The following is a 113,019-nucleotide window of genomic DNA, read 5'->3' as shown; positions in this document are numbered from 1 at the left end:
GACGACGTAGGCCGGCACCGAGCGCCCGTCATGGGTGGTGAGCCAGACGCTCTCGGCCTCCAGCACGAGGTAGCCGATGGTGAGCACCAGCCCGTCCTCGCGGATCACCACGCCGTTGCCCGCCCGCTCGGTGCCGAGCGTCTCCGCCGTAAAAGCCTCCGCCGGCACCCGCGAGGAGAGGGAGACGACCGAGGTCAGCGCCCGCTCCAGATCGTAGGCGTAGTCGCCGGCCTTCGGCTGCAGGGCGGCCGGAATCCTGAATTCGCCGTGCGCGGACATGTTCTGCGATTTCCCTGGGCCCCGCTCTGCCGCCGCCCGTGGACCGACTTTCGCGGAAACGGCGGCCGCCGGGGCGGTCGCATCCGTCTCCCGTCCGCGGGGTTCGCCGGGCTGCGCTCCCGACACAGATAGGCGGCGCAGCTCGCCTCGACACCCGCCCGCCGCCGCGTCGAAAGGCTTCGGCGCCGGGGGCCGACACCGCGCCCTCACGCTTTCGCACCGTCCGGCGCTCTTCCCCCCGTGAAATTGCCGAAACGGCGTCGCGAAGACCCTGCCGACACCGCGACGACCTGTGGTGCGTCGGCCAAGCCTCCGATAGGGTGCCGCTCCCTGTCCCGCCGCGCTTGCGCCCGGCGAACGCCCCCTTCCAGACGCACCGGAACCATGCCGCGTCCTCCGACGACCTCCATCCGCGCCGCGTCCGCCGGGAGCGGGCCGTGACGCCGCACGACGGAGAACTGGCCGGGCTGCTGGACCGTGTCGCCCGCCGGGACGTGGCGGCCCTGCGGACGCTCTACGACCGGACCGCGCCGAAACTTTTCGGGATCATCCTGCGTATCCAGCGAGACAGGAGCCTCGCCGAGGATGTGCTTCAGGATGTCTACCTGAAGGTCTGGCAGTCGGCGGGCTCCTACGCGCCCTCGGCCGGGGCCCCGCTTCCGTGGCTGTGTACGATCGCGCGCAACCGGGCCATCGACGGGCTGCGCCGCCGGAGCGAGGTTGCAATGCCGTCTGGTGAAAGCGGGGAGGCCTGGATGGAGCGCCTCGTCGCCCCGACCGACGAGGAAGGCGCCTTCCTCGACCGCGACGCGCTCGTCGCCTGCCTGTCCCGGCTCGATCCGACGCAGCGCGACTGCGTGGTGCTGGCCTATTGCGAGGGCTGGTCCCGCGAGGAACTCGCCGAACGCTTCGAGCGGCCGGTCAACACCGTGAAGACCTGGCTGCATCGGACGCTGGCCGCCCTGAAATCCTGCCTGGAGAGTATCGCGTGAGCGGCGGGAGCGGCAGACCGGAGCCGGCGGAACGCGACCTGCGGGCGGCCGAGTACGTGCTCGGCACCCTCGATGCGGGGGAGCGCGCCGCGTTCGAATTGGAGCGGGCGGTCGATCCGGCCACCGAGGCGGCCGTACGCGCCTGGGAGCGGCGTCTCGCCCCGCTCGCGCGCGCCGTGCCCGCCATCGAGCCGCCGCCCCACCTCTGGCAGGAGATCGCCCAAGAGATCGCCCAAGAGATCGCGCGCGGCACCGCGGCGGACGATCCCGCCCCCCGGCCGGACCAAGCCGGCGCCGCCAACGACAACCGCCTGCGCGACCTGCGGCGGCAACTCCGGCTCTGGCGCTTCACCACGGCGGGGGCAGGGCTGGTCGCCGCCGGCCTCGCGCTGGTCGTGCTGACCGGGGTTCCGCGGCTCGGCGGCGAGCGAGCGGACGGCCGCTACGTCGCCGTGGTCACGAGCGCGGGCGACCTGCCGGCCCTGATCGTCAGCGTCGACACCGAAGCCGGCACCGCTCGGGTCCGGCCGGTGGCGGCGCAGGCGCCGGCCGGCCACAGCCTGGAACTCTGGTATGTCGGGCAGGGCGCCGCCCCGAAGCCGATCGGCCTCGTCGCAGGCGAGGCGACCCGCATCCGCCTGCCGCCGGAGGCCGGACGCGGCGAGGACGGGGTCATCGCCGTGTCGGTGGAGCCGCCGGGCGGCTCCCCCACCGGCAAGCCCACCGGGCAGGTGATCTACACCGGCAAGCTGATCCGGGAATAGGACGCGCGCCCCCCCCCCGACCGGGGCCGCCCCTTCCGGGATCCGGATGTTTCTCACGCGAGAGCATCGTCCCGAAACGGACGAAGCCGCCCAGCCTTGCGGCGGGACGGCTTCGTAACCTTGAACAGACCGGGGATGCGGTGGGCACCCCCGATCGGATCGATCCGCTCAGTACTTGCGAACGAGCGGGGCCGGCATCGGAGCCGGAGCGGCCGCCGGGGTGTAGAGCGGGGCCACGATGCGGAACCAGCCGTCGGTGCTCTCGCGCAGGCCGGCCGTGGTCACGACGTCGCGGGCGACGTAGGCCTGAACCGAGAACGGTCCGAAGTCGTAGCCGATGAGACCGCCGAGGGCGAACCGGCCACCGCGACCGATGCGGCTGGTCGGGTCGTTCACGAAGGCGAGCAGGTTCGGGTCGAGGTTGACCGTGCCGTAGCCGATGGCACCGATCTCGAACTTGCCGAACTTCTTGGTCGCGGTCAGGTCGAGGTTGAACGCGTCCGAGATCTGCACCGGGCCGAAGAAGCCGGGGATGCCGTTGCGACCGTCGAAGCGGCTGGGCGAGTCGTAGAAGTTGTAGGTCAGGTTGGCGGTCAGGTTGTAACCGTCGCCGGTGTAGCTGACGGCACCGCCGACACGGTAGGTGTTGGAGGCCAGGATGTTCAGACCACCGCCACGACCGGCGTTGAGCTCGTTGAGGTACGAACCGCCGAGCAAGCTGACGCCGATGTTGCCGCCGAGATCGAACGCCCAGATCGCGCCGACGAAGGTGCCGACGTTGATCGAGGTGTCACGGCCGCCAGCAGCGCGGCTGAAGGTGAACACCGTCGGGGGGGCCACGACGAATTCGAGGCGGCCGCCGAACGGCACGTAGGGGGTCGCCCACACCAGGATCGGAACGTTGACCGCGGTGTCGACCGAAGTCGCATTCGGGCCATCCGGGCTGCGGTAGGTGAAGGTGTTGATGGCGTAGATGCCCTCGGGGAGCGGCGCGCCAACGGCCAGACCGACCTGCTCACCGGGAACCGTGGTCGTCTGCGCCTGGGCGACGGTCGTCGTCATTCCGGCCGTGAGCGCAATGGCGCCCGCAGCGAGCCAGTTCTTCATCATTTTTCTCGTTCCTTCCCAAGGATTCAGGCGTCCGCCCCGTAGCGCCGGCACCGTCTCTCGCCTCCCTCTCTCTCCGGAGTGGGATGGCTGGTGTGATGCCGGTGCCCCCTACGGCCGCACCTCAAGTCTCGACGTCGGGAACTATTCTACAGACCGACCGCGAAAGACAGGGGATTGCCTCCAATCTCGGCAGTTCGAACCCTACCGTTGCGCAAAAGCCGCATTTTTGCTGCGGAGCAACCAAGGGCTTAACGACCTCTTAACGCTGTCCATCTTGGACGAATGCCATCCCGCGGGCGGGAGTCAGGCGAAATAGTACATTATCCTCAAGTCATTGGCTGTCGCATCCGGCCGGGATCCTTCGGCAGAAAGGGCCGGGCAGTTGCGCAAGTGCGAAGACCGGTTTTGGGCTAGGCCGGCCTCGACGGCGCCGTCACCGGGAGCCGGACGGGCCGGCTCAGCCGGCCGAATCGTCCCCTCGGCCCGGCTCCCCCGCTGTGCAGGAGCCTGTCGCTCTCAGGTTGCGCCGACCGGCCCGCATCGGCCGGCGATTGTTACTCGGCGGCCTGCCGGCCAGCGGCATTGCTGCGGCGGCGCGAGGCGGCACCCGCCTTCGTCTTGCTGGCGTCCTTGCCAGCCTCCTTGGCCGCGTCCTTCGCTGCCTTGCCGGCCGGGCGGCGTGCCAGCACCTCGCGCAGGAAGCGCCCGGTATGGCTCGCCGTGCTCGCGGCGATCTCCTCGGGCGTGCCCTGGGCCACGACACGGCCGCCGCCGTCGCCGCCCTCGGGGCCCATGTCGATCACCCAATCGGCGGTCTTGATGACCTCCAGATTGTGCTCGATCACCACGACGGTGTTGCCCTGATCGACCAGCTCGTGGAGCACCTCCATGAGCTTGGCGACATCGTGGAAATGCAGGCCGGTGGTCGGCTCGTCGAGGATGTAGAGGGTGCGGCCGGTGGCGCGCTTCGACAGCTCCTTGGAGAGCTTCACCCGCTGAGCCTCGCCGCCCGAGAGCGTGGTCGCCTGCTGGCCGACGCGGACGTAGTGCAGGCCGACGCGGGCCAGCGTCTCCATTTTTTCGCGGATCGAGGGCACCGCTTTGAAGAGATCCGCCGCCTCCTCCACCGTCATGTCGAGCACGTCGGCGATGGACTTGTTGCGGTAGCGCACCTCCAGCGTCTCGCGGTCGTAGCGCTTGCCCTTGCACACGTCGCAGGTGACGTAGACGTCGGGCAGGAAGTGCATCTCGATCTTGATGACGCCGTCGCCCGAGCAGGCCTCGCAGCGCCCCCCCTTCACGTTGAAGGAGAAGCGCCCGGCCTGGTAGCCGCGGGCCTTGGCCTCGGGCAGGCCGGCGAACCAGTCGCGGATCGGGGTGAAGGCGCCGGTATAGGTCGCCGGGTTCGAGCGTGGGGTGCGGCCGATCGGCGACTGGTCGATGTCGATGACCTTGTCGAGATGCTCCAGCCCGTCGATCCGCTCGAACGGGGCCGGGTGCTCCAGGGCGCCGTTGAGGCGCTTGGCCGCCGCCTTGTAGAGCGTATCGATGATCAGCGTGGACTTGCCGCCGCCGGAGACGCCGCTGATGCAGGTGAAGGTGCCGAGCGGGATCTCCGCCGTCACGTTCTTCAGGTTGTGGCCACGCGCACCCACCAGCCGCAGCATCCCGCGTCCGGGATTGCGCCGTGCTTTGGGCGTCCGCACCGAGAGTTCGCCGGTGAGGTACTTTGCGGTGAGCGAGGCCGGATCCTTGAGAATCTGCTCCGGCGTGCCCTGCGCAACGATCTCGCCGCCATGGATGCCGGCGCCCGGCCCCACATCGACCACGTAATCGGCCTGGAGGATCGCGTCCTCGTCGTGCTCGACCACGATCACCGAGTTGCCGAGGTCGCGCAGGCGCTTGAGCGTGCCGAGCAGGCGCTCGTTGTCGCGCTGGTGCAGGCCGATCGACGGCTCGTCGAGCACGTAGAGCACGCCGGTCAGGCCCGAACCGATCTGCGAGGCGAGCCGGATGCGCTGGCTCTCGCCGCCCGAGAGCGAGCCCGAGCCGCGGGCGAGCGTCAGGTATTCGAGGCCGACATCGACGAGGAAGGTCAGGCGGTCGCGGATCTCCTTGAGGATGCGGACCGCGATCTCGTTCTGCTTGTCCGTCAGCTTGCCGGAGATTTCCGAGAACCAGCGATGCGCCTCGCGCACCGAGAGGGCGGTGACCTGGCCGATATCCTGCCGGTCGATCTTGACCGCGAGCGCCTCGGGCTTGAGCCTTTTGCCGTCGCAGGCGGCGCACGGCGTCGCGCTCATGAAGCGGCCGATCTCTTCGCGCGAAGCGTCGCTCTCGGTCTCCTTGTAGCGCCGCTCCAGGTTCGGGATCACACCCTCGAACGGCTTGTTGACCGAGTAGGAGCGCAGGCCGTCATTGTAGTCGAACCGCACCGATTCCTTGCCCGTGCCGAACAGGATCACCTCGCGCGCCTGCTCCGGCAGCGCCGACCACGCGACAGTGGTCTTGAAGCCGAAATGCCGGCTGAGCGCGTCGAGGGTCTGGTCGTAATAGGGTGAGGTCGATTTCGCCCAGGGGCCGACCGCACCGCGCTTCAGGGTGAGCGCGGTATCGGAGATCACCAGTTCGGGGTCGATCCGCATCTCGTGGCCGATGCCGCCGCAGGTCGGGCAGGCGCCGAACGGGTTGTTGAACGAGAACAGCCGCGGCTCGATCTCGGGGATGGTGAAGCCGGAGACCGGGCAGGCAAAGCGCGACGAGAACGTGATTTTTTTGGGCTGCTCGCCCTCCGGCGCGTCGGCGAACTCGATGTCGGCGATGCCGTCGGCGAGTTCGAGCGCGGTCTCGAAGGAATCGGCCAGCCGCGCGGCGATGTCGTCGCGCACGACGATGCGGTCCACCACCACGTCGATGTCGTGCTTGAGCTTCTTGTCGAGCTTCGGCACGTCGTCGATCGCGTAATACTCGCCGTCGATGCGAAGGCGCTGAAAGCCCTTCTTCTGGAACTCGGCGATCTCCTTGCGGTACTCGCCCTTCCGCCCCCGGACCACGGGCGCGAGGAGATACAGCCGGGTCTTCTCCGGCAGCTCCAGCACGCGATCGACCATCTGGCTGACGGTCTGGCTCTCGATCGGCTCGCCGGTGGCGGGCGAGTAGGGGATGCCGACCCGCGCCCAGAGCAGGCGCATGTAATCGTAGATCTCGGTCACCGTGCCGACGGTGGAGCGCGGGTTCTTCGAGGTCGTCTTCTGCTCGATGGAGATGGCCGGCGAGAGCCCGTCGATCTGATCGACGTCGGGCTTGCTCATCATTTCGAGGAACTGGCGGGCATAGGCCGAGAGCGATTCGACGTAGCGGCGCTGGCCCTCCGCGTAGATCGTATCGAAGGCGAGCGACGATTTGCCCGAACCCGACAGGCCGGTGAACACCACGAACCGGTCGCGGGGGATCGTCAGATCGACGTTCTTGAGATTGTGCTCGCGGGCGCCGCGCACCGAGATGACGCGGGTGTCGCGCGCCGCCGGGGCCGCCGCGTCGAACAGGGCCGAGAGATGGGCGTCGGTCCGTTCCTCGGCCTTGGCCGCGGTCTCAGGCTTGCGAGCTTTGGCTTTGGCCATGGTCGACAAATTCTCTGCGACGATCCGGGCGGCCCGGATGCGGCGCCCTCGCTCTCTCTGCTCGGGCGGGCAACGGGTGTGCCACGCGGGAACAGTATCCGGGGACGGAGATGGGTTCCGGGCGGCGTGAAACCACTAGAACGGAACGGGTACGACGGCAATGCCGGCCTGACGGGGTCTCACGAACCGCGCGCTGCACTGTCGCGCCCCAGGGGGAAGACGGGGAACATCGGCCGGTTCCGCCTGGACGCGCCGGGCCGCCCGCCTACCTGCGGGGTCCGACCTGACAGGAGCCCCGACCCTTGGCCGAATTCCGCGTCTACACCTCGCCGTCCGCCTTCCCGAACCCGCAGCGGCTCCGATTGTTCTGCCATGAGAAGGGCATCGCCGATCGGATCGAGGAGGTGATCTACGACATGACACCGGGCGGCGAGCAGCGCGGCTGGCGCCATCTCAAGCGGAACCCCTGGGGCGAGACCCCGACGCTGGAACTGCCCGACGGGACCTATCTGGCCGAGACTGCCGGCATCGTCCGCTTCCTCGACGGGCACTGCCCCGGCCGCAGAATCCTGGGCGAGAGCGCGCTGGAGCAGGGCCAGGACCAGATGTGGGACGACCGGATCTGGGTGCAGATCCTCTATCGGCTCACCACCGCCTTCCACGTGTTGCACGAAGGGTTGGGGCACAAGCTCGAACTGACCCGCAACCCGCAATGGGGCGAGCATTGCCGCAAGGAGGCGATCGCTCATGCCGGGCTCGTCGATCGCCACCTCGCCGACGGGCGCGACTGGCTGCTCGGCGGGCCGGAGCCGACCTTCGCCGACATCACGCTGTGCACCGCTATCGCCTTCTCGAAGTTCGGGCCGGTGGCCACGCCGCTGGACGAGCGCTTCGAGGGCATCGACCGGTTCTGGCAGCGCTGGAAGCAGCGCCCGGCCTTCCGCGCGGCCTACCGTGATGGCGGGGGAATCGAAGAACTCGCCAGCCTCACCGCAGGCTAATCGCGTCTCCTGCAGCGTTTTCGTTGCTGAAATGACCACCGATCTGCGTAAAATTTAAGCGATGGCGCCCCGGCTAAATCTTTACTTTACGCTGTGTGAGCACGGTTCGGACATCCTCCCCCTCCGGACCGTGCCCTCATGCGCTCGCATGTTTCCTCGACGCCCTCCCTCTCCGCGGTGCTGCCCTCTTCCCTGCGCGCCCGGATCGTCACGGTGGCGCTGATCCCCTGCCTCGCCTTCGGCGCGGTCGCGGGTTTGGCGGTCGCGGAGCGGGCCGGGCAGGGCCGGGCGATGGCGCGGATGGAGGAGCAGGTCGGTCTCTCTGTGCGGATCGGCGCCTTCGTCCACGAGGCGCAGAAGGAGCGCGGCGCCTCCAGCCTCTATCTCGCCTCGAAGGGCACCCAGTTCGCCCCGGAACTCGCAGCCCAGCGCCGGCTGACGGATGCGGCCCGCGCCGCCCTGATCGCGGATCTCGGGGCCGCCGGAGCGGACGTGGAATTCGCGCGCAAGGCGGCGGCTCTGCGGGACAAGCTCGGCGGGATCGAGGGCCACCGCGCGGCGGTGGACCGGCTGGAGGCCAGCGTGCCGGCCAATCTCGCCGTCTATACCGGAATCATCGCGGAGGCCCTCGGGGCCGTGCGCGGGGTGGCGCAGATCGCGGCCGACCCGGCCATCGGCGCCCGCGTGTCCGCCCTGTCCGCCTTTCTCGCGCTCAAGGAATTTGCCGGCCAGGAGCGGGCGGCGGCCTCGGCCGTGTTCGCCGCGGGCGCGATCGATCTCGCAGGCCTGCGCCGGCTCGCCGGGCTGGCATCGGATCAGGCGACCTTCGAGGGGCTGTTCCGCGCCGCGGGCCCCGCGGAGGAGATCGCCGCGCTCGATGCCGCGAACACCGCGGACGCCGCCCGCGAGGTCGCCCGGCTCCGCGGCATCGCGCTCGGCACGGCCCCCGGCCAGACGCTCGCCTTCACCGACGCCAAGGGCTGGTTCGGGCTCGCGACGCAGCGCATCGACGGGCTGAAGGGGATCGAGGACCGGCTGACGGCCGGCTTGGCGCAGGCGGCCGGGGCGGCCCGGTCGCAGGCCGAGCGCACCGTCCTGCTCTGGGCCGGGGCGGCGCTGGCGACCCTGCTGCTCTCGGTGGTGCTCGCCTTCGGCCTCGGCTCGGCGATCGCGCGCCCCTTGAGCCGGATGGCGCGGGCGCTGACCGCAATCGGACGCGGCGAGACCGAGGTCGAGATTCCGGTCAAGGGTCCGGGCGAGCTGCGCGCCATCGCCGCCGCGGCCCTGGCCTTCCGCGACAGCGTGGCCGAGCGCGCCCGCATCCGCGCGGCGCAGGAGCGCGGCGCCGAGGAGGAGGCCGCCCGGCGCCACGGGGCGATGATGGCGGTGGCCGACGGCTTCGAGGCGCGGGTCGGCGGCATCGTCGAGGCGGTCTCGGCGGCGGCCCAGCAACTGGAGGGCGCCGCCCGGGCGATGAGCACGGCGGCGGGCCAGACCTCCGCCCTGAGCGCGTCGGCCGCGCAGGCCTCGGCCCAGGCAGCGCGCTCCTCCGACGGCATCGCTGCGGCAACGGAAGAACTCTCGGCCTCGATCCGCGAGATCTCCGCCCAGGTCGGCTCGTCGGCGCTGGCGGCGAACGCCGCCGAGGCGGAGGCGGCCCGCACCGCCGGGGAGGTCGAGCGCCTTGCCGCCGCCGCCAACAATGTCGGCCGGATCGTCGGGCTGATCTCGGAGATCGCCGGCCAGACCAATCTGCTGGCGCTGAACGCCACCATCGAGGCGGCCCGCGCGGGCGAGGCGGGCCGGGGCTTTGCCGTGGTCGCGGCGGAGGTGAAGGGCCTCGCCGCCCAGACCGCCCGCGCCACCGACGAGATCGCCGGGCGGATGGCGGAGATCGAGGCCGCGACCGGCGCCTCGGTCTCGGGGATCACCGGCATCGCCCGCACCATCCGCGACCTGTCGCGGATCTCCAACGACATCGCCGCCGCGGTCGAGGAGCAGGGGGCGGCCACCGCCGAGATCGCCCGCACCACGGTCGAGACCTCGCAGGGCACGCGCCGCGCCTCGGAGGACGTCGCGGGCGTGGCCCACACGGCCGACGACGCCAGCACCGGCTCGGGCCAGGTGCTCGACGCGGCCAGCGACCTCGCCCGTCAGGCCGCAGCCCTGCGCAGGGAGGTCGGCGGCTTCCTCGCCCAGGTCCGGGCGGCGTAACGGGGCCAAAGGGCGGGGAAGGGGCGGGGCGGGAGCCGCACGCGCCCCGCCCGCACGGCCTCAGCGCTTTGCGGCGATCATGAAGACGTTCGAGGGGGCGATCCGCTTCAGGAACGCCGTGCGGTGATAGCTGATGTTGAAGGCGAGCAGACGGCTCACCGCCGCGTCGAGCGCCACATAGCCCCGGTGGGCATAGAGATGGCCCGGAAGGATTCGTCTTGCGATCTTCGCCAGGGCGTTGGTCATGCAGGGCGCCGCGCGCACGATGTCGAAGCCGATGCCGTCGAGCCGGTCGTGCAGCCACGGCAGCGGCAGGCCGCGCTCGTTCTGCGTCAGACCGTAGCGCGCCTTCGTCCAGTCGCCCATCGAGGTGATGGGCTCGCGGAAGACCAGGAGCCCGCCGGGCTTGAGGATGCGGTGCGCCTCGGCCAGCACGTGCGAGACGTTGGGGATGTGGTGGAGCACGCCCAGGCTCACGAACAGGTCGGTGTCGGCATCGGGCAGCGGGATGTCGCCGGAGGCAAGCGGCTTGATGAAGTGTGCCGGGCGTCCGCCGATTTGGTCCGTCCACCATTCCTCGGCGGGCTCGATCCCGATGAACCGGTCCACCCGGTCGGCCAGCGGCGCCACGTCGTCGCCCGCCGCACAGCCCAGCGCGACGCAGGTCTCGAAGCGGCGGTCGCGCAGCCGGTCGAACCCGTGGACCGCGTTCAGCGCGTCGTACTCGTAGCTGTAGGAGCCGGACGCTTCGAGTTTGTAGACCTCGGTCGCGAGCTTATAGAAACCCTGCTCCTCCTGAGCGTACCAGCGTGCGATCTCCCCCGGCGCGAGATCGTCGCCGTAGAGAGCCGATCCGTCGAGATACTTGGTATCGACCATCATTCGAACGGCTTTCGAGGGAGATCCGTCCTTCGCGGCGCCGGATTTACGACCGGCGACACCCTGACCAGCATCTCATGGACGCGCGACAGCCTTGATAGGTCATCGCCCAAGCCTGTGCGGGGAATTTGCCGCGTTATGGTTGCCGCCGCCATCCGGGCAGAATACGGGCCAGGCCGCTTTCGGGCGCCCGGAGTACGCGTGTCGGATCGGTCAGTGCCGCGCTTCGCCCTGGGCGGGCGTGCTGCCGACGGCGCTGACCTCGTCGCCGATGCGCGGCTCGACCTTGAGGTTCTGGCGCATGCTCTGGAGATGGTCGGTCACGACCAGCGTGTCGGGCTTGAGGCCTTTGAGCACGGCGGTGTTGTCGCCGTAGACGTCGCCGACCTCGATCGCGGTCATGTGGACCGTGCCCGTGTCGTCCACGGTCCAGACCACTTGCTGATCGAGCTGGGCCGAGAGGGCGATCGTCGGCACGAGGAGGCGATCCTGCCGGCCGACCTCGATGCGGGCGCGCACGAAGCGGCCGGGCAGGTAGCGCTCGTCCGCGTTCTCGAGCCAGGCCTGAACCAGACGGCGGCCGGTGCGAGGATCGAAGCGGTTGTCGAGCCGGTAGATCGTGGCCTCGCGCACGGGCTCGCGCCCCACATCGAGGAGCTGGACCTTCACCCGCCCCTCTCCTTGAGCGACGCGCACCGCCTCCGCATCCTCGGAGGAGAGCGCCATCTGCACGTCGATCGGGTTCACCTGCACCACGGAAACGAGGTTGGTCTGGTTCTCAATCACCATGTCGCCGATATTGGCCATGGACAGGCTGGAGCGCCCGTCGAAGGGCGCGCGGATCACCGCGTATTCGAGGTTCAGCCGCTGGCGGGCGATGGCGGCCTCCGCCTCTTCGAGCTTGGCCGCGGCGGTAGCGAGGTTCGACTGGTTCTGCTGGGCGCGCTGCTCGGTGGCGAAGCCCTTGTCGGCGAGCTGTTCGGTGCGGTTCACCTCGGCCTGGGCGAAGGAGACGGTGGCCTTGGCCTGATCGCGCAGGGCCTCGGCCGATTTGAGGGCGACCTCGAACGGGCGCGGGTCGATGCGGAACAGCACCTGACCCTTCTTCACATGGCCGCCGGGCTCGAACGGGCGCTCCACCACGAAGCCGGTCACCCGAGCCTGCAACGCAGCGTCACGGGGCGAGACGATGGTGCCGGTATATTCAAAGGCGACCGGCACGTCCTGGCGGCTGGCGCGCACCGCCTTCACCGCCAGCCGCGGCTCTTCCTTCTTCTTGGGCCCGGCCCGGCTCGACACCTTGAAGTGATGGGCGAGGAAACCGGGGATCGGATGTCCCGCCCCCCACCACGCCCCTCCGGCGATTCCGAGGGCGCCGACGACGAGGCCGGTGATGACGAAGCCGACGCCTGACCGCACGAAATCCACTCTCCAGCATCAGAACGGGAGCGCCCACCGGATTTGTCCCAGGCGCGACACGGGAGGGAACACGCTGAGTCCCAACACGTTGCACGCGGGTCCTTCACGGCCACGTTGAATCTTGGGAGTCGGCCCACCGAATGTTCTCCACGTTCGTCGACCGGCCGATCCTCGCGGGCGTGATCTCCGTCATCATCACAGTGATCGGCATCGTCGCCGGGCTGACGCTGCCCGTGGCGCAGTATCCCGAGATCGCGCCACCGATCATCAACATCCAGGCGACCTATCCCGGCGCCTCGGCCCAGCAGGCCTACGAGTCGATCGCGATCCCGCTGGAGCAGGAGATCAACGGCGCGCCGAACCTGATCTACATCCAATCGACGAGCTCGACCGACGGCAGCGTCTCGATCGACGCGACCTTCGCCGTCGGCTCGAACCTCGATGCCGCCGCCGCGGAAGTGCTCACCCGGTCGAGCCGCGCCGAGGCGAAGCTGCCGGAGGCGGTGCGCGCACAGGGGCTGGAGATCCAGAAATCCTCGCGCCAGCGGCTCGGCAACGTCGTGCTCTACGCCGACCCGAGCACCGGCTTCGACGAGCTGTTCCTGGCCAACTACGCCGAGACCCAGGTCATCAAGCCCCTGCGCCGGGTCACCGGCATGGGCCGGATCGTGAACTTCTCCAACATGCGCTACGCCATGCGCGTCTGGCTCGATCCGGCCAAGATGGAGGCGCTGGCGCTCTCGACCGAGACCGTGCTCCAGTCGATCCAGGCGCAGAACGCACAGATCACGACCGGCTCGCTCGGCAAGCTGCCGATGGGCCGCGCCACGCCGTTCGAGTTGCAGCTCGTCACCAAGGGCCGGCTGACGCGGCCGGAGGAGTTCGGCAACATCGTCCTGCGGGCCAATCCTGACGGCTCGGTGGTGCGCGTCTCGGATGTGGCCCGGGTGGAACTCGGCTCCGAGCAATACGGCGTCACCTCGAACTTCGACGGCAAGCCCTCGGCCACGCTCGGCATCTTCCAGAATCCCGACGCCAACGCGGTCGAGGTGATGAACGGGACGCGCGAGACCATGGCGGATCTCGCCGAGCGCTTCCCCCCCGGCCTGCACTACTCCATCGCGCTCGATTCCACCGAGTTCGTGAAGGAGGCGATCTACGAGGTGGTGCGGACGCTGTTCGAGGCGATCCTGATCGTCACGGTCGTCACCTACCTCTTCCTGCAGAACTGGCGCGCCACGCTGATTCCGACCATCGCCGTGCCGATCGCGCTGATCGGCACCTTCGGGCCGATGGCACTGCTCGGCTTCTCCTTCAACACCCTGAGCCTGCTCGGCCTCGTGCTCGCCGTCGGGCTCGTGGTGGACGACGCGATCATCGTCGTGGAGAACACCGAGCGCCTGATGGCCGAGGGCATGGAGCCCAAGCCCGCCTCCCGCGAGGCGGTCAACGAGATCGGCGGCCCGGTCATCGCCACGACGCTGGTGCTCGCCGCCCTGTTCGTGCCGGTGGCCTTCATCCCCGGCCTGACGGGCCAGCTCTACAACCAGTTCGCGCTCACCATCGCCATCTCGGTGCTGATCTCGGCGATCGTCTCGCTGACCCTGACACCGGCCCTGTGCGGCCTGCTCCTGAAGCCCCACGCCAAGGACGGGCATCAGAAGACGCGCTGGTGGCGCAAGCCGCTGGACTGGTTCAACGTCGCCCTGGAGCGCTCGGCCGGCTTTGTCGCCCGTACGATCGGATGGCTCTCCCGCCACATCGCCCTGACACTGGCCGTGTTCGCGCTGTTCGCCGGCGCCACCGTGCTGCTTCTGATGCAGCGCCCCACCGGCTTCGTGCCGGACGAGGACCAGGGCTACCTCTACGCCGAGGTGGCGATGCCGCTCGGCGCCTCGGTGCAGCGCACGGAGGCGATGAACGCCCGCTTCGGCGAAGTCCTGCGTGCCCGCGACGACGTCGATCACACCATCGGCGTCAGCGGGCGCAGCTTCCTCGCCGACACGGTGGCCCCGTTCTACGGCTTCAACATCCCGGTGATGAAGCCCTGGGACGAGCGCAAAACCACGGTCGACGACCTGATCCGCGACATGGAGGAGCGCTTCAAGCACGATCCCGACGGGCAGGTGCGCATCGCCGCCCCGTCGCCCCTGCCGGGGCTCGGCTCCCGCGGCGGCCTGACGCTCGAGATCCAGGACCGCTCGGGCAATGGCGGCCTCGGTCTGGCGCAGACCGCGACCGGCTTCATCGAGAAGATCCGCGCCCTACCGGGGGTGGCGAATGCGACGCCGACCACCGATTGGGGCGTGCCGCAGCTCCGCCTCGACATCGACCGGGCCAAGGCCGAGCAGCTCGGCGTGCCGCTGGCGCGGCTGTTCGAGGCGCTCGGCACCTATGTCGGGTCGAGCTTCGTCAACCTCTTCAACCGCTTCGGCTTCGTCTATCAGGTCTATGTCCAGAGCGATGCGTCCGGGCGGCGCCTATTCCAGGATCTTGAGGCGCTCACCGTCCTCAACGCGCAGGGCGAGCCGGTGCGCCTCGGCTCCCTCGTCCAGGCGAAGTTCAGCAGCGGGCCGACGGCGGTCCTGTCCTACAACACCTATCCGGCGATCGAGGTGGCGGTGACGATCGCCCCCGGCTCCAGCTCCGGCACGGTGATCGAGGCGATCGAGGCCTTGGCCGAGGAGCTGCCGCGCAACACCTCGATCGAGTGGTCCGAGATCGCCTATCAGGAAAAGATCGCCGGCAACGTCGCGCCGCTGATCTTCGGGCTCGGCGTGTTCATGATCTTCTGCTTTCTGGCCGGGCAGTACGAGAGCCTGCGGATGCCGCTGGTGATCCTGCTCGCGACGCCGCTGGCGATCTTCGGGGCGGTGGGCTTCCTGGCTTTGCGCGGCATGCCGCTCGACGTGTTCGGACAGATCGGCCTGCTGCTCCTCGTCGGCCTGGCTGCCAAGAACGCGATCCTGCTGGTCTCCTTCGCCGAGGATCTGCGCCGACAGGGCGAGGACGCGCTGGAGGCGGCCAAGCACGCCACGCGGATGCGGATGCGGCCGATCCTGATGACCTCGTTCGCCTTCATCCTCGGCTCGGTGCCGCTGGCCATCGCCAGCGGGGCGGGGGCGAATGCCCGGCTCTCCATGGGCACGGTGGTGATCGGCGGCCTGCTGGTGGCCACGATCCTGACCCTGTTCGTCACCCCGGTCTTCTACGTCGCCGCCGAGCGGCTGCGGGGGGAGGGCGCGAAGGCGAGCGAGCCGGACGAGAAGCAGCAGGGCGCGACGGCGTAAGCGCCGTCGGTCAGGCGCAGAGCTTCGCCAATGCCTCCCGGGCAAAGGCCGGCGTGAGGGGCTTTGCCGTGAAGCGGACGCCCGCGGGCAATGTGCCGGCGTCGGGGGAGGGACCGGCCGAGAGGGCGATGAGGGCGAGACCCGGCCGGCGCCGGGCGATCTCGCAGGTCAGGGCGAACCGGGCCTCGGGCAAGATCAGGGGCAGGTCGGCATCGACCACGACGAAGCACAAACCGGCATGGCGCTCGATCTGGAGGAGCGCGCTCTGCACACTCCAAGCCTCCAGCACCTCGAAGCCCGCCGCCGTCAGACGATCCGCGGTTTCGATACGCGCGGCGGTTTCGCTTTCCACGACGAGTGCCAGTGGCCGCCCGTCGCCGTTCGGGGCAGGGGGAACGGGCAGATCCATGAAGGTCCCGGATGTCCTTGGCGCGCCTGGGAGCATGCCTGGGCGGTCCTGCCGACAAGCACCGAGCGGGCGGGTTCGTTGCCCCGCCCTGTCGCTTTTGCCGCTATTCTTTTTCGAGAAGGCCTCGCAGGGGGGCCCTGATCCGGCAGGTCACCCCCTCGCGGGCATAGATCATCTGCGTCTCGCCGCCGACCGCGCCCGAGAACCCGCGCTCGATCAGCCGCGAGCCGAAGCCCTTGCGGGTGGGCGCGGCGACCGGCGGCCCGCCGGTCTCGACCCAGGTCATCGTGATGACCGGCTCGGCCTCCCGTGCATCCTCCGGCCAACGCGCCCGCGCGACGGTCCAGTCCACGCCGACGCGCCCGCCCGGCACCGAGAAGGCGCCGTATTTGGCGGCATTGGTGGCGAGTTCGTGGATCATCAGCGCCAGCGACAGGGCCGCCTTCGGCCCGACCTCCAGGGCCGGGCCGGACAGGTGGATGCGGCCGGGCTCGCCGTCGTCGTGGATGGTGAGCGCGCCGGCGATCACCGCCTCCAGCGCCGCCCCCTCGCCCTCCCCCGAGAGCAGGATGTCGTGCGCCTTGCCGAGCGCCACCAGCCGGGCCACCAGCGCGTCCTTCACGGAGGCGATGTCGGTCGCGTTGCGCAGCGTCTGCGAGGCGATGGCCTGGGCCATGGTCAGGGTGTTCTTGAGCCGGTGGCTCAGTTCGCGGTTGAGGAAGCGCTGCTGCTCCTCGGCCTGGATGCGGGCGAGCGCCACGGAGATCCGTCCGGCCACCTCGCGGACGAAATCGACCTCGCCCGCGTCCCAGCTCCGGGGTTCGGCGGCGTGGGCATAGACGAGGCCGACGAGGTCGCCCCGCCGCGTCAAGGGCACGCCGACCAGCGCACGGGCGCCGGCCGCCGCGTAGCCGCCCGCATCCGGCGCGAGATCCGGTTCGGCGGTCAGATCGGGCACGGCCAGGATCTCGCCGCGGCGCAGCCGCGCGAGCAGGGCCGGAAACGGCGCGGGGCGCACCATCCCGCCCGGTCCGTCAGGCCCGATCGCGAAACCGCCGACGGTGGCATCGAGCGCCGCGTAGCCCGCCCCCGAGAGGTCGAGGGTGCGCCTGAGGATCCGGGCCGCGATCCCGCGGATCTCGGCGGGGCCGGCGGCGTCGCGCAGTTTGTCGCCGAGTTCGATCAGCGCCGTCTGGCGTGCCTCGGCCGCCTTCTCCGCGGTGATGTCCTCGATCATCGCCGTGGCCTGGATCGCCTCGCCGCGCGCCTGCGAGACGAGGTTGACCCGGCCCCAGATCAGGCGCCCGTCCTTACGGCGGTAGCGCTTCTCCAGGGTCTCGCGCACGATCTCGCCCGCGGCGAGCCGGCGGTGGAGCTGGTCGCGCTCCGCCGCATCCGCCTCGGGCGTCCACTTGGCAATGGACTGCCCGACGATGTCGGATTCCTCCGCCCCCCAGATCGCGCAGAGCTTCGGGTTGGCCTCCAGCGCGACCATGGTGCGCGGATCGATCTGCACGATGCCGACATTGGCGCCCTCGACCACCGCCCGGAGCTGGGCGGCGACGCGGTTGCGCTCGGTCAGGTCCAGCATGGCGCCGATCATGCGCAGCGGCGTGCCGTCGGCCCCGCGCACCATCGAACCGCGGTCGAGCACGTCGGCATAGCCGCCGTCGGCGCGGCAGAAGCGGTATTCGTGGTGCCAATCGTGGCCGTCGCCGCCGATGACGCGGCGGATATCCGCCTCGACGCGGGGGCGATCCTCGGCGTGGATGTGGTCGAGCCACCACCGGCCGGTCGGCTCGACCGTCTCCGGCGCCCAGCCATAGGCGGCCTGGAGGGCCTCGTTCCACAGCACGTAATCGGCGGCGAGATCCCAGTCCCAGATCGCGTCGTTGGTGGCGCGGGTGACGAGGCGGTAGCGCTCCTCGGTGGCGGCGACGGCGACCTGCGCCATCCGCTCGGCGGTGACGTCGCGCACCGTGCCGACGAAGCGCCGCGGCCGTTCGATCCCCTCATGCCGTTCGACGACGAGGGTGCCGCGGGCCGCGACCCAGGCGATCACCGTGCCGTCCTCCGTCACCGTGCGGTAGCTGGCATCGAACAGGCCGGGCCCGGCGGGGTCGAGGGCCGCCTGCACGGCGGCATCGATGCGCGGCCGGTCCTCGGGGTGGAGGTGGGCGAGGAAGCTGCCGGCATAGCTCACGGCCTCGTCCGGCCCCACCCCGAACAGGGCGCGGGTCCGCCCGTCCCAGACGAGGGTTTCCGCCACGAGGTCGTGGTCGAAGATACCGGCCCCGGCCGCCTCGATCGCCAGCCGCAGACGGAGCTCGCTGTCGGCCAGGGCCGCGGCCTCGGTCTTCCGGGCCGCGATGCCCCGGCGCAGTTCGAGCTGCGTCATCACCGTGCGGGCAAGCGCATGGAGGCCCGCGCCCTGGGCAGCGCTCAGCCCCTTCGGCCGGGGCTTGGTGTCGAGCACGCACAGGGTGCCGATCGCCACATCCTCAGGCGTCACCAGGGGGGCGCCGGCATAGAAGCGGATGCCGGGCTCGGCCGTGACCAGCGGGTTGGTGCAGGTGCGCGGGTCGGCCGCGAGATCGGGAATGACCAGCAGCCCGCGCCCGGCCAGGGCGTGAACGCAGACCGAGCGGTCGAGTCCGGTCTCGCCGGGCGCGAAGCCGAGCCGCGCCTTGAACCATTGCCGGTCGCCGGTCACCAGGCTGACGAGGGCGGTCGGCGTGGCGCAGATCTGGGCGGCCAAGGCCACGGCATCGTCGAACGCGGCCTCGGCGGGCGTGTCGAGAATGCCGTAGCGGGCCAGCGCGGCGAGCCGCCTAGCCTCACTGGATGCGACGAAATCGTCGGGCGGTCGACTCATGGACGGACCCGGCAAGGACGAACCCGGCGAGCCGGAGGATCGCGGCGCCCTTCTTCCGGAACCGCCTGAAGCGGCCCGCCATCCGGACCGGCACGATGGTGCCCCGGTGACGTGTCGGGCACAAGACACCTGCCGGAATCGTCAGGCGCCCCGATGGATAATCCGAGGTGTCCGGGCTCGGGGGCGACCGAGGGCATCGTCTGTGTCCGAAAGCTGGAATCCACCTTGCAGGACGAGGCTCTACTCGGGCGGCTCGATCGCAATGAGGCGCCCGCTCGGGCTGTAGACCGCGCCGAGCACGGTCTCGTAATGGCGCTTGACGCAGGCATGGCACTCGCAGGCGACCTCCTCGATCGCCGCCCGGTTGATGACGGTGATGCGCCCGCGCCCGACCTCGATCAGCCCCTGCTGCTGCAACATCCGCAGGATGCGGGTGAGGTAGGTGCGCTGCACGCCGAGCATCGCGGCGAGCGATTCCTGGGTGATCGGCAGAACATTGCTGTCGAGCCGGTCCTGAAGCGTCAGGAGCCAGCGCAGGCAGCGCTCCTCGATCGGATGGAGGGCGTTGCAGGCGACCGATTGCAGCACCTGCGCGAGCAGGCAGTCGGAGTAGCGGGTGAACAGGTTGCGCAGGGATTCCGAGCGGCGCTTGGCCTCCTGAAGCCGCACCGAGTCCATCCGCAGGACCGGGCCGGAGATCTGGATCAGGGCATGGGTCGAGGCGGGCAGGCCGCCATTGCTGACCACGCCCCCCACCGCGCCCTCGCGGCCGATCGTGGCGGTCTCGGCGCTGCGCCCGTCGATCATCGAGATCAGCAGGGTGACGACGGTCTGCTCGAGGGGGAAGGTGATGAAATCCACCTCGCGGCCAGCGGCGAACAGGGTCTCGCCGCGCTGGTAATCCAGCCGCTCCAGATCGGGCAGAAGCAGGCCGCGATCCTCGGGGCTCAGACAGTTCAGGAGCAGGTTGCCTTCAAAGCAGCGCTCTGTGGCCGAAGGCATGTACAACTCGAAGTCCGTCTGATCGCCGAGCCGGCTCCTAGCGCAAGGGTTGCCGCACAGTCTGTCTACAAGTAGACATATTCAGCGTTGAACACAAAAAAATCAAAGATGACGGCCAAGTCGTCACGCGCGCCTGTACGAAAGCGTGCAAAAATACAACACAACATAGGATGTGTTGAACTGAAGACTGAAGCCGCCCCAGGCGGCTCCATCCGTTCTCCGCTTCGCCCGACTTGAACGCCGATTGGCCCGGCCGCTTGCGCGCTTACTTGCCGGTGCAGAGGCCCTGGCTCGACAGGCGGCGATGCTCGCGCGGATCGCAATCCGTGGCGAGGAACGAGGCCCACTCGGTCGGGCTGCCGTAGAAGGCGTTGCGATCGACGTCGCCGCGCACGCCGGGCACGCGCCCGGTCGAGGTGAACTGCCAGAGCATCCACTTGCGGTTGGCGTAGCGCTGCTCGGGCTCGGCCGCCGTGGAGCGGACCCAGTGGGGATAGTCGGGCAGCTCGTCTTCCAGCACGTCCTTGTGGAAAGTGATGTCCGTGTAGATGATCGGCCGCTTGCCGGTATAGGCTTCCATCTCGTCCAGCATGTAGCGCACCATCGAGAGCGCCTGGGCCTTGGGCAGCTTCTTCGGGCACTTGGCCGAGTGGCCATTCCACTCCACGTCGAGCACCGGGGGCAGGGCGGTCGGATCGTTCGGCACGTTGCGCTTGAACCACGCCATCTGGTCCTCGGCCGAGCGGCACCAGAACACGAAGTGGTAGGCGCCCCGCGGCACGCCGGCACGGCCCGCGCCGTCCCAGTTCTCGCGGAAACGCTCGTCGACGTGGTCGCCGCCCTCCGTCGCCTTGATATAGGCGAACTGCGTGCCCGCGCTCTTGACCGAGGCCCAGTTGATCGGCCCCTGCCACTTCGAGATGTCGATGCCCTGGATCGGGTGGCCCTTGGCCCGCGCGACGCCGGGATGGGGCTTGGCATCGCCCTTGGTGGGGTAGAAGTCGTTCTGCGCGGCGCAGGCCGCGAGCCCGGAGAGCATCAGCGCGGCGAGCCCGCGCTTGAGCCATCCGCGCGGAGCCGGTGCGAGCCTTGAGGAAATTTCGGTGTCCAGCGACATCGACGGCCCGCCACTTCTTGCGTGCGACTTCAATGGGTATTCGATGCCCTTGATCCGGTTAACAGAACTTTGCTGGCATTGCGGCGGAATTCCGGAAGGCGTTGCGCCGCAGGTACATACGCGCCGCCGACGCTGTCCGGCGCGCGGGCGGCCTCCATCTAAAACCTTGTCGATCCTGAATTTTCCCTGAGCCGGCGATGCGCAAGACTCTGTTTACCATCGGATACGAAGGCCTGACCCCGGAGCGCCTGCACGCGGCCCTGAAGGCGGCGGACGTGTCCCTGCTCGCCGACGTGCGGGCGGTGGCCAACTCGCGCAAGCGCGGCTTCTCGAAGGGCGCGCTGAAGGCGGGTCTCACGGAAGCCGGGCTCGGCTACGCGCATTTCCGCAGTCTCGGCACGCCGAAATCCGGCCGCGAGGCGGCCCGCGCCGACGATGCCGGGCTGATGCGCCGGATCTATTGCGAAGAGGTGCTCGACACCGCCGACGGGGGCCTTGCCCTCGATGCCCTGGCGGAGCTCGCCGCCGAGCGACCGATCTGCCTGCTCTGTTTCGAGCGCGATCCGGCCCGCTGCCACCGCCGCGTTCTCGCCGAACGACTGGCCCCGCGCGGCTTCGAGACGGTCGATCTCTACGGCGATTTTTTGTGACTTTTTAGGGACTTGGGCGCGCATCCCGCGCCCGTCCCGAAACTCCGAAAAAGAATCAGCGCATCAGGCTCGGGGCGCCGAGGCGCGGCTGCACCCCCTCACGCATCACGATCCGCCTTAGGGGCGGGATCGCGCCGAGCACCACGAGGCCGAGGCCCCGCAGGGCATCGACGGGCAGGAAATCGGTCAGCAGCGAGCGGTTGAGCATGTCCACAGCCGCCCCGCGCAGGCGCGCATCGACGCCGCGGGTGCGTGCGAACCCCGCGAGCGAGGCCGGCGCACCCGGATCGCGGTTCGCCTCCTGGGCGGCGAACACCGCATCGCGCAGGGCCGCCGCATCGCGCAGACCGAGATTGAGCCCCTGCGCCCCGATCGGCGGGAAGACATGGGCGGCCTCGCCGATCAGGGCGAGGCGGTCGGCCACCGGCCGCTCCACCGAGAGGCCGCGCATCGGCACGAGCCCGCGCGGGCCGTCGATCCGCATGGCGCCGAGCATCGAGCGGGCCTGATGCTCCACCGCCGCCGCGAGATCGGAATCGTCGAGGCCCGAGAGCCGCTTGGCCGCCGGCTCCGCCGTGACCCAGACGAGGCTGGAGCGGTGGCCGCCGGGGAGCGGCACCAGGGTGAAGGGCCCATTGCGGGTGTGGAACTCGGTGGAGATGTCGCGGTGGGGCCGCTCGTGGGCGAGCAGGGTGGTGAGCGCCGCCTGCGGGTAGGACCATTCGCGAGTGCGCAAGGACGACGCCGCCCGCAGCGGCGAGCGGCCCCCGTCGGCGCCGACGACGAGCTGCATCGCGAGGCTGCGCCCGTCCTCCAGATCCAGCACCGCGGCGCCTTGCTCGAGGCGCATGGCGGCCGAATCCGCCTCGAACAGGGTCAGGCCCGGCGTGGTGCGGGCCTGCCGCCGCAGGGTCTCGACGAGGCGGGCGCTCTCGACGTTCCAGCCGAAGGCGTCGAGGCCGATCTCCGCGGCCGAGAAGCGGGCGGGCGGCGGGCGGAACAGGCTGCCGGTGTCGTCGACGATCTGAAGTTCGGCGAGCGGGCTCGCATGCGGGGCGATCTCGGCCCACGCGCCGAGCGCCCTCAGGAACCGCACCGAGCCGTCCAGCAAAGCCACGGTTCGCCCGTCCGCCACCGGCGCGTGACGCCCGACCAGCGCGGTCTCCACCCCGTCGCGTGCGAGCGCGAGGGCGGCGGCAAGGCCGGCCGCCCCGGCGCCCACCACCGCCACGGTAAAGCGCGGCGGCGCGGCAGCGGAGGAAGGGGCGGGGGAGGTCTGCACTGGGACCGTCACGACGGGAGACTCCTTGAAGCGCCCTCACAGCGAAGATCGCAAGCGAGGTTCGAAGGCTGACTTCCTACAGAGGTGTGAGCGCCATCGGGTCAAGTGCGGCGGAGGGTCCGAACAGGGCCATTGCGCAACGCCGCATGGTCGGCTTGCCGGCGCGAAGAGCGTCGAGGGGGAGCGAAAGCTCAAGCCCGCGGAGGCGAGCGTCGGCGACGGAGGCCAACCGGAAGCCGGGGTCCGAGAGCAGCCGGTCGTTCAAGCGTGGCTGGATCAAATTGAAATGAAACAAATCCCCGCGCCCGGCATTGCCAACTTATGTTGAGGGAACTGCGCGCTCTCGCCGCATGCTCCCCAGGACAGAACCATCATTGACGTCCGAGGGGGGCGTTCCATGAAGCCATTCATCACCTCGCAGCCGGAGTCCGAGCGGATACGGCTCGATTCGTCCTTCGATCCCGTGCTCTCGGGCGTTGCGCGCGGGCTTGCGCGGCTGTTTCCGCCGGTCGAGAACATTCGGCCGCAGCGCAGCGGGAGCAACGCCCCCGCCGCCACCGGGCCAGCCGGCACGGCCGGCGGGCGGCGCGGCCGCGTATGATGAGGCCCGACTTGGTCGCGCAGCACATCGCGGCGATGACCACGGCCAGCACCAACCTGCTGCGTCAGATGGAGGATGAGGGCCTGCGCTATCGGGTCAGCGTGCGTCCGGAGGACACCGCGACCCTGCACGTCCATGTGCGCGAACTGACGCCCGGCCTCACGGAGCGCATCGAGCGCTGCCTTGCGGGCATAGGCATGCAGGTCGCGGTCCGGGAGGAGTAACGGGCGAAGACGCCCGCTGCCCCGGCCTGCGCGGGAGGGCACACGATCGGTCATCGAGCGTGTTGTGAGGCACTCCGAGCCGGTGTCCTTCGGGCATAAGCGGCGCAGAACCCTTGTCTGGCTCCGCCGGACCGATATCTCGCCCGTAGTTCGAGACGGGAACGCGGGAGACGGCGATGAAAGCGATCCGGGTGCACGCCTATGGTGGGCCGGAGGCGATGGTCTACGAGGACGTGCCCTCGCCCGAGCCGGGGCCGGGCCAGATCCGCGTTCGCCAGACCGCCATCGGCGTCAACTTCATCGACATCTACTTCCGCTCCGGCGCCTACAAGGCACCCTCGCTCCCCTTCACCCTCGGCAAGGAGGGCGCGGGCGTGGTCGATGCGCTCGGCGAGGGCGTCACCGATTTCCGCGTCGGCGAGCGCGTCGCCTATGCCGGCGCCACCGGCACCTATGCCGAGGAAGTGACCGTGGACACGAAGGGCGTCGTCCACGTGCCGGATTCGATTTCCGACGAGACCGCCGCGGCGATGATGCTGAAAGGCCTCACCGCCCAATACCTGCTGCGTCGGACCTACCGGGTGCAGCCCGGCGACACGATCCTGTTCCACGCCGCCGCCGGCGGCGTCGGGCTCATCGCCACGCAATGGGCCAAGCATCTCGGCGCCACCGTGATCGGCACCGTCGGCTCGGCCGAGAAGGCGGAGCTGGCGCGCGAACACGGCTGCGACCACGTCATCCTCTACCGCGACGAGGATTTCGCCGCCCGGGTGAAGGAGATCACCGGGGGCAAGGGCGTGCCGGTGGTCTATGACGGCGTCGGCAAGGCGACCTTCCCTGCCTCGCTCGATTGCCTCTCCCCCTTCGGCATCTTCGCAAGCTTCGGTTCGTCCTCTGGCGCGATCGAGGCCTTCGACATCGGCATCCTCGCCGCCAAGGGCTCGCTCTACGCCACCCGCCCGACGCTGTTCACCCACATCGCCACCCGCGAGCGCCTCGACGCCAACGCCGCCGAGCTGTTCGAGGTGGTGGCCAGTGGCGCGGTGAAGATCCCGATCCACGCCCGCGCCAAGCTCGCCGACGCGGCGCAAGTGCATCGCGACCTCGCCGGGCGGCAGACGACCGGGACGACGGTGATGACGCCGTGATCCTATCATCCTAGGACGAAGGGATTCCGGGCTCTGCCCGGACCCGCCGAGGGACTTGTCCCTCGGAACCCTTGGACTTCCCCATGATGCTCACAAGCACCGACGTTCTGCTCGTCATCGACGTGCAGAACGATTTTCTGCCCGGTGGGGCGCTAGCCGTGCCCGACGGCGATGCCGTCCTCGCCCCGGTCAACCGGCTGGCCGAGCGCGTTCCTCACATCATCCTCACCCAGGACTGGCACCCGCCCGGTCATGCGTCCTTCCACGGAAGCCATCCGGGCAAGGCCCCCTTCGACACCACGGACCTGCCCTACGGTGAGCAGGTGCTCTGGCCGGAGCATTGCGTGCAGGGCACCCACGGCGCCGAGCTGGCCGCGGGCCTGAGGGCAAAGCGGGCCGAACTGGTGCTCCGCAAGGGTACTCACCCCGGCATCGACAGCTACTCGGCCTTCATGGAAGCGGACCGGCGGACCCGCACCGGGCTGGCCGGCTACCTCACCGAGCGCGGCCTGACCCGCCTGTTTCTGGCCGGCCTCGCCACCGATTTCTGCGTGCTCTGGACCGCGCTGGATGCCCGCGCCGCCGGGTTCGGGGTCTTCGTGGTCGAGGATGCCGTGCGCGGCATCGATCTCGACGGTTCGCTGGCGCGCGCCTGGGCGGCGATGGAAGGGGCAGGGGTCGGGCGCATCGCCAGCGCGGCGCTCGGCTGAGATTTCGGGATCAGGGGTCGAGGGCGTCCACCCCGACGCCGCACGCCGCCGCCACACTCTCCCGCAAAGCCGCGCAAAGTCTGCGGACCGTCCCGTGCCCGGCGCTGTCGTAAAGATGCGCACCGAGCGCCGTCACCGGCGCGAGCAGGCGCAGCGAGTTGGTGACGAACAGGGCCTCCGCCGCCTCCAGCTCCGGGGGCAGGAGAGGGCGCTCCTCGACCGCGAGGCCGAGGCCCGGCGCGATCCTCGACAGAAGCTCGGCCCGGACGATGCCCGGCAGGACGCCATCCTCGAGCGGCGGCGTCACGAGCGTCCCTCCGAAAACCGCAAAAACATTGCCGGTGCCGGCGCAGGCCACGCGGCCCCGCGTGTTCAGGAACAGGGCCTCGTCGAAGCCTTGCGCCTGCGCCGCACGGGCAGCGAGCACCGCGTCGAGATAGCCCAGCGTCTTGAGGCGCGCAGCAGGCGAGGTCTCGTTGCGGGCGATCTCCGTGAGGGTGAGCCGCAGCGGCGCGAAGAACAGGGCGGCGCGGGCCGGCGCGGCGCTGCCGAACAGGAACGGGTTCGGCTCGGGCGGGGGCGCCAGCCCGCGCGGGCCGGGGCCGCGGGTCAGCGTGGTGCGGATCGCCGCGAGCGGCGCGGTGCCGGCCAGCGCCCGCATCGCCTCGACGATCCGCTCCGGCGCAATCGCGAAACCAAGCGCCTCCGCCGCGGCGACGAGGCGGGCGACATGGGCGGCCTCGAAGGCGACCTGTCCCTGAATCGCGAGGGCGGTGTCGAACACGCCGTCGCCGAGCAGCAGGCCACGGTCCCCCATGGCGAAGGGGAGGGTGCCACCCTCGACCAGCCGCCCGTTAGACCACAGCATCGGCGAGCCTGTCCGTCCGCTCCGACGCGCCCGCCGCCCGCCACGCGCGGGCGCCCTTCAGGAAGTTGGAAAACAGCGCGTGGCCGTTCTCGGTCAGCACCGATTCCGGGTGGAACTGGATGCCCCAGGTCGGATGCGTCCGGTGCGACAGCGCCATCACCTCGCCCTCCCCGGAGGCGGCATCGACCGTGAGGTGGCGCTCCATTTCCGGGGTCGGCGCCACGATCAGCGAGTGGTAGCGCCCGACCTGCATCGGCTGCGGCAGCCCGGCGAACAGCCGCTCGCCCCCGTGCCGGATCGGCGTGGCGTGGCCGTGGAGCGGGCGGCCCGCCCGCTCGACCCGGCCGCCGAAGGCCGCGCCGATCGCCTGGTGGCCGAGGCAGACGCCGAGGATCGGCACCTCGCCGGACAATTCGCGGATGGCCGGCAGGCTCACGCCGGCCTCCGCCGGGGTGCAGGGGCCGGGCGAGATCACCACCGCCTCGGGGTTCCGCGCGCGGATGCCGGCCACGTCGAGCGCGTCGTTGCGCACGACCTCGACGGTCTCGCCCAACTCCTCGAAGTAGCGCACCACGTTGAAGACGAAGGAATCGTAGTTGTCGACGACGAGGATCATGGCGCCACCTCCTCGAAGGCCGCGAAGACGCGGGCCGCCTTGGTCAGCGTCTCCTCGTATTCGGGGCCGGGCTCGGAGAGCAGCGTCACGCCGCCGCCCGCCTGGAGCACGGCCTGCCCCTCCGCCATGAACACGGTGCGGATCGCGATCGAGGTATCGAGCGATCCGTCGAAGCCGAGCGCGCCGATCGCCCCGCAATAGAGCTCGCGCGCATCCGTCTCGATCTCGGTGATGATGTCCATGGCCCTGAGCTTCGGCGCGCCGGTGATCGAGCCCCCGGGAAAGGTTTTCTGGATGAGGTCGAGGGCATCCGAACCCGCGCGCAGCGTGCCCGTCACCACGGAGACGAGATGGTGGATGCCGGCATAGGATTCCAGCCCGCACAGGGTCGGCACCCGCACGCTGCCGGGCTCGCATACCCGCGACAGGTCGTTGCGCAGCAGGTCCACGATCATGATGTTCTCGGCCCGCTCCTTCGGATTGGCCTGGAGCGCGGCGGCGATCGCGGCATCGCGGGCGGGATCGGGATCGCGGGCTACGGTGCCCTTGATCGGCCGGGTCTCGACCGCCCGCCCCTCCAACTTGAGGAAGCGCTCGGGCGAGGAGGAGGCGACGGTGAGCCCGTCGAAATCGAGATAGGCGCCGAAGGTCGCCGGGTTGGTTTCGCGAAGCCGCCGGTAGAAGGCGAACGGGTCGAAACCCGGCGGCAGGTCGGCGGAAAAACGCTGGGCGATGTTGGCCTGGTAGATGTCGCCGGCACGGATGTAGTCGCGCACCTTTTCGACAGCATTCTCATAGCTTTGCCGAGAGAAGTTCGAGCGCCATGTGAGCCCGGCGCCCGTCCATTTCGGCAGCGGCTCGGACGGCGCGGCGAGGAGAGTCGCGAAGCTGTCGAGCCGTTCTTTCGCGCGCGCTTCCCGAGCGAGGGGATCGGTCTCGGGAAAGCCGGTGGCGATCAGCAGGCAGGTGCGGCGGCTGTGATCGACGGCGAGCAGGGTATCGTAGAGGTTGAAGGCGATGTCGTTGGTGAGCCCCGCCCGGCGTGCCGGAGTCGCGACTCGCTCCAGGCTCGCGCCGAGATCGTAGGCGAAGTAGCCGATCGCCCCCGGAAAGGCCGGCAGGTCGGGGCGGGGCGCTAGATGGTAGGGCGCGAGGCAGGCCCGCAACGCCGCGATGGGCGCGCCGGGCACCGCGTGCCCGTCCAGCGTGGCGCGGCCGTCGCGATAGCGGAACCGGGCGAACGGGTCGGCAGCCAGCACCGAGACGCGGCCCAGCGTCTCGTGGTGCATGGCGCTGTCGAGAAAGGCGAGCCCAGGCAACCGGGCGAGCCGCGCCGCGGCCGCGACCGGGTCGATGAAGGGGATCTCGCGGGTCCAGACCATGGGCTCGGCCGTCATGCCTCGTGCGGCGCTCATTGGGATTCACCCAAGGGCGCGCGGCACCCTCCCGTCAATCGCCCCCGCGTTCCGGCCTCGCGGGCGGGGTATGCGCCAGCGCCGCGCGTAGAGCTGATCCAGTTTCTCAGCAGAGCCTTCCAAACCTCTCGTTAAAAATGATTTTCTCTGAAAAAAACAAGGTTACAGCGCCTCGACCAATCCCGTGCGGGCCGTGACGCTGGACCGCTCCGGCTGACGCGGCGCAGCGATGGTTCGGGCCGCTAACGCCGTGATCGTGAGCGCCGGCGAAGCGATCTGGGCCCCGCGACGATGGCCAGCCTCGCGGTGCGGCAAACGGGAAGCGACCGGCTACGCTCGCAACAGCGCCCCAATGCCGTTATATCGGCGCATCCACCGCTCTCGATGCAGGACGCGCGGGCCTCCGTTTCGGAGGGCCGCCCCAACGGGCCGTCATGACCGCAACCGCCTCTCCCTCGGACACCAAGGGCGCCGCCGCGCCGCGGATTTCGTTCGTGTCGCTGGGCTGCCCCAAGGCGCTCGTCGATTCCGAGCGCATCCTCACCCATCTGCGCGCCGAGGGCTACGAGCTGTCGCGCCGCCATGACGGGGCGGATGTCGTCATCGTCAACACCTGCGGCTTCCTCGATTCCGCCAAGGCCGAGTCGCTCCAGGCGATCGGCGAGGCCATGGCCGAGAACGGCCGGGTGATCGTCACCGGCTGCATGGGCGCGCAGCCGGAAGAGATTCGCGAGAAATATCCGAACCTGCTCGCCGTCACCGGCCCCCAGGCCTACGAGTCGGTGGTCGCTGCCGTGCACGAGGCGGTGCCGCCCGCCCACGATCCGTTCCTCGACCTGATCCCGCCGCAGGGGGTCAAGCTCACCCCGCGCCACTACGCCTATCTGAAGATTTCTGAGGGCTGCAACAACCGCTGCACCTTCTGCATCATCCCGAGCTTGCGCGGCGATCTCGTCAGCCGCCCGGCGGGCGACGTGCTGCGCGAGGCCGAAAAGCTCGTCAAAGCCGGCGTGAAGGAATTGCTGGTCGTCTCGCAGGACACCTCCGCCTACGGCATCGACACCCGCTACGCCACGAGCCCGTGGCAAGACCGGGAGGTGCGCGCCCGGTTCTACGATCTGGCCAAGGAACTCGGCGAGCTCGGGGCCTGGGTGCGGCTGCACTACGTCTACCCCTACCCGCATGTCGACGAGGTCATCCCGCTGATGGCCGAGGGCAAGATCCTTCCTTATCTCGACATGCCGCTCCAGCACGCGAGCCCCTCGGTGCTCAAGCGCATGCGCCGGCCAGGCAACCAGGAGAAGCAGCTCGACCGCATCCGGCGCTGGCGCGAGATCTGCCCGGATCTCGCCATCCGCTCGACCTTCATCGTCGGCTTCCCCGGCGAGACCGATGCCGAGTTCGAGGAACTGCTCGATTGGATTCGCGAGGCACGGCTCGAGCGCGTCGGCTGCTTCGAGTACGAGCCGGTCCGCGGCGCCACCGCCAACGATCTCGGCCTGCTGGTGCCGCCGGAGGTGAAGGCCGAGCGCAAGCGCCGCTTCATGGAGGCGCAGAGCCACGTCTCGCTGCGCCTGCAGCGGGCGAAGGTGGGCAAGCGCTTGTCGGTCATCATCGACGAGGCGGGCCCGACCGGGGCGCGGGGCCGCTCCAAGGCCGACGCGCCGGAGATCGACGGCAGCGTCCACGTCACCTCGCGCCGTCCTGTGCGGCCCGGCGACATCGTCACCGTGAAGATCGAGCGGGCCGACGCCTACGATCTGCACGGCATCGCGGTATAGGACGGGACGCGAACCGCCCCGCCCGCCGCACGTTGCCCCGTCACGACTCCACGCGGAAGACGAGGCTATAAGCATGGCGGACGAACAGCGCGACCAGAGCAGCGGGGCCGCGGTCTCGCCCAAGGACCCGGCGACGGGCAAGCTGAAGTCGCAGGAAGGGCCGATGGAGCGGGCCGGCACCGAGGCCGAGGAGGCCGCGCGCGGCAATTCCCCGTCGGGGGAGCGCAAGACGGGCTCCGAGGACGACCGGTCTGCCTGACGGATCTGAGACGCGCGACGATCGCCGCTGGCTGCGCTCCGGCCTGACCGGCCTCTACGGCTTCATCGGCGTCGTCCACCTCGTGGCGACCGAGCGCTTCCTGCCGATCATGCCGGGCTGGGTGCCCGCGCCCCGCCTCGTGGTGATCGGCACCGGCCTGTGCGAGATCGCCGGCGCGCTGGCGCTGTTCGTGCCGCGGCTCCGGCGGCTCGCCGGCATCATGCTGGCGCTCTACGCGGTTTGCGTGTTCCCGGCCAACATCAAGCAGGCGTTCGAGGGCATCGCCGTGCCGCCGATCCCCGATACGTGGTGGTATCACGGCCCCCGCCTCGCGCTTCAGCCGGTGATGGTGTGGTGGGCTCTCTACGCCGTGCACGCTATCGATTGGCCGTTCACGGCCCGAAGAGCCGGCGATACCGGGATACTCCGTTAAGATTAATTCGAGGGCGCAAAAGGCTTTTCGCTGAGGAAAACAGCACCGGCACGGTATCGGACGCGGCTCAACCGGTGGTCTTCGGCGCGTAACCCTGCCTAGGCTCGCTGCCATGCCGAAGAGCCGCGATTCGAACCGGACGAACCGCCCGCAAGACGGTGCCGCACCGCCGGAGCAGGCGGCGGTCGAGCGCGCCCTCGAGCAGATCGTCGAGCGCCTGAAGCCGAAGGCGCCGGAGCCGAAGCCCGCGAAGAAGGGCAGCCCGCGGGCGAAGGGCTGAGCCTTCATAGTCATGGTTTCGAAAGGACGAGTCCTTTCGCGGGTGCAGGGCAGGGCCCTGCAAATCGGCTCCGCCGACGTCAGGGCTCCGCCCTAACAACCCGCCAAAGGGCCTGAGGCCCTTTGGGATCCCCCGAATCTTATGTCTTCTCGTCGCGCTTGACCGCCTGCCAGGCCGCTTCCATGGCGGGGAGGGCGGTGTCTTCCAGAATGTGGCCCTCAGCGGCGAGCCGGGCGGCCATGGCGGTGAAGCGGCGCTCGAATTTGAGGGTGCCGCGCCGCAGCGCCTCTTCCGGATCGACGCCCGCGTGACGGGCGAGGTTGGCGACCGAGAACAGCAGGTCGCCGATCTCCTCGAACACCGCCTCCGGCTCGCCCTTCTCCAAGCTCTCCTCGACCTCGTCGGTCTCCTCACGCACCTTGGCCAAGACCTGGGCCGCGTCCGGCCAGTCGAAGCCGACGCCGGCCGCCCGCTTCGAGATCCGGTCGGCCCGGGCGAGGGCGGGGAGGGCGCGCGAGACCCCGGCCAGCGGTCCCGCAGCCTCAGATGTGCCGGCCGCCGCCTTCTCCGCGCGCTCCTGCGCCTTGATCGTCTCCCAGGCCGCCTTGATCGCGGCCGGGTCGGTCGGACGCCGCTCAGGCGGCAGGAACTCACCGGACGCGTCGAAGACGTGCGGGTGACGCCGGATCAGCTTGGCGCAGATCGCCTCGGCGACGTCGTCGAAGCGGAAGGCACTCTCCTCCTCGGCGATCCGCGCCTGGAACACGACCTGGAGCAGCAGGTCGCCGAGTTCGTCGCGCAGGTCGGCCCGGTCGCCGCGCTCGACCGCGTCGGCGACCTCGTAGGCCTCCTCGATCGTGTAGGGGACGATGCTGGCATAGCTCTGCTGCACGTCCCAGGCGCAGCCCCGTTCCGGATCGCGTAACCGCGCCATCAGCGCCCGCAGCCTGTCGATCGGCGCCTCGTCCATCGCTCTTATCGCCCCATTCCGCCGGAAGCCCAGCCTCCGCCAAGCCCCCGCTCATAGACCGTCCGAGGCTGCCGCGCAGCGCCGCTTTGCGGGCTCACGATCGGGGAGAGGAGGGGCACAGCCTGTGCAAAATTCCGTGTATTCCTTTTGAAAAGAAGAGAAAAAGCCGTCGTTCGGTTTGGCGAACGCAGCTCTACCTTCCCTAGGAAAGCTATCTGTTAAGGATTCTCAGGGAGTCAGTTCAGCAGGTTATAGGGGAGGCGGAAAAGCCGTGATCCGCTCGTGGCTTGAGACCACTTTGCGCATCGAACTCTGCGCGAAACCGCATCGAACTCTGCGCGGCCCTGCATCGGATTCTGCGCGGGGGACGGGGCCTGTCGCATCGGATTCTGCGTGAGCCCGTACCGGATTCAGCGTGCAAAACCGGTTTGGCCGGGGAAGAGCGGGGACAAGTCCGGGACCAGGGGATCCAGGGGGGCGTATTGAACTCTGCGCAGGCGGATTCGGGCCGGCCGGCGGGCGTATGGAACTCTGCGTGCCCGGAATCCGCCCGTCTTCGAACCGCGGACGACGTGCCTGTGCAGGACTCGGGAGCCGAAGCGTGGATTCCCGGGAAAACTCCGAAAGGCCACGGGACTCCGCGGAGCCGAATCGCGACAGATCGGTTGCGGCCCTGAGGGGGCTTCCGGCGATTCCGTCCGGAGCCCGAGGCTGGGATGAAGGCGAACACGACGTGACACGCAGCGGGAGGCTTTGAGGGCAGGCGATGTCGGGGCTTGAGGCCAAGATCGCCGCGATCCGTGACCCGGATCTGCAGGCGGAGCTGGAGGCGGCGCGGGGCGGGTTCCTGTTCGCGCCGATCGTCGAGCACCTGCTGTTCCGCCAGCGTGAGCGCGATGCCGCTCGGGTACAGGAGGGGGCGCAGGCCGAGGCCCGCGAGGCCATGGGCCGCGACCGCCGCCGCCGCGACGCCGTGCGCGAGGTGATCGAGAGCGAGCCCACCGGCCCGGAAAATCTCCAGCACCTGCACTCGGTGCTGGCGCTCTGCGGCCTGCCCTACCGCGATCCCGGCGATGCCCGCGACTTCGTGCGGGAATACGGCCGCAACTCGCTCAGCCTCTCGGCGGGGCGCCTCAAGAACCCGATCACCGGCGAGATGGAGCTGCAGGGCCTGCCCTACGGCCCCAAGGCCCGGCTGGTGCTCCTGCATCTCTGCACCGAGGCGGTGCGCCAGAGGAGCCCCGTCATCGAGGTCGCCGACAGCCTCTCGGGCTTCATGAAAGCCATGGGATTCGCCGTCACCGGCGGCGAGCGCGGCACCATCGGCGCCTTCAAGGAACAGCTCAACCGGCTCGCCGCCTGCTCGATGCAGCTCGGCCTGTGGGACGGGGAGGGGCAGGCCTCGACCCTCAACGTGCCGCCCTTCCGCCAGCTCGAACTCTGGCGGCGCGGCGATGACGGCCTCGTCTGGCAGCGCACCGTCTCGTTCCATCAGGATTTCTACGACAGCCTGATCCGGCACGCCCTGCCGGTCGATATCCGCGCCGCGCGGGCCTTCTCCGGCTCGGCGCGCAAGCTCGACCTCCTGTTCTGGACCGGCTACCGCCTGCGCGCCCTGCAGCGCCCCCTGCGGCTGACCTGGGACAACCTGCACCGCCAGTTCGGCGCCGAGAATGCCAGCCTGCGCAGCTTCCGCCAGGCCTTCAAGGCGGATCTCGCCGGCCTGCTCGAGGTGTTTCCGCGGCTGCGGATCGACCTCGACGAGGGCGGCATGCTGCTCCACCCGGCCGATCCCGGCAGCCTGCTGGTGCCGCCCAAAGCCGCCCGCACCGCGCGCGCGACGGCAACCGCGGCCCGCGCCTGACGGAATTTTTCGAGACATTCGAATTGGAATATTCCGTATGTCCGCCTTGGCGACGGTAGTAATACGGAATATTCCAAGCTTCCGATAAGGAAGCTGACAGCCTCCCGGATTGGGAACGGTTCATTCCGTCTGCAGGGCTGTATGGCCCGCCTATTCCGACACGCGGAAGGCTCTTGTTGCCGAGGTGTTGCGATCGCCGCCTCGAAGCAAGCCGCGGCGCGCCTTACCACAGAGAGCTTCTCCGCGATCGGCCATTCCCGCCGACTTTGAGGTCGCGCATTCGCTCGGCGACGCAGCACGAGGAGCGATGGCCCGGCCCCGGAAAACTGCGCCCCTTCCATTCCGTATTCCAATCAGGGAACGCCTCTGATGGAATATAAAGAACTCGCCTTTTCGTCCATTCCGTGGCATCCTCCATTCCAAGAAATTCCCCTCGTTGGGAATGAGCGATGAGGAGGGCCGGCATGGTCCTGTCGGAAGCTGAGGCTCTGGCGCGGCTGGAGGCGCTGCGTCGGCAGCGTGACGCGATTGAGCGGCAGATCGCCGACCTTTTGCTCTACCTTGAGCTCGGCCGACGCCTCGGCGGCCCGGCCGCTCCGGCCTCGCCGGGCGCGGATGGACGAGCGGACGCCCCCATCCCCGTTCCGGAGCCCACGCCGCAACCGGCTCAGGCGCCGGTCGCCCCCCCTCCGGCCCCGCCCTCCGCAGCGCCCGAGAAACCTCCGGCGCCGGCTGTCCCCGCGCCGGTCGAGGGGGAGGCCGGCCTGTCGGAGACGGTGCTCGCCCGCCGCTATGGCCGGGCGGTGATCGAGGCGGTGCTCGCCGTGCTGGAGGAGGCGGGCCGCCCGATGCATGCGAGCGAGATTCTGGCGCGCATCACCGAGCAGGGCTTTTCCCTGCCGGGGCAGGATCCGGTGGCGGCGCTCAACACCCGGCTCTGGAAGCGCTCCGGCCCCGGCGGTCCGCTCAAGCGCCTGGGCGAGGCCGTCTACGCCCCGGCCGATGCGGAAGAGGCGTAGACAGGGGTCGGCGGCGCGCCCGGAAAACACGAAGAGGCGGCCCGCTTGGAGCCGCCTCTGAACCCTGTCCGATGTCCTTCTGCGGGATCGACGGCCCCGTCCGAAGGAGCGCCGTCGATCCCGCGCCGTCTCAGTGCGAGGCCGCGACGGAGCCGGTCGATTCCGCCGCCTCGTGCCGGTCCAGGCCGAGGTTCGGGCCAAGATCTCGGCCACCATCCCGGCCAAGCCCCGTGCCAAGATCCGGGCCCTGGGCCGTGGCGGGCGGATGGGCCTGCGCGAAGGCGCTGCCGTCGCGGGCCAGAGCCTCGCCGTGGGCGAACAGCGCCTTCATGTAGGGCTGGTCGAACGGCTTCTCCGAGGTCTTGGCGAAGCGCCCGTCGATGAGGGCGATCCGGAGATCCAGGCCGGTGCGCGCGGCATAGCCCTTGGTGAGCGCGAGCGCCGCGCGGGTCTGCGCCTTGATCGCCGCCGACATGGTCCGGCCGAGCACCGAGAGCGTGGTGCGCGAGGCCATCTGGAATTCCGGTTCGAGCCGGTTGTTGACGACGAGGTAGACCCGGTTCGTCGGCAGGCGCAGCCGCGCCTCCCCCTCCAGGGCGGCGGCCGGCGCGAGGTAGAACGGAGCCATCGCCCCGCCATCGTCGTGCAGCTCCGCGAAGGGCTTGGTCTTGGTCCCGTCTTTGGCCCCGTCCTGGGCTTCGGCGGGGATCGCCACCGGCGGGAAGACGCCGGGCACCGCCGTCGAGGCGAGCACGATCGAGCGGAACAGGGCCAGCGCCCGCGGGTCACCGGTCTCGGCGTTGCGCTGGGCGATCGCGCCCATGTCCCACAGCACCGGCCGCTCGCTGTCCACCTGCGTCGTGGCGATCAGCAGACGGCGGCCCTTGGCGTGCTCGGCCGCCACCGCCTTGAGCAGGGCCGGCGTCACCGCGCGCCCGATCCGCTCCTTGAGCGGCCAGGTGTCGGTGAGCGAATCCGGCGTGCCCCCGAACTCGAACACGTCGGCCGCCGAGATTTCGGTGTAGTTCGCGCGAAGCGCCGCGTCGGCCTTGTCGCCGAGCGTCGGCGCCGCGAAGGCGAAGGGGGCGATCAGCGCGCCGGTCGAAACGCCGGTGACGACGCCGAATTCGGGGCGGTCGCCGCGCTCCGACCAGCCCGCCAACAGGCCGGCGGCAAAGGCGCCGTTCTCGCCGCCGCCGGAGAGCACCAGCCAGGGATCGGCGGCGCGGGGCGCCCCGTCGATCAGGGACTGGAACGCACGCGTGTCGTCGCCCGCGATCCGCACCGAGGCAGGCAGGCCCTCGGGCTGCGCGGTCGCAGCCTGGGCGGCGGTGTAGTCCGGCCTCGCGTCGGCGGGCTTCTTCGCCGCCGGCCCGGCCAGAGCCCCCTGCGACAGAGTGAGCGCCAGCAGCAGGCCGGCCAGGGCCCCGCCCCTGCGCGGGCCGGAGGGAAATGTCTGCATGATCGGTTCGTTGAACAGTTTTGGCATCGACCTACGTCTCCCGACGCTGTTCGACAGCCCGCCTCGGCCGGAAAACACGGGTCGCGGCGGTCCGTTCCGTCCGCGCCGCGCCGAATGCTGCGCCGGGCAAGCTTTGCCGTTTCGCTCGTCCCGCGCGCACCCTTGCCGCCGGTCCTGGCATCCGGGCGGAAGAAGCGAAAACGAGAAAGACCTTGATGAAGACTTTCGATAACTCGGGAAGTGTCGGACGATTTGGCTCGCAGCGCAATCTTCACTTTCGGATAGTCCACGAGCGGATCGGCCTGGGGCCGCTGCGGGAGCGAGTCTGTGCCGTGCGCGGGCGCACGATCCGCCGGATCGGGGAGCGCGCGTTCCTCGGGGCCGATCACAGCGCCAGGGGGAAACCCAGGGCCATCGCTCGAAGCCGCTTGGTGGCTTCGCGGCGCGAAGAGCGCCGCGCGGAGCGGGCTTTGCGGGGTGTGAGCCCCGGACAGCATCGAGCGGAGCGGCAGCCCAAGGAACCGAGACTGTCCGCGGAGGCGACCGCCGGCGCTTGAGGCCGGAAGAAGACCGGGGTGATCGCTCAAGCGATCGCCCTGGGGGAGGACCAAGGTCGGCTTTACGCCGGGGGGCGCCGTGCTCTAACGCCAAGGGCATAAGCGGAGGGCCGACGCCACGGCCCGTCGCGAAGCCGGAGACCGAGAGCCGATGAAACTGCCGCGCCGCTTCTTCCAGCCGCTTGCCGCGGGTGCCCCCGAGCCGTTCCGCGAACTGCCGATCAAGCTCGAGCGGATGATCCACTTCGTGCCGCCGCATAACGAGAAGGTCCGCGCCCGCGTGCCCGAACTCGCCAAGACGGTCGATGTGGTGCTCGGCAACCTGGAGGACGCGGTCCCCGCCGACCAGAAGGAGGCGGCGCGCAAGGGCTTCGTCGCGATGGCCAAGGCCACCGATTTCGCGGCCTCCGGCACCGGCCTGTGGACCCGCATCAATGCCCTGAACTCGCCCTGGATCCTCGACGACCTGTTCACCATCGTCGCCGAGGTCGGCTCGAAGCTCGACGTGGTGATGGTGCCCAAGGTCGAAGGCCCCTGGGACATCCACTACATCGACCAGCTGCTGGCCCAGCTCGAAGCGCGCCACGGCGTGACGAAGCCGATCCTCGTCCACGCCATCCTCGAGACGGCGGAAGGCGTGGCCAATGTGGACGCCATCGCCTCCGCCTCGCCGCGCATGCACGGCATGAGCCTCGGGCCCGCCGATCTCGCGGCGTCCCGCGGCATGAAGACCACCCGCGTCGGCGGCGGTCATCCGGATTACCGCGTCCTGTCCGATCCCAAGGGCGATGCCGAGCGGGCATCCGCCCAGCAGGATCTGTGGCACTACACCATCGCCAAGATGGTCGATGCCTGCATGGCCAACGGCATCAAGGCGTTCTACGGCCCGTTCGGCGACTTCTCCGATTCGGCCGCCTGCGAGGTGCAGTTCCGCAACGCCTTCCTGATGGGCTGCGCCGGCGCCTGGACCCTGCATCCGAGCCAGGTGGCGCTCGCCAAGACCGTGTTCGCCCCCGATCCGGCCGAGGTGAACTTCGCCTCCCGCATCGTCGAGGCGATGCCCGACGGCACCGGCGCGGTGATGATCGACGGCAAGATGCAGGACGACGCCACCTGGAAGCAGGCCAAGGTCATCGTCGATCTCGCCCGGCTCGTGGCCGAGAAGGATCCGGACCTGGCCAAGGTCTACAATCTGCCCTGATCGTCGCGAATGGTGGCCCTGCGTTGGAACGGAAGGGCTGCGAGGCCTATCTATCGGTCATGACCCAGACCAGCATGAGAACCGCCAAATTCGGCCTCGGAGCGGTGGTCCGGCATCGGATCTACCCGTTCCGGGGCGTGGTGTTCGACGTCGACCCGGAATTCGCCAACACCGAGGAATGGTGGCTCGCGATTCCGGAGGACGTCCGGCCGCGCAAGGACCAGCCCTTCTACCACCTGCTCGCCGAGAATGCGGACAGCGAGTACGTCGCCTATGTCTCGGAGCAGAACCTCGTGCCCGACACCTCCGGCGAGGCCCTGCGCCATGCCGGCATCCCCGAGGTGTTCGAGCGCAGCCCAGACGGCGCCTACCGCATGCGGATCGGCCACGCGAACTGACCGATCCCGCCGCTCAGGTGACATCCGGGCAAGGTGAGATCCGGCCCTCGGCAACAGACGGCGCGACAACAAAATGTGAGCGCATCGTCCCGAAGGCGGGCCGCCGGCTTTCGGAAAAGACGATGCAAAAACAACCGCCTCGCATCGTCCGGACGCGTGTGGCTGGAGTGACGGGCTGAAGCGTCAAGTCGCGGAACGCTTTGTTCAACGGCTTCTGTTATCGCAGCGCGTCACGTCACCGTTGCGCGGGTTCGAGATAGCCATGGATGTGGTCACCATGCTGGTCATGAGCCTCGCTGCGGCTGCGGCCGCTGCGGGCTTCCTGGCCGTCGAGTGGCGGATCCTGCGCAACCCCGCGCTGCTGCTGTGGAGTGCGGGCTTCGCCGCGATCGTCCTCGGCTGCTCGCTCTCGCCGGTCCGCGCCACGTCCTTCCTCGTCGGAGTCTGGTTCGCCAACGGCCTGCTCGTCGTCGCCCACCTCCTGTTCCTATTTGGCGCGGCCCGCTTCACCGGGCGCCGGATCGGACGGCTCTGGTGGGGCCTGCTGCCGGCCTGGGCCGGGCTCCTGCTCCTGCCGGCGGGGATCGACCCGACGCCGGCCTTCGCGATGACCAATGCCGGCCTCGTCGCCCTCGCCGCCCTGCGGGCCGCCCATCTCCTGCTGTCGCGGGTCGGCACGCCCTTCCCGGAGCGCACCGCCGCCTCCGATGCGCTGGGCGCCGTCTTCCTCGCCCACGGCACGTTCTACGCCCTCAAGGCGCTGCTCGTGCCCGTGCCCGGCGCCTTCGTCAGCCTCGTCAGCTTCAAGGGCGTGCTGATCCAGGTCTCGCTGTTCGAGGGCATTCTCGTCGAGATGCTGCTCGCCCTGCTGATGGCCGCCGCGGTGCGCCGCCGCCGGGAGGAGGCGATGACGGCGCTCGCCGAGCGCGATCCCCTCACCGGCGCCTTCAACCGCCGCGCCTTCGAGAGCCGCGCCGCGGAGGCGTTGCGTGACATGGCCGCCGCGCGCCAGCCCGGCGCCCTGCTGCTGCTCGACGTGGACCGGTTCAAGACGGTCAACGACAGCTTCGGCCACGCCGTCGGCGACCGCATCCTCGTGGCGCTCACCGGCGTGCTGGAGGCCTGCCTGCCGCGCAGCGCGATCCTGGCGCGGCTCGGCGGGGACGAGTTCGTGATCCTCGTGCCGGGTCTCGACGCGGCGGCGGCGTCCGGTCTCGGCGCGGCGATCCGGGATCGCATGGCCCGCGAGAGCGGCCGGGGCCTGCCCACCGGCGCCACGGTCAGCCTCGGCGCCGCCCTGTTCACCGGCGGTCCGGCCGGGCTCGACACCCTGATGGCGCTTGCCGACACGGCGCTCTACGAGGCCAAGGCCCATGGCCGCGACCGGCTGCAGGCCCGCCGCCTGGAGCAGCCGGCGGAGCGGGTTCCGGATCGATCCGTGCCGGGGGCGGCGACGACGCAAATCTCCGCGCAAGGGGGCTGCTGCGCCTGATCCGGCCTCCGAATCGAAAGGGGCGCCCGCATGGCGGACGCCCCTGGTCGAGGATGCTGGAGCAAAGATCAGGAGATCAGGTCGAGCCGGGCCGTGTCGAAGCCTGCCGCCCGCACGCTGTCGGGGAGGGCCGCCGAATCCGAATAGCCGGCCTCGCGGGCCATGGCGTCGAGGGCCGTGCGCTCGTCATCGGCGCTGCCGGTCCAGAGGATCGCGCCGCTCGTCTTCTGCCGGATCTGGAAGATGCTCATCGTGAACTGTCCATCGTCGGGAATCACTTGACGGGATAACCCGGCGCGGCCGACCCGGTTCACGCGAAACCTTGAGCTTAGCGAAGCGGCGTCCGCCGCTCTCGTCGGCCTGCGGCATCGCGCACAGGCTTCGGCCGGGGAGGGATTTGCTACCCCATCCGCCACGAAATCGCCGGTTGCAGCGGCCAAGCAGGCTGCGGCGCATCGGCGCGCCCTATGAGGCGATTCGCGATGTCGGCTCGTTTGCTCTTTCCTCCCGCCGCGGCGTGCCTTGCTGCCCTCCTCGTCGCGACCCCGCCGGCCCGCGCGGCCGAGGCGCCGCCCGCGGCCGGTGTGCCCGATCCCGCCGCGCTCCTGCCCGCGGTGAGCGTGGTTCCGGCCGAGCGCCGGGAGATCGTCGAGCGGGCGGTCGTGACTGGGACGCTGGTGCCCCGCGACGAGATCCTCGTCGCCCCCGAGGTCGAGGGCCTGCGCATCGTCGCGCTGCTCGTCGAGGAGGGCGACCGGGTCGAGCGCGGCGCGGTGCTGGCGCGGCTCTCGCTGGAGATGATCGAGACGCAAGAAGCCGCCAACCTCGCGGCCACCGCGAAAGCGGAAGCCGCCATCCTCCAGGCGAAGAGCCAGATCGTCCAGGTGCAGGCCGCCCAGACCGAGGCGCGCCAAGCCCTGGAACGGGCCCAGGCCCTGGTGCGGACCGGCAACGCCACCGCCGTCACCCTGGAACAGCGGGTCTCGGCAGCGCAGGGCGCCGACGGCCGGCTCGAGGCGGCGCGGGCCGGGCTGGCTCTCGCCGAGGCGGATCTGGCCGCCGCGCGGGCGCAGGGGCGCGAGATCGGCCTGCGCCGGGCCCGCACCGAGATTCGCGCGCCGGAGGCCGGGATCGTCAGTCGCCGCACGGCGCGGGTCGGCGCCACCGCGAGCGCGGTCGGCGAGCCGCTCTTCCGCCTGATCGCCCGCGGCGAGATCGAGCTGGAGGGCGAGGTGCCGGAATCCGCCCTGCCGCGGCTCCGGGCCGATGCCCCGGCGCGGCTCGAATGGGAGGATGGGCGCGTGACGCAAGGCGCCGTGCGCCGGGTCTATCCCGAGGTCGATCGGGCGACGCGCCTCGGCCGGGTCCGCATCCGCCTGGACGCCGACCCGGCGCTGCATATCGGCGCCTTCGCCCGCGGCCGGGTCGAGGTCGCCCGGCGCGAGGGCGTGGCGGTGCCGCTCGCCGCCGTGCTCTACGCCGCCGACGGCTCGGCGAGCGTGCTCGCCGTCTCGGATGGCCGCGTCTCTGCTCGAAAAGTCGAGACCGGCCTCTCGGCCGAGGGCTTCACGGAACTGCGTTCCGGCATCGCCGCCGGGGAGACGGTGGTCGCCCGCGCCGGCTCGTTCCTGCGCGACGGCGACCGGGTGCGGCCCGTCCTGCCGACGGCCCGAGCGGCTGCGGCCGCGCCCGCCGCGGCCCGCTGAGGATCCCATCATGCGCCTCAACGTCTCGGCCTGGGCGATCCGCAAGCCGATCCCCTCCCTCGTCCTGTTCCTCGTGCTGATGGTGCTCGGCCTCGTCAGCTTCCGGTCCTTGCCGATCACCCGGTTTCCCAACATCGACATCCCGATCGTCTCGGTGACGGTCACGCAGAGCGGGGCCGCCCCGTCCGAGTTGCAGACCCAGGTCACGAAATGGGTCGAGGATTCGGTGGCCGGGGTGAAGGGGGTCAAGCACATCCTCTCGACCATCTCGGAGGGCGCCTCGATCACCACGATCGAGTTCCGCCTGGAGGTGAACCAGGACCGCGCCGTCAACGACGTGAAGGACGCGATCTCGAAGATTCGCATCAACCTGCCGCGCACCATCGACGAGCCGATCATCAGCCGCGTCGAGATCGCCGGCCTGCCGATCATGATCTACGGCGCCTCCGCCCCGGCGATGACGCCCGAAGACCTGTCGTGGTTCGTCGATGACGTGGTGGCGCGCCAGCTCCAGGGGGTGAAGGGGGTGGGCGGCGTCGAGCGCCTCGGCGGCGTGGCCCGCGAGATCCGCGTGACCCTCAAGCCCGACCGCCTGCTGGCGCTCGGCATCACCGCGGCCGACGTGAACCGGCAATTGCGCCTCACCTCTGCCGATATGGCCGGCGGGCGCGGCGAACTCGCCGGCGGCGAGCAATCGATCCGCACGCTGGGCGCCTCGGCGAGCCTGGAGACGCTGGGGGCCACCTCCATCGTCGTGCCGGGCGGGCGCAAGGTGCGCCTCGACGAGTTGGCGAGCCTGATGGATGCGGCCGAGGAGCCGCGCACCTTCGCCCGGTTCAACGGCGAGCCGGTGGTGGGCTTTGCCATCTCCCGGGCGATGGGGGCGAGCGACGCCGAGGTCGCGACGGCGGTCGCGCGGCGCATCGAGGAGCTGCACGCCGAGAATCCGGGCGTGCGCTTCGACCTGATCGATACCAGCGTCGTCAACACCATCGGCAACTACCATTCGGCGATGATGGGCCTGCTGGAAGGCGCCGCGCTCGCCGTGATCGTGGTGTTCCTGTTCCTGAGGGATTGGCGCGCCACCCTGATCGCGGCGGTGGCGCTGCCGCTCTCGGTGCTGCCGACCTTCTGGGTGATGAGCGCACTCGGCTTCTCGCTCAACGCGGTCAGCCTGCTCGCGATCACCCTGGTCACCGGCATCCTCGTCGATGATGCCATCGTCGAGATCGAGAACATCGTCCGCCACATGCGGATGGGCAAAACCGCCTACCGGGCGGCGCTCGAGGCCGCCGACGAGATCGGGCTCGCGGTCATCGCCATCACCGCGACCATCATCGCGATCTTCGCCCCCGTCTCCTTCATGCCCGGCATTGCCGGCCAGTACTTCAAGCAGTTCGGGCTCACCATCGCGGCGGCCGTGTTCGTGTCGCTGCTCGTTGCGCGCCTCATCACGCCGCTCTTGGCCGCCTATTTCCTGCGCGACCACGGCCCGGACCACGAGCGCGAGGGGCCGGTGATGCGCGCCTATACCCGCCTCGTGGCGTGGTCGGTGCGGCACAAATACCTGACGCTGATCCTCGGTCTGGCCTGCTTTGCCGGCTCGATCGCCTCGACCCGGCTGCTGCCCGCGGGCTTCATCCCGGCGGAGGACGCGGCGCGCACGATGTTCGTGGTCGAGCTGCCCCCCGGCGCCCGGCTCGACGACACCCAGCGCCTCTCCGACGGCGTCGTCGAGACCCTCCGCCAGATGCCCGAGGTGCGCTCCGTCTTCGTCGATGGCGGGCGCCAGTTGCCGGGCAAGAAGGAGGTGCGGCTGGCAAGCCTCACCGTGAACCTGACCCCGAAGAGCGAGCGATCGCTGACCCAGAAGCAGGTCGATCTGAAGATTGCGAACGTCCTGCGCCAAGTCCCCGACATCCGCTTCTGGTCGCTGCAGGAGGGCGGGCAGCGGGAATTCGCGCTGATCGTCTCAGGGCCCGACAAGGCGGTGGTCGCGGATGTGGCCGCCCGCCTCCAGCGCGAGGCCATGGGCGTGCCCCACCTCGTCAACCTGATCTCGACCGCGCCGCTCGACCGCACCGAGATCCGCATCACCCCGAAAGCGGGCGTCGCCGCCGATCTCGGCGTCTCGACCGACGTCATCGCCGAAACGGTGCGGGTCGGCACCATCGGCGACATCGCGGCCAACCTCGCCAAGTTCAACGCCAAGGACCGGCAGATCCCGATCCGGGTGATGCTGCCGGAGCGCCTGCGCGGGCAGCTACCCGAGATCGCCAGCCTGAAGGTGCCGGTGAAGGCCGGCGCGGCGGTGCCGCTCGCCACCGTGGCCGACCTGACGCTCGGGCGCGGCCCGACCGCCATCGACCGCTACGACCGCACCGTGCGCGTCGCCGTCGAGGGCGACCTTCAGGGCTCGGACGCGCTCGGCTCGATCATCGAGCAGGTGATGGCCCTGCCCGCCGCCACGAACCTGCCCGAGGGCGTCACCATCCGCCAGACCGGCGATGCCGAGGTGATGGGCGAGGTGTTCGAGGGCTTTGCCCTGGCCATGGGTGCCGGGCTGATGATGGTGTTCGGCGTCCTCGTGCTGCTGTTCGGCAACTTCCTCCAGCCGCTCACCATCCTGTTCTCGCTGCCGCTCTCCATCGGCGGGGCGATCCTGGGGCTCCTCGTCTTCCACATGCCGATCTCGATGCCGGTGGTGATCGGCATCCTGATGCTGATGGGCGTGGTGACGAAGAACGCGATCATGCTGGTCGATTTCGCCATCGAGGAGATGGCCCGCGGCGTCGATCGCGTCACCGCCATCGTCGATGCCGGGCGCAAGCGGGCGCGCCCCATCGTGATGACGACGATCGCCATGGCCGCCGGCATGGTGCCGTCGGCCCTCGCGCTCGGCATCGGCGGCGAGTTCCGCGCGCCGATGGCGGTGGCGGTGATCGGCGGGCTGATCGTCTCGACGGGCCTCTCGCTCGTCTTCGTGCCCGCGATCTTCCTGCTGGTCGATGACCTGTCGCGGCTGTTCGTGCGCCTGTTCGGCCGCTTCGTCGGCGGGGCGGACGAGCCGGAGGAGGAAGACGCGTATCGTCCGGGGCCGCCCGCCAACGCCGCCGGTCTCGACCGCCGAGGGGTGGCCGCCGAGTGATTCGGTTTTCGCGCGGGCCGAGGCGTCTTTCACCAATCACCGCCACGCCGCCGTCGCTGGAAGGACGACGGGGCCGGGACGTACACTGAGAATCCGCGCAGCCTGAGCAGGGCGCTCATGGCGCGGGCCTTACGACAAATTGTGCTCGGGCTCGGCCAACATCCTGAAGACGTGTTTGCCTGAAACGCCACGGGAATCATCGTGGAGTGAACAGGGCTCGGCGGTATCGCTCCGATCACGAAGCACTGCGCTACGCGAATACGTCAGGGTTGTACCAGCAAGATGGTGCGAAGCATTTCGCAACGCTTTTGATGTATCTGGCCAAACCACGCTTCGAGTCCGCCACCGGGCCTCGCGGCCACGGATGATCGATGCAGGAACCTCGGGACGGCCACGAGCGTCAGGGAGCGCACCGCGAGGACGTCGTCGTCCTCGTCTCGGACCGCCGCGAGCGGGCGGAGCGTCTTGCCCGCGGCATCGCCCTGGTTCTGCCCTGCCGGGTCGTCGAGCCCGGCGCGGCCCTGCCCGCCGACCGGTCCATCGCCTTCGTCGTCGATCTCGCCACCGATCTCGCGGCCGATCGGGGAAGTGCCTGGATCATGTGGCTCGCCGAGCGCATTCGCGAGAGCGGGCTGCCCTGTCTCTATCTCGCCCGCGGCAATGCCGTCCAAGACACGGCGGCCGTGCGTCTGCTCGGGGCGCCGACGGTGATCGATCCGCGCCAATCCGCCGGCATCGTCCCGACGCTCATGCGCCTCGTCGCGGAAGGAAAGGCGCGGGAGGCCTCCTCCGCCAAGGCGCGGAAACCGGGCGGCGGAACCCCCGAAGTGCGGGTGGAACGGGCCACCACCCTCGTCACCCGCCTGTTCGACAAGGCGGCCACCGGCTGGCCCCCGAGCCCGGAGGAGGTCGAGGAAGGCACGCGGATCGTGCTCGACACGGTCTCCGAAGTCGGCATCCGCACCTGGCTCGACCTCGTCTGGCGCCACGACATCCAGGTCTACCAGCACTCCTTGAGCGTCGCGGGCTTTGCCGCCGCCTTCGCCGCCGAACTCGGCTTCTCCCGGAACGACCGGCAGCGGCTCGCCAAGGCCGCGCTCCTGCACGATGTCGGCAAGGCGCTGATCCCCCACGCCATCCTCAACAAGCCGGGCCCGCTCACGCCCGACGAGATGGCGGTGATGCGCACCCATGCCGCGCTCGGCGCCGACCTGCTGGCCAGGGAGAGCGCCTTCGAGCCCGAGATCCTCGACGTGGTGCGCTACCACCACGAGCGCCTCGACGGGTCCGGTTATCCCGAAGGCCTGAAGGGCGCGCGGATCGGCGATCTCGTGCGGCTCGTGGCGATCTGCGACGTCCATTCGGCCCTGACCGAGCGCCGGGTCTACCGCCCGCCGCTGCCCGCCGCCGAGGCCGCCGCGATCATGCAGGCCCAGGCCGGCCAGCTCGATTCCGACCTGCTCCGGGTCTACCGCCCGATCATCTTCCGCGCCGGCAACGCCGCGGGCGGACCGTCCGTGCTGAGCTGATCGCGAGATTCCAAAGGGCATAGACCAGGGCTCTGCCCTGGACCCGCGAAAAGGCTCGCCTTTTCGAAATCCGTTTTTCGGGCCGGTCAGCCGCGTGCGGCGACCCGCTCGGCCAGCAGGCACAGGATCTCGAAGGCGATGCCGGCGCCCGCCAAGGCCGTGATGCCGGCGGAATCGAGGGGAGGGGCGACCTCCACCACATCCGCCCCGACCAGATCGAGGCCGCGCAGGGCCCGCAGCAGGTGCAGCGCCTCGCGGGTGGTGAAGCCGCCGATCTCCGGCGTGCCGGTGCCGGGGGCGAAGGCGGGATCGAGGGCGTCGATGTCGAAGCTGAGATAAGTCGGGCCCTCGCCCACGACGGCGCGGGCTTCCGCCGCCACTTCCGGCAGGCCGCGGGCGCAGACCTCCTCCATCGTGAGGATGCGCATGCCCTGCGCCAGGGCCCAATCGCGCTCGTCGGCCGCATCCATGCTGCCGCGGATGCCGATCTGGATGCAGCGCCGCGGGTCGAGCAGCCCGGCCTCGACCGCGCGGCGGAACGGCGTGCCGTGGGTGAGCCGTGACCCGCCATATTGCGCGTCGTCGGTGTCGCTGTGGGCGTCGATATGGATCAGCCCGAGCGGCCGGGCCGCCCCGAGCGCCCGCAGCACCGGATAGGTGATGAAATGGTCGCCCCCCACCGTGAGCGGCACGATCCCGGCCTCCGCGAGCGGCCGGTAGAACGCCTCGATGCGCTGCGCGGTCTCGGCGGCGTCCACCGGATTGATCGGCACGTCGCCGAGATCGGCGCAGGCCGCCAGAGCGTAGGGCGCCACCCCCGTGGCGTGGTTGAGCGCCCGCGTGCCGGTGGAGGCCTCGCGCACCGCCCGCGGTCCGAGCCGGGCGCCGGGCCGGTTGGTCGTGGTGCCGTCGAAGGGGATGCCGATCAGGCCGATTTCGACCAGACCGGCCCCTTCTCCAGCCCCTTCACCCACCGCCTCGGCGGGATCGAGCACCGGCAGCCGCATGAAACTCGCAAGGCCGGAGAAGCGCGGCGTCACCATCCCCGAGGCCGGCTGGAACCGCGCCCGCCGTTCCGCCCGCGCGCCCGCCGATTCGCTGTCATCCGCCATGGCGATCCTCCCCCGGCGCGGCTTGCTGCGCGATCCGCATCAAGCCGCCCGGATCGTCTATCCGCAAGCCTCTCCCCGCCCGCATCGCCATGCCCCGGCCCTGATCCGGTTGCGGCCCGCGCAGACTACTCAGAGACAACCTGGAGAGCGGATACATTCGTCTTCGATGGCGTTGGGAACCGGGCCCGTGATACGGCCAAGCCTGCAGACAGCCGAGCCTGATCGAGGGACGGATCGGCGCCTGAGCCGGCACCGGGACGACGGACGGGGGAAAACGGTTCATGGCAGCACAGATCGCGGTCATCGACCGTTCGAAGGCCGCCGATTGGGACGAGGTGGTCTGGCGGCAGGAGAATGCCAACATCTACGCATCCCGGAACTGGGGAGCCTACAAGAGCCGGCTCGGCTGGTCCGTCCGGCAAATCGCCCTGTGTGCCGAGAACGGCGAGGATCTCGCCTACGTCCAGTGTCAGGAGCGGCCCGGCTTGGTGCGCCGGATCCTCGTGCAGGGGGGGCCGATTCTGACCGTGCGCGGCCGGGCCAAGGCGGAAGCGGTGCTTGCCGCCATTCTCGACCATCTCGCCCCGCGTCCTACGGACCTTCTCGCGATCAGACCCTATCGCTTCCTAGATCCCGAGGGAATGACGGCCCTCCTGGCGCACCGCTTCCTGCCCGTGGTGACCCGGCAGAACCATACGATCGACGTCGATCTTTCCCGCGACACGAAAACGATCCTGTCCGGTGCCGATCCGACTTGGCGGCAGAGAGTCAGGAAGGCACAGGGCAATGCCGACCTCACCGCCGCCTTCCTGACGAATCCGGACGAGCGGTTTCGGGCTTTCGAGACCTTCGAGCGGATGCATGCCGCCCTGCAAGAGCGTAAGGGCTTCGTCGATGGTCTCAATGCGGCCGCCTATCGCGATCTCGCCGTCGCCGACCCTCGCCTCGTCTTCCTGGAGATCCGGGAGCGCGGGGAGCCAATCCACGTGCGCCTCGTCCACACGGCGCGCGAGCGCTGGACCGACTTCTTTGCCGCTTCGAATGAGCGGGCCCGGTCAACCGGTGCGGCGACGTTCGCCGTGTGGCAGGTCGTCGAGCGGGCCCACGCGGAGGGAGCACGCGTCTTCGATTTCGGCGGTGTCGATCCGGCCGGCAATCGCGGCGTGTTCGAATTCAAGCGGGCACTGAGCCGCAACGTTGTCCAGGGCGATCCACTCTGGATCTATGCCCGCAATCCCTTCGTCCGCCGCGCCGCCGCGACCGCCCTGTTCCTGCGCCAGAATTGAGCCGCGGACCGGAGAGGAGGAGCCGGGCGCGCGCCGGCCCCTCGGCTCCCCTCGACGCGGAGGTCTTAGAGTGCCTCACAAAACTCCCGATCTCTGACCGTTCTCTCCCTGGCGATGACGGCGCAGCGGGAGTTTTGTGAGAGGCTTTTAGTCCCGATGCTTCGTGCGCAGACTGCTGGTGTCGCCCGAGGTGTTCGTCATCGGCCCGGCGGGGCCGCTCGCATTGGCCTCTTCCTCGCCGGTGCGGCCTCCGCCTTGGCGGGCGCCGACATGGTCGTGGTACTGCTCGGTCTGGACGTGGCGGCTGTCGAGGCCGCGCTGGTCGGTGTGCCGGGACTTGTCGCGGTTGCTCAGCACCTCGTTCTCGCCGAGGATGCCCTCGGGCAGATCGGTCATGGCGCCGCTGCCGTCGCCCTTGCCCTGCGCGCCGGGGCCCATGCTGTGCCGGTCGGCCTTGGCCATGATGTCGCTCCTGTCGCTGTGAATGACGTGGAGGGAGGATCTGGGCATTACACCGACGAGGGCAAGCTGAGCCGATGAAAACTTTAAGGTCCGGCGCCGGGGAACATTTTTGTCCGCCGGGCGACCGTTGCGTTGTTGCCTCGCGGGCCAAGACGGGCCCGTCACTGAACCGCGCTTAAGCCTGAGAGGCGGGCGAGGCTCTCACGGCTTTGCTGCGAGCAGGGCCGAAAACCGCGCCACCAGCCGCCGTCCAACCTCCTCCTTGCCGAGCTTCGGCCACGTCTCGACACGGCCGCCGACGCCGCCGTCGCGGGCGACGAGGTGGACGGTGTTCTCGGTGCCGCCCATGACCCCGCCCTCCGCCGAGACGTCGTTGGCCACGATCCAGTCGCAGCCCTTCCGCGCGATCTTCTTCTGCGCGTTCGCGATCACGTCGTCGGTCTCGGCGGCAAAGCCCACGACGAGGGGCGGACGCCCCTCGGTGCGGCCGGCGATGGTGGCGAGGATGTCGGGGTTCTCGACCAAGTGCAGCGGTGGCGGCTGATGGCCGTCCTTCTTGATCTTGTCCGCCCGCATCTCGGCGGGCCGCCAATCGCCGACCGCGGCGGCGAAGATCGCGAGATCGGCGGGCAAGGCCGCCTCGACCGCGGCGAGCATCTCGCGGGCGCTCTCGACCCGCACCACGGTGACGCCCGCCGGATCGGGGATCGCCACCGGCCCCGAGACCAGGGTGACGCGGGCGCCGGCCTCGGCCGCGGCGGCGGCGACCGCATGGCCCTGCCGCCCCGAGGAACGGTTGGCGAGGTAGCGCACCGGATCGATCGGTTCGTGGGTCGGCCCCGAGGTGACGAGCACGTGCCGCCCCGCCAGCGGCTTTTTCGGGATGGCCTGGCCCGCCAGGAACCCGATGCCGCCGCCCTCGGCACGCTGCGCCAGCAGGGTTTCGAGCGCGTCGGCGATCTCGTGCGGCTCGGCCAGCCGGCCGGGGCCGAACTCGGCCTCGGCCATCGCGCCCTCGTTGGGGCCGATGACCGCGACGCCGTCGGCCTTCAGGGTCGCGAGGTTCCGCTGCGTCGCCGGATGCTGCCACATCCGCACGTTCATGGCCGGGGCGATCAGGATCGGCAGGGTGGTGGCGAGCAGCACCGTCGAGGCGAGGTCCGGCGCATGGCCGGTCGCCATCCGCGCCATCAGGTTGGCGGTGGCCGGCGCCACCACGATGGCGTCGGCATCCCGCGCGAGCTTGATATGGCCGATATCGGCCTCGCTCTCCCGGTCGAACAGGTCGGTATGGGTCCGCTCCCCGGCGAGCGCGGCGGCGGCCAGCGGCGTGACGAACTCCTGGGCCGCGTCGGTTAGCAGCGGGCGCACTTGCGCCCCGCGCTCCCGCAGGCGCCGGATCAGGTCGAGCGCCTTGTAGGCGGCGATGCCGCCCCCGACGATCAGGAGGATGCGGCGGCCGGCGAGGGGCTTGGGAGACGGAGAAGACATGAGGGCAGAACGGGGAATCGGAGCGCGCGCGTCAAGGGCGGCATGTTCGGCGCAGCTTGAGCCGACGATTCAGGGCAAAGGGCGACGCGCGGTGTGGCGCACGCTGCGGATGATGATTTCGTCGTGTCCGATGCGGTAGGTCAGTACGTAAGGATAGGGCGAAGCGACGATACGCCGAACGCCACGCCGTGCGGTCGCCTGCCCTGCAAAAGGATGTTCCAGCAACAGAAGCATCAGTTCTTGCAGGCGCGCCTGCACATGGTTCGCACCTTGCGGATTATGCTGCGCGACATAAGCGAGTGCCTGATCGAGTTGGCGCGCGGCAGGGCGTGTAAAGCGCAGCTTCATGAGCCACACGCCTCACAGGCCGTGCTTGGCCCAGATGGCGCGCACTTCCTCATCGGTCGCGAAATCGCCGCGCGCTTCGGCGGCATCAGCCTCATCCTGCTCCGCTTCTTCCTCAGGGGTGAAGCGGTAGACGGCCTGTTCCTCGCCCGCATAGCTCAGCACCATGCGCGCGATCGCGTCCTGCACCTCGGGCGGGAGGTTCCGGGCGGCGGTGATCGCCTTGTCGAGTAGATCGGTCATGGGAGGGGAGTGTAGGAGAAATTCGGCCGGTGAGAAGGTCTCTCACCGGAAGGCCAGCACCAGCGCCCCCACCGCGATCCCCCACAGGGCCAGGGTGGTCAGGAGCGCGTGGCGCCGCTCCAGCTTGACCAAGCGCTCGATCGCCTTGGTATCGCGCGTTCCCTCCTCGTCGAGGCGGATCATGATGCGGCGGATGCGTTGCGCGATGTCGGGGATGTCGGACACGACCTCGGCGAGCGTCAGCGCCGCGCGGGCGCCGCCCTCGATCCGGCCGACGGGGCCGAGATGGCGGGTGATCCACGAGCGCACGACCGGTTCGGCGCCGGTCCACATGTCGAGCTGCGGATCGAGCGAGCGGGCGACGCCCTCCACCACCACCATGGTCTTCTGCAGCATCACCAGTTCGGTGCGGGTGCTCATGTCGAACAGGGCGGTCACGTCGAACAGCAGCGTGAGCACCTTGGCCATCGAGATCTCGTCGGCCCGGCGCTGGTGGATCGGCTCGCCGATCGCCCGGATGGCCTGCGCGAAATCGTCCACCGAATGGTGGCGCGGCACGTAGCCCGCCTCGAAATGCACCTGGGCGACGCGGCGATAGTCGCGGGTGATGAAGCCCAGAAGAATCTCGGCGAGGAAGCGCCGCTCGGCATGGCCGAGCCGGCCCATGATGCCGAAATCGACCGCGACGAGCCGCCCCTGCGGATCGACGAACAGGTTTCCCGGATGCATGTCCGCGTGGAAAAACCCGTCGCGGATCGCCTGGCGCAGGAAGGACTGGATCACCGTGCGGCCGAGCGCCTTCGGGTCGTGGCCGGCGGCCACGATGCCGGGGCGATCGTTGAGGCGCACGCCGTCGATCCACTCGCTCGTCAGCACGTCCCGCGAGGTCAGGGCCCATTCGGGCCGCGGCGTGCGGAAATCCGCGTCGCCCGCAGTGTTCTGCGCGAGTTCCGACATCGCCGCCGCTTCAAGGCGAAGGTCCATCTCCATGGTGACGGAGCGGGCCAGGATCTCGACCACCTCCCGCGGGCGCAGGCGCTCGGCATCGGGCAGAAGCGCGTTGACGATGCGGGCCATGAACCGCATCGCCTGGATGTCGCGCGCGAACCGTTCGCGCACGCCGGGCCGCATCACCTTGACCGCGAGCGTGCGCTGCGTGCCGTCGGCGTCGAGCACCGTCGCCTTGTGGACCTGGGCGATGGAGGCCGCGGCCACCGGCTCGCTGAAGGCGGTGAACAGGACCGGGACCGGCTTGCCGAGCTCCGCCTCGACCACGCGCAAAGCCACTCCCTGCGGGAAGGGCGGAACCCGGTCCTGAAGTCGCTCCAGATCCCGCGCGGCGGCCATGCCGACGATGTCGGGGCGGGTCGCCAGGAACTGGCCGAACTTGACGTAGGAGGGGCCGAGCCGGGTCAGTGCCCGCTCCAGCGGGCTCGCGCCGGGGGCCTCCGCGATGCCGCGCCGCTCCAGCGAGCGGCCGAGCTTCAGCGCGAGCCGCAGATGCGGCGGCAATTGCGCCGCATCGATCAGCGCCAGCCCGCCCTCACGGGCGAGCACGAAGCCGACATGGGCGCCGCGGGCGAGGTGGAAGACGGCGCCGAGCATCATCGAACCCTGAAAGGCATTTGCTCGAAGAGGGATCGCACCGGATCACTGAGGCGCGAGCATCGTCCCGAAAGGTGGCTTCCGGCTTTCGGAGAAAGACGATGCAGAAACAGGAGCCGAGCGCGTCGCCCTGGATCCGATATCCAGGACGATGCGCCCGGCCCTGCCGAGCCGCCCGGCAGCGCTCGCGATCGGAGAGAAATCAAGAAATCTTCCAGCCGGAATGGATCGCGACGATGCCGCCCGAGAGCCGGCGATGGCTGACATGGCTGAAACCCGCCGTCTCGATCATCCGGGCGAAGCTGTCGGGGGAGGGGAACTTGCGGATCGACTCGACGAGGTACTGGTAGGATTCGCGGTCGCCCGCCACCCGCTCGCCGATGCGCGGGATCACGTGGAAGGAATAGGCGTCGTAGATCTTCTCCAGCACCGGAAGATCGACCCGCGAAAATTCCAGGCACAGGAAGCGCCCGCCCGGCTTGAGCACCCGGTGCGCTTCCGCCAGGGCCGCGTCGATGCGCGGCACGTTCCGAATGCCGAAGGCGATGGTGTAGCTGTCGAAATGGTTCGACGGCAGCGGCAGCGTCTCGGCGTTGCCGGTGACGAAATCGATGCGGCCGTCGTATTTGTGGCCCGCCCGCTCGGCGCCGACCCGCAGCATCGCCTCGTTGATGTCGAGCACGGTGACGTGGGTCTCGGGGCCGCCCGCTTCGAGGGTGCGGAAGGCGATGTCGCCGGTGCCGCCGGCCACATCGAGATGGTGGTAGGGCCGGGTGCGCGACGGGCGCAGCATCGAGATCAGGTGCGACTTCCAGAGCCGGTGCAGCCCGCCCGACATCAGGTCGTTCATCAGGTCGTAGCGGCGCGCGACCGAGCGGAACACGTCGTCCACCTTGGCCTGCTTCTCGGAGAGCCGCACGCGCTCGTAGCCGAAATCGGCGGTGGCGTCCGTGTCGCCGGCTCCGCTATCCGTTCCGCTCATCCGATCATACCCTGCGCTCGCCCGTCGCCGCTGACGGCGTCGGCCGAGCCTCCTTAGCGAATGCCGGCTGGAACCGCCATGCGGCAGCGGGGATGCGGGTAGTGCTGCCGCGTGAAGGGACTCAGCTCCGCAGCGGCCCGCCGACGAGCCAAGCCGGATCGAACCAGCGGTCGGCCTCGCCGTCATAGGGGAGGCGGGTGACGTCCCAGTGCTGGATGTACTTTGCGTAGACGTTCCAGACCGCGATGCCGCCGCCGACGAAGATGCGGCGGCCGGGATAGCGCTTCAGCACCGCCTCCGGATCCTCGTGCGAGCGGATCACGTCGATGGTGCGGTCCTTGAACGCAAATTCGGGCACGGAGGCCACGGTTTTGGGGCCGGCGATCAGCACATGGCCCATGGTGAGCGCGAAGAACCGCGTCACGTCCTCGACGAAGAGCGGATCGGTGTTGCCCTCCCAGGGGAGATGCCCGTTGAGGCCGAGCTGGCCCCGCTGGCCGATGGCGCAGATGCAGCGGACGTCGATCATGGCGCAAAACCTGGAAAACAAAGAAAGCGGGCTCTGCCCGCAACCCGCCGGGGCCTCGGCCCCGGACCCCGTTACTGGGGTGGGGAGAAGGCGAGAACCCGGTCGCTGGGGAAATCGTAGAGTTTGCCCGTCTCGTTCCATGCGGGGGAGGCGAGATGCACGAAATGCGGCGCCAATTCCTCCGGGGTCTTGAGCGTCGCCGGGTCCTCGCCCGGCATCGCCGCGGCGCGCATGCGGGTGCGCAGCGGGCCGGGGTTGAGCAGCATGGCGCGCACCCGCGTGCTCTCGTTCTCGGCGGCGTAGGTGCGCACCATCGCCTCCAGCGCCGCCTTCGAGACGGAGTAGGGGCCCCAATAGGCCCGGCACTTCGCGGCCGCGCCGGAGGAGACGAAGATCGCCCTCCCCGCATCCGAGCGCTGGAGCAGCGGGTCGAACGAGCGGATCAGGCGCCAGTTGGCGGTGACGTTGATCGCCATCACCTGATCCCACACCTTCGGCGTGACGTGGCTCACCGGCATCAGGTTGCCGAGGATGCCGGCATTGCCGACCACGATGTCGAGCCGGCCCCAGCGCTCGTTGAGCGCAGCACCCAGGCGGTCGATGGCGTCATAATCGGTGAGGTCGAGCGGCACGAGCGTCGCGTGGCCGCCGGCCCGACGGATCGCGTCGTCGAGTTCCTCCAACCCGCCCTGCGTGCGGGCGACCGCGACGACGTGGGCGCCCGCCCCTGCCAGGGCCAGGGCGGCGGCGCGGCCGATGCCGCGCGAGGCGCCGGTGACGACGGCGACGCGGCCGTCGAGGGTCTTGTCGGCCATCATTTTCTCGATCACGGGCTTCAGTCCGCCTCGGCCAGCATCGCGAAGCGCTTGGGCCCGGCAATCGCCAGATCCGTCAGCCCGGTCGGGTAATCGCCGGTGAAGCAATGGTCGGTGTATTGCGGGCAGGCGGCGTTGCGCTCGGTCTCGCCCATCGCCCGGTAGAGGCCGGGGATCGAGAGGAAGGCCAGCGAATCGGCGCCGATATATTGGCGCATCGCCTCCAGATCGTGAGTGGCGGCCAGCAGCTTCTCGCGCTCGGGCGTGTCGATGCCGTAGAAGTCGGGATAGGTGATCGGCGGGGAGGCGATGCGGAAATGCACCTCGCGGGCGCCGGCATCGCGCATCATCCGCACGATCTTCACCGAGGTGGTGCCGCGCACGAGGCTGTCATCCACGAGCACGATGCGCTTGCCCTCGACCGCGGCGCGGTTGGCCGAGTGCTTCATCCGCACCCCGAGTTCGCGCACGGTCTGGGTCGGCTGGATGAAGGTGCGCCCGACATAATGGTTGCGGATGATGCCCATCTCGAAGGGCAGGCCGGCCTCTTGCGCGAAGCCGAGCGCCGCGGGCACGCCGGAATCCGGCACCGGGATCACCACGTCGGCCTCGGGGGCTGCCTCGCGGGCGAGTTCCTGGCCGATGGCCTTGCGCACGCCGTAGACGCTCTTGCCGTTCACCACCGAGTCGGGACGGGCGAAGTAGATGTACTCGAAGATGCAGGGACGCATCGGCTGCTTCTCGGCAAAGCGCACCGACTCGACGCCGTCTTCCGAGATCACGACCACTTCGCCGTTCTCGACATCGCGGATGAAGCGGGCGCCGATGATGTCGAGCGCGCAGGATTCGGAGGCGAGGATGTAGCGGCCGTCGAGTTCGCCGAGCACCAGCGGGCGAATGCCGAGCGGGTCGCGGGCCCCGATGAGCTTCTTGTTGGTGAGCGCGACGATGGCGTAGGCGCCCTCGATCTGCTGCAGCGCGTCGATGAAGCGCTCGACGATGCGCGGTTTGCGCGAGCGGGCGGCCAGATGGAGAATCACCTCGGTGTCCGAGGTCGATTGCGTGATGGCGCCGTCGCGCACGAGGTCGCGGCGGATCGATAGCGCGTTGGTGAGATTGCCGTTATGCGCCACCGCCAGACCGCCGCCGGCGAGTTCGGCGAAGAGCGGCTGGACGTTGCGCAAGATCGTGCCGCCGGTGGTCGAGTAGCGCACGTGGCCGATGGCCGAGCGGCCGGCGAGGCGCTCGATCGTGGCGCGGTCGGAGAAGGAATCGCCGACGAGGCCCTGGCGGCGCTCCGAGTGGAACACGCCGTTGTCGTAGGAGACGATGCCGGCCGCTTCCTGGCCGCGATGCTGCAAGGCGTGCAGGCCGAGCGCCGTGATGGCCGAGGCATCGTCGTGCCCGTAGATGCCGAAGACGCCGCATTCCTCGCGAAGCGTATCCCCGTCGATGTCCAGGTTGCGGACATCGGCGCTCGCGCTGACAACAGACATGTCGATCTCGAATCCTGGAAGCGCGCGGGTCTCGCGGGCCTCGCATCCGGCACGGCGGGAACGGCCGGAGACACTTCCGCCCGCGACCTCTGCCGCGAGGGGTTACGCCAGGACCGTCGTGAAACCGTTACCTAGGCGCGGATCGCGTCGCAACCAAGACCGATTCCAGCATATCGCGCGCAATCCGGCTGCATTGCTGGCGCAGGGCAGCTTCTTGGCGGATCGTCGAGGGCCGGCCTTCAGGCCAGCCTCAGCGCTTCGGCTCGGGCCCGGCTTCGCTGCGGCGCTGGGCGGGGAGATCGGTCTCCGGCGGCGGCTCCTCCGGCCCGTCGCCCTTCGGCTTGCGGAACTGCTTGAGGAAGCCTTCCGGGTTGTCGGGCAACTGCGCCACCAGCGCCTCGCCCGAGCTTTCGAGCAGCGACCGGCTCTTGGCCTGGGCCGCCCAATCCGGAACCTTGCCCTGAACGAGCCAAGCCAGGAACACCCAGCCGATCACGCAGATCAGGAAGCCGCGGCCCGCCCCGAACAGGAAGCCGAGCGAGCGATCGACGGCGCCGATGCGCGAATCGAGCACGAGGTCGGAGATCTTCACCGTCACCAGTGAGACCACGATCAGCGTGGCGAGGAAGATCGCCGCGATGGAGGCGACCAGCGCCACCGTGTCGCTGGAGATGTGCTGCTTGACGGTGGGCAGGAGCAGCGGGTGGAGCGACCACGCCACCGCGGCGGCGGCCACCCAGGCAATGATCGCGAGCACCTCACGGGTCACGCCGCGCACGGCGGCGAGCAGCGCCGAGACGAGCACGATGCCGAGCACCACGAGGTCGAGGACGGAAAACGGCATCGCAGGATATGGTTCGCTGGGGCGGAACGAGGCAGCCTTGCCCGGACGACGACGGCTCCCCCGGGCCGCGCATCCGCTGTGGTCCTTAACCATATACCCCGGCGAACCTCGGCCGTCACCTTCGGGCCCGGCCGGTTTGTCGGATAGCGGGTCACGTCGGCCGCCCGGCGGGCATGGATTGGTGCGGGCTCGGGCGCCGGTCGTCTCAGAGTGCCTCACAGAACTCCCGGTCACCGACCGTTCTCCCTGTGGCGAGGACAGCGCAGCGGGCGTTTCGTGAGAGACCCTCAGAAAGGGTCGTCCGGAACGGCCCGTTCGCGCTCCCGCTTGCCCCCGACCCGCCGCGGCGCCCCCGAGGCGATGCCGGCGACGAGGTCGGCGATGTGGCGCAGGGCATCCGTCGGCAGCGCCCGGTCTCCGGCCTCGCCGCGGCCTTGCGGGGTGATGGCTTTGCCAAAGCCGAGCTTCAACGCCTCCTTCAGCCGGGCCGGCGCCTGCGAGACCGGCCGCACCGCGCCGGACAGGCCGAGTTCGCCGAAATAGACCGAGTCGGAGGGCAGCGCTGCCCCCGAGAGCGAGGAGACGAGGGCGGCGGCGACCGCGAGATCCGCGGCGGGCTCGGTGATGCGCAGGCCCCCGGCGACGTTGAGATAGACGTCGTGCCCCCCGAGCCGGATGCCGCCATGAGCTTCCAGCACGGCGAGCACCATCGACAGGCGGTTGGGGTCCCAGCCGACCACGGCGCGGCGCGGCATGCCGAGCGAGGAGGGGGCGACGAGCGCCTGGATCTCGACCAGCAGCGGCCGCGTGCCCTCCATCCCGGCAAAGACCGCGGTGCCCGGCGCGGCGTGGTCGCGCCCGGCCAGGAACAGGGCGGACGGGTTCGGCACCTCGGACAGGCCGGCATCGGTCATCTCGAACACGCCGATCTCGTCGGTCGGCCCGAAGCGGTTTTTGACCGCCCGCAGGATCCGGAAGTGGTGGCCCTGGTCGCCCTCGAACGAGGCGACCGCATCGACCATGTGCTCGACCACGCGCGGCCCGGCGATCTGCCCGTCCTTGGTGACGTGGCCGACGAGGATAACGGCCGTGCCCGTGGTCTTGGCAAAGCGGATCAGGGCCTGGGCCGAGCTGCGCACCTGGGTGACGGTGCCCGGCGCCGATTCTACCGTCTCGGTCCACATGGTCTGGATCGAGTCGATGATGACGAGCGCCGGCGGCTGGCCCTGGGACAGCGTCTCGACGATGTCCTCGACATTCGTTTGCGCCGCCAGCTCCACCGGATACTTGGCCAGCCCGAGGCGCTCGGCGCGCAGGCGCACCTGCCCCACCGCCTCCTCGCCGGAGATGTAGGCGACGCGCTCGCCGCTCTTGGCCATGGCGGCGGAGGCCTGCATCAGCAGGGTCGACTTGCCGATGCCGGGATCGCCGCCGAGCAGGATCACCGAGCCGCGCACGAAGCCGCCGCCGGTGACGCGGTCGAGCTCGTTGATGCCGCAAGCGCTGCGCGGCGCCTCCTTGGCCTCGCCGGTCAGGCCTTCGAGGGGGAAGACGCGGCCCCGCGCCCGCGAGGGCCGGGTCGCCGCCGGGCCGGATTGGGGGCCGGTGGAGGCGACCTCCTCCTGGATCGTATTCCAGCCGTTGCAGGCCTCGCAGCGCCCGCGCCAGCGGTTGTAGACCGCCCCGCAGGACTGGCAGACGAAGGTCTGTTGGATCTTGGCCATAGAGGGCTAACCGATTATTTTGTCTATGCTCTTATGGTTTGTAGCAATGCGTCTTTTTATTTGTCGATGCTCCTGTAGTACGAGTCTTCTTTTCTCAAGAATCATGGTTGGGAAGGAAATGTTTTCAAGAAAATTTTTGAATTTGTTATTGGTTTCTTTGTCTGTATCCAAATCGAAGATGGCCTTTTTTGATTTACTAATGTCAGATTCTAAAACTATTACCTGCAGTGTTCCACCGTTGAAGAAAACCGTAACGTGGTTTTCCCGAAAATTCGGCGCTTCCAACAGTTCGATAAAATTGTTAAATTCAGAGACACTATGCTCGTCCATATACATATCGAGTGTCAATACTTCTATAGGAATGCCAGAGGCCGTTGAAAAAGCAATGCAATTAGTTCCAACAAATCTGCAGGCACGCATCGCTGCGTCTCCTCCATCTATCACAAACATAACACGCGCTTTCGGCGGCGTGTCTCTCTCATCCTTGCCTTCATGTTCCTCTTTGTACTCATGTTCGTGAAGCAACCGAGTCATTATCAGCCTACACTCTGTCGCCTTCACATATCTATAAAGTGAAAATCGACCTCTGTAAGATGTTTTTCTTCGAAATTCATCGAGATACGGATCAAGAAATAATCTCTCAAAAAATTTTCGTTCATGTCAAATATCATGTCAAGAACAGTATCGTTGTGCCGCTCCGATATTTTGGCAATTATCGCTTTTGCCTTCTGCTCCTCTATCCTGATTATAAAGTAGGCAGTAAAATATTCTTGGAAAGAACGGTGGCTGAAAACATATTTCATGCCATCGCGATTCATGACATTTACCGAGTCAAGCAAGTCTTCAAAAAAATCTCCTGCATCGAACTTGTCTCCGCAGATCTTTGCGGACTTTTTTATGTATTCTAACATTTCACTCTCAGAGAACTCAAATTTTGAATCATTATATGTCAATAAACAGAAGGCCGAGAAGACATACTTAAATCTATCGATTTGGAGTTTGCATCGCTTTTCTCTGCGAAACACTTCTTTCAGTGCGTCGTGTCTTGAAAACAGCACATCAAAGGCTTGATCGTAGAAAAGATGCATTTTCCTAGGTATTTCTGCGTATAGGTTGAATGTTAATAGCATCAAAGTGAGCAAAAGAGGGCGAGACGCAAAGCTTTCGTGCTCTTTAAATAAATTGCCCTTGAGCCCTTCTATAAATTTACTTTTAACCTCATCGTCAAAATCAATTTTTTCAATAATACTTACCGCCTTGTCTATGTCTAGATCTTTGATAAGGCATAGACTTAAGTCTTGAGACGTGGCGATAGTAGCACTTGGTCGACTAGAAATTAAAACTATATTTTCTGCTGAAAAAATTTCATGCAGAGATTCTTCTATTGAGCGCCTTTGTTGCGGCTTAATTTCATCTAAGCCATCGAGGATGAATATAAACTGCCCTTCCCGTATTGCCTCTAAGAACAATTCTTTTGACTTAGCGCTGGTGTCGTCGCAGCAGTAATGAAATATAAAATCCGTGACATTCTCGAAGTCACGATTGTTTAAATCTCTGAACTCTATGAACAGGGGAATCTTCCCTCGAGGCTCCACTGTGCAAGCAATCCAAAAATATCGCAAAAACATACTTTTGCCTGATCCGGCAGGGCCAATGAGCGCTGTTTTTTTTCTAAACCATATTTCATCGATAAACTCGTACTCATCGAAGACTTGATTTTCAATTTCGAAGCTCGGCGGCACATAGTTATGCAAAAGCTCTACACCTCTATTGCCACTAAAAACAGTCTTCATGATTTTGCACTTTGCAAATGCAAAATCAAAATGCTTACTGAAACTCAACGATTTGTATGGAGTCTTCTTTGAAAATTCTTTTGACGCAGCGCCAAGCGCTGCATCGATAATTTTTGGCATGGCTGCTTTTGCGCCCACCTCAATTATTGAGGACCATTCGATCATTATATCTTCCTAATATTAGGCCCAATTTAATGATCTATATATGATCGAACATAGCGGGAACGCAAGCCCGTCAGGATCTCGTAGCCGATGGTGCCGGCGGCGCGCCCCACTGTGTCGATGTCGAGGGCATCGCCGATCAGCGTGGCTATGCCGCCGCGCCGGGCCTCGTGGGCGCCGGTGACGTCGAGGATGATGAGGTCCATCGAGATCAGGCCGACGATCGGGCAGGGCAGGCCGCCGACCAGCGCGTGCCCGTGATCGCTGGCGGAGCGGGGATAACCGTCGGCATAGCCGAGCGAGAGCGTGGCCAGCCGGCGCGGGGCCGGGGCCTGCCAGCGGCCGTTATAGCCACAGGTCGCGCCGGCCTCGACGTCGCGGACCTGCAGGATCGTCGCCTCCAGCCGCACCACCGGCCGCATCGGATTGGGTTGCCCCGGCTCCGGGTTGCCGCCGAAGAGCGCATAGCCCGGCCGCAGCAGGTCGTGGCGAGCGTCGTGCGCGAGGCAGGTGCCCGAGGAATTGGCGAGCGAAGCGCGCATCTGCGGAAAGGCCGCCCGCACACGGGCGAAATCGGCGGCTTGGCGCGGGTTGATCGGGTCGTCGGGCCGTTCCGCGCTGACGAGATGGCTCATCAGGAGGTCGATGCCGGCCCGCGTGATCACGGGATCGCCCGCCAGCGCCAGAGCCTCCGCCACGGAGAGGCCGAGCCGGTTCATGCCGGTATCGACATGGAGTGCGGCGGGCGCCCGACCCTCGGTGGCGGCGGCCCATTCGCGAAGTTCCTCGCGCGTGCCGAGGACGGGGCGCAGGCCGTGGGCGCGAAAGGCGTCGGCGCTGCCGGGCGGCAGGCCGTTGAGCACGTAGAGCGCGGCGTCCGGCAGAAGCGTCCGCGCCGCGATCGCCTCGGAGAGATGCGCCACGAAGAACGTGCGGCAGCCCGCCCGCCACAGGGCCGGCGCGACCGCCGAGAGCCCGCAGCCATAGGCATCCGCCTTCACCACGGCACCGCACTCGGCCCACGGCGCGCAGGCGCCGAGCGCCCGCCAATTCGCGGCGAGCGCCGCGAGATCGATAGTCAGGCGGGCGCCGTGGCCGGCGGGGGCGGGATTGTCGCCGTTGATGATCAGGACTCCTCGCCGGCCGGCGGCCAGGGTGCCGGCCGGTTCATGATGGCCGCGATATCGTAAGGGGCATGCGGCCGGAAAAACATCGTCGTCGCGGCCGCTTTCATGGTCGCCCCGATGCGCGTCGCGAATGGCTCACCGTCCGCAATGCGCGAGACGCGAAAAGCGTTCGCGACGTCGCTCGGCATCGTCCCGCGCGCTACGCCGTCGCGGCGGCCGCGAGAGCGGCCAAGAGGGCGGCGAAGAGCGGGGTGGCCGCCTGCGGATCCGGCAGGCCGGAAACCCCTCCGTCGCCGACCTCCAGCAGCCACCAGCGCCCGTCCGAATCCTGTGCGAGATCGGCCGAGGCGAAGGGGCTCGGCACCGCGGCGGCGATGGCGGCCAGCAGGTCGGACGGCGGCGACGGGGGTGGCCCCTCCGAGCGCGACCAGCACCCCACCACCTGACCGCGGACGATGAAGGCGCGGTCCTCGTGGGCGGGCCCGCCGAGGGGCCGGAGCGGGACATAGGCCTTGAAGACGAGGCCGCCCTCCAGGCTCTCGCCCTGCAATGCGCGGAACCGTGCGATTACCGCATCGGCGCGGGCCGCGTCGGACGCGTCGGGGATGAAGCAGGCCTCGTCCCAGTAGCCGGAGGCCTGGGACTTGACCCAATCCTTGAGGATGACCGGCGACGATCCGAAGGGGGCCAGGGTGGCGCGGAGCGAAGCCGCGTCGTCGATCCGCTCGAGCGGCAGCCACGCCGTCCGCGGCATCCACGGCGCGAGGGCCGGGTAGGAGCCCGGAGCGTGGTGGCAGGCTTCGTAGGCGGCCGGCGCCGTCAGCAGGGTGACGCCGCGTTCGGCCAGGGCCTCGAACAGACGCGCATAGGCCTCACTGCGCAGCATCCAGCCCCGGTAAACGGCCGGACCGCCCTCGCCGAGCCGCGCCCGGCGCAGGGCGGCGGCGGGATCGACCCGCCGGTCCAACTCGTCGTGATCGAGCAGGGCGATGGCAAAGCCCGCCGCGCGCGCCGCCTCCACCTCCGCCCGGAATGCGGGGTCCGCCTTCTTCGGTTCAAGAGGATCCGCGCAGGTGAGGAGAATGGGCATCGGCATGTGGGGCGCTTCGGTTCGTCCCGGTCACATCTGCTCGGGCATCCGGTCGCTCTGCGCCAGGTTCGAGAACCGGGTGATGTTGGCGTCGAATTGCAGCTCCACCGTGCCGGTCGGGCCGTGACGCTGCTTGCCGAGGATGACCTCGGCCTTGCCGTGGACGCGCTGCATCTCGGCTTCCCAGGCGAAGAACTCCTCCGTGCCCTCGCGCGGCTTCTTGTTGCCGACGTAATATTCTTCGCGGAACACGAACATCACCACGTCGGCGTCCTGCTCGATCGAGCCGGATTCGCGCAGGTCCGAGAGCTGGGGCCGCTTGTCGTCGCGGTTCTCGACCTGACGCGAGAGCTGCGACAGGCCGATGATCGGCACCGCCAGCTCCTTGGCCAGAGCCTTCATGCCGGTGGTGATCTCGGTCATCTCCTGCACACGGTTGTCACTCTTCTTGCCGGAGCCGGAGAGGAGCTGAAGGTAGTCGATGATGAGGAGGTCGAGGCCCTTCTGGCGCTTGAGGCGGCGCGCGCGGGCGGCGAGCTGGGCGATCGAGATGCCGCCGGTCTGGTCGATGTAGAACGGGATCGTCTGCATGTCCCGTGCCGCATCGGTGATCTTGTAGAAGTCCTCCGGGCGGATGTCGCCGCGGCGGATCTTGTAGGACGGCACGCCCGACTGCTCGGCGATGATACGGGTCGCCAATTGCTCGGCCGACATTTCGAGCGAGAAGAAGCCGACGATGCCGCCGTTGACGGTCTGCATGGTGCCGTCGGGCTGCTTCTCGCCGCGATAGGCCTTGGCGATGTTGAAGGCGATGTTGGTCACGAGCGAGGTCTTGCCCATGGCCGGGCGCCCCGCGAGGATGATGAGGTCGGAGGGCTGCAGGCCGCCCATCTTGGCGTCGAGGTCGGTGAGCCCCGTGGAGATACCCGAGAGCTTGCCGTCGCGCTGGTAGGCCTTGGCCGCCATGTCGATGGCCGCGGTCAGCGCGTCGGAGAACTTCTGGAAGCCGCCGTCGTACTTGCCGGATTCGGCGAGTTCGTAGAGCCGGCGCTCGGTCGCCTCGATCTGGTCGCGGGGCCTCGACTCGACGGGGGCCTCGTAGGCGCCGTTGACCAGATCCTCGCCGATGGTGATGAGGCGGCGGCGGATCGCCAGATCGTAGATGGTGCGGCCGTACTCGCCCGCATTGATGACGGTGGTCGCCTCGGCCGCGAGCCGGGCGAGGTACTGCATCGGCGTGACGCCGCCGAGATCGATGTCGCCGAGATAGGTCTTCAGCGTGATCGGCGTGGCGAGCTTGCCCGCCTTGATCAGCGAGACCGACACCTCGAAGATCTGGCGGTGCACCGCCTCCATGAAGTGCTCGGGCAGCAGGAAGTCCGAGACACGGTAATAGGCGTCGTTGTTGACCATGATCGCGCCGAGCAGGGCCTGCTCCGCGTCGATGTTGTGCGGCGGCACCCGGTATTCGGGCTGCACCGTCTCGAGATTGGCCGTGAGGGCGTTGGGCAGGGCCATGGCGCTTGTCCGTCGCTCCGTTCCGGGCGGCCCGCTCGGCCGCCCCGTTTCATGCCCGCCGGACCTTGCCTCGGGATGGTGAAGCCTTCCTTAGCCGACCCCACCGGAGCCGGCTGCAGCCGGCGCGCCATACGCCCGAAGCATCGTCTTCGTCCGACAGCCGGGGCCGCCTTTCGGGACGATGCCTTGCAAAACGCGAGACGCCCGCGGCTCCCGGTGCGCGGGAATCGCGGGCGTCATGCTGGAACGAATTAGGAACAAGTCAACGCCGGAGGCCGGCGCATCCCCGTTCTCCACCGCTTATGCGGCTGTCGGGGGTTTCGAAAGGGCGAGCCCTTTCGCGGGTCCAGGGCAGGGCCCTGGAAGAGATCGGGGCGCTGCCCCGATCCCCCGGCGAAGGGATGATCCCTTCGCAATCCCGGACTTAGCCGCGGTCGTCGGCGCCCTCGCCGGCATCGGCCAGGGCCTGGCCGACTTCGAGGCCGAGGTCGTCGAGGTTGAACTGCTCGCGCTCGGTCACCGACTCGCCGCGGGCCTGACGCTCGGCCTCTTCCGGCGAACGGGCGATGTTGACGGTCACCTTGACCTCGACTTCGGGGTGCAGGGTCACCGGCACGGTGTGCAGGCCGAGGGTCTTGATCGGCTGGTTGAGCACGAACTGGCCGCGCTCGACGCTGAAGCCCTCCTTGGTTACGACCTCGGCGAGGTCGCGGGTCGAGACCGAGCCGTAGAGCACGCCGGTCTCGCCGGACTGGCGGATCAGCACGAAGCTCTGGCCGTCGAGCTTCTCGGCCACCGTCTGGGCCTCGTTGCGGCGCTCGAGGTTGCGGGCTTCGAGCTGGGCGCGCTGGGCCTCGAAATGCTTCTTGTTGTTCTCGGTGGCGCGCAGGGCCTTGCCGCGGGCGAGCAGGAAGTTGCGGGCGTAGCCGGGACGCACGTTCACGGTCTCGCCCATCTGGCCGAGCTTGGCGACGCGTTCGAGCAGGATGACTTCCATGGGGCTTCTCCTTGAGGTTGCTTGGAAGCGGGTGCGATCAGGCGTCGCCGCGGGGTTGCGGGCGGCGCCGGTCGAGGGCGGTATCGGCAATGCCGAACAGGATCAGGGCGAGCATGGCCACGCCCTGGGTGAGGAACAGCAGCACGTAGAGGCCGGCGAGCAGGGCGAAGCGCCCCGGCCGGCCGCGGCTGCGGTCATGGAAGGCGGCGAGCCCCTGGAGGGCGAAGGCCGCGCTGAAGGCGCCGATCAGGGCGATGCCGAGCGCGCCGGGATAGCCAGGCACCATCGCCAGCGCCAGGGCGGCGGCGAAGACCAGCAGCGTGGAGCGCGGCATCATCGTGGAGGGCAGGTCGGGCCAGGGCCGGAGCAGGCGCCCCGAGATCTGCACGATGCGGGCGGCGGCCCAGAGGTAGAAGGTGAACAAGATCGTGAGACCCTGGGCGGCGACCGCCGGCGCGACGGTGGCCAGCGCCTCGGCGACCTCGCTGGCGAGATCGTCCGACTTTTGCGGCTCGCCACCCTGCGGCGACGCGTCGGCGGGCGCCTCGGCGTTCCCGGCCGGGGTCTCGTTCGCGGTGCCGCTTGTGGTGCCATTCGTGGGCGGGGCGGGAATCCGGCCCCGCTGCACCTGAACCTGCACGATCCGGCGGCTCATCGTAGTGAGCTGCGTACGGAAGGTGTCGTAATCGGGCGAGGCGATGACGGCGATGGCGATGAAGGCCAGCGCCGCGGTGCCCGCGACCCAGGCGAGCAGGCGCCCGGTGGGATACCACTCGATCGTGCCGTCCGCGTTCGGCCGGCCGAGCAGGGCGAGATAGGCGAGCCACCACGCGGGAATGGCGAGGTAAGCCGCGAAGGCGAGGCCGAGATAGGGCGAGATGAAGAGCGCGAGCGCCAACCCGCCCGCGACGACGGCGGCGAGCGCCGCACGGTGGCTCCAGCCCAGGCCGACGATGAGGATCGGCAGCGGGGCGAGCAGGTAGAGCAGGATCGAGAGCGTCGTGGCCTTGAGCAGCACGCCGAACAGCAGCGCCGCCACGAGGCCGGCACCGGCGCCGACAGGTATGTCCTTGGTCATAAAATCCGCTGTCCCGCTGTCCCGTGATGGGCAGGGTTAGGGGCAAGGAAACGAGGCCCCAACGATCGGACGGCCCCTTTTGGGAAGGGCCGCCCTCACGGTGTCGATCGGCCCGCTGGGAAGCGGGCCGGGAAACGTCCTACTTGATGACGTAGGGCAGCAGGCCGAGGAAGCGCGAGCGCTTGATCGCCTGGGCGAGCTCACGCTGCTTCTTGGCCGAGACGGCCGTGATGCGCGAGGGAACGATCTTGCCGCGCTCCGAGACGTAGCGGGAGAGCAGCTTCACGTCCTTGTAGTCGATCTTGGGAGCGTTCTCGCCCGAGAACGGGCAGCTCTTGCGACGACGGAAGAACGGACGACGGCCACCGCCGCCACCACCAGCACCGAATGCCATGATTAGTTCTCCCCGCCGAAGTTGCGCTCGGGACGGTCGCCGCGGTCGCCGCGATCACCACGGTCGCCGCCACCGAAGTCGTCGTCACGGCGGCGCGGACGGTCACCGCGGTCGCGGTCCTTCCGGTCGTCGCGGTCGCGCTTCTGCATCATCGCGGAAGGCTCGGCCTCCAGCTGCTCGACGCGAACGGTCATGAAGCGCAGCACGTCCTCGGAGATCTGCATCTGGCGCTCCATCTCGGCCACGGCGGCCGGGGGGGCGGAGATGTTGAGGAGCGTGAAATGCGCCTTGCGGTTCTTCTTGATACGGTAAGCGAGGGACTTGACGCCCCAGGACTCGATCTTCTCGATCGTGCCGCCGCCCGTCTCGATGACGCCCTTGTAGGTCTCGACCATGGTCTCGACCTGCTGGGCCGTCACGTCCTGGCGCGCCAGGAAGACGTGCTCGTAGAGAGGCATTCTTGGGCCTTTCCTTGCCATAAGGAAGCCCGCCCGCGCGTCGCGGGTGTGTCGGGCCGGTTCGTCTCGCATTCTCTCGGCGCCAAGCCCTTCGAGCCGTGATGATGGCCCGAGCGGTTGATCGAAGGCGGAGACACCGGACGACGGATCAGTCAGGAGTGATTGACCCTATGCTGCGAACAGCACCGTCCGTTCAGCCCCCGGCCGGAGCGAACGCGAAGGCCGGGCCTTTAGAGGGATTCTCTCCCGATGGCAAGGGTGAGGCCAGGGAGGGCGGCGAGGCCGCTGCTGCGCCGGTCCGGTCGCGGCCTCGGCGTGCAGCCTATTTCAGCGAGCCGGCGATGGCCTGCTGGATGCCCAGGATGTCGGCGCCGCGCTTGAGCGTGCGCTGGATCGGGTCGGGCCGCCCCGAGACCCAGATCTTCAGCTCCGAATCCATGTCGAAGCTGCCCGCGGTCTCGACCGAGAACGAGGTGATCGCACGGTAGGGCACAGTCAGGTACTCGACCTTGCGGCCGGTCATGCCCTGGCGATCGATCAGGATCAGCCGCCGGTCGGTGAAGATCATCAGGTCGCGGATCACCTTGAAGGCGACGCGCACGCTCTCGCCCGGCGCCAGCACCCCGGCGAGCTGCCGGTCCACCTCGTCCGCGGAGAGGTCGCTGCCATGCCCGAGCAGCCCGTCGAGTAAGCCCATCACGCGTCTCCTGCTTGTCTCCCGCAGGATGTGGGGACGGCCCCGCTCGTGCGCGAGGGCGATTCTGCGCTCAGCGGTGGCGGCGCTTGCGCGGCTTCTGTCCCTTGTTCGGATGGGCCTTGCGCTGGGTCCGGTCCATGCAGCTCGCCCAGATGCGGCGGCCGATCTCGCGCAGGCCGAGATTGAGCGGGTCGGGCGCGGAGAAGACCTGCGCCCGCGCCTCGCTGCGGCAGAACGCGTCCTCCGCGCTGCGGATCGGCGGCTCGCTCTGCGCGGCGGCGGGCGACGGCCCGAGGCCCGTTCCGAGAAGCGTGGCGAGAAGCAGACCGGCCGCGGTCAGACCGCACCGGGCCGATGGACCAAAGTGGTTGCCCAGGACACGCAATGCTCGGCCCTCCCTGTTCGGCCCCGCCGCGCGTCCGTCGCCGGAGTGAGAACGCTTCGTAACCGGGCGTCGTTATGAGGCACTCTAACGTCGTGGACGACGGACTTGCCAAGCGTTGCCGGCCGATCGCGGCCACGAACTGCGTAGTCTGCCCACAGAGAATGCCGCCGGTCTTCCGGACGGATGCCGCCGAGCGGTCCCGCATCGCGCCGCAGCGAGGCGGAGGGGCAAAAGAAAACGCGCCGGGCTCGAAGCGTCCGGCGCGTGGGGGCGTATCGAAAAACAGCCGATCGCTTTGGCGGGTCGGCTTTGCGGCGCTCCCGGAGGGCCGGGAGCGTCCGCGGGAGGCTCAGCGACGAATCTTGACGTTGGCCTTGCGGGCGGCATAGCGCGCGTCGCGGGCCGCCTTCTTCTCCGCGGCTTCGGCCGCCTTGCGCTCGGCCAGTGCGGCGGCCTCGGCAGCCTCGCGGGCGAGCTGAGCGGCGAGCTCGGCTTCCTCGCGCAGGCGCTTCTCCTCCGCCGCCTTCCGCTCGGTCTCGATGCGGATCCGCTCGCGCTCGCGGGCGCGCTCGTCGCGGGCGCGGGCCACCTCGGCACGGGCCTGGGCCTTCGCACGCATCTCCGGATCGTCAAGCGGGGTCCGGGCCTTGAACTTCTCGAGCAATGCCGCCTTGGCGGCTTGGGAGCTCTGGCGGCGGTCTTCGAAATTCCTGAAGTCGAATGCGCTCATATGACCTTTCTCATGCATTGACACGGCCGGATGCCGGATCAGTCACAGTCCGGGCAGCCTGGACTCGGATGGAGCCATTTATAGAACCGGCGCAGTCGATGCACGAGTGCGCCGCAACACGCAACAGATGTCGCCCCTGTTCGGGGCGGCTCCGGTTACATTTTCCGACCTGTTGCGGGATGGAATCAGGTTTAAAGGCAGGCTCCCCAAGCGTCCAGCGTATCCAGCCTTAGCTGGCCTGAAGGTTGACCGCGGCCGGCTTGCCGCTGCGGCGGTCGTTCTCGACGTCGAAGCTGACCTTCTGTCCCTCGACGAGGCCGCGCAGGCCCGCCTGCTGGACGGCGGAGATATGCACGAACACGTCCTTGCCCCCGGTATCGGGCTGGATGAACCCGTAACCCTTGATCTCATCGAACCATTTCACGGTACCAGTCTGCATCCGGGTTCCTCCTCCGCTCGCCGCGGCACCCCGTATGAAATGCGTCCCGTCCTCGGCCGAAAAGGCCGTCCCGTTCGTCGAAGCGAGCGAGGAAACAAGCCGGCGCCGCGTCCCTTCCGGAGGCATCGAAGGCCTTGCCCAAGGCAGCCACCGATCGACGGAGCATGGTTAGATTCGATGCGGTAACCGTGCAAGCGGCGCAAAGGTTTCCGCCAAGCACTGCTCTTCGCGCAAAGCGAACATTCGAGGAAGAAACTTGGCCATTCGGAGCAATTACGCTGGTCTATCGTCGGGCCGGAGTGATTTTTCTCGGCGTAACATTGTCGTGACGACAACATTTGTTGGGGATGCTGCAAACGGCCGCTGCCGCTGATTCGAACCGTCGAACGATCGCTGGTGCATCCCGAAGGCGCGGGGAGGGTCCGGGGTGGGGGCGCCCGGCTTGGGCTCGGGGGATGGGCCTGTTCTCCGGCCACGAAAAAGGGGCCGGTCACCCAGCCCCGTTCCGTCGTCTCTTAAGGGAGGCCACACCCCGATCGTGGTCGAGCGAGACCGGGCTTCTCAAAGTGGGGTCTCGCGCCCCGATCAGTAATCGTAGCCGCGACGCTCGTAACCGCGGCGCTCGTACCGGTCGCGATCCCGGTAGCGCTGCTCGCGATAATAGTCGCCCCGGTCGCGCCTGCGCATCTCGCGGCTTTCGTCGCGGTCGCGCTGCCCTCGGGAGCGGAGATCGAATCCCGGCCGTCCGTCCGGACCGATGGTGATCGACTGCGCGGAAGCCGGCACCGCGGCGATCATGGTCGCCGCGACGATGGCGCCGGCGAGCAGGGTCGTCATGGTTTTCATGAGGGATTGCTCCGTTGTGGGTTGAGACGACAATGCATCGCCCCCGGAGCGGTTCCCGTATCCTGTATTGGAGGATGCGCCGCTGCAGGTATTCCCCAGCCAGGAGAAAATGCAGGCCGTCGAAATCCAATGTTCATCCTTCGGATGCCGCCGAAGGCATGCGCTGCCCTTCGAGGGGCGGTTGTGCGAATTGGGGTGCGGGCCGGGATTCCTGGAGCCGAATTCGGGGGCCATCCGTCCCATTACTCCCATGGGCGCCAGCCCGATCGTATCGACGGTCCGTCTTCGGACGGGCTTGCCGTCCCCGTCCCATACGCTGGGGCGCGGCGATCCTCGACGGCGCACCGAGCGGGGGTGCTTGACTCGATCTCACGGCTGCATCTCAAGGCTGCGGGCGCGCATCGGTCCCGCCGCCCTGTTGCCAGCCCCCGGAACCTGCTTGCATGCCCGTCCGCCCGCTGATCCTCTATCCCGATGCGCGCCTGCACCGGGCGGCCGAACCCGTCGCCGGGACCGGTGAGGCCTTGCGCGCGGTCGCCGCGGACGTGCTCGACACGCTGGGCGCCGTCTCGGCGATGGGGTTGACCGCGATCCATATCGGGCGCCCGGAGCGGGTGGTGGTGATCCGGCTTCAGCCGGACGAGCCGCACGCGGTCTACATCGATCCCGTCATCGCCTGGGCCTCGCCCGAGCGGGCCGCGCATCCGGAGGGGAGCGTCTCGATGCCGGGCGTGGTCGAGCCGGTCGAGCGGCCGGCCCGGATCCGGGTGCGCTACCGCGACCTCGACGGCGCCGAGCACGAGGAGGAGGCCGAGGGCCTGCGGGCCGCCTGCCTCCAGCACGAGATCGACCAGCTCGCCGGCATCTTCTGGATCGACCGGCTGACCCGGCTGCGTCGCGAGCGGGTTCTCAAGCGCTACGCCAAGCTGCGGGCGCAGCAGGCCCGCGCGGGATCGTGAGGCATCGCCCCGGCCGCCCAAGGCTCGGTCCGGAGCGCCGGGCATGATATGCCGGGCCTCGGCTCTCGTCCCGAAAAACGGCACCCGCCGATCGGGATCAGGCTTCCCCGTCCGAGACCGAACCATGTCCCGCCTGCCGCCCATCGCCTTCCGAAGCCTCGCCGCCCCGGCGGCCCTGGCTGCCGTCACCCTCGCGCTGTCCGCGCCGGGCGCTGCTGCGCAAGGCACGGGGCAGGGTGCGGGAGGGCGGGCCGGCGATCAGAAGGGAGCGGCCCGGCCCGTGTCCGTGGTCGGCTGCACCTCGCTGGCCAATCTGCGCGGCCTCCTGCGCAGCACCGGCGAGGACCGGGCGGCTGCACTTGCGGTCGCGAGCGATCCGAAATCCGATCTCGGTTGCAGCCCGGTGGACCGCGCCACGGTCATGGGGCTCGCCGACCACGTCGCCCTCAACGGCCGCGCCTATGACTGCCTCACCCTCAAGGGCACGGCGGTGTGCCACTGGACGGTGGCGGGCGCCGTCACGCCGCCCGAGCGGCCGGCGCCAAAGCCGGCCCGCGGCAAGTAGGCTCGGGCGGGAGGATCGGCCTCAGAACCGTGCCGTCAGGAACAGGCGGACGTTGCGGCCCGGCAGCAGGATCTCATCCTTCTTGAACGAGGCCGAGTTGCGGATGTCGTCGTCGAGCAGGTTGCGGCCCTGGAGCCCGAGCGTCACCTCGGTGGCGCCGTAGACCGTGGGGTCGAGCGCCTGGGTGTAGGCGAGTTCGGCGCGCAGGTCGTTCCAGCCCGGCGTCGTCGTCTCGAACGGGGCGATCTCGATGTGGTCGAAGGCGTGGAGCAGGTTGATCCGCGCGAACCAGCCATTCGCCCGCACGAAGGCGCCGCCGCCGAGGCGGTGCGGCGGGATGCGCGGCACGTAGCTTCCGTCGTCGAACTGGGCGCGGACGAAATCGTACTGCGCCTCGAGGCCCGCCCAGCCGTCGCCCACGGGCAGAAGGTCGAGCTGCGCGCCGATCTCGGCGCCGTAGAAGCTGGCATTGGCCTGCGAATAGACGATCTGGCGCAGCTCGTCGCCGGAACCGCAGGAGCCGAAATCGTCGTCGCAGCGGTTCCCGGTGTCGCGCCGGAAGATGAAGCCGGTGTAGCGCGTGACATAGCCGGTGGCGTCGAGCCGCAGCGGCCCCTCCGCCCGGCGCAGGGAGATCTCGGCGGTGCGGGCGCGCTCCAGCCGCAGGGTCGGATCGCCGATCTCGAAGGTCGCCGAGGCGTGGTGCGGCCCCTGCGAGAACAGTTCGGGGCCGGTCGGCGCCCGCTCGACATAGGAGCCGTTCAGGCTCGCCACGAAGCCGTAGGGCAGATCCTGCAGGGCGCCGAAGCTGAGGCTCTTGGGGGCGAAGCGGCGCGTCAGGGCGTAGCTGAGCGGGTCCCCATCCGTCGGAAGGTAGCTGCCGGGGAACTGCGTCGCGATGCTGTTGAGCCGGTCGCCCTCGATCCGGCCCGCGGCCTGGAGCCGGAGCCCCCCGCCGACCGCCAGTTCCTCGAACAGGTAGGCGGCCAGCACCCGCGACTCGGTCGGCGGCAGGAAGCTCTCGAGCTGCGAGTTGAGCACCCGCCGGCTCGTCTGGACGCCGACCGCGCCGGTGAGCGTGCCGAGCGCGGTGAAGACCGGCACGTGCTGCGCCTCGAACCGGGCTTCGACCTCGCGGTTCTTGAAGATCGCCTGCACGCCCTCGCCGGCCGGCCCCCCATGCCCCTGCCCGTGGTCATGGTCATGGTCGTGATCATGATCGTGGTCGTCGTGCCCGTGGCTATGGCCGAAGCCGATCTCCTCGTGGCGGTAGACCGAACCGCCGGCCCAGAAGCGCAGCACCTCGAACGGACCTTCCAGCGGGCGATATTCGCCGCGGGCGAGCACGCGGTCCTGGTTCGGGTTGAGCCGGGTGCGGGCCTCCTCCGCCTCGCCGCCGGGGATCTGATAGAGCGCGTTGAAGTGGCTGTAGGAGATGCCGAGGAAGCCGCGGTCGCCGATGGCCGAGATGCCGACCGAGCCCCCTTGCGTCTCGGTCGCCGAGTTGCGCTGGATGCCGCCGGGGATCGCGTAGGAATCGGTCGCGGTCGCGAACCCGTCGGCGTGGACCGCGATGCCGTTGGCGCCCGCATCGACGCTGGCCGCGCCGAGCCGGCCGTTATCGACCGTGGTGAATCCCGTCGTGACCTGGCCCGCGATCCCGCGGGCGGGAATGAAGGTCGGCACCTGATTGTTCTCGGCCGAGACCACGCCGCCGATCGCCCCCGAGCCGTAGCGCAGCGTTGCGGGTCCGCGGATCACCTCGATCCGGCTGGCATTGAGCGGGTTGACCGGCACCGCGTGGTCCTCGCCGAGATCCGACACGCCGCCGTTGACGATGCCGTTCTCCTGGATGCGCACCCGGGCGTTGTCGAGGCCGCGGACGATCGGCCGCGAAGCCGCCCCCGGCGCGTAGGTCGAGGCGGAGATGCCGGGCCGGTCGGCCAGCGCGTCGCCGAGCGTGCGCGGCTGGTCGCGGGCGATCCGGTCCTGCGGGATCACGGTGACCGGCGAGAAGGTGTTCGTCACCACCGGAAGCACCTCGGCTGCCAGGGCGGGCAGGGGCGTGGGTGACGGAGCGGCGGAGCGGGCCTGGATCGGGCTCACCGAGGTCACGCTGATCTCCTCCAGCGTGGCCGCCTCCTGCGCCCGCGCCGAGAGCACGGTTCCGGGCACGCCCGTCAGCACCGCCCCCGCCGCCAACAGCATCCGTCCCGAACGTCCGCGTCGCATTCCCGTCGATCCAACATTGTCACGTTACAATGTTTCATCGCGAGGATGTTACAATGTTGCAAGGCTTATCTGCGGCCCGCTCCGTCGGGGGAGGGCGTGTGTGTCCGGCCTGCATCAGGCGGCCCGGTGCGCGGCTGCACGCAGCGTGCGCCGTACCCCGGCGCGCGGCGTCGCAGGCGCTTGTGCCGAGCGGAGCCGGACGTGACATTGGGCCCTCCGGAGGTGGTGCCGCCTGTCCGGATGATGTTTGTCCGGAACCCGATGCCCGCCGACGTGCTCCTGTCCGCCCTCCGCTTCCTCCTGTTCGGCCTCGGCCTCCTCATCCTTCTCTTCCTCGTTCCGCTCGCGACCCACGCCCTGTGGTGGACCGCGAAGGGCGGACGCGCGGAAAGCTGGTCGACGGCGGATTGGTCGAGCGCCGGGCTCCTCCCGCCGGCCGCCGCCGTGCCGGGGGCGATGGTGCAGGTCTACGCCGCCCGGGTTGGGCGTTGGCGGGGCATCTTCGCCCATCACAGTTGGGTGGTGATCAAGGAGGCCGGGGCGCCGCGCTACACCCGCTACGACGTGGTCGGCTGGGGCAGGCCCGTGCGCACCGACGCCTACGCGCCGGACGGGCGCTGGTTCGGCAACGAGCCGGAGATCGTGCTCGGGCTCGACGGCGAGGCGGCGGCGCGGGCGATTCCCGAAATCCGCGCGGCGGTGGCGGACTATCCCCACCGCAGCCAGGGCTCGTACCAAGCGTGGCCGGGCCCGAACTCGAACACCTTCGCCGCCCATGTCGTCGCGCGCATCCCCGACAACGACGTGCCGCTGCCGCCCACCGCGCTCGGCAAGGACTGGACGCCGCCGGGCCGCTTCGCCGAAACCACCCCGAGCGGCACGGGCCTGCGCCTGTCCTGGCGCGGCTATGTCGGCCTCACCGTCGGCTGGGTCGACGGGCTGGAACTCAACCTGCTCGGCGCGGTGGCGGGGCTCGACTGGCGCCGCCCGGCCCTGAAGCTGCCGGGCTGGGGCCGGATCGCGCTGATCCCCGGCGGCGACGCGGACAAGGCGGCGCCGACGACGGAACCGGAGCGCCGCCGCGCTCCCGGCCCCGTCTCCGGCTGAGTGTCTCTCACAAAACGCCCGCCGCGCCGTGCCCAGAGGGGAGACGAGGGGAATCGGGAGTTTTGTGAGGCACTTTGAGGGGGTTTCGCGGGGCTCAGCGCCGCGACGAGGTCTGCTGCGGAAGGGTCACGTCGCCCTGCCACTGCCCGGCGAAATCCAGCGCCGAGCTGTAGGCGACCGAGAAGTTTCCCTTGCCCTTCACGCCGGCGAACTCGCCGGTGGCCGCACTGTCCCGGTAGGTTCCCGCCGCCGTGACGCGGCCCTGCGCGTCGGTGGTGATCGTGCCTCGGTAGGCACTCGACACCACGCCGCCGGGCATGGTGAGGGTGATGGTGCCCTCCACCGGCCCCTGCCCGTTCTTGAGCGTGAGGGTCTCCACCCACTGCACCTGCGCCCCGTCGAAGGGGGTGCCGGGGCCGGCATTGGTTCCGGATGCGGTCTGCTGGACCTTGACCTCGTTCGGGCCGAGCACCTGCGGGGCCTGACTGTCGACATGGCCGCTGAAGCGGCCGCCCATCGGCATGGCCATGGCCGGAAGGGCCGGCACGAGCGACAGCGCAACGGCAAGGATCGCCGATCTCCGATACATCGCGTTCACTCCCTCGGATCGTGTTCTGGAGCCGTATCCGTCCTGATCGCATCGGGCCGACGTCTCGAGGCCTCCGATCTGACGCGCATTCTCTCGACGAGCCGGTGGGTACTTCGCCGGAATGCGCTCTGAGACATCGTCTTGCGAGGTCGAGCACGGAACTGTGACCCCGGGAGAGTCTGAATACCAATGAAATTGACTGTCAATGCGGAGTTTAAGCAGATCATTTGCATTTATTCTTGGTGAATATTGCAAGGCTGCGCGGCGCCGATGCGCCGCGGGCAGGACGACACCGAGCGGACTAACCCGCCTGCATCGCGGCTCATCCGCTTGCGCAGGCGGAGCCCCTATGCCGATCGTGGGGGGCGGAGCGCTCCGGGGCGACGCGCCGGGCGCCCGATCCGTGATAGGAGCCGGCCGATCCGACCGCGAGACCGGCACCGCTCCACGGACACGATGACCGACCTTTCCCTCCGCCCGGCGCAAAGCCACGACCGCGACGCGATCTGGTCGATCGTGGAGCCGATCCTGCGGGCGGGCGAGGCCTATGCCCTGCCGCGGGACTGGGACCGGGCGCAGGCACTCGCCTACTGGTTCTCCCCGGCCCACCATGTCTTCGTCGCGCAAGAGGCGGGCGCGGTGCTGGGTAGCTATTATGTCCGCGCCAACCAACTCGGCCCCGGCGACCACGTCGCCAACGGCACCTACGCCACGCATCCGGCCGCGCGGGGGCGGGGCATCGCCCGCGCCATGGGCCTGCACTCCTTCGAGACCGCGCGGGCGCTGGGCTTTTCCGCGATGCAGTTCAATCTGGTCGTCGCCACCAACACCCACGCCGTCGCGCTCTGGACGAGCCTCGGCCTCAGGGCGGTCGGCCGCCTGCCCGGCGTGTTCCGCCATCCCACCCTCGGGCCGGTCGACGCGCTGGTGATGCACCGCCCCCTGTAACCCCGCCTCCATTGAACACGGCCGCGCTTGGGACAGATGATCCCCGCGCACCGTGAGAGGTGCGGGGGGAGGGCGCGTGCCTTGAGCTTCCTGATCTGCCTCGCGGCGCTCTTCTTCCTGATGGGCATCGCCTATCGCGGCTTCTCGGTCATCCTGTTCGCCCCCGTCGCCGCCATGGGCGCGGTGCTGCTGACCGATCCGGCCGCCGTGCCGACCCTGTTCTCCGGGTTGTTCATGGAGAAGCTGGTCGGCTTCCTGAAGCTGTACTTCCCCGTCTTCCTGCTCGGGGCCGTGTTCGGCAAGCTCATCGAGATTTCGGGCTTTGCCCGCTCCATCGTCGGCGCCGTCACCGGGCTCCTGGGGGAGGGAAGAGCGATCGTCGCGATCGTGCTGGTGGGCGCGATCCTCACCTATGGCGGTGTCTCGCTGTTCGTGGCGGTGTTCGCGGTCTACCCCTTCGCCGCCGAGCTGTTCCGGCGCTCGAACATCCCCAAGCGCCTGATCCCGGGGACGATCGCGCTCGGCGCCTTCACCTTCACCATGGACACCCTGCCGGGCACCCCGCAGATCCAGAACATCATCCCGGCCTCCTTCTTCAAGACCGACGCCTACGCCGCCCCGTGGCTGGGCGTCATCGGCGCGATCTTCGTGTTCGCGGTCGGCGTCGCCTATCTCGAATGGCGCCGCCGCTCCGCCGGGGATGAGGGCTATGGCGAAGGCCACACCAACGAGCCGCAGGCGGTCGAGGACAAGGTCGTCATCCACCCGGCAGTGGCGATCCTGCCGCTCCTCATCGTCGGGATCGGCAACAAGCTTCTGCTCGCCTGGATCACCGCCGCTTACGGCGAGCAGGCGAGCGCCGCGCTGACGCCGGAGATGGCGGCCCATCCCGTCACGGTTCAAGTAAAGACCGTGGCGGCGATCTGGGCGGTGCAGGGCGCGCTGTTGCTGGGCATCCTCGCCACCGTGATCCTCGGCTACCGCAACCTCGCGGAGCGCTTCTCCGAGGGCTCGAAGGCAGCGGTCGCCGGCTCGCTGCTCGCCGGCATGAACACCGCGACCGAATACGGCTTCGGCGCCGTCATCGCCGCTTTGCCCGGCTTCAAGGTGATCTCGGACGCGCTCTCGGCGATCCCCAACCCGCTGATCAACGAGGCGGTGACGGTCAACGTGCTGGCCGGCGTCACCGGCTCGGCCTCGGGCGGGCTCTCGATCGCGCTCGGCGCCCTGTCGGGCCGCTTCGTCGAGGCGGCGCAGGCGGCCGGCATCCCGCTCGAAGTGATGCACCGCGTCGCCTCCATGGCCAGCGGCGGCATGGACACCCTGCCCCATAACGGCGCGGTGATCACCCTGCTCGCCGTCACCGGTCTGACCCACCGCCAATCCTACGGCGACATCTTCGCGATCACGATCATCAAGACCGTGGCCGTGTTCGTGGTGATCGGCGTCTACTACCTCACCGGCTTGGTCTAGAGCCGTATCCGACCTGATTGCATCAGGCCGGCGTCTCTCGGTCTTCGTTTTGACGCGCTTTCTTTCGCCGAACCGGCCTCCACTTCGTCGGAAAGCGCTTTAGCGCCCGCCGCAGTACGGGGCGCTGCCGGTGGCTCGGAACAAAGGAGGGGAGCCCCCGGATTGCCTGCGCAAGGGCGGCGCGGACGCCGCCCGAACAGTGGGCTCCCGGCCTCGCGCTGGGCGGAAGCGAGACCGGGATTCGGTATGGCGAAAACAGCATTGATCGCGGGCGTCGGCGGCATCGTCGGCAACAACCTCGCCCGGCACCTCGCGGCGCAGGGCTGGACGGTGGAAGGGCTCGCCCGGCGCCCACCGGAGATTGCCGGGGTCACGCCGGTCACCGCCGACCTGCTCGACCCGGCCGCCCTCGCTCGGGCGCTCGAGGGCCATGCGCCGAGCCACGTCTTCCTCGCCACCTGGCTGCGCCAGCCGACGGAAGCCGAGAACATCCGCGTCAACGCCGCGATGGTGAGAAACCTCCTCGAAGCGCTGCGCCCGGCGGCAAGCCTCCGCCACGTGGCGCTGGTGACGGGCCTCAAGCACTATCTCGGGCCGTTCGAGGCCTACGGGAAGGGCAGCCTGCCGCCGACACCGTTTCGCGAGGACCTGCCGCGCCTCGATGTGGAGAATTTCTACTACGCGCAGGAGGATGCGGTGTTCGAAGCCGCTGCGCGCGACGGTTTCTCGTGGAGCGTGCACCGCCCGCACACCATCGTCGGCTACGCGCTCGGCAACGCCATGAATATGGGCGTGACGTTGGCCGTCTACGCCACCTTGTGCCGCGAGACCGGGCGGCCCTTCCGCTTCCCCGGCTCGGCGGCGCAGTGGAGCGGGCTCACCGACGTGACCGATGCGCGGCTGCTCGCCCGCCACCTCGAATGGGCGGCGCTGACGGAGGCGGCGCACAACGAGGCCTTCAACGTCGTCAACGGCGACGTCTTCCGCTGGCAGTGGATGTGGGGCCGGCTCGCCCAATGGTTCGGCATCGAGGCCGCGCCCTTCGACGGCGCGGTGAACCCGCTGGAAGCGCAGATGGCGGGCGCCGCCCCGCTCTGGGCCGAGTTGGCCGAGCGCCACGGCCTGATCGAGCCCGACCTGAACCGCCTGGCCTCGGCGTGGCACACCGATGCCGATCTCGGCCGGCCGATCGAGGTCGTGACCGATATGAGCAAGAGCCGGCGCCTCGGCTTTCTCGACTACCAGCCCTCGGACGACGCGTTCTTCGACCTGTTCGCGCGGCTGCGGGCGGAGCGGGTCATCCCCTGAGGTTCACCCCACCGTCGCGGCCTTCTGCCGCCGGGTCGGGTGGGTCATGGCTTCCAGTTCGAGCAGACCGTTGAGCTGGGCCTCGGTGAGGAGGCCCTCCTCCAGCACCAGATCCGCCACCGCGCGGTTCTCCTTGAGCGCGCGGCGGGCGATGCGGGAGCTGGCCTCGTAGCCGAGCGTCGGCGCGAGCGCGGTGACGAGGCCGATCGAGCCCTGGACGAGGCTGCGGCAGCGCTCGCGATCCGCCTCGATGCCGTCGACGCAGCGCTTGGTCAGGGTGTCGATGGCGGCCGTCAGCATCCGTAGGGAGCTCAGCACGCAGTAGCCGATGGTCGGCTCGAAGGCGTTGAGCTGGAGCTGGCCGCCCTCGGCGCAGAGCGTCACCGTGAGGTCGTGGCCGATCACCATGTAGGCGACTTGATTGACCACTTCCGGGATCACCGGATTGACCTTGCCCGGCATGATCGAGGAGCCGGCCTGCACCGCCGGAAGCCGGATCTCGCCAAAACCCGTGCGCGGGCCGGACGAGAGCAGGCGCAGGTCGTTGCAGATCTTGGAGAGCTTGACCGCGACGCGCTTCAGGACGCCGGAGAACAGCACGAAGGCGCCGAGATCCGAGGTCGCCTCGATCAGGTTCGAGGCCAGCACCATCGGCTGGCCCGAGAGCCGCGACAGTTCCTCGACGGCCAGCGCGGCGTAGCGCGGGTCGGCATTGATTCCGGTGCCGATTGCGGTGGCGCCGAGATTCACCTCGCGGAACAGGCCGACGATCTCGGTCAAGCGCGCCACATCCTCCTTGATCGTGGCGTGGAAGCCGTCGAACTCCTGGCCGAGGGTCATCGGCACCGCGTCCTGGAGCTGGGTGCGGCCCATCTTCAGGACGTCGGCGAACTCCACCGCCTTGCTCTTGAAGGCATAGGCGAGGTCGTCGAGCGCCTTGACCAGCGGTTGCGTGGCGAAGATCACCGCGAGCCGCAAAGCCGTCGGGTAGGCGTCGTTGGTCGATTGCGCCATGTTGACGTCGTCGTTGGGATGCAGCGCGGCGTAGTCGCCCGGCGCCTTGCCCATCAGCCTCAGGCCGACATTGGCGATGACCTCGTTGGCGTTCATGTTGGTCGAGGTGCCGGCCCCGCCCTGGATCGCGTCGACCACGAAGGATTCGGCGTAAGCCGGATCGGTCGCGACGAGGGTGCAGGCCTCGTCGATGATCTTGGCCTTCCCCTTGGGCAGGTAGCCGAGGCGGTGGTTGGCCCGCGCCGCGGCCTGCTTTACCAGGGCCAAAGCCCGCACCAGTTCCGGGTAATGGCCCACCGACACGCCGGTGATCGGGAAGTTCGCCACCGCCCGCTTGGTGTGGATGCCCCACAAGGCATCGACCGGCACCTCGCCGTCCCCGAGCAGGTCGTGTTCCGAGCGGGTCTTCGCCCCTTCCATCGCCACCTTGCGCACGGTGGCGACGGCGAGATCCTCCTCCTGGGGCGGCGTCTCCGCGGCGGCCCGTGCCGCCGTCCCGTGGGCGTCCGGGCGGACGGCCTTCTCGGCCGCCGCGAGGGCCGCGGCCTTCAGCTCGGCCTTGGCCGCCTTCTTTCCCGTGCCGCCTTTGGGCTTCCGGGCCGCACCCTTGGCCGTCTTGACCTCACCCTGGCCTCCGGCCGCATCCTTCGCGGTGTGTTTGGCCGCGGTATGCTTGGCCTTGGTGTCGGATGCCGTCTTCGCCACGGAAGTCTCCCCGATGCGTCGGATGATCCGGCCGAATCCATGTTTCTGGAGGCCGGTGACCGTCGCGTCGGTGTTCAGGTCTCCGCGTGCCGGACTGTCAACCGCTCGCGGTCTGGTTGACGTGTCAGCCGCCCCGCGTCGTCAGCATTCGCTCCTACGACGCGGGACCGTCAGGAGGGGTTAGAAGAACAACGTCGTGTTGAGATAGCCGTAGAACGTGTCGCCGGTATCGGGCGCGTTGGGGGCGTTGCGCAGGAAGTCGCCCTTGGCGAGATAGGCGAGGCCGGTATCCAGGATCATCTCGTTGGGGATGATCCAGTAGCGCACACGCCCCTCGATCTGGTGACCGGCGAAGGTGCCGGAGCGGCCGGTGCGGTCGCGGATCAGGGTCGCGGCGAAGGTGTCGGTGGCGCTCTCGAGCCAGAGCGGACGGTAGGCGATGAAGGCGTCCCAGACCGGGCTCGGGGTGATCTCGGCGCGGATCGAGGGCGAGATCAGGTTGGCGCGCTGCACCGGGCCGTAGAGGCCGGTCGGGCCGTACTCGAAGCGCCGGGCGCCGAACAGGGTGTCGAAGCGGCTGAACTTGCCGTCGTTGGCCCGGTCGCCGCTGGCGTGGTCGTAGTGCAGCGACAGCCTCGGCTTCCATTCGTGGTCGAGGGTGTAGCCGACCTCGGCGTGGACGAAATAGGCCGAGACCGTGAGGTCGCGCTGGTCGGCGGCGCCCGCGGTCTCGCGGGCGAGGCCGGTCTGGTAGATCCCCTCGAAATCGTAGTCGAATTCGCCGACCCGCGGCGGCCGGGCGAACCGCAGGCCTGGGGTGAACAGGCGCCGGTCGCGGGTCTGGACCGAGCGCAGGCCGGTGCCCGAATCCTGCTCGTAGAGGCCGTAGCCGTAGAGCTCGAACGTGCCGCCGAAGATGTTGGCGAAGGTATAGGAGGCGCCGAAGAGCTGCAGGTTCAGGCTCTCGCGGTCGAACTCGATGCCGTTGTCGAGGATGCCGTTGACGTCGTCGGGCAGCCGCGTGTGTGGCATCACCCACAGCGCCGTGAACTTGTCCTTGCCCACGCCCTGCCAGTCGAAGCTCACACCGGTATAGGCGTTGATGGTGTTGCGGAACTGCTGGCGCGAGACGAGGCGGCGCGAGCCGATGTTCTTGGTGAAGCGGCCGACCGTGAGGTTGCTCTTCGAGCCGTTGTCGCCGAGATCGCCCGTGTCGAAGTTGAGATAGGCCTGGCCCGGTTCGAGGGCGTTGATCTCCGTGGTGAAGGCGGAGGAGTTGCGCTGCTGGAAGTAGCCGCGGCTGTCGAACAGCTCGACGCCGACGCGCACCGGTCCCTTGATCCCGTACTCCACATGCAGGGTGGTGAGGTACGAGTTGAGGATGTCGTTGGCCGCGAAGGTCGGCACCGGACGGAACTGGTTGGCGATGCCTTCCACCCGCGGCCGGAACGAGCCGCTGATGCGCCAGTTCTCCGGCTCGCCGAACCCCTTGTAGAGGAAGTTCGGGGGCTTGGACGGCTGGGCCGCGAAGTAGGGGCCGTCCTGCTTCTTCCGGGCTGCGGCCGTCGCCGCCTGCGCCTGGGCGGCGGCGACATCCGTGGCGGTGACGGAGGGACCGGCAAACGGGCCGCTCTGGGCGAGAGCCGGGCCAAAGAAGAGGGGAATGGAGGCGCCGGCGAGTAACGACGCGTAGAGAACCGACCGCTTCACCACACCGCTCCTGTTCTTTTCGCAAAGTTCGTCCGACGGCGGTTAGTGATCGCTTAGTCTGGTATACCAGTGCAAGAACCGGCTTTTCGATCGATGCATTTTGTCGAGGTGGCGCCGGGCCGGCGGCCCCTGCCGCGACCGGTTTTCCACATGGCGCAAAGCGCGCAAAACAAAATAAAATCAGGGATTTGAGCGTCTTCTTTTCATCCGCTCCAGGGGAAGGCCGCTTGTCCCCCGTCTGCAACGGATGGGATGGAATGTCAGAACTACTTGAATTTTCCGGGATTAAACTCGGGTCTTCTTGTCGAGGTGCGGGGCGGGCTCGCGCGCCGCAACCGTTCCGTGTGGGCGGAGGCGGGCTCGGGTGGATGACAAGCCCGTGTCCCGGCCCCACTATGGGGCTGCTGCCGCCCGCGGGGGGGCGGCGCGTCACGTCCCGTGTTCGGAAGGTCCGCCGATGCGCCTCAAGGCCGCGCTCCTGCTCACCGCTCTTGCCGCGGCCGCCTGTTCACCGGCTCATGCGCAGGATCTGACCGGCAAGGATCTGACCGGCACTTTGAAGAAGGTGCGGGAGGCCCGCGCCATCACCATCGGCCACCGCGACGCCTCGGTGCCGTTCTCCTATCTCGACGGCAACCAGAAGCCGGTGGGCTACGCCTACGAGATCTGCCTGAAGGTGGCGGAGGCGGTCAAAGCGCATCTGAAGCTCGACACGCTGGAGGTGCGGCTCAACCCCGTCACCTCTGCCACCCGCATCCCGCTGATCGCCAACGGGACGATCGACCTCGAATGCGGCTCGACCACCAACAACGCCGACCGGCAGCGGCAGGCGGCCTTCACCAACACCCATTTCCTCACCGCGACGCGCTTCGTCGCCAAGCGGGAGAAGGGGCTCGACAAGACCGACCACCTCAAGGGCCGCACCGTGGTCTCGACCTCGGGCACCACGAATATCCGCCAGATCAACGAGATCAACACCGCCCGCGGCCTCGGCATGCGGATCCTGCCGGCCAAGGACCACGCCGAGGCCTTCCTGATGGTCGAGACCGGCCGCGCCGACGCCTTCGTGATGGACGACGTGCTGCTCGCCGCCCTCGTCGCCGGCTCGAAGACGCCCGACGCCTACGCGATCTCTTCCGAAGCGCAGTCGCGCCCCGAGCCCTACGGCATCATGCTGCGCAAGGACGACCCGGCCTTCAAGGCCGTGGTCGATGCCGCGACCGCCGCCCTCTACAAGAGCCCGGAGGGGACGGCGCTCTACGAGAAGTGGTTCACGCAAGCCATCCCGCCGCGGGGCATCAACCTCAAGCTCCCGATGAGCGAGGCGATGCGGAAGGTCCTGGCCAACCCCAGCGACAGCCCGGACCCGGCGGCCTACTGACGGTGCCGGCCCGGCTGCGGTTGAGCGACCCCCGATGAACTACACCTGGAACTGGGGCATCTTCCTGGAGCCGTCGCCTGAGGGCGCCGGCTCCTATGCCGACATGCTGCTCTCCGGGCTGGCCTGGACGGTGGTCACCGCCCTCTGCTCGTGGGCCATCGCCTTCACCCTCGGCTCGGTGGTCGGCGTGATGCGCACGCTGCCCTCGCGGACCGCCAACGCCATCGGCGCGGCCTATGTCGAGGGGTTCCGCAACGTGCCGCTGCTGGTGCAGATGTTCCTCTGGTACTTCGTGCTGCCGGAACTCCTGCCCGCGCGTCTCGGCGCGGCCGTCAAGCAGATGCCGGACGCGCCGTTCTACACGGCGGTTCTGTGTCTGGGCTTCTTCACCGCCGCGCGGGTGGCCGAGCAGGTGCGGGCGGGCATCCGCGCCCTGCCGCGGGGGCAGGCGCAGGCGGGCCTCGCGCTGGGCCTCACCTGGGCGCAGACCTACCGCGCCGTGCTCCTGCCCAACGCCTACCGGATCATCCTGCCGCCGCTCACCTCGGAATTCCTGAACAACCTCAAGAACACCTCCGTCGCGCTCACCATCGGCCTGCTCGAACTCACGGCGCGGGCCCGCTCGATGCAGGAATTCTCGTTCCAGGTGTTCGAGGCCTTCACCGCCGCGACCCTGCTCTATGTGGCCCTCAACCTCGTGGTGATCGCGGGCGCGACCCTACTGGAGCGGCGCGTGGCCGTGCCGGGAGGGCGCTGATGCTGGCCGGTCTCGACCTCTCCGTCGTCGCCGATTCGCTGCCCTACCTGTTCGGCGAGGGGATGGTGTTCACCCTGACCCTCACCGCGCTCGCGGCGAGCGGCGGCATCGTGCTCGGCACCGGGCTGGCGCTGCTGCGGCTCTCGGGCGTGCCGGGCCTGACGCATGCGGCCAAGCTCTATGTCGAGCTGATGCGCTCCCTGCCGCTCGTGCTGGTGATCTTCTGGTTCTACTTCCTCGTGCCCTATCTCGGCGCCTGGGCGATCGGCGCGGACACGCCGATCCGGGTCGGGGCGTTCGCCAGCGCGCTCGTCACCTTCACCCTGTTCGAGGCGGCCTACTTTTCCGAGATCGTGCGGGCCGGCATCCAATCGATCCCGAAGGGCCAGAGCGCGGCGGCCCGGGCGCTCGGGATGAGCTACGCGCAGGTCATGCGGCTCGTGGTGCTGCCCCAGGCGCTCCGCAACATGGTGCCGCTGCTGCTGACCCAGACGATCGTGCTCTTTCAGGACACCTCGCTCGTCTACGTGCTCTCGCTCACCGATTTCCTCGGCGCCGCCTCCAAGGTGGCGCAGCGCGACGGGCGGCTCGTGGAGATGTACCTGTTCGCCGCACTCGTCTACTTCGCCGTCTGCTTCGCGGCCTCGCTGCTGGTGCGCCGGCTCCAGGCCCGTACGGCGATCGCCCGGTGATGGATAACAGGATGAGGGTGGGCCGATGACCGCGCCGCAGCCGGCCGCCACGGGCGGGCCGATGATCGCCATTGAGGCGGTGTCGAAGTGGTACGGCGAGGTCCGCGTCCTGGCCGGCTGCTCCACCGCCGTGACCCGCGGCGAGGTGGTGGTGGTCTGCGGCCCCTCGGGCTCGGGCAAGTCGACGCTGCTGAAATGCGTCAACGCCCTGGAGCCGTTTCAGGAGGGGCAGATCACCGTCGACGGCACGCGGGTGCGGGACAAGGCCACCAACCTGCCGCGGCTGCGCGCGCGGGTCGGCATGGTGTTCCAGCATTTCGAGCTGTTCCCGCATCTGAGCGTCCTCGACAACCTCACCCTCGCCCCGCGCAAGGTGCTGGGGCGCTCGAAGGCCGAGGCGGCCCGGCGCGGCCTCGACCTGCTGGCCCGCGTCGGCCTCTCGGCGCACGCACACAAACATCCCGGCCAGCTCTCGGGCGGGCAGCAGCAGCGGGTGGCGATCGCCCGCGCGCTCGCCATGGACCCGGTGGTGATGCTGTTCGACGAGCCGACCTCGGCGCTCGATCCGGAGATGGTCGGCGAGGTGCTCGACGTGATGGTGGAACTGGCCCGCGACGGCATGACCATGATGGTCGTGACCCACGAGATGGGGTTCGCCCGCAAGGTGGCCGACCGGGTGGTGTTCATGGATCGCGGCGAGATCGTCGAGGATGTGGCGAAGGACGCCTTCTTCGATCGGCCCCGCAGCGAGCGCGCCCAGCAGTTTCTGTCCAAGATCCTCGCGCATTGACGCCGATGGGCCGGCCCCGGCCCTGCCCGTGAGGCGGGCCGGCCTCGGCCCTCAGAACAGCGAGATGAGGACGATGCCGGCCACCATCAGGGCGGCCCCACCCAGCCGCGAGGCGCCGGCCCGCACCCGCTTCATGCCGACCCAGCCGAAATGGTCGAGCGCCACCGAGGTCAGCAGGTTGGCGGTGATCAGGAGGCCGTTGAAGGCGCCCGCGCCGACCTTGTCGACGAAGAGCAGGCCGGCGAACACCGCCACGGCGCCGGTGAGGCCGGCCAGCGGCATCCACCAACGCACCCCCTCGATGTCGGCGCGCTGGGGCAGGGGCTTGGGCCGCAGCAGGAAGACCAGCACGAAGACGAACACCACCGGCAGGAACGAGACCAGGGCGGCGAGCCACGGATTGATCAGGGCTCCGCGCAACTGCGCGTTCCAGACCACGCCGATCGCCTGCAGGGCGCCCGCGACCACGATGAAGGGATAGAGCAGCCGCGGGTTGAGGCCGTGGCCGGTCTCCTGGGTCCCGTCCTGTCCGGCGCCTGTGCCGGGGGTGACGCGGGCGATGAAGGTCACGCCGACCGCCATGAGCAGGCCGCCGAGCCAGGGCATCGGCTTGAACCCACCGCCTGGCAGCCCGAACAGGCCCAGCGAATCCATCGCCAGCGAGGTCAGGATGTTGGCCGTCAGCGTCAGGCCGTTGAAGGGGCCGGCGCCGACCTTGTCGACGAAGGCGAGGCCCCCGAACACCGCCACCGCGCCGGCCACGCCGCCGAGCGGTGCGTACCACGGCATGCCCGCGAGCGTGTCGAGGCTCGGCAGCGGCGTCGGCATCACGAGGAACAGCGTCGCGAAGACGAAGACGATCGGCAGGAACGAGACCGCCGCGGCCAGGAACGGGTTGACGAGGTGCCCGCGCAATTGCGCGTTCATGGAGTTGCCGAGCGCCTGGAGCGCGCCCGCCACGATGATGAAGGGGTAGAGCAGGGCGGCATTCACGCGGGTCGGCCTCCGGATCGGCGAGGAGTTGGGATCAGGCGAGGATCAGGGCCGCCAGCGCCAGCGCCAGCGCCGGCGGCATGACGAGGGCGCCGAGCTTCAGGAACGCCCAGGCGGAGACATTCTGGCCCTCGCGGCGGATCGCGGTGAGCCAGAGGATCGTGGCGAGCGAGCCCGTGACCGAGAGGTTCGGCCCGAGATCGACGCCGATCAGGATCGCCCCCGCCACCGTCTCCGGCACATGGGCGGCCTGCACCGCGGCGCCCGCCAGCAGGCCCGCGGGCAGGTTGTTCACGAGGTTCGAACTGAGGGCGACGAGCGCGCCGCCGGCCCAGGCAGTCGCGGCGGGATCGCCCTGCGCGGCGGCCCCCAAGAGGTCGGCGAGCCGCGTGAGGAGGCCGGTCTTCTCCAGGGACTCGACGAGGACGAAGAGCCCGGCCACCAGCGGCAGCACGCCCCAGGAGACGTCCCGGGCGACCGTGACCAGCCCGCCCCGGTTGATCGCCAGCACGACCAGGGTGGTGGCGAGCCCGGCGATGAAGGTCGGCAGGCCGAGTTCGATCCCGGCGGCCGAGGCGCCGATCAGGGCCGCGCCGGTGGCGACGATGCCCCCGGCCGCGATTGTGCCGCCGAGCCCGAGCCGTGGGATCGCGACGTCGGTCGCGACCGTCTCGGCCTTCAGCCGTGCGTTCTGGGTCAGGCGCAGGACGAGATAGGTCGCGACGATGGCGAGGAGGGAGGGCAGGGTGAAGGTCGCCAGCCAGCGGCCGAGCGGCGGCATGTGCTCGGCGAAGACGACGAGGTTGGCCGGGTTCGAGATCGGCAGCACGAAGCTCGCCGCGTTGGCGATGAAGGCGCAGATGAACAGGTAGGGCAGGGGCTGCTTCACCCCGGCGGCCCGCGTCGCGGCGAAGACGGCGGGCGTCAGCACCACCGCGCAGGCATCGTTGGAGAGGAAGACCGTGACCACCGTGCCGACGACATAGACGAGCGCGAACAGCCGCGTCGCCGACCCCTTCGCGGCCCGCACCGCGTGGGCGGCGAGCCAATCGAACAAGCCTTGCTTCCGGGCGATCTCGGAGAGCAGCATCATCCCGACGAGGAAGAGGTAGACGTCGGCGCCCTTGGCCGCGCCCGTTAGGGCGGTCTGCCAGGGGATCAGGCCGAGGACGATGAGGAGCCCCGCGCCGGCCACCGCCCAGACCGCCTCCGGCCAGGAGAACGGGCGCAGGATCACGCCAAGCGTCGCCAGCGCGGCGATCCCCCAGGTCGCCACGTTCGGGTTCGGGATGAGCGCACCCATCGGCGTCGGGCTTCCTTCTGTGGGGAGAATCACGCGATTCGGAAGCGGCGGGGCGCCGCTGCGGCTCGGGGCAGGATCGCGCAGGGCCTCTGCGAGACCAAGCCCCGACGGTCTCGCGCATCGCAGCCGATCCGCCGCCGCTCAAGCGCCCGCGCGCATCGCCGTTCCGATGTCATCCATCACAAGGATGCGATCTTCGCCGGGGCTGGGCACTCGGGATGCGGGCTTCGGATGGCTTCGGCGGCGCATGATCCGCCGCTGTGCCGCGATGCGAGGCGGTGGGGCGAAGGGGGCAGGGCGGAACAGCGTCCCGGAGCGCCGGTTTTCCCAGGGTCCATCACATCAAGAACAGGGAGATTCGCCATGAAGGCTCTGACCTTCGCCCTCGCCAGCACCCTCCTGCTCGCGCCCGCCGCCTTCGCCGCCGAAGGCACGGGGGCGTCCGGCACCAGCCGCTCCGGCACGGCCAACAGCACGGGGCCGAACGATGCCGGTTCCGGCGCTTCACCGGGCGCGGCCGGCAGCGGCCCGACTTCGGGGGACAAGAGCCGGTCCGGTACGTCCAACAGCACGGGCGCCAACGATGCCGGCTCCGGCTCCTCGCCCGGCGCCAGCGGCAAGGGCCACGAAGCCCGTTAGCCGGAGCGGAGCGCGCCGTCCCGAAAGGTGGTCACCGGCTTTCGGGATGAAGCCAAAAACGAGGAGCCGGCTTTGCGCCGAAGGGACCAACTCAGGCTGTCACGCTCGGCTGGTGCGCGATGGCGGCGCCTCACGCACCCCCTTTAAAAGCGTTCGCCGGCACCCGTTCCCGGATGCCGGCGATCACGATGGTCGGGACGCTCCGCTAAAGCGGCTATCCCGCGCGGCGTGTCGATGAAGGGCCGTCCGGGTTCCCTACGGTTCCCGGCCGGCCCTTCGCGACTTTCGCTTGGCCGCCTCTCCTGAGGAGGGGGCTACTAAGCGGGATCAGTCGTTCTTCACCGTGCCGTCCGGGCCGACCTTAACCTCCTGCTCGCGGTCGATGAGCGCCAGCTTGATTTCGTACTCGACCGCGTTGCCCTCGCGCTCGACCTCGGCCTCGTAGGCCTTGCTGCCGGGGGCCTTCTTCTCGGCGAGCGCGATCGCGTCCTTCAGCGAGACCTTGGCGTTCTGGAAGTCGCTCGCCTTCAGACGGGTGAAGTAGCGCTCGAAGGGCTGGTTCTCGCTCTTGTAGAGATCGCCCGTGTCGGCATTGACGCCGTGCTCGACGAGCTTGCCGCTCGGGTACACGACCTTGATCGAAAAGTGCGCCGGGTTCTTGCTGTCGGCCTTCTCGAAATCGGCGTCGATCGCCTTGCCGCCCTTCTCCTCGCCTTCGGCCTTGCCCTCGGCGGTGGCGATGGCCTGCGCGAGGCTGATCTTGGCCGACTTGGCGATCTGCCACTCCTTGAGGTCGCTGTTGGACTTGGTGGCTTCCGTCGCGGTCGGGGCGCGGCCGGTATTCTCCGGGTTCTTGGTCAGATCGGGGTTCTGGGCCGCGGCAAGGCCGGTCATCAGGGTCAGCAGGCCGGTGGCGGCGGTGAGGCGCAGGAGGTTCGTCTTCATGGCGGGGTCTCCGTTTCTTGTGTTGGCGGCGCCTGGGGCGCTCGAGCTTGTTGCGGACCCACAGAACGGTCCGAACCGCCGCTTGGTTGCAGCGCGTCACGACGTTCGAGGCATGCTGGTGTGCGCCGCCGAGCGCGCCGTCGCGATCGACGGGGCCGGAGCCGACGCGCCCACAATTCGTTTGCCGCGTTGACATATATCCATCTGGCGCATAACTAATACGTTAGTTGGATATAAGATGGATCGAGCGAGATCCCATGAGCCAAGCCGAGTCCGAGGCCGCCTTCCTGGCGCGCTACGATCCCGCCGACTACGCCCGGCCCGCCGTGGCCGTCGATCTGGTGCTACTGGGTCTCTCCGGCGGTCGCCCGACCATCCTGCTGCTGAAGCGCGACCGGCACCCGCATGCGGGGCGCCACGCGCTGCCCGGCGGCTTCGTCGGAATCGACGAGGCGTTGGATGACGCCGCCGCCCGCGTCCTGCGCGAGAAGGCGGGCGGGGCGCGGGCGCATCTGGAGCAGCTCTACACCTTCGGCGCGGTGGAGCGCGATCCGCGCATGCGCATCATCACCGTCGCCTATCTCGCCCTCCTGACCGAGGCGGCCTTCGCCGAGGCGCGGGCGCGGGCCCCGGCCTTGCTCCCCGGCACGGTCGCGGCGGCCTCCGTGGAGGCGGGATCCGTGACGGTCCACGCGGCCGATGGCGCGGCGCTGCCGCTCGCCTTCGACCACGCCGAGATCGTCGCCCTGGCGATCCGGCGTCTGCGGGGCAAGCTCGACTATTCGGAGGTCGGCTTCGCCCTGCTCCCCGAGCTGTTCACCCTGCGCCAGCTTCAGGACGTGCACGAGGCGATCCTTGGCACAACCCTCAACAAACCCGCCTTCCGCCGCCGGATGCTCGACCGCGGCTGGCTCGACCCCACCGGCCGCTTCGAGACGGGCACCTCCTATCGCCCCGCCGAGCTGTACCGCCTTGGCCGAACCCCCTCGCAAACCCCCGCTCAAGGAGACTGACATGGCCACGATCCGCCGCTTCGGCGTTCTCTCCCAGCTCAGGAGCGAGGCCAGCCACTACGTCATCCGCTACCGCAACGGCCGCCCGCGCCAGAGCGGGCGCGGCCTCGTCTTCTGGTTCCGGCCGGAGACCGCGAGCATCAGCGAGTTGCCGATGGACGACCGCGAGATGACGCTGTTCGTCCGCGGCCGCAGCGCGGATTTCCAGGCGGTCGCGGTGCAGGGCAGCATCGGCTGGCACGTCGCCGATCCCGAGCGGCTCGCCGCCCGCGTCGATTTCTCCCTCGATCTGCGCACCGGCCGGCTCCAGGGCGAGCCGGTCGAGCGGATCGAGGCACGCATCGCGGGGCTGGCCAACCAGACCGTGCTGCAATTCCTCGGCGGCGCACCGGTGCGCGCCCTGCTCGATGCCGGGCCGGAGGCCCTGCGCGGCCAGGTTCAGGCGACGCTGGCCGCCGATCCGTCGCTGGCCGAGATCGGCGTTGCGGTGGTCTCGGTGCGGCTCACCAACCTCGCTCCGTCGAGCGAGTTGGAGCGCGCGCTCCAGACGCCGACCTACGAGGCGCTGCAGCAGAAGGCGGACGAGGCCACCTTCGCCCGCCGGGCGCTGGCGGTGGAGAAGGAGCGGGCGATTGCCGAGAACGAACTCGCCACCAAGACCGAGCTGGCCCGGCGCGAGAGCCTGCTGATCGCGGAGGAAGCGCAGAACGCCCGCAACCGGGCGCAGGCGCGGGCGGAGGCGGAAGGGATCGAGGCCGGCGCCGAGGCCGAGCGCATCCGCATGGTCGAGGGGGCGCGGACCGAGGCCGAGCGGGCGCGCGTCGCGATCTACCGCGACGTGGCGCCGGGCACCCTGCTCGGCCTCGCTGCCCAGGCGCTGGCGGGCAAGCTCGACACGATCGAGCATGTCAACGTCACGCCGGACCTCCTCGCCACCCTGCTCGGCGAGGTCCGCAAGCCGGCCAGCCTCCCGGCCCGCTGAAGGAGGATCGCATGGCCGCGCTCACCCCCCGGGCGGTCTTCATCACCCGCGAGACCGATTACGAGTTGCTGATCGCCCGGCACGCCACGCGGGGTCAGGCCCGCTTCTTCCTGGAGAGCCGCGGCCAGGGTCTCCCCGCCGTCGAGGCCCGCCACGCACGCTTCCACGCGGTGCTGGCGCAGGCGCGGGCCGCGGTGCCGGGGGAGTGGCGCCAGGCCCTGGTGCGGCGGGCCGATCTCGACCGCTTCCTGTTTTCCGGGGACGACGTGGTCGTTGCCGTCGGGCAGGACGGGCTGATCGCCAACGTCGCCAAGTATCTGGGCGAGCAGCCGGTGATCGGGGTGAACCCGGCGCCGGACCTCTATGACGGCGTGCTGGCGCGCAACCCCGTCGAGCGGCTCCCCCGGCTGCTGCCGGCGAGTGCCGCCGGCGCGGCGGCGATCGAGCGGCGCACCATGGTCCAGGCGGTGATCGACGGGACCGAGCGCCTGTTCGCTCTCAACGAAATCTTCGTGGGCCACCGCAGCCACCAATCCGCCCGCTACCGGATCGAGGCGCCGCGATCGGGAGCGGCCGCAGGGGAAGTGCAGATCGAGGCGGAGGAGCAGTCTTCCAGCGGCCTCATCGTCGCCTCCGGCACCGGGGCGACCGGCTGGGCCCGCTCGATCAGTGAGGCGACCCGGCTCGGCCTGTCGCTCGCCCCCGACGAGCGGGCGGTGGGCTATTGGGTGCGCGAGCCGTTCCCGAGCGTCGCCACCGCCACGCGGCTGCGGGCCGGCAAGCTCACCGACGCGCCGCTGGTCGTCACCTCGCGGATGAACGAGGGCGGCGTGATCTTCGCCGATGGGATCGAGCAGGATTTTCTGGGCTTCGGCTGGGGCCGGCAGGTGCGGATCGCGCCGGCCGACCGGGCCCTGCACCTCGTCACCGGGTGATCTTGACGGGCGCCGCAGGCCTGAACTGTGCGGGAGGCCCGGTTTCCTGGCTGCCCATCCCGTATATGGAACGCGGGCGGGACATCCGGGCGGATCTCTCGACCACAATCATCCGTAGGGCGCGATCCTGTCGCAAAACCGCCAAGGGTGCCGATCATGGGGCGCGGCATCGCGCGCCGCCAGCATCGGCGCGGGTTCGACCGATCCGGGAATGGGCAGCACGTGGAATCGGCAGCAGAGCATCGGATGGGCGGTCTCGCCGAGGCGGGGCGGCAGGACGAAGGATCGGGCGGGCGCCGCGCCGTCCTGCGGGGTCCCGCCCGGCCCGACCTGATCCGCCGGGAAACCCTGGCCGACCTGTTCCGGGCGAGCGCCGCCGCGCGCGCCGAGGCGCCCTGCCTGATCGACGCCGCCGAGCCCGGCTCGGACGGGCGCCGTCCGGTCCTGACCTATGCGCACGTCGATGCCCGCTCCGACGCCATCGCCGCCGGGCTGTCTGCCCGCGGCATCGGTCCGGGAGACGTCGTGGGCCTCTGGATGGCCCGCGGCACCGAACTGCTGATCGCGCAGATCGGCATCACGAAATCCGGCGCCGCCTGGCTCCCCTTCGACGCCGAGGCGCCCGCCGACCGGGTCGCGGTGTGCCTGAACGATGCCGAGGCCAAGGCGCTCCTCGTCTCGGAGAGCCTGCGGCCCCAGGCGCCGGAGGGCACGCCCGCCGTCACCACCGAAGCGCTTCTGCGGGCGGGGCAGGGCGCCTCTGCGCCCGATCTCGACGCCGCCGGCCTCGGGGCGGAGTACCCGGCCTACCTGATCTACACTTCGGGCTCGACCGGCGTGCCGAAGGGCATCGTCATCAGCCACGCCAACATCTGCCACTTCCTGCGCTCGGGCAACGCGGTCTACGGCCTTTCCGCCGACGACGTGGTGTTCCAGGGCGCCTCCGTCGCCTTCGATCTCTCGATGGAGGAGATCTGGGTTCCCTATCTCGTCGGCGCCTGCCTGTTCGTGGCGAGCCCCGCCATGATGGGCGACGTCGAAGCCCTGCCCGCGATCATCGCGGAAGCCGGGATCACCGTGCTCGACACGGTGCCGACCCTGCTCGCCATGATCCCCGGCGACCTGCCCACCGTCCGCCTCGTGCTGCTCGGCGGCGAGGCCCTGCCCGAGCCGCTGGTGGCCCGCTGGGCGACCGATGGGCGGCGCCTGTTCAACACCTATGGCCCGACCGAGGCCACCGTGGTGGCGACCGCCGCCGAGATGCGGCCGGGCCGGCCCGTCACCATCGGCGGCCCGATCCCGAACTACTCCGTCTACGTCGCCGACGAGGCGCTGAACCTGCTCGCACCCGGCGAGCAAGGCGAATTGCTGATCGGCGGCCCCGGCGTCGCGGCGGGCTACCTCAAGCGGCCCGAGCTGACGGCGGAAAAGTTCGTCGGCAACCCCTATCCGTCCGACGGGACCGACCCGGTGCTCTACCGCTCGGGCGATGCGGTCTCGATGACGGCCGACGGCGACATCGTCTTCCACGGCCGCATCGACGATCAGGTCAAGATCCGCGGCTTCCGGGTCGAACTCGGTGAGATCGAATCCCGCATCCGGGGCGAGGCGGGCGTCAACCAGGCAGCCGTGATCCTGCGGCGCGACGACGAGGTCGATCGCCTCGTGGCCTTCCTCGTGCCTGAGCGCGGCGCCCCCCTTGACCGCGCGGCCCTGCGAAAGAATCTGGCGGCGCAGATGCCGCCCTACATGGTGCCCGGCCATTTCGAGACGGTCGAGACCCTGCCGCGGCTCACCTCCGGCAAGGTCGATCGCAAGGCGCTGCGGATCGCGCCGCTGACCGTCGCGGTGGCCGACGGCGAGCAGGAGGCCCCCGACAACGAGACCGAAGCCGCGCTGCTGGCGGCGGCCAAGAAGGTGTTCGGCGACGGGCCAATCGGGTTCGAGGCCGACTTCTTCTCCGAACTCGGCGGCCACTCGCTGCTCGCCGCCCGCTTCGTCGGCGCGGTGCGCGAGACCCCGGCGCTGGCCGGCATCACCCTTCAGGACGTCTATAACGGCCGCACCCTGCGGGTGATGGCCGCGAGTTTGATCGAGCGCACGGGCGGGGCAGGGGCGCAGACCGCGATCCGCGACCTGAGCTTTGCCCCGCCGCCCCTCCTGCGCCGGGCGCTGTGCGGATTGGCGCAAGGGGTGGTGCTTCCCTTCGTCATCGCGCTGGCCACCGCGCAATGGCTCGGCATCTTCGTCACCTACCTGCTGCTCACTGGCGGCGGGCTCGGCTTCTGGGGCGAACTCGGCGTTCTCCTGCTGGTCTATATCGGCATCAACGCCGTGACCGCGACGATCGCGATTGCCGCCAAATGGCTGATCCTCGGGCGGACCAAACCGGGGCGCTATCCGCTCTGGGGCCTCTATTATTACCGCTGGTGGCTGGCGCAGCGCCTGACGCCGCTGGTGCACATCAAGTGGCTCCAGGGCTCGCCCGTCATCGTCACCTATCTGCGCCTGCTCGGCGCGAAGATCGGCGACGACGTGCTGATCTCCGACCTCGATGTCGGCGCACCCGACCTGCTCACCATCGGCCGCGGCGCGTCGCTCGGCGGGCGCCTCGTGATCGCCAACGCGGAGGTCGTCGGCAACGAACTCGTCATCGGCCGGGTCGAGATCGGCGAGGATGTCGCCATCGGCACCTCCTGCGTAATCGGCCCCGGCACGGTGATCGGGGACCATGCCGAGATCGCCGACCTCACCACCGTGCCCGCGGGCACCGAAATCGGCACGGCCGAGGCCTGGGACGGCTCGCCGGGCCGCCGGGTCGGCACCGTCGACTTCTCCGCGCTGCCCGAACCCGCCACCGCCTCGCCCGGCCGCCGGGCGGCCTTCGGTGCGGTCTACGCCTTCCTGCTCGCGGCGGTGCCGGCGGTCGGCCTGCTGCCGATCTTCCCGGCCTTCTACATCTTCGACCAGATCTCGGATAACCTCTCGGAGCTCACCGACGTCGATTACCATGTCTACCTGCCGCTCCTGACCTGGCCCACCGCCATGCTGATGACGGCGGGCACGGTGCTGCTCATCGCCGCCATCCGCTGGGCGGTGCTGCCGCGGGCGACCTCCGGCACCTTCTCGATCTGGTCGGGCTTCTACCTGCGCAAATGGCTGGTGGCGCTCGCCTCCGAGGTGACGCTGGAGACGCTCTCCTCGCTCTTCGCCACCGTCTACATGCGGGCCTGGTACCGCCTGATGGGCGCGCGGATGGGAAGGGGCGCCGAGATCTCGACCAATCTCGGCTCGCGCCACGACCTCGTTGCGATCGGCGCCAACAACTTCATCGCCGACGAGGTGGTGGTCGGCGAGGAGGAGATCCGCCGCGGCTGGATGCATCTCCATCCCGTCGAGACCGGCGCCCGCGTCTTCGTCGGCAATGACGGCGTGCTGCCGCCGGGCGCGAACATCCCCGACGACGTCCTGATCGGCATCAAGTCGAAGCCGCCGGCCAACGACAAGATGGGGCCGGGCGAGACGTGGTTCGGCTCGCCGCCGATCCGCCTGCCGGTGCGCCAGAAGGTCGATCTCGGTTCCAACGCCCAGACCTTCGAGCCGAGCGTGGCGGCCAAGCTCCGGCGCGGCCTGTTCGAGGCCTTCGCCACCTCGTTCTCGCCGATGCTCTACATCTCGCTCGCCATCTGCGCGATCGACTGGGTGTTCTACCCGGCGATCCTCGCCGAGGATTGGAGCGGGCTGGCCGTCGCTTTCGTGCTCGCGAGCGTCATCATCGCGCTGATCCAGACGAGCAGCGTGATCGCTCTCAAATGGCTGCTGATGGGGCGCTACCGCCCCGGCATGCGGCCGATGTGGTCGTGGTGGGCGATGCGCACCGAGGCCATCGCCGTCGCCTATTGGGGGCTGGCCGGCAAAGTGCTGCTAGAGCACCTGATGGGCACGCCCTTCCTGCCCTGGATGCTGCGGCTCTTCGGCGTGAAGGTGGGCAAGGGCGCCTGCCTCCTGATGACCGACATCACCGAGTTCGACTGCGTCGAGATCGGCGATTATGCGGCGATCAACCGCTCGGCGGCGCTCCAGACCCACCTCTACGAGGACCGCATCATGAAGGTCGGCCGGGTCGTGGTCGGGCGCGGCGTCTCGGTCGGGGCCTTCTCCACCGTGCTCTACGACAGCCATGTCGGCGACTATGCCCGACTGCGCCCGCTCACCATCGTCATGAAGGGCGAGTCGATTCCGGCGCATTCGGAATGGGAGGGCGCGCCCGCCGTGCCGGTGGTGCACGCGGCGGCGTAAGCCTCGGCAAGGTCAGGTGGGGAGGCTCGGACGGGGGAGGGCTCAGGCGGCGAGGAACGTGCCCGCCTCCGCGTCGGCCAGGGCGCAGCGCCCCTTTCCGGCGGCCTTGGCCGCGTAGAGCGCCGCATCGGCCCGGGCGAGGAGTTCGTCGGGGCCGAGTTCGGTCTCGGCGCAGGCGATGCCGATGCTGACTCCGACCTGCACAATGCCCGCGCCGACCGTGTAGGGGCGCGAGACCGCAGCGACGAGGCCCGTGCCGAACGCCTCGGCGGCCGGGCCGGTGCAGTCGGGAATGAGCACCACGAACTCGTCGCCGCCGAGCCGGGCCGCGATGCAGCGCTCCGGCATCGCCTCGCCGATCCGCCCGGCCACCGCCTGGAGCAGCAGGTCGCCGGTGGCGTGGCCGTAGGTGTCGTTGACGGCCTTGAACCCGTCGAGGTCGAGATAGAGCAGCGAGAACGGCCCGTCGCCCCGACGCTGCAGGTTGCGGCTCAGAGCCTCCATCAGCCCGGCCCGGTTGGAGAGGCCGGTCAGCACGTCGCGCATGGCGCGGCGCTCGCTCTCGCGCTCGGCCAGCACCGAGGCGAGGTAGAGCCGGTTCATCTCGAACACCTTCGTGATCATGTAGGCGTCGAATACCGGGATGTAGAGGAGCAGGATGTAGAGCAGGGGCTCGCCGCTGAAGGCGGCCGCCACCGTCATCGGCAGGGTGCACAGCAGGATCTGCACGACGAGAAAGCGCGGCGCGCAATTGTCGCACATGGTCAGGCCATTGGCGATTTCCATCATGGAGACGGCGGCGAGGATCTGAAGCAGCGGGTCGTCCGTCGCGAAGACCAGGGCACTGCCGGTGCCGACGACCATCAGCCACAGGTGACCGAGACAATAGTAGAGATCGATGGGGACCCGGCCTCTCCAGCGGGGGTGCCGCCGCGCCAGATCGAACGCCGCCCTCAGGACGAGGACCCCGATTCCGGCACCGAGCACCCACAGGAACGGACCGTCGGGATGGCGGAACGCGGCGATCAACTGCAGGCAGCCGTCGGCGGCTACGCCGAGAACGCCGGTCGAGAGCGAGACCATGAAGTCCCGGTTCAGACGGGCCTGGATCTCGTCCGGCACGTTCGGCCCGGAGGCCGTCAGCCAGCGCACGAGCCTCGTGCGCGGCAGGTCATCGGCATAGGGACGCTTGAGCGACATCGCATCGGCTCCGCAGGCCGGCGATCCTAAGCCGTCAAAGGTAAATCAAGCGCAACTTCCGATGCTGCGGCGACGCACGGTATGATCGCGTCGGTTGACGAAGCGTGAGGCGTGTCACGAGGCCGGTCCCGTCCCCTGGCGGGAGACGGGGGCCAAGAGTTTGGGCGGAGGCGGGCGCTTTAGGCCGCCTCGGTCTTCGCCCCGAGGCGCTTGTCGAGATAGGTGTCGACGGTCTGGGTCAGCTCGTCGACCCGGCCGTCGAAGAAGTGGTTGGCGCCCTCGACCATCTGGTGCTCGATGATGACGCCCTTCTGGGTCTTCACCTTCTCGATCACCGGGATCACCTCGCGGGCCGGCGCCACCCGATCTTCCGAGCCGTGCACGAACAGGCCGGAGGAGGGGCAGGGCGCCAGGAAGGTGAAGTCGTAGCGGTTGGCCATGGCGGCGATCGAGATGAAGCCTTCGATCTCGGGGCGCCGCATCAGGAGCTGCATCCCGATCCACGAGCCGAACGAGACGCCGGCGATCCAGCAGGACTTCGCCTCCGGGTTGACCGACTGCACCCAATCGAGGGCGGCGGCGGCGTCGGAGAGTTCACCCGAGCCGTGATCGAAGGCGCCCTGGCTGCGCCCGACCCCGCGGAAATTGAAGCGCAGGGCTGCGAAACCGCGATTGGCGAAGGTGTAGAAAAGATTGTACACGATTTGATTGTTCATCGTGCCCCCGAACTGGGGGTGCGGATGAAGCACGATCGCGATCGGCGCGCCCTTCTTCTTGGGGGCTTGGTAGCGGCCTTCCAGGCGGCCGGCGGGGCCGGAAAAGATGACTTCGGGCATGGTGTCCTCGAGATGATCCGACCCTCACCCTGATGCCCCCGCCAAGGCAGGGAGGCTGAGCCGGTCACGGCTTGACTCGTTGCGCGCGCCACCTACAAGCGCTCTTAGAATAATTCTAGGTCATTAGAATCATTCTAAACAGTTCGTCGGGCCTCGACCTGCGAAGCACACGGCGCGTTTCGCGCGGCTTAGCACGGGGGAGGGGGGCGAAATCAAGAAAATCAGGATCTGGCAGGACGATACGGAGCGAAACGGCAGGATGACGTCGGGCGCACGCAGCTATCTCGATCACAACGCGACGTCTCCGGTGCGTCCGGAAGTCGCGTCTGCGGTCGCGCGTGCCCTGGCATTGCCCGGCAATCCTTCCTCGATTCACCAAGAGGGCCGCGCCGCGCGCCAGGCGCTGCAGGCGGCGCGGGCGCGGCTCGCCGCCCTGCTCGGCGTGCATCTTGAGCGCGTCACCTTCACCAGCGGCGGCACGGAAGCGGCCAACGCCGTGCTCTCCGGCGCGCTCCGGAAGGTCGGCCTCCCCGCCCCCACCCGGCTGATGATCTCGGCGACCGAGCATCCCTGCGTCGCCGCGGGCCACCGCTTCGCGCCGCAGGCGGTCGCGGTGCTGCCGGTGGACGGAGCCGGCCTGCTGCGGCTCGACGCTCTGGCGGCCGGGCTCGAAGCGTTTCGTGATGAGGCCGTGCTGATCTCGGTCCATGCGGCCAACAACGAGACCGGAGTGGTGCAGCCGCTGGCCGAGATCGTGCAGCTCGCCCGCGCCCATGGACGGGCTCTGGTCCATAGCGACGCGGTCCAGGCGGTCGGAAAGATCCCGCTCGACTTCGCGGCCCTCGGCCTCGATGCCCTGACCCTGTCGGGCCACAAATTCGCTGCGCCGAAGGGCGTCGGCGCGATGGTGCTGGCCGAGGGCGTGAGCCTGGAGGCGGCCTTCCTGCGCGGCGGCGGCCAGGAGGCACGCCTGCGCTGCGGCACCGAGAACCTTCCGGGGATCGTCGGCCTGGGCGAGGCGGCGGACATCGCCCGCGGCGCCCTGGAGGCCGAAATGGTGCGGCTCGTGGGCCTGCGCGACGCCCTCGAAGCGCGCCTGCGGGCGCTTGCACCGGACATGATCGTGTTCGGGGAGGGCGCGCCGCGCCTGCCCAATACGCTGGGCTTCGCCGTGCCGGGCCTTGCGGCCTCCACGGCGCTGATCGCCCTCGATCTCGCCGGCCTGTCCGTCTCGTCGGGCTCGGCCTGCGCTTCGGGCAAGGTGGCCCGTTCCCCCGTGCTCGCGGCGATGGGTGTGAGCCCTGCGCTCGCCGCGGGGGCGTTGCGCGTCAGTTTCGGATGGAATTCGGCCCCTGAGGATCTCGAACGCTTCGCGGCGGGGTTCGAACGGGTCGTGTCGTCCCTATATCAGAGGCGAGGGCAGGCAGCCTGAGGAATCCTCAGCGCCGCCCGCCCAAGCCATTTCCGGCGGAACCCCGCCATTGTCGTTGGAAACCCCCGGCCCTTGACGCCGGAGTCGGTAGGAGACGCTAAATGCCTGCAGTGCAGGAGACCATCGATCGGGTCCGCTCAATCGACCTCGATCAGTACAAGTACGGCTTCGAGACCGTGATCGAGATGGAGAAGTCCGAGAAGGGCCTCTCCGAGGACGTGGTTCGCTTCATCTCGGCCAAGAAGAACGAGCCGGAATGGATGCTCGAATGGCGCCTCGACGCCTATAAGCGCTGGCTCACGATGAAGGAGCCGGAATGGGCGCGGGTCGAGTACGACCGGGTCGATTACAACAACATCTATTACTACGCCGCGCCGAAGCGTAAGGGCCCGGAATCGCTCGACGAGATCGATCCCGAGATCCTGAAGACCTACGAGAAGCTCGGTATCCCGCTGCGTGAGGTCGAGGTGCTGGAAGGCATCGCGCCCGAGCGTCGCGTCGCGGTCGATGCGGTGTTCGACTCCGTCTCGGTGGCGACCACCTTCCGCAAGGAGCTCGAGAAGGCCGGCGTGATCTTCATGCCGATCTCCGAGGCCATCCGCGAGTACCCGGACCTCGTGAAGAAGTATCTCGGTTCGGTCGTGCCCGTGACCGACAACTTCTTCGCGACGCTGAACTCGGCCGTCTTCTCCGACGGCTCGTTCGTCTACATCCCGCCGGGCGTGCGCTGCCCGATGGAGCTGTCGACCTATTTCCGCATCAACGAGCGCGATACCGGCCAGTTCGAGCGCACGCTCATCATCGCCGACAAGGGCTCCTACGTCTCGTATCTCGAGGGCTGCACCGCCCCGAAGCGCGACGACAACCAGCTCCATGCCGCGGTGGTCGAGCTGGTCGCCCTGGAGGATGCCGAGATCAAGTACTCGACCGTCCAGAACTGGTACCCCGGCGACAACGAGGGCAAGGGCGGCATCTACAACTTCGTGACCAAGCGCGGCGATTGCCGCGGCGCCCGCTCGAAGATCTCGTGGACGCAGGTCGAGACCGGCTCGGCGATCACTTGGAAGTACCCGTCCTGCATCCTGCGCGGCGACGATTCCCGCGGCGAGTTCTACTCGATCGCGGTGTCGAACGGTATGCAGCAGGTCGATTCCGGCACCAAGATGATCCATCTCGGCAAGAACACGACGAGCCGGATCATCTCGAAGGGCATCTCGGCGGGCCGCTCGCAGAACACCTACCGGGGCCTCGTCTCGGCCCACAAGAAGGCCAAGGGCGCGCGCAACTTCACAAACTGCGACTCGCTGCTGATCGGCGATCAGTGCGGGGCGCACACCGTGCCCTACATCGAGTCGAAGAACGCCTCGGCCGTCTTCGAGCACGAGGCCACCACCTCGAAGATCTCCGAGGACCAGAAGTTCTACTGCCTGCAGCGCGGCCTCTCCGAGGAGGAGGCGACCGCGCTCATCGTCAACGGCTTCGTCCGTGACGTGCTGCAGCAGCTGCCGATGGAGTTCGCGGTGGAGGCCCAGAAGCTGATCTCGATCAGCCTCGAAGGCTCGGTGGGCTGACGCGCTTCGACACGGAAGGTGCCGCGCGCCGCCCCCGGCACAGCGCGCGGCACGCCGACGAGGTGAGGGGCAGCCCGCTTGGCGGCTGCTTCTACGGCCTGAACACGTTCGCGCCGGATGCGATCGGAGGGTGGATTGCCGATGACGGCACGGCTCTCTGTCCCCGGTGCGGCATCGACGCGGTGATCGGTGACCGACCCGGCAATTCAACCGGTCGTGTCACTGTCCTGCGGGCGATGCATCAGGAATGGTTTTGAAGGACTTGGACGAACATGCTTGAGATCAAAAACCTCGTCGTGCAGATCGAGGACAACCGCATCCTCAACGGCCTGAACCTGACCGTGAACGACGGCGAGGTCGCCGCGATCATGGGCCCGAACGGCTCGGGCAAGTCGACGCTCTCCTACGTCATCGCCGGCAAGGAGGACTACGAGGTCCTCGACGGCGAGATCCTGCTCGACGGGCAGAACGTGCTGGAGATGGCGGCCGACGAGCGCGCCGCCGCCGGCATCTTTCTGGCCTTCCAGTATCCGCTGGAGATTCCCGGCGTCGGTACGATGACCTTCCTCAAGGCCTGCCTCAACGCACAGCGCAAGGCGCGCGGCGAGGCCGAGCTCTCGACCCCCGACTTCATCCGCGCGGTGAACACGGCCGCGGACAAGCTCGAGATCAACAAGGAGATGCTCAAGCGCGCGCTCAATGTCGGGTTCTCCGGCGGTGAGAAGAAGCGCATGGAGATCCTCCAGATGGCGCTGCTGCAGCCGAAGTTCTGCGTGCTCGACGAGACCGATTCCGGCCTCGACATCGACGCGCTGCGCATCGTCTCCGAGGGCGTGAACGCCCTGCGGGCGCAGGGCCGCTCGTTCCTCGTCATCACCCACTACCAGCGGCTCCTCAACCACATCGTGCCCGACACCGTGCACGTCATGTCGAAGGGCCAGATCGTGAAGACCGGCGGCAAGGAGCTGGCGCTGGAACTCGAAGCCTCCGGCTACGCCGAGTACCGCACGAGCGAGGCTGCGTGATGGCCGACGTCACCAATCTCCGCTCCCCCGCCGAGGCCGCTCTCTCGAAGCTGTTCGAGTCCGCGCGCAAAGGCTTCGCCAGCGAGCAGGCGATCAGCCGCGAAGAGGCGTTCCGCTTCTTCGAGGCGACCGGCCTGCCGAGCCGCCGGGTCGAGGCGTTCAAGTACACCGACCTGCGTGCCGCCATCACCGAGGCCGCCCCGCCCGCCGAGGCGCCGAGCGAGGACGCGGCGCGGGCCGCCATCGCCGGGACCACGGGCTTCAACGCGGTCGAGGCCGTCCGCCTCACCTTCGTCAACGGCCACCTCGTCGCGTCCCTGTCGGATCTCGACCGGGTGCCCGAGGGCGTGACGGTCACGCCGCTCAACGAGGCGATGGGCAAGGGCGATGCCCGCCTGAAGCTCCTCGCCCCCGTCGCGCAGGTGCGTGAGAACCCGATCTATCAGCTCAACACCGCCTTCCTGGCGGACGGTGCGCTGATCTCGGTCGCGCCCGGCGCCAAGCCGCAGACGCCGATCCACCTGCGCTTCGTCGGCACGGGTGCGACCGCGTTCTCGACCGCGACCCGCGTTCTGGTCGATGTCGGCGCCGAGGCGGAGTTCTTCCTGCTGGAGAGCCACGAGGGGCCAGCCGGGCTGGCCTACCAGCCCAACGACGCGCTCGACGTGCATATCGGCGCCGAGGCCGCCTTCCGCCACACCCGGCTCAATCGGGAAGGCGATGCGGCCGTTGCCCTCTCGACGCTCTCCGTGCGCCTCGACGCGCGGTCGCAGCTCGAGACCGTCAACCTCGTCACCGGTGCCAAGCTCTCGCGTCACCAGATCTACCTGCACATCGCGGGTGAGGATGCCAACGCCGTGGTCAACGGCGCGACGCTGCTCGGCCACGGCCAGCTCGCGGATTCGACCCTGCTCGCCGACCATGCGGCGACTGGGGGCGTCGGCCGCGAGATGTTCAAGACGGTGATCGACGGCGATTCCACCGGCGTGTTCCAGGGCAAGATCATCGTCCGCCAAGTCGCGCAGCAGACCGACGGCAAGATGAAGTCCGACTGCCTGCTCCTGACCGACGACGGTCAGATGATGAACAAGCCGGAACTCGAGATCTTCGCCGACGACGTCGCCTGCGGCCACGGCGCCACCTGCGGTGCGCCGGACGAAGACCTGCTGTTCTACCTCATGGCCCGCGGCCTGCCGCGCGCCATTGCCGAGAGCCTGCTGGTCCAGGCTTTCGTCGGCGAGGCGGTGGAGACGGTCACGCACGAGGGCGCCCGCGCGGTGCTGATCGACGGGATCGAGGCGTGGCTGGCATCGCGGGGGTGAGCGCAGTGTGATCAACCCTCCCCCCTCTGCGGGGGAGGGCGCCTCGCGGATGCGAGGCGGGAGAGGGGAGCGACGCTTCCGGATCGTGCGGAGCCAGCCCCTCACCCGACCCCCTTCGGGGGCCACCCTCTCCCGCGGAGGGGAGAGGGAGATGCGCACGGCAGGGGGATTGGCGATGGACAAGCGTCCCAAGCTCAACGATGTCGCGCCCCGTCTGCGCAGCTTCGCCCGCGCGCAACGCAAGGACATGCCGCGAGCCGAGTCCCTGTTTTGGGAGGAGGTGCGCGGTGGCCGGTTCCAAGGTGCAAAGTTCAAGTGCCAGGTGCCGATCGCGCCCTTCATTGCTGATTTCTACTGCGCGTCGGCGCGTCTGATCATCGAGATCGACGGTCCCGTGCACGACACCGACGACCACCGCCGACGTGACGAGGCCCGCGATGCGTGGCTGACCGCGCAGGGCTTCATGGTCCTGCGCTTCTCGACGGATCTGGTTCTCAGCAATCTCGGTGCGGTCATGGACGCGATCGGAGCGGTCATCGGCGACCGAGGTTATCCCTCTCCTGCCTCGCTGCGCGAGGCATCCTTCCCGGCAGAAGGGGAAGGCCCACGATGCGCGAGCGCCCACACATGAACGCACCCATCCGCACCACGGCCCAGGACTCATCCTACGACGTCGAGGCCATTCGAAAAGAATTCCCGATCCTGTCGGAGAAGGTCTACGGCAAACCGCTGGTCTATCTCGACAACGCCGCCTCGACGCAGAAGCCGCGGGCCGTGATCGACGCGATGGTCTCCTGCATGGAGACCGGCTACGCCAACGTGCACCGTGGCCTGCACTACATGGCCAATGCCGCGACCGAGGGGTTCGAGGGCGCGCGCGAGACCACGCGCCAATTCCTCAACGCGGCCTCGACCGACGAGATCATCTTCACCCGCAACGCGACCGAGGCCTACAACCTCGTGGCCTCCTCCATGGGCTGGGCCGGGCTGATCGGGGAGGGGGACGAGATCATCCTCTCGATCATGGAGCACCACTCCAACATCGTGCCCTGGCACTTTCTGCGGGAGCGGCGCGGGGCCGTCATCAAGTGGGCGCCGGTCGATGACGACGGCAACTTCCTGATCGAGGAATACGAAAAGCTCTTCACGCCGCGCACCAAGATGGTGGCGATCACCCACATGTCGAACGTGCTCGGCACGGTGACGCCGGCCGAGGAGATCGTGCGCATCGCCCACGCTCACGGCGTGCCGGTGCTGCTCGACGGGGCGCAGAGCGCGGTGCACCGCCCGGTCGATGTGCGCGCGCTCGATTGCGACTTCTTCGTCTTCACCGGCCACAAGGTCTACGGGCCGACCGGGATCGGCGTGCTCTACGGCAAGAAGGAATGGCTCGACCGGCTGCCGCCCTATCAGGGCGGCGGCGAGATGATCCGCACGGTGAGCCAGGACGCGATCACCTACAACGATCCGCCCCACCGCTTCGAGGCGGGCACGCCGGCGATCATCGAGGCGGTCGGCCTCGGCGCGGCGCTGGAATTCATGATGAAGCTCGGCCGCGACAAGATCGCGGCGCACGAGGCGATGCTGACCGCCTACGCCCAGGAGCGGCTCGGCGCGATGAATTCGATCCGCCAGATCGGCAATTCCCGCGACAAGGGCGGCGTCATCGCCTTCGAGGTGAAGGGCGCGCATGCCCACGACATCGCCACCGTGATCGACCACCAGGGCGTGGCGGTGCGGGCCGGCACCCACTGCGCCATGCCGCTGCTGACGCGCTTCGGTGTGACCTCGACCTGTCGCGCCTCGTTCGGTCTGTATAATACGACGCAGGAAATCGATGTCCTGGCCGCGGCTCTGGCCAAGGCCGAGATGCTGTTCGCCTAGATTTTTGGGAATGTCGGCCGTCACCCGCGACGGCCGAGGGAGAGACCCGATGAGCACCGACGCCACCATCACCGGCGGCACCAACACCCCCGCCCTCGCGGCCGCCTCCGCGATCCCGGCCGAGGAAATCGATCGCCTGACCGACGACATCGTCGTCGCCTTGAAGTCGGTCTACGACCCGGAGATCCCCGCCGACATCTATGAACTCGGCCTGATCTACCGGGTTCAGATCGAGGACGACCGGCGCGTGCTGATCGACATGACGCTGACCGCCCCCGGTTGCCCGGTGGCCGGCGAGATGCCGGGCTGGGTCGAGAACGCGGTCTCGGCGGTTCAGGGCGTGCAATCCTGCTCCGTCACGATGGTGTTCGACCCGCCGTGGGACCAGAGCCGGATGTCCGACGAGGCCCGCGTCGCGCTGGACATGTGGTAGCGCGTCAGCGCGTCGGAATCGCGCGCTCCGTCACCAATTCAGCATAGCACGGCTGCAATCGTCCGGTGTGCCGGGTCTCCCGGTGGACCGGCGCCGGGGGAGTGCTTATCTTCGCAGGTGTACGAAAACCCCTCACCCGCCCGGGCCTTGAACCCGGCCGCAGGAGAGCGACCACGATGTCCAGTTTCAAGGTGATCACGCTGACCGACCGCGCCGCGGACCGGCTCAAGGCGATCATGGCCGATGCGGAGACGCCGATTGCCGGTTTGCGCGTCGGTGTGAAGAACGGCGGCTGCGCCGGCATGTCCTATACGATGGAATATGCCGAGGAGCGGAAAGTCGGCGAGGACGTGATCGAGGACCGGGGCGTGACCGTGTTCATCGATCCCAAAGCGGTGCTGTTCCTGCTCGGCACCGAGATGGATTTCCAGACGACCAAGCTGTCGTCCCAGTTCGTGTTCAACAACCCGAACCAGACCTCGGCCTGCGGCTGCGGTGAATCCGTGGCGATCACGCCGGTCAATCCCGAGCGGCTCACGGCCGGCGCCCTGGCCTGATCGGAGCCGAGGCTTGGGCGGATTGCCCTTGCCTCGTCCCGAAAGCGGGTGGCCGCGTTTCGGGACGATGTCCTGATCCGTCTCAGGCGACGTCGCGCAGGTTCTCGACTTCGGTCTCGTCGAGGGTGCGGTTGCGGCCGGCACGCTTGGCGGCGAACAGGCAGGCATCGGCCCGTTCCAGCAGGGAGACCGCGTTGTCGTCCTCGCGCTGGGTCGCGACGCCGAGCGAAACCGTGACCTTGCCGAGCGATTCGCCGGTGGAGCGCTTCACCAGTTCCCGGCCGGTGACGCCGATGCGCACCCGCTCGGCGATGGCGCGCGCCTCGACCCGGTCCGTCTCCGGCAGGACGATGCCGAATTCCTCGCCGCCGAACCGGGCGAGCGTCGCGTTTTTCTGGCCGATATGCTCGCGCATCACGATGGCGACGAGGCGGAGCACCTGATCCCCGGTCAGGTGGCCGTAGAGGTCGTTGAAGCGCTTGAACGAATCGATATCGATCACGATCAGGCTCGTCGGCTTGCCCTGCCGCGCCGCGGCGGACGGCATATCGACGGTTTTGCGGAGCGATTCCTCGAAATTCTTGCGGTTGCCCAACCCCGTCAGGGCGTCGGTCAGGCTCTCCAGGCGGGCCGCCTCCAGCGTCTCGCGCAGGGCCTCGATCTCGCTGCGGCTCTCGCGCATCCGCGCTTCGAGGGTGCGGTTGTTGGCGGTCACGTCGCGGGTGTTGGCGATGATCGTCGTCACCACCTCGCGCAGGCGCGTCCGGCTCGTGGCCGTGTTGGAGATGTCGTGGGACAGGGCCTGAAGCGACTCGCCGTACTGGGCGGTGGAGCGGATCGAGACCTCGATCATCTCCATGATGCCCTCAACCTCGGCGATGAGGCTCGAATTCATCCGGTCCACCTCCACGGCCATGCGGCGGCCGTCGATGTAGGTGTCGTGGAGCCCCTCGATGTCGGCGCTGGTCAGCGTGCCGTTCTGCGCCGTGAGCCGCTTGATCGCATCGTTCATCAGCGGCTGCGTGCCGGAGACGTAGAGATACCACACGGCGTAGGCCCGCGGCGTCGCGCAGGCACAGTAGTCGCGCATCAGCTCGAAGCTGCGCTGCGCGAGCACGAAACTGCGATCACGATCGGGATCGGGGCTCATCCGGTGACGTAGGCTCCTGCGGACGGGGCACACCGCCCACAGGGTCCGCTCCGCAGAAGTGTCGCCTCAGAATCTCGCCAGGACGTTAAGAGCGTCTCATAAAACGCCCGAGCGCGTGAGCATCGCCGCTCTGGCTGAGGCAACGCAGCGGCGTTTTAAGAGAGAGCGCAAAGGGCGCGCCTGCCGTCACCGGCCGCTACGGGTTCCGCTTGATTCAAAGCGGGGGCCGTCTCGCTCAGCCCGCGCGGCGCCTGAGGAAGGCCCCATCGCGCCGGCGCGATGGGATTAACCGGATCGGGAATGCGCGCTACTTGCTCTTCCCGAAGCCGGTCGGCTTCAGCAGGAAGGCCGGGACGTGCGAGCCGAGGCCGACCGGCGTGTCGCCGTCCTCGTCGCGACGCGGGGGACGACGCTCCCCGCGCGCCCGTTCGGGAGCATTCCGGGCGGGCTCGCGGGCGGGCTCGCGGGGCGGGGGAGGGGAAACCGGTTCCGGCTCTCGCACCGGCTCACGCCGGGGCGCTTCGGCGCGGCTGCGCTCGGCGGCTGGACGGCGTCCGCCGCGGGAGCGGTTCTCGCGGCGGGGGCTTTCGCTCGCCGGGGCGGCACTCGTCTCGGTGCTGCGCCCGGTGCTCTTGGCTGACTCGCCACCGCTGGTTTCCTTGGCCCGGCGGCTGCCGCGGCGGCGGCGCGGCTCGTCGCCCTCCACCTCGTCCGAGACGGTGGACAGATCGCCGTCAAGCCATGCGATCGGCTGACCGATCAGGCTCTCGATCGCCGAGAGCGAGCGCTCGTCGGTTCGGCTCGCCAGGGTGAAGGCCTGGCCCGAACGGCCGGCACGGCCGGTGCGGCCGATCCGGTGGACGTAATCCTCCGGGTGGTGCGGCACGTCGAAGTTGAAGACATGGCTGACGGCGGGGATATCGAGGCCGCGCGCGGCAACGTCGGAGGCCACCAGCAGGGGAACCTCGCCGCTGCGGAAACCGTCGAGGGCGGCCATGCGGGCGCGCTGGTCCATGTCGCCGTGGAGCGCGGCCGCGTTGAAGCCGTGGCTGGTCAGCGAGCGCTGAAGCTGGGCGACGTCGCGCTTGCGGTTGCAGAAGATGATGCCGTTCTGCAGCTCGCTCGCCGAGCGGATGAGCTGGCGCAGCACCTTGCGCTTCTCGTGGCCCTCCGCGCCCGTCGCCACGAGGCGCTGCTCGATGGTCGTGGCGGTGGAGGCAGGGCGCGCCACCTCGACCCGCTGCGGGTTGTGCAGGAACATGTCGGCCAGCCGCTCGATCTCCGGCGGCATGGTCGCGGAGAAGAACAGCGTCTGGCGCGTGAAGGGCACCATCTTCACGATGCGCTCGATGTCGGGAATGAACCCCATGTCGAGCATCCGGTCGGCCTCGTCGATGACGAGAAGCTCGACGCCGGTCAGCAGCAGCTTGCCGCGCTCGAAATGGTCGAGCAGGCGCCCCGGCGTCGCGATCAGCACGTCGGTGCCGCGGGTGAGCTTGGCATCCTGGTCGGCGAAGGAGACGCCGCCGATGATGAGCGCCACGTTGAGCTTGTGGTTGGTACCGTAGCGCTCGAAATTCTCCTCGACCTGCGCCGCGAGTTCGCGGGTCGGCTCGAGGATGAGCGTGCGCGGCATGCGAGCCCGGGCACGGCCGGTCTCCAGCATGGTCAGCATCGGCAGGGTGAAGGCGGCGGTCTTGCCGGTACCGGTCTGGGCGATGCCGAGCACGTCGCGCCGGGCGAGCACATGCGGAATCGCCTGAGCCTGGATCGGCGTCGGCTCGGTGTAGCCGGCCGTGGTAACGGCTTGGAGTACCTTGTCGCTCAGTCCAAGATCGGCGAAAGACATCGGGTAGGGAAAACCATTGTGCGCGTGAAGTGGGCCGATCAGGGGCTCGAAAGCTCGCGCCGGCGGCGGATCGCGAGAGCCGTGCGCGGTACGCCATCACGCGTCCGAACGCGCGCGACACTTAGACCCCTGTGCCTGCTTGTCAATCGACCGAGACGGCGCAGCCGGGGCGATCGCTTGAATGCGACGGCCTTGTTGTTCGCATAGCCTCCAGCGTCGGCGGTCGCCTCCGCGGCCTCAGGCTTTCGCTCCGCTCTGTGTTCGAGCGACCGTTCCGGGCCCTCGAACTCGCTCCGCGGGGCGCTCTTCGCGCCCGCAGATGAGCGCAGCCTCCTCCCGCGCGGGCGGGGTACGCGGGGTACGGTTGCGTCCCTGGTATCCCGAGACCCTCCCGAGCCCGTGCTCGCATGGATCCGACGTCTCGCGCCCCGCCGCGAAGGTCAGTCACGCGCGCCCGTGCCGAGGGCGCCGCGGAGCGTGCAGGGGTCGAGCCGCGGCGTCTGCGCCTTGAGGCCGATCGAGCCCGTCACCTCCGGGTCGATCCCGCGATGGGGCGGCTTGTTGAGCGGTTGGGCGATGTGGTGGGCGAGGGCCATGGCGCCGAGGCCGACGATCAGCGCGGTCTTGATCGACCATGCGAGGGGGCCGCGCGGTCTGGGCGAGCCGGAATCGAAGGACATGGGCGGCGCAATCCATCGGGCCGGATCCGAGATCGGGCGCCGGCGCGGGGAGATGATCGCCCGAGCATGGTTAATGCGGTCTTGCGCGACCGAAGAAACTAGTCATTAACCGTATTATCGCCAGGCTGTGCTGGAGGGTTTGACTGTTACCGGTTTTCGACAAGACGAGCCAACGATGTGCGCAAAGACACGTCGGGCCTGATCGAGCGCTCACGGCTGGGTAAGCTTCACCTTTCGTTGACGGGTTCCGGTGCATTGATCGCTTCATCGCTGGAGGGCGACGGATACCGGGGAGATCCCGGGACCACTTCAACCAACACCGGCTCCCGCCAAATCAGGACACCGACACGATGAAAATCCTGCTCCTCGCTTCGAGCGCGCTCGTTGCCGCCACCGTGGCCGCCTCGGCCGCCGACCTCCCGCGCCGCGCGGCTCCCCCGCCGGTGTTCCAGCCGGTGCCGGTGTTCACCTGGACGGGCTTCTACGCCGGTTTCAACGCCGGTTACGGC

General features: G+C 69.0%; 101 protein-coding genes (1 of these 101 only partly in view). 46 read left to right on the top strand and 55 right to left on the bottom strand.

From position 1 onward, the window contains the following. Positions 1-279, bottom strand: partial view of a S1C family serine protease gene (locus ASF53_RS17650; RefSeq protein ID WP_056201319.1) — the start only. The gene continues 696 nt to the left of window position 1, outside the view; only the first 279 of its 975 coding nucleotides appear in the window; its start codon is at positions 277-279; the stop codon falls past the left edge of the window. A gap of 437 nt (positions 280-716) precedes the next feature. On the opposite strand from ASF53_RS17650, the gene ASF53_RS17645 reads away from it, so the two are divergent. Together ASF53_RS17645 and ASF53_RS17640 are read left to right on the top strand one after the other, a co-directional pair. Continuing rightward, positions 717-1,271 (top strand): sigma-70 family RNA polymerase sigma factor, encoded by a 555-nt coding sequence (locus ASF53_RS17645; protein WP_056202005.1) that lies wholly within the window; start codon positions 717-719, stop codon positions 1,269-1,271. Next, positions 1,268-2,035, top strand: coding sequence for an anti-sigma factor (locus tag ASF53_RS17640; RefSeq protein WP_056201316.1), 768 nt, complete (start codon positions 1,268-1,270; stop codon positions 2,033-2,035). The genes ASF53_RS17645 and ASF53_RS17640 overlap by 4 nt, the downstream gene beginning before the upstream one ends. A 168-nt stretch (positions 2,036-2,203) precedes the next feature. Here the strand turns inward: ASF53_RS17640 and ASF53_RS17635 are convergent, their stop codons facing one another. Then, on the bottom strand, positions 2,204-3,145 hold the full coding sequence (locus ASF53_RS17635; protein ID WP_056201313.1) for a transporter family protein: 942 nt from the start codon (positions 3,143-3,145) through the stop codon (positions 2,204-2,206). Positions 3,146-3,699: 554 nt separating this feature from the next. Then, positions 3,700-6,765 (bottom strand): excinuclease ABC subunit UvrA, encoded by a 3,066-nt coding sequence (gene uvrA, locus ASF53_RS17630; RefSeq protein WP_056201309.1) that lies wholly within the window; start codon positions 6,763-6,765, stop codon positions 3,700-3,702. Between the two features lie 302 nt (positions 6,766-7,067). Between uvrA and ASF53_RS17625 the strand changes: the two genes are divergently transcribed. Together ASF53_RS17625 and ASF53_RS17620 are read left to right on the top strand one after the other, a co-directional pair. Continuing rightward, on the top strand, positions 7,068-7,766 hold the full coding sequence (locus ASF53_RS17625; protein ID WP_056201306.1) for a glutathione S-transferase family protein: 699 nt from the start codon (positions 7,068-7,070) through the stop codon (positions 7,764-7,766). A 138-nt stretch (positions 7,767-7,904) separates the two neighbouring features. Further along, positions 7,905-9,980, top strand: a complete 2,076-nt coding sequence (locus ASF53_RS17620) for a methyl-accepting chemotaxis protein (RefSeq protein WP_056201303.1) — start codon at positions 7,905-7,907, stop codon at positions 9,978-9,980. 60 nt (positions 9,981-10,040) lie between these two features. Here ASF53_RS17620 and ASF53_RS17615 read toward each other — a convergent pair whose 3' ends face one another. Both ASF53_RS17615 and ASF53_RS17610 read right to left on the bottom strand, forming a co-directional pair. Continuing rightward, positions 10,041-10,862: a class I SAM-dependent methyltransferase gene (locus ASF53_RS17615; protein ID WP_056201300.1), complete on the bottom strand. Its 822-nt coding sequence runs from the start codon at positions 10,860-10,862 to the stop codon at positions 10,041-10,043. A gap of 210 nt (positions 10,863-11,072) precedes the next feature. Next, on the bottom strand, positions 11,073-12,278 hold the full coding sequence (locus ASF53_RS17610) for an efflux RND transporter periplasmic adaptor subunit (protein WP_056202002.1): 1,206 nt from the start codon (positions 12,276-12,278) through the stop codon (positions 11,073-11,075). A gap of 140 nt (positions 12,279-12,418) precedes the next feature. Here ASF53_RS17610 and ASF53_RS17605 point away from each other — a divergent pair, with 140 nt between their 5' ends. Further along, positions 12,419-15,568: an efflux RND transporter permease subunit gene (locus tag ASF53_RS17605; RefSeq protein ID WP_056201297.1), complete on the top strand. Its 3,150-nt coding sequence runs from the start codon at positions 12,419-12,421 to the stop codon at positions 15,566-15,568. A 10-nt stretch (positions 15,569-15,578) separates the two neighbouring features. Here the strand turns inward: ASF53_RS17605 and ASF53_RS17600 are convergent, their stop codons facing one another. From ASF53_RS17600 to ASF53_RS17585, 4 genes are all read right to left on the bottom strand, one after another. Continuing rightward, positions 15,579-15,977 carry a DNA-binding transcriptional response regulator gene (locus tag ASF53_RS17600; protein ID WP_056201293.1) on the bottom strand — a complete coding sequence of 133 codons (399 nt, stop codon included), beginning with the start codon at positions 15,975-15,977 and terminating at the stop codon, positions 15,579-15,581. Positions 15,978-16,080: 103 nt separating this feature from the next. Then, positions 16,081-18,852, bottom strand: a complete 2,772-nt coding sequence (locus ASF53_RS17595; RefSeq protein WP_056201999.1) for a PAS domain S-box protein — start codon at positions 18,850-18,852, stop codon at positions 16,081-16,083. A gap of 240 nt (positions 18,853-19,092) precedes the next feature. Beyond that, the gene (locus ASF53_RS17590; RefSeq protein WP_056201996.1) at positions 19,093-19,854 is read right to left on the bottom strand and encodes a Crp/Fnr family transcriptional regulator; all 762 of its coding nucleotides are present in this window, start codon (positions 19,852-19,854) and stop codon (positions 19,093-19,095) included. A gap of 265 nt (positions 19,855-20,119) precedes the next feature. After that, positions 20,120-20,971 carry a glycoside hydrolase family 25 protein gene (locus ASF53_RS17585; protein ID WP_056201290.1) on the bottom strand — a complete coding sequence of 284 codons (852 nt, stop codon included), beginning with the start codon at positions 20,969-20,971 and terminating at the stop codon, positions 20,120-20,122. Positions 20,972-21,168: 197 nt separating this feature from the next. Here ASF53_RS17585 and ASF53_RS17580 point away from each other — a divergent pair, with 197 nt between their 5' ends. After that, on the top strand, positions 21,169-21,621 hold the full coding sequence (locus ASF53_RS17580) for a DUF488 domain-containing protein (RefSeq protein ID WP_056201286.1): 453 nt from the start codon (positions 21,169-21,171) through the stop codon (positions 21,619-21,621). Positions 21,622-21,676: 55 nt separating this feature from the next. Here ASF53_RS17580 and ASF53_RS17575 read toward each other — a convergent pair whose 3' ends face one another. After that, positions 21,677-22,915: an FAD-dependent monooxygenase gene (locus tag ASF53_RS17575; RefSeq protein WP_056201281.1), complete on the bottom strand. Its 1,239-nt coding sequence runs from the start codon at positions 22,913-22,915 to the stop codon at positions 21,677-21,679. A gap of 385 nt (positions 22,916-23,300) precedes the next feature. Between ASF53_RS17575 and ASF53_RS17565 the strand changes: the two genes are divergently transcribed. From ASF53_RS17565 to pncA, 4 genes are all read left to right on the top strand, one after another. Beyond that, positions 23,301-23,504 carry a hypothetical protein gene (locus ASF53_RS17565; RefSeq protein ID WP_056201275.1) on the top strand — a complete coding sequence of 68 codons (204 nt, stop codon included), beginning with the start codon at positions 23,301-23,303 and terminating at the stop codon, positions 23,502-23,504. Then, complete coding sequence (locus ASF53_RS17560; protein ID WP_056201271.1) at positions 23,501-23,728, top strand: hypothetical protein; 228 nt, start codon at positions 23,501-23,503, stop codon at positions 23,726-23,728. Before ASF53_RS17565 ends, ASF53_RS17560 begins: the two co-directional genes overlap by 4 nt. 176 nt (positions 23,729-23,904) lie before the next feature. Then, the gene (locus tag ASF53_RS17555) at positions 23,905-24,876 is read left to right on the top strand and encodes a quinone oxidoreductase family protein (RefSeq protein ID WP_056201265.1); all 972 of its coding nucleotides are present in this window, start codon (positions 23,905-23,907) and stop codon (positions 24,874-24,876) included. An 83-nt stretch (positions 24,877-24,959) separates the two neighbouring features. Beyond that, on the top strand, positions 24,960-25,586 hold the full coding sequence (pncA, locus tag ASF53_RS17550; protein WP_056201262.1) for a bifunctional nicotinamidase/pyrazinamidase: 627 nt from the start codon (positions 24,960-24,962) through the stop codon (positions 25,584-25,586). A gap of 10 nt (positions 25,587-25,596) precedes the next feature. Here the strand turns inward: pncA and ASF53_RS17545 are convergent, their stop codons facing one another. From ASF53_RS17545 to pabB, 3 genes are read right to left on the bottom strand one after another with little or no spacing between them, the layout of a single operon-like run. Next, entirely contained in the window at positions 25,597-26,454 is an 858-nt protein-coding gene (locus tag ASF53_RS17545; protein ID WP_056201259.1) for an aminotransferase class IV, read from the bottom strand. Next, complete coding sequence (locus ASF53_RS17540) at positions 26,441-27,070, bottom strand: anthranilate synthase component II (RefSeq protein WP_056201256.1); 630 nt, start codon at positions 27,068-27,070, stop codon at positions 26,441-26,443. The genes ASF53_RS17545 and ASF53_RS17540 overlap by 14 nt, the downstream gene beginning before the upstream one ends. Beyond that, positions 27,067-28,467, bottom strand: a complete 1,401-nt coding sequence (gene pabB, locus ASF53_RS17535) for an aminodeoxychorismate synthase component I (RefSeq protein ID WP_056201252.1) — start codon at positions 28,465-28,467, stop codon at positions 27,067-27,069. The genes ASF53_RS17540 and pabB overlap by 4 nt, the downstream gene beginning before the upstream one ends. Positions 28,468-28,919: 452 nt before the next feature. Here pabB and rimO point away from each other — a divergent pair, with 452 nt between their 5' ends. The 4 genes from rimO (at position 28,920) to ASF53_RS26355 (ending at position 31,238) form a co-directional block, all read left to right on the top strand. Beyond that, positions 28,920-30,266: a 30S ribosomal protein S12 methylthiotransferase RimO gene (gene rimO, locus ASF53_RS17530; protein WP_056201248.1), complete on the top strand. Its 1,347-nt coding sequence runs from the start codon at positions 28,920-28,922 to the stop codon at positions 30,264-30,266. Between the two features lie 73 nt (positions 30,267-30,339). Continuing rightward, positions 30,340-30,525, top strand: coding sequence for a hypothetical protein (locus tag ASF53_RS17525; protein WP_056201245.1), 186 nt, complete (start codon positions 30,340-30,342; stop codon positions 30,523-30,525). A gap of 31 nt (positions 30,526-30,556) precedes the next feature. Beyond that, positions 30,557-30,958, top strand: coding sequence for a DoxX family protein (locus ASF53_RS17520; RefSeq protein WP_056201242.1), 402 nt, complete (start codon positions 30,557-30,559; stop codon positions 30,956-30,958). A 112-nt stretch (positions 30,959-31,070) separates the two neighbouring features. Then, on the top strand, positions 31,071-31,238 hold the full coding sequence (locus ASF53_RS26355; protein WP_200943269.1) for a hypothetical protein: 168 nt from the start codon (positions 31,071-31,073) through the stop codon (positions 31,236-31,238). A 139-nt stretch (positions 31,239-31,377) separates the two neighbouring features. On the opposite strand, the gene mazG is transcribed toward ASF53_RS26355, so the two are convergent. Beyond that, on the bottom strand, positions 31,378-32,208 hold the full coding sequence (gene mazG / locus ASF53_RS17515) for a nucleoside triphosphate pyrophosphohydrolase (RefSeq protein ID WP_056201240.1): 831 nt from the start codon (positions 32,206-32,208) through the stop codon (positions 31,378-31,380). Between the two features lie 766 nt (positions 32,209-32,974). On the opposite strand from mazG, the gene ASF53_RS17510 reads away from it, so the two are divergent. Beyond that, positions 32,975-34,072 carry a replication protein RepA gene (locus ASF53_RS17510; RefSeq protein ID WP_056201237.1) on the top strand — a complete coding sequence of 366 codons (1,098 nt, stop codon included), beginning with the start codon at positions 32,975-32,977 and terminating at the stop codon, positions 34,070-34,072. A gap of 464 nt (positions 34,073-34,536) precedes the next feature. After that, positions 34,537-35,091, top strand: a complete 555-nt coding sequence (locus ASF53_RS17505; protein WP_056201234.1) for a winged helix-turn-helix domain-containing protein — start codon at positions 34,537-34,539, stop codon at positions 35,089-35,091. A gap of 130 nt (positions 35,092-35,221) precedes the next feature. On the opposite strand, the gene ASF53_RS17500 is transcribed toward ASF53_RS17505, so the two are convergent. Next, complete coding sequence (locus tag ASF53_RS17500) at positions 35,222-36,580, bottom strand: patatin-like phospholipase family protein (protein ID WP_056201231.1); 1,359 nt, start codon at positions 36,578-36,580, stop codon at positions 35,222-35,224. 681 nt (positions 36,581-37,261) lie between these two features. On the opposite strand from ASF53_RS17500, the gene ASF53_RS17495 reads away from it, so the two are divergent. The 3 genes from ASF53_RS17495 (at position 37,262) to ASF53_RS17485 (ending at position 40,201) form a co-directional block, all read left to right on the top strand. Then, entirely contained in the window at positions 37,262-38,311 is a 1,050-nt protein-coding gene (locus ASF53_RS17495) for an HpcH/HpaI aldolase/citrate lyase family protein (protein ID WP_056201226.1), read from the top strand. 59 nt (positions 38,312-38,370) lie between these two features. After that, on the top strand, positions 38,371-38,709 hold the full coding sequence (gene hspQ / locus ASF53_RS17490; RefSeq protein WP_056201993.1) for a heat shock protein HspQ: 339 nt from the start codon (positions 38,371-38,373) through the stop codon (positions 38,707-38,709). A gap of 262 nt (positions 38,710-38,971) precedes the next feature. After that, entirely contained in the window at positions 38,972-40,201 is a 1,230-nt protein-coding gene (locus ASF53_RS17485) for a GGDEF domain-containing protein (protein WP_056201222.1), read from the top strand. A gap of 68 nt (positions 40,202-40,269) precedes the next feature. Here ASF53_RS17485 and ASF53_RS17480 read toward each other — a convergent pair whose 3' ends face one another. Then, positions 40,270-40,452 carry a hypothetical protein gene (locus tag ASF53_RS17480; protein ID WP_056201989.1) on the bottom strand — a complete coding sequence of 61 codons (183 nt, stop codon included), beginning with the start codon at positions 40,450-40,452 and terminating at the stop codon, positions 40,270-40,272. Between the two features lie 231 nt (positions 40,453-40,683). On the opposite strand from ASF53_RS17480, the gene ASF53_RS17475 reads away from it, so the two are divergent. The 3 genes from ASF53_RS17475 to ASF53_RS17465 all read left to right on the top strand — a co-directional run bounded on the left by ASF53_RS17475 (position 40,684) and on the right by ASF53_RS17465 (position 46,584). Further along, the gene (locus tag ASF53_RS17475; protein WP_082482815.1) at positions 40,684-41,907 is read left to right on the top strand and encodes an efflux RND transporter periplasmic adaptor subunit; all 1,224 of its coding nucleotides are present in this window, start codon (positions 40,684-40,686) and stop codon (positions 41,905-41,907) included. A gap of 10 nt (positions 41,908-41,917) precedes the next feature. After that, entirely contained in the window at positions 41,918-45,055 is a 3,138-nt protein-coding gene (locus ASF53_RS17470) for an efflux RND transporter permease subunit (RefSeq protein ID WP_056201215.1), read from the top strand. Positions 45,056-45,426: 371 nt separating this feature from the next. Further along, on the top strand, positions 45,427-46,584 hold the full coding sequence (locus tag ASF53_RS17465) for an HD-GYP domain-containing protein (RefSeq protein WP_056201213.1): 1,158 nt from the start codon (positions 45,427-45,429) through the stop codon (positions 46,582-46,584). 86 nt (positions 46,585-46,670) lie between these two features. Here ASF53_RS17465 and speB read toward each other — a convergent pair whose 3' ends face one another. Beyond that, a complete protein-coding gene (gene speB, locus ASF53_RS17460) occupies positions 46,671-47,696 on the bottom strand; it encodes an agmatinase (protein ID WP_056201209.1) in 1,026 nt (341 codons plus the stop codon). A 281-nt stretch (positions 47,697-47,977) separates the two neighbouring features. Here speB and ASF53_RS17455 point away from each other — a divergent pair, with 281 nt between their 5' ends. After that, on the top strand, positions 47,978-48,982 hold the full coding sequence (locus tag ASF53_RS17455; RefSeq protein ID WP_056201206.1) for a lipid II:glycine glycyltransferase FemX: 1,005 nt from the start codon (positions 47,978-47,980) through the stop codon (positions 48,980-48,982). 147 nt (positions 48,983-49,129) lie between these two features. Here ASF53_RS17455 and ASF53_RS17450 read toward each other — a convergent pair whose 3' ends face one another. The 26 genes from ASF53_RS17450 to ASF53_RS17330 all read right to left on the bottom strand — a co-directional run bounded on the left by ASF53_RS17450 (position 49,130) and on the right by ASF53_RS17330 (position 71,232). Then, on the bottom strand, positions 49,130-49,444 hold the full coding sequence (locus ASF53_RS17450; protein ID WP_056201203.1) for a hypothetical protein: 315 nt from the start codon (positions 49,442-49,444) through the stop codon (positions 49,130-49,132). Between the two features lie 201 nt (positions 49,445-49,645). After that, the gene (gene coaBC, locus ASF53_RS17445; RefSeq protein WP_056201199.1) at positions 49,646-50,935 is read right to left on the bottom strand and encodes a bifunctional phosphopantothenoylcysteine decarboxylase/phosphopantothenate--cysteine ligase CoaBC; all 1,290 of its coding nucleotides are present in this window, start codon (positions 50,933-50,935) and stop codon (positions 49,646-49,648) included. Between the two features lie 69 nt (positions 50,936-51,004). After that, positions 51,005-51,283, bottom strand: a complete 279-nt coding sequence (locus ASF53_RS17440; RefSeq protein WP_056201197.1) for a type II toxin-antitoxin system RelE/ParE family toxin — start codon at positions 51,281-51,283, stop codon at positions 51,005-51,007. Positions 51,284-51,295: 12 nt separating this feature from the next. Next, a complete protein-coding gene (locus tag ASF53_RS17435; RefSeq protein ID WP_056201194.1) occupies positions 51,296-51,523 on the bottom strand; it encodes a hypothetical protein in 228 nt (75 codons plus the stop codon). Between the two features lie 42 nt (positions 51,524-51,565). Next, positions 51,566-53,128, bottom strand: coding sequence for a 2-polyprenylphenol 6-hydroxylase (ubiB, locus tag ASF53_RS17430; RefSeq protein WP_056201986.1), 1,563 nt, complete (start codon positions 53,126-53,128; stop codon positions 51,566-51,568). 202 nt (positions 53,129-53,330) lie between these two features. Then, positions 53,331-54,110 (bottom strand): bifunctional demethylmenaquinone methyltransferase/2-methoxy-6-polyprenyl-1,4-benzoquinol methylase UbiE, encoded by a 780-nt coding sequence (gene ubiE, locus ASF53_RS17425; RefSeq protein ID WP_056201190.1) that lies wholly within the window; start codon positions 54,108-54,110, stop codon positions 53,331-53,333. Positions 54,111-54,231: 121 nt separating this feature from the next. After that, complete coding sequence (locus ASF53_RS17420) at positions 54,232-54,639, bottom strand: dihydrofolate reductase (protein ID WP_003606487.1); 408 nt, start codon at positions 54,637-54,639, stop codon at positions 54,232-54,234. Between the two features lie 71 nt (positions 54,640-54,710). Further along, complete coding sequence (locus tag ASF53_RS17415) at positions 54,711-55,454, bottom strand: SDR family NAD(P)-dependent oxidoreductase (protein ID WP_056201982.1); 744 nt, start codon at positions 55,452-55,454, stop codon at positions 54,711-54,713. A 20-nt stretch (positions 55,455-55,474) separates the two neighbouring features. Further along, positions 55,475-56,950: an amidophosphoribosyltransferase gene (gene purF, locus ASF53_RS17410; RefSeq protein WP_056201188.1), complete on the bottom strand. Its 1,476-nt coding sequence runs from the start codon at positions 56,948-56,950 to the stop codon at positions 55,475-55,477. Between the two features lie 250 nt (positions 56,951-57,200). After that, positions 57,201-57,794 (bottom strand): CvpA family protein, encoded by a 594-nt coding sequence (locus tag ASF53_RS17405; protein WP_056201185.1) that lies wholly within the window; start codon positions 57,792-57,794, stop codon positions 57,201-57,203. Between the two features lie 287 nt (positions 57,795-58,081). Then, on the bottom strand, positions 58,082-59,518 hold the full coding sequence (radA, locus tag ASF53_RS17400; RefSeq protein WP_056201182.1) for a DNA repair protein RadA: 1,437 nt from the start codon (positions 59,516-59,518) through the stop codon (positions 58,082-58,084). A 6-nt stretch (positions 59,519-59,524) separates the two neighbouring features. Continuing rightward, positions 59,525-60,052, bottom strand: a complete 528-nt coding sequence (locus ASF53_RS25890) for a hypothetical protein (protein ID WP_156635623.1) — start codon at positions 60,050-60,052, stop codon at positions 59,525-59,527. 23 nt (positions 60,053-60,075) lie between these two features. Next, positions 60,076-61,476, bottom strand: a complete 1,401-nt coding sequence (locus tag ASF53_RS25220) for an NACHT domain-containing protein (protein ID WP_082482813.1) — start codon at positions 61,474-61,476, stop codon at positions 60,076-60,078. A gap of 26 nt (positions 61,477-61,502) precedes the next feature. Beyond that, positions 61,503-62,597: an alanine racemase gene (gene alr / locus ASF53_RS17390; protein WP_156635621.1), complete on the bottom strand. Its 1,095-nt coding sequence runs from the start codon at positions 62,595-62,597 to the stop codon at positions 61,503-61,505. 2 nt (positions 62,598-62,599) lie between these two features. Then, the gene (locus ASF53_RS17385; protein ID WP_056201171.1) at positions 62,600-62,788 is read right to left on the bottom strand and encodes a hypothetical protein; all 189 of its coding nucleotides are present in this window, start codon (positions 62,786-62,788) and stop codon (positions 62,600-62,602) included. A gap of 11 nt (positions 62,789-62,799) precedes the next feature. Next, on the bottom strand, positions 62,800-63,696 hold the full coding sequence (locus ASF53_RS17380) for an ATP-grasp domain-containing protein (protein WP_056201168.1): 897 nt from the start codon (positions 63,694-63,696) through the stop codon (positions 62,800-62,802). Between the two features lie 24 nt (positions 63,697-63,720). Next, positions 63,721-65,208: a replicative DNA helicase gene (locus ASF53_RS17375; RefSeq protein ID WP_056201164.1), complete on the bottom strand. Its 1,488-nt coding sequence runs from the start codon at positions 65,206-65,208 to the stop codon at positions 63,721-63,723. A 424-nt stretch (positions 65,209-65,632) separates the two neighbouring features. Beyond that, positions 65,633-66,205: a 50S ribosomal protein L9 gene (gene rplI / locus ASF53_RS17370; protein ID WP_004446280.1), complete on the bottom strand. Its 573-nt coding sequence runs from the start codon at positions 66,203-66,205 to the stop codon at positions 65,633-65,635. Between the two features lie 37 nt (positions 66,206-66,242). Further along, the gene (locus ASF53_RS17365; protein WP_056201162.1) at positions 66,243-67,283 is read right to left on the bottom strand and encodes a DUF2232 domain-containing protein; all 1,041 of its coding nucleotides are present in this window, start codon (positions 67,281-67,283) and stop codon (positions 66,243-66,245) included. Positions 67,284-67,422: 139 nt separating this feature from the next. Next, positions 67,423-67,677 carry a 30S ribosomal protein S18 gene (rpsR, locus tag ASF53_RS17360; RefSeq protein ID WP_004446294.1) on the bottom strand — a complete coding sequence of 85 codons (255 nt, stop codon included), beginning with the start codon at positions 67,675-67,677 and terminating at the stop codon, positions 67,423-67,425. A gap of 2 nt (positions 67,678-67,679) precedes the next feature. Beyond that, positions 67,680-68,135, bottom strand: coding sequence for a 30S ribosomal protein S6 (gene rpsF, locus ASF53_RS17355; protein ID WP_012255117.1), 456 nt, complete (start codon positions 68,133-68,135; stop codon positions 67,680-67,682). Positions 68,136-68,457: 322 nt separating this feature from the next. Next, on the bottom strand, positions 68,458-68,832 hold the full coding sequence (locus ASF53_RS17350; RefSeq protein ID WP_056201159.1) for a PH domain-containing protein: 375 nt from the start codon (positions 68,830-68,832) through the stop codon (positions 68,458-68,460). A gap of 70 nt (positions 68,833-68,902) precedes the next feature. Continuing rightward, positions 68,903-69,217, bottom strand: a complete 315-nt coding sequence (locus ASF53_RS17345) for a hypothetical protein (RefSeq protein ID WP_056201157.1) — start codon at positions 69,215-69,217, stop codon at positions 68,903-68,905. 349 nt (positions 69,218-69,566) lie between these two features. Further along, the gene (locus ASF53_RS17340) at positions 69,567-69,947 is read right to left on the bottom strand and encodes a DUF6481 family protein (protein WP_004446306.1); all 381 of its coding nucleotides are present in this window, start codon (positions 69,945-69,947) and stop codon (positions 69,567-69,569) included. Between the two features lie 229 nt (positions 69,948-70,176). After that, on the bottom strand, positions 70,177-70,386 hold the full coding sequence (locus ASF53_RS17335) for a cold-shock protein (RefSeq protein ID WP_056201154.1): 210 nt from the start codon (positions 70,384-70,386) through the stop codon (positions 70,177-70,179). A gap of 585 nt (positions 70,387-70,971) precedes the next feature. After that, positions 70,972-71,232: a hypothetical protein gene (locus ASF53_RS17330; protein WP_056201150.1), complete on the bottom strand. Its 261-nt coding sequence runs from the start codon at positions 71,230-71,232 to the stop codon at positions 70,972-70,974. A gap of 443 nt (positions 71,233-71,675) precedes the next feature. On the opposite strand from ASF53_RS17330, the gene ASF53_RS17325 reads away from it, so the two are divergent. Both ASF53_RS17325 and ASF53_RS17320 read left to right on the top strand, forming a co-directional pair. Continuing rightward, the gene (locus ASF53_RS17325; RefSeq protein WP_056201146.1) at positions 71,676-72,191 is read left to right on the top strand and encodes a peptide deformylase; all 516 of its coding nucleotides are present in this window, start codon (positions 71,676-71,678) and stop codon (positions 72,189-72,191) included. 124 nt (positions 72,192-72,315) lie between these two features. Then, on the top strand, positions 72,316-72,756 hold the full coding sequence (locus tag ASF53_RS17320) for a hypothetical protein (protein ID WP_056201144.1): 441 nt from the start codon (positions 72,316-72,318) through the stop codon (positions 72,754-72,756). Positions 72,757-72,777: 21 nt separating this feature from the next. On the opposite strand, the gene ASF53_RS17315 is transcribed toward ASF53_RS17320, so the two are convergent. Further along, positions 72,778-74,964, bottom strand: coding sequence for a TonB-dependent receptor (locus ASF53_RS17315; protein WP_056201139.1), 2,187 nt, complete (start codon positions 74,962-74,964; stop codon positions 72,778-72,780). A 285-nt stretch (positions 74,965-75,249) separates the two neighbouring features. Between ASF53_RS17315 and ASF53_RS17310 the strand changes: the two genes are divergently transcribed. After that, positions 75,250-76,095 carry a DUF3750 domain-containing protein gene (locus ASF53_RS17310; RefSeq protein WP_056201136.1) on the top strand — a complete coding sequence of 282 codons (846 nt, stop codon included), beginning with the start codon at positions 75,250-75,252 and terminating at the stop codon, positions 76,093-76,095. 94 nt (positions 76,096-76,189) lie between these two features. Here the strand turns inward: ASF53_RS17310 and ASF53_RS17305 are convergent, their stop codons facing one another. Further along, positions 76,190-76,684, bottom strand: coding sequence for a hypothetical protein (locus ASF53_RS17305; RefSeq protein WP_056201133.1), 495 nt, complete (start codon positions 76,682-76,684; stop codon positions 76,190-76,192). A 456-nt stretch (positions 76,685-77,140) separates the two neighbouring features. On the opposite strand from ASF53_RS17305, the gene ASF53_RS17300 reads away from it, so the two are divergent. The 3 genes from ASF53_RS17300 (at position 77,141) to ASF53_RS17290 (ending at position 80,413) form a co-directional block, all read left to right on the top strand. Further along, complete coding sequence (locus ASF53_RS17300) at positions 77,141-77,632, top strand: GNAT family N-acetyltransferase (protein ID WP_056201129.1); 492 nt, start codon at positions 77,141-77,143, stop codon at positions 77,630-77,632. Positions 77,633-77,713: 81 nt separating this feature from the next. Continuing rightward, a complete protein-coding gene (locus tag ASF53_RS17295; protein ID WP_056201125.1) occupies positions 77,714-79,105 on the top strand; it encodes a GntP family permease in 1,392 nt (463 codons plus the stop codon). A 246-nt stretch (positions 79,106-79,351) separates the two neighbouring features. Then, positions 79,352-80,413, top strand: coding sequence for an SDR family oxidoreductase (locus tag ASF53_RS17290; protein ID WP_056201121.1), 1,062 nt, complete (start codon positions 79,352-79,354; stop codon positions 80,411-80,413). A 3-nt stretch (positions 80,414-80,416) separates the two neighbouring features. On the opposite strand, the gene ASF53_RS17285 is transcribed toward ASF53_RS17290, so the two are convergent. Both ASF53_RS17285 and ASF53_RS17280 read right to left on the bottom strand, forming a co-directional pair. Further along, on the bottom strand, positions 80,417-82,132 hold the full coding sequence (locus ASF53_RS17285; protein ID WP_082482811.1) for an aspartate ammonia-lyase: 1,716 nt from the start codon (positions 82,130-82,132) through the stop codon (positions 80,417-80,419). A gap of 180 nt (positions 82,133-82,312) precedes the next feature. Beyond that, positions 82,313-83,842 carry an alginate export family protein gene (locus ASF53_RS17280; RefSeq protein ID WP_056201976.1) on the bottom strand — a complete coding sequence of 510 codons (1,530 nt, stop codon included), beginning with the start codon at positions 83,840-83,842 and terminating at the stop codon, positions 82,313-82,315. A gap of 457 nt (positions 83,843-84,299) precedes the next feature. Here ASF53_RS17280 and ASF53_RS17275 point away from each other — a divergent pair, with 457 nt between their 5' ends. From ASF53_RS17275 to ASF53_RS17260, 4 genes are all read left to right on the top strand, one after another. Further along, complete coding sequence (locus ASF53_RS17275) at positions 84,300-85,223, top strand: amino acid ABC transporter substrate-binding protein (protein WP_056201118.1); 924 nt, start codon at positions 84,300-84,302, stop codon at positions 85,221-85,223. Between the two features lie 34 nt (positions 85,224-85,257). Beyond that, positions 85,258-85,980, top strand: coding sequence for an amino acid ABC transporter permease (locus tag ASF53_RS17270; RefSeq protein ID WP_056201115.1), 723 nt, complete (start codon positions 85,258-85,260; stop codon positions 85,978-85,980). Next, the gene (locus ASF53_RS17265; protein ID WP_056201112.1) at positions 85,980-86,672 is read left to right on the top strand and encodes an amino acid ABC transporter permease; all 693 of its coding nucleotides are present in this window, start codon (positions 85,980-85,982) and stop codon (positions 86,670-86,672) included. The genes ASF53_RS17270 and ASF53_RS17265 overlap by 1 nt, the downstream gene beginning before the upstream one ends. A gap of 61 nt (positions 86,673-86,733) precedes the next feature. After that, complete coding sequence (locus tag ASF53_RS17260; protein ID WP_056201971.1) at positions 86,734-87,462, top strand: amino acid ABC transporter ATP-binding protein; 729 nt, start codon at positions 86,734-86,736, stop codon at positions 87,460-87,462. A 51-nt stretch (positions 87,463-87,513) separates the two neighbouring features. On the opposite strand, the gene ASF53_RS17255 is transcribed toward ASF53_RS17260, so the two are convergent. Continuing rightward, entirely contained in the window at positions 87,514-88,455 is a 942-nt protein-coding gene (locus tag ASF53_RS17255) for a DMT family transporter (RefSeq protein ID WP_056201110.1), read from the bottom strand. Between the two features lie 34 nt (positions 88,456-88,489). Next, positions 88,490-89,758, bottom strand: coding sequence for an arsenic transporter (locus ASF53_RS17250; RefSeq protein ID WP_056201107.1), 1,269 nt, complete (start codon positions 89,756-89,758; stop codon positions 88,490-88,492). Between the two features lie 363 nt (positions 89,759-90,121). Here ASF53_RS17250 and ASF53_RS17245 point away from each other — a divergent pair, with 363 nt between their 5' ends. Further along, positions 90,122-90,397, top strand: a complete 276-nt coding sequence (locus ASF53_RS17245; RefSeq protein ID WP_056201105.1) for a hypothetical protein — start codon at positions 90,122-90,124, stop codon at positions 90,395-90,397. Between the two features lie 327 nt (positions 90,398-90,724). Here ASF53_RS17245 and ASF53_RS17240 read toward each other — a convergent pair whose 3' ends face one another. Next, the gene (locus ASF53_RS17240; RefSeq protein ID WP_056201101.1) at positions 90,725-91,342 is read right to left on the bottom strand and encodes a PepSY domain-containing protein; all 618 of its coding nucleotides are present in this window, start codon (positions 91,340-91,342) and stop codon (positions 90,725-90,727) included. Between the two features lie 257 nt (positions 91,343-91,599). Here ASF53_RS17240 and ASF53_RS17235 point away from each other — a divergent pair, with 257 nt between their 5' ends. The 4 genes from ASF53_RS17235 (at position 91,600) to ASF53_RS17220 (ending at position 98,571) form a co-directional block, all read left to right on the top strand. Then, positions 91,600-92,355 carry an NUDIX hydrolase gene (locus tag ASF53_RS17235; RefSeq protein WP_056201098.1) on the top strand — a complete coding sequence of 252 codons (756 nt, stop codon included), beginning with the start codon at positions 91,600-91,602 and terminating at the stop codon, positions 92,353-92,355. Position 92,356: 1 nt separating this feature from the next. Further along, complete coding sequence (locus tag ASF53_RS17230) at positions 92,357-93,337, top strand: SPFH domain-containing protein (RefSeq protein ID WP_056201091.1); 981 nt, start codon at positions 92,357-92,359, stop codon at positions 93,335-93,337. A gap of 11 nt (positions 93,338-93,348) precedes the next feature. Further along, a complete protein-coding gene (locus ASF53_RS17225; protein WP_056201088.1) occupies positions 93,349-94,272 on the top strand; it encodes an NAD(+)/NADH kinase in 924 nt (307 codons plus the stop codon). Between the two features lie 246 nt (positions 94,273-94,518). Further along, positions 94,519-98,571 (top strand): Pls/PosA family non-ribosomal peptide synthetase, encoded by a 4,053-nt coding sequence (locus ASF53_RS17220; protein ID WP_056201084.1) that lies wholly within the window; start codon positions 94,519-94,521, stop codon positions 98,569-98,571. Positions 98,572-98,613: 42 nt separating this feature from the next. On the opposite strand, the gene ASF53_RS17215 is transcribed toward ASF53_RS17220, so the two are convergent. Both ASF53_RS17215 and ASF53_RS17210 read right to left on the bottom strand, forming a co-directional pair. Further along, positions 98,614-99,771: a GGDEF domain-containing protein gene (locus ASF53_RS17215; protein WP_056201081.1), complete on the bottom strand. Its 1,158-nt coding sequence runs from the start codon at positions 99,769-99,771 to the stop codon at positions 98,614-98,616. Positions 99,772-99,950: 179 nt separating this feature from the next. Then, the gene (locus tag ASF53_RS17210) at positions 99,951-100,607 is read right to left on the bottom strand and encodes an alpha/beta hydrolase (RefSeq protein ID WP_004446355.1); all 657 of its coding nucleotides are present in this window, start codon (positions 100,605-100,607) and stop codon (positions 99,951-99,953) included. 259 nt (positions 100,608-100,866) lie between these two features. Here ASF53_RS17210 and ASF53_RS17205 point away from each other — a divergent pair, with 259 nt between their 5' ends. The 8 genes from ASF53_RS17205 to ASF53_RS17170 all read left to right on the top strand — a co-directional run bounded on the left by ASF53_RS17205 (position 100,867) and on the right by ASF53_RS17170 (position 108,831). Then, positions 100,867-102,039, top strand: coding sequence for a cysteine desulfurase family protein (locus ASF53_RS17205; protein WP_056201078.1), 1,173 nt, complete (start codon positions 100,867-100,869; stop codon positions 102,037-102,039). Between the two features lie 101 nt (positions 102,040-102,140). Next, positions 102,141-103,610, top strand: coding sequence for a Fe-S cluster assembly protein SufB (sufB, locus tag ASF53_RS17200; protein ID WP_012255147.1), 1,470 nt, complete (start codon positions 102,141-102,143; stop codon positions 103,608-103,610). 272 nt (positions 103,611-103,882) lie between these two features. Beyond that, on the top strand, positions 103,883-104,635 hold the full coding sequence (gene sufC / locus ASF53_RS17195; protein ID WP_056201074.1) for a Fe-S cluster assembly ATPase SufC: 753 nt from the start codon (positions 103,883-103,885) through the stop codon (positions 104,633-104,635). Further along, the gene (locus ASF53_RS17190; protein WP_056201070.1) at positions 104,635-105,957 is read left to right on the top strand and encodes a SufB/SufD family protein; all 1,323 of its coding nucleotides are present in this window, start codon (positions 104,635-104,637) and stop codon (positions 105,955-105,957) included. The genes sufC and ASF53_RS17190 overlap by 1 nt, the downstream gene beginning before the upstream one ends. 151 nt (positions 105,958-106,108) lie before the next feature. Continuing rightward, positions 106,109-106,588, top strand: a complete 480-nt coding sequence (locus tag ASF53_RS17185) for an endonuclease domain-containing protein (protein WP_286134508.1) — start codon at positions 106,109-106,111, stop codon at positions 106,586-106,588. Beyond that, positions 106,585-107,841 (top strand): cysteine desulfurase, encoded by a 1,257-nt coding sequence (locus tag ASF53_RS17180; RefSeq protein ID WP_056201065.1) that lies wholly within the window; start codon positions 106,585-106,587, stop codon positions 107,839-107,841. The genes ASF53_RS17185 and ASF53_RS17180 overlap by 4 nt, the downstream gene beginning before the upstream one ends. A gap of 49 nt (positions 107,842-107,890) precedes the next feature. Continuing rightward, complete coding sequence (locus tag ASF53_RS17175) at positions 107,891-108,274, top strand: SUF system Fe-S cluster assembly protein (protein WP_004446369.1); 384 nt, start codon at positions 107,891-107,893, stop codon at positions 108,272-108,274. Between the two features lie 176 nt (positions 108,275-108,450). Continuing rightward, a complete protein-coding gene (locus tag ASF53_RS17170; protein WP_056201063.1) occupies positions 108,451-108,831 on the top strand; it encodes a HesB/IscA family protein in 381 nt (126 codons plus the stop codon). Positions 108,832-108,913: 82 nt separating this feature from the next. On the opposite strand, the gene ASF53_RS17165 is transcribed toward ASF53_RS17170, so the two are convergent. The 3 genes from ASF53_RS17165 to ASF53_RS17155 form a co-directional block, all read right to left on the bottom strand. Continuing rightward, complete coding sequence (locus tag ASF53_RS17165) at positions 108,914-109,981, bottom strand: GGDEF domain-containing protein (protein WP_056201060.1); 1,068 nt, start codon at positions 109,979-109,981, stop codon at positions 108,914-108,916. Between the two features lie 307 nt (positions 109,982-110,288). Continuing rightward, on the bottom strand, positions 110,289-111,830 hold the full coding sequence (locus ASF53_RS17160) for a DEAD/DEAH box helicase (RefSeq protein ID WP_056201056.1): 1,542 nt from the start codon (positions 111,828-111,830) through the stop codon (positions 110,289-110,291). Between the two features lie 440 nt (positions 111,831-112,270). Continuing rightward, on the bottom strand, positions 112,271-112,510 hold the full coding sequence (locus ASF53_RS17155) for a hypothetical protein (RefSeq protein WP_056201052.1): 240 nt from the start codon (positions 112,508-112,510) through the stop codon (positions 112,271-112,273). Positions 112,511-113,019: the final 509 nt, after the last annotated feature.

It is taken from the genome of Methylobacterium sp. Leaf123, from assembly GCF_001423405.1.
Lineage (GTDB): Bacteria > Pseudomonadota > Alphaproteobacteria > Rhizobiales > Beijerinckiaceae > Methylobacterium.
This window is presented reverse-complemented; position numbering and strand designations above follow the sequence as displayed.

Bases quoted from the DNA above. Each gene is read 5' to 3' on its own strand.
- ASF53_RS17560 (WP_056201271.1), top strand. From the start codon at position 23,501: ATGATGAGGCCCGACTTGGTCGCGCAGCACATCGCGGCGATGACCACG.
- ASF53_RS17310 (WP_056201136.1), top strand. From the start codon at position 75,250: ATGCCCGCCGACGTGCTCCTGTCCGCCCTCCGCTTCCTCCTGTTCGGC.
- ASF53_RS17380 (WP_056201168.1), bottom strand. From the start codon at position 63,696: ATGCCGATGCCCATTCTCCTCACCTGCGCGGATCCTCTTGAACCGAAG.
- ASF53_RS17325 (WP_056201146.1), top strand. From the start codon at position 71,676: ATGCCCGTCCGCCCGCTGATCCTCTATCCCGATGCGCGCCTGCACCGG.
- ASF53_RS17180 (WP_056201065.1), top strand. From the start codon at position 106,585: ATGAACGCACCCATCCGCACCACGGCCCAGGACTCATCCTACGACGTC.
- ASF53_RS17175 (WP_004446369.1), top strand. From the start codon at position 107,891: ATGAGCACCGACGCCACCATCACCGGCGGCACCAACACCCCCGCCCTC.
- ASF53_RS17235 (WP_056201098.1), top strand. From the start codon at position 91,600: ATGAGCCAAGCCGAGTCCGAGGCCGCCTTCCTGGCGCGCTACGATCCC.
- ASF53_RS17420 (WP_003606487.1), bottom strand. From the start codon at position 54,639: ATGATCGACGTCCGCTGCATCTGCGCCATCGGCCAGCGGGGCCAGCTC.
- ubiB (WP_056201986.1), bottom strand. From the start codon at position 53,128: ATGCTCGGCGCCGTCTTCCACCTCGCCCGCGGCGCCCATGTCGGCTTC.
- ASF53_RS17455 (WP_056201206.1), top strand. From the start codon at position 47,978: ATGGCAGCACAGATCGCGGTCATCGACCGTTCGAAGGCCGCCGATTGG.
- ASF53_RS17300 (WP_056201129.1), top strand. From the start codon at position 77,141: ATGACCGACCTTTCCCTCCGCCCGGCGCAAAGCCACGACCGCGACGCG.
- ASF53_RS17485 (WP_056201222.1), top strand. From the start codon at position 38,972: ATGGATGTGGTCACCATGCTGGTCATGAGCCTCGCTGCGGCTGCGGCC.
- ASF53_RS17320 (WP_056201144.1), top strand. From the start codon at position 72,316: ATGTCCCGCCTGCCGCCCATCGCCTTCCGAAGCCTCGCCGCCCCGGCG.
- ASF53_RS17375 (WP_056201164.1), bottom strand. From the start codon at position 65,208: ATGGCCCTGCCCAACGCCCTCACGGCCAATCTCGAGACGGTGCAGCCC.
- ASF53_RS17155 (WP_056201052.1), bottom strand. From the start codon at position 112,510: ATGTCCTTCGATTCCGGCTCGCCCAGACCGCGCGGCCCCCTCGCATGG.
- ASF53_RS17260 (WP_056201971.1), top strand. From the start codon at position 86,734: ATGATCGCCATTGAGGCGGTGTCGAAGTGGTACGGCGAGGTCCGCGTC.
- hspQ (WP_056201993.1), top strand. From the start codon at position 38,371: ATGACCCAGACCAGCATGAGAACCGCCAAATTCGGCCTCGGAGCGGTG.
- ASF53_RS17475 (WP_082482815.1), top strand. From the start codon at position 40,684: ATGTCGGCTCGTTTGCTCTTTCCTCCCGCCGCGGCGTGCCTTGCTGCC.
- ASF53_RS17540 (WP_056201256.1), bottom strand. From the start codon at position 27,070: ATGATCCTCGTCGTCGACAACTACGATTCCTTCGTCTTCAACGTGGTG.
- ASF53_RS26355 (WP_200943269.1), top strand. From the start codon at position 31,071: ATGCCGAAGAGCCGCGATTCGAACCGGACGAACCGCCCGCAAGACGGT.
- ASF53_RS17555 (WP_056201265.1), top strand. From the start codon at position 23,905: ATGAAAGCGATCCGGGTGCACGCCTATGGTGGGCCGGAGGCGATGGTC.
- pncA (WP_056201262.1), top strand. From the start codon at position 24,960: ATGATGCTCACAAGCACCGACGTTCTGCTCGTCATCGACGTGCAGAAC.
- speB (WP_056201209.1), bottom strand. From the start codon at position 47,696: ATGGCGGATGACAGCGAATCGGCGGGCGCGCGGGCGGAACGGCGGGCG.
- ASF53_RS17250 (WP_056201107.1), bottom strand. From the start codon at position 89,758: ATGGGTGCGCTCATCCCGAACCCGAACGTGGCGACCTGGGGGATCGCC.
- ASF53_RS17480 (WP_056201989.1), bottom strand. From the start codon at position 40,452: ATGAGCATCTTCCAGATCCGGCAGAAGACGAGCGGCGCGATCCTCTGG.
- ASF53_RS17615 (WP_056201300.1), bottom strand. From the start codon at position 10,862: ATGATGGTCGATACCAAGTATCTCGACGGATCGGCTCTCTACGGCGAC.
- ASF53_RS17585 (WP_056201290.1), bottom strand. From the start codon at position 20,971: ATGTCGCTGGACACCGAAATTTCCTCAAGGCTCGCACCGGCTCCGCGC.
- rimO (WP_056201248.1), top strand. From the start codon at position 28,920: ATGACCGCAACCGCCTCTCCCTCGGACACCAAGGGCGCCGCCGCGCCG.
- ASF53_RS17350 (WP_056201159.1), bottom strand. From the start codon at position 68,832: ATGGGCTTACTCGACGGGCTGCTCGGGCATGGCAGCGACCTCTCCGCG.
- rpsF (WP_012255117.1), bottom strand. From the start codon at position 68,135: ATGCCTCTCTACGAGCACGTCTTCCTGGCGCGCCAGGACGTGACGGCC.
- ASF53_RS17305 (WP_056201133.1), bottom strand. From the start codon at position 76,684: ATGTATCGGAGATCGGCGATCCTTGCCGTTGCGCTGTCGCTCGTGCCG.
- rplI (WP_004446280.1), bottom strand. From the start codon at position 66,205: ATGGAAGTCATCCTGCTCGAACGCGTCGCCAAGCTCGGCCAGATGGGC.
- ASF53_RS17565 (WP_056201275.1), top strand. From the start codon at position 23,301: ATGAAGCCATTCATCACCTCGCAGCCGGAGTCCGAGCGGATACGGCTC.
- ASF53_RS17635 (WP_056201313.1), bottom strand. From the start codon at position 3,145: ATGATGAAGAACTGGCTCGCTGCGGGCGCCATTGCGCTCACGGCCGGA.
- ASF53_RS17230 (WP_056201091.1), top strand. From the start codon at position 92,357: ATGGCCACGATCCGCCGCTTCGGCGTTCTCTCCCAGCTCAGGAGCGAG.
- ASF53_RS25220 (WP_082482813.1), bottom strand. From the start codon at position 61,476: ATGATCGAATGGTCCTCAATAATTGAGGTGGGCGCAAAAGCAGCCATG.
- rpsR (WP_004446294.1), bottom strand. From the start codon at position 67,677: ATGGCATTCGGTGCTGGTGGTGGCGGCGGTGGCCGTCGTCCGTTCTTC.
- ASF53_RS17210 (WP_004446355.1), bottom strand. From the start codon at position 100,607: ATGCCCGAAGTCATCTTTTCCGGCCCCGCCGGCCGCCTGGAAGGCCGC.
- ASF53_RS17335 (WP_056201154.1), bottom strand. From the start codon at position 70,386: ATGCAGACTGGTACCGTGAAATGGTTCGATGAGATCAAGGGTTACGGG.
- ASF53_RS17185 (WP_286134508.1), top strand. From the start codon at position 106,109: ATGCGCACGGCAGGGGGATTGGCGATGGACAAGCGTCCCAAGCTCAAC.
- ASF53_RS17160 (WP_056201056.1), bottom strand. From the start codon at position 111,830: ATGTCTTTCGCCGATCTTGGACTGAGCGACAAGGTACTCCAAGCCGTT.
- ASF53_RS17225 (WP_056201088.1), top strand. From the start codon at position 93,349: ATGGCCGCGCTCACCCCCCGGGCGGTCTTCATCACCCGCGAGACCGAT.
- ASF53_RS25890 (WP_156635623.1), bottom strand. From the start codon at position 60,052: ATGACTCGGTTGCTTCACGAACATGAGTACAAAGAGGAACATGAAGGC.
- ASF53_RS17270 (WP_056201115.1), top strand. From the start codon at position 85,258: ATGAACTACACCTGGAACTGGGGCATCTTCCTGGAGCCGTCGCCTGAG.
- ASF53_RS17465 (WP_056201213.1), top strand. From the start codon at position 45,427: ATGCAGGAACCTCGGGACGGCCACGAGCGTCAGGGAGCGCACCGCGAG.
- ASF53_RS17275 (WP_056201118.1), top strand. From the start codon at position 84,300: ATGCGCCTCAAGGCCGCGCTCCTGCTCACCGCTCTTGCCGCGGCCGCC.
- ASF53_RS17165 (WP_056201060.1), bottom strand. From the start codon at position 109,981: ATGAGCCCCGATCCCGATCGTGATCGCAGTTTCGTGCTCGCGCAGCGC.
- ASF53_RS17500 (WP_056201231.1), bottom strand. From the start codon at position 36,580: ATGCCAAAACTGTTCAACGAACCGATCATGCAGACATTTCCCTCCGGC.
- radA (WP_056201182.1), bottom strand. From the start codon at position 59,518: ATGGCCAAGATCCAACAGACCTTCGTCTGCCAGTCCTGCGGGGCGGTC.
- ASF53_RS17440 (WP_056201197.1), bottom strand. From the start codon at position 51,283: ATGAAGCTGCGCTTTACACGCCCTGCCGCGCGCCAACTCGATCAGGCA.
- ASF53_RS17525 (WP_056201245.1), top strand. From the start codon at position 30,340: ATGGCGGACGAACAGCGCGACCAGAGCAGCGGGGCCGCGGTCTCGCCC.
- ASF53_RS17240 (WP_056201101.1), bottom strand. From the start codon at position 91,342: ATGAAGACGAACCTCCTGCGCCTCACCGCCGCCACCGGCCTGCTGACC.
- ASF53_RS17405 (WP_056201185.1), bottom strand. From the start codon at position 57,794: ATGCCGTTTTCCGTCCTCGACCTCGTGGTGCTCGGCATCGTGCTCGTC.
- ASF53_RS17580 (WP_056201286.1), top strand. From the start codon at position 21,169: ATGCGCAAGACTCTGTTTACCATCGGATACGAAGGCCTGACCCCGGAG.
- ASF53_RS17415 (WP_056201982.1), bottom strand. From the start codon at position 55,454: ATGGCCGACAAGACCCTCGACGGCCGCGTCGCCGTCGTCACCGGCGCC.
- ASF53_RS17605 (WP_056201297.1), top strand. From the start codon at position 12,419: ATGTTCTCCACGTTCGTCGACCGGCCGATCCTCGCGGGCGTGATCTCC.
- ASF53_RS17245 (WP_056201105.1), top strand. From the start codon at position 90,122: ATGAAGGCTCTGACCTTCGCCCTCGCCAGCACCCTCCTGCTCGCGCCC.
- purF (WP_056201188.1), bottom strand. From the start codon at position 56,950: ATGTCTGTTGTCAGCGCGAGCGCCGATGTCCGCAACCTGGACATCGAC.
- ASF53_RS17315 (WP_056201139.1), bottom strand. From the start codon at position 74,964: ATGCTGTTGGCGGCGGGGGCGGTGCTGACGGGCGTGCCCGGAACCGTG.
- ASF53_RS17215 (WP_056201081.1), bottom strand. From the start codon at position 99,771: ATGTCGCTCAAGCGTCCCTATGCCGATGACCTGCCGCGCACGAGGCTC.
- sufB (WP_012255147.1), top strand. From the start codon at position 102,141: ATGCCTGCAGTGCAGGAGACCATCGATCGGGTCCGCTCAATCGACCTC.
- sufC (WP_056201074.1), top strand. From the start codon at position 103,883: ATGCTTGAGATCAAAAACCTCGTCGTGCAGATCGAGGACAACCGCATC.
- ASF53_RS17340 (WP_004446306.1), bottom strand. From the start codon at position 69,947: ATGAGCGCATTCGACTTCAGGAATTTCGAAGACCGCCGCCAGAGCTCC.
- ASF53_RS17435 (WP_056201194.1), bottom strand. From the start codon at position 51,523: ATGACCGATCTACTCGACAAGGCGATCACCGCCGCCCGGAACCTCCCG.
- ASF53_RS17220 (WP_056201084.1), top strand. From the start codon at position 94,519: ATGGGCGGTCTCGCCGAGGCGGGGCGGCAGGACGAAGGATCGGGCGGG.
- pabB (WP_056201252.1), bottom strand. From the start codon at position 28,467: ATGACGGCCGAGCCCATGGTCTGGACCCGCGAGATCCCCTTCATCGAC.
- ASF53_RS17620 (WP_056201303.1), top strand. From the start codon at position 7,905: ATGCGCTCGCATGTTTCCTCGACGCCCTCCCTCTCCGCGGTGCTGCCC.
- ASF53_RS17600 (WP_056201293.1), bottom strand. From the start codon at position 15,977: ATGGATCTGCCCGTTCCCCCTGCCCCGAACGGCGACGGGCGGCCACTG.
- ASF53_RS17190 (WP_056201070.1), top strand. From the start codon at position 104,635: ATGGCCGACGTCACCAATCTCCGCTCCCCCGCCGAGGCCGCTCTCTCG.
- ASF53_RS17590 (WP_056201996.1), bottom strand. From the start codon at position 19,854: ATGCCTTCGGCCACAGAGCGCTGCTTTGAAGGCAACCTGCTCCTGAAC.
- ASF53_RS17450 (WP_056201203.1), bottom strand. From the start codon at position 49,444: ATGGCCAAGGCCGACCGGCACAGCATGGGCCCCGGCGCGCAGGGCAAG.
- uvrA (WP_056201309.1), bottom strand. From the start codon at position 6,765: ATGGCCAAAGCCAAAGCTCGCAAGCCTGAGACCGCGGCCAAGGCCGAG.
- mazG (WP_056201240.1), bottom strand. From the start codon at position 32,208: ATGGACGAGGCGCCGATCGACAGGCTGCGGGCGCTGATGGCGCGGTTA.
- ASF53_RS17205 (WP_056201078.1), top strand. From the start codon at position 100,867: ATGACGTCGGGCGCACGCAGCTATCTCGATCACAACGCGACGTCTCCG.
- ASF53_RS17330 (WP_056201150.1), bottom strand. From the start codon at position 71,232: ATGAAAACCATGACGACCCTGCTCGCCGGCGCCATCGTCGCGGCGACC.
- ASF53_RS17470 (WP_056201215.1), top strand. From the start codon at position 41,918: ATGCGCCTCAACGTCTCGGCCTGGGCGATCCGCAAGCCGATCCCCTCC.
- ASF53_RS17290 (WP_056201121.1), top strand. From the start codon at position 79,352: ATGGCGAAAACAGCATTGATCGCGGGCGTCGGCGGCATCGTCGGCAAC.
- ASF53_RS17265 (WP_056201112.1), top strand. From the start codon at position 85,980: ATGCTGGCCGGTCTCGACCTCTCCGTCGTCGCCGATTCGCTGCCCTAC.
- ASF53_RS17595 (WP_056201999.1), bottom strand. From the start codon at position 18,852: ATGAGTCGACCGCCCGACGATTTCGTCGCATCCAGTGAGGCTAGGCGG.
- coaBC (WP_056201199.1), bottom strand. From the start codon at position 50,935: ATGTCTTCTCCGTCTCCCAAGCCCCTCGCCGGCCGCCGCATCCTCCTG.
- ASF53_RS17170 (WP_056201063.1), top strand. From the start codon at position 108,451: ATGTCCAGTTTCAAGGTGATCACGCTGACCGACCGCGCCGCGGACCGG.
- ASF53_RS17365 (WP_056201162.1), bottom strand. From the start codon at position 67,283: ATGACCAAGGACATACCTGTCGGCGCCGGTGCCGGCCTCGTGGCGGCG.
- ASF53_RS17505 (WP_056201234.1), top strand. From the start codon at position 34,537: ATGGTCCTGTCGGAAGCTGAGGCTCTGGCGCGGCTGGAGGCGCTGCGT.
- ASF53_RS17495 (WP_056201226.1), top strand. From the start codon at position 37,262: ATGAAACTGCCGCGCCGCTTCTTCCAGCCGCTTGCCGCGGGTGCCCCC.
- ASF53_RS17545 (WP_056201259.1), bottom strand. From the start codon at position 26,454: ATGCTGTGGTCTAACGGGCGGCTGGTCGAGGGTGGCACCCTCCCCTTC.
- ubiE (WP_056201190.1), bottom strand. From the start codon at position 54,110: ATGAGCGGAACGGATAGCGGAGCCGGCGACACGGACGCCACCGCCGAT.
- ASF53_RS17385 (WP_056201171.1), bottom strand. From the start codon at position 62,788: ATGCCGAGCGACGTCGCGAACGCTTTTCGCGTCTCGCGCATTGCGGAC.
- ASF53_RS17510 (WP_056201237.1), top strand. From the start codon at position 32,975: ATGTCGGGGCTTGAGGCCAAGATCGCCGCGATCCGTGACCCGGATCTG.